107 protein-coding genes and 2 tRNA genes (1 of these 109 running past the window's edge) are annotated in these 115,343 nt (G+C 42.8%); 81 read left to right on the top strand and 28 right to left on the bottom strand.

The window, feature by feature from the left end; all coding sequences use genetic code 11:
- Positions 1-623, top strand: partial view of a polysaccharide deacetylase family protein gene (locus EHO59_RS14900; protein WP_135589256.1) — the 3' portion only. The gene continues 577 nt to the left of window position 1, outside the view; the window shows 623 of its 1,200 coding nt (coding positions 578-1,200); its start codon lies off the left edge, out of view; its stop codon occupies positions 621-623.
- 98 nt (positions 624-721) lie between these two features.
- Here EHO59_RS14900 and EHO59_RS14895 read toward each other — a convergent pair whose 3' ends face one another.
- The 4 genes from EHO59_RS14895 to EHO59_RS14880 form a co-directional block, all read right to left on the bottom strand.
- Positions 722-4,057 (bottom strand): efflux RND transporter permease subunit, encoded by a 3,336-nt coding sequence (locus tag EHO59_RS14895; protein WP_135589255.1) that lies wholly within the window; start codon positions 4,055-4,057, stop codon positions 722-724.
- A 39-nt stretch (positions 4,058-4,096) separates the two neighbouring features.
- Positions 4,097-4,633 carry a peptide deformylase gene (gene def, locus EHO59_RS14890; protein ID WP_135589254.1) on the bottom strand — a complete coding sequence of 179 codons (537 nt, stop codon included), beginning with the start codon at positions 4,631-4,633 and terminating at the stop codon, positions 4,097-4,099.
- 1 nt (position 4,634) lies between these two features.
- On the bottom strand, positions 4,635-5,321 hold the full coding sequence (locus EHO59_RS14885; protein WP_135589253.1) for a hypothetical protein: 687 nt from the start codon (positions 5,319-5,321) through the stop codon (positions 4,635-4,637).
- A 54-nt stretch (positions 5,322-5,375) separates the two neighbouring features.
- A tRNA-Ala gene (locus tag EHO59_RS14880) sits at positions 5,376-5,448 on the bottom strand.
- Positions 5,449-5,509: 61 nt separating this feature from the next.
- Between EHO59_RS14880 and EHO59_RS14875 the strand changes: the two genes are divergently transcribed.
- From EHO59_RS14875 to EHO59_RS14855, 5 genes are all read left to right on the top strand, one after another.
- Positions 5,510-5,815 (top strand): hypothetical protein, encoded by a 306-nt coding sequence (locus EHO59_RS14875; RefSeq protein WP_135589252.1) that lies wholly within the window; start codon positions 5,510-5,512, stop codon positions 5,813-5,815.
- A gap of 10 nt (positions 5,816-5,825) precedes the next feature.
- Complete coding sequence (locus tag EHO59_RS14870) at positions 5,826-8,594, top strand: SpoIIE family protein phosphatase (RefSeq protein ID WP_135589251.1); 2,769 nt, start codon at positions 5,826-5,828, stop codon at positions 8,592-8,594.
- 15 nt (positions 8,595-8,609) lie between these two features.
- The gene (locus tag EHO59_RS14865; RefSeq protein ID WP_135589250.1) at positions 8,610-8,939 is read left to right on the top strand and encodes an STAS domain-containing protein; all 330 of its coding nucleotides are present in this window, start codon (positions 8,610-8,612) and stop codon (positions 8,937-8,939) included.
- Between the two features lie 220 nt (positions 8,940-9,159).
- Positions 9,160-10,812: an acyl-CoA carboxylase subunit beta gene (locus tag EHO59_RS14860; protein ID WP_135589249.1), complete on the top strand. Its 1,653-nt coding sequence runs from the start codon at positions 9,160-9,162 to the stop codon at positions 10,810-10,812.
- A gap of 6 nt (positions 10,813-10,818) precedes the next feature.
- Positions 10,819-13,560 (top strand): ATP-binding protein, encoded by a 2,742-nt coding sequence (locus tag EHO59_RS14855; protein WP_135589248.1) that lies wholly within the window; start codon positions 10,819-10,821, stop codon positions 13,558-13,560.
- A gap of 29 nt (positions 13,561-13,589) precedes the next feature.
- Here the strand turns inward: EHO59_RS14855 and EHO59_RS14850 are convergent, their stop codons facing one another.
- From EHO59_RS14850 to ispH, 10 genes are all read right to left on the bottom strand, one after another.
- Positions 13,590-14,621 (bottom strand): protein-glutamate methylesterase/protein-glutamine glutaminase, encoded by a 1,032-nt coding sequence (locus EHO59_RS14850; protein WP_135589247.1) that lies wholly within the window; start codon positions 14,619-14,621, stop codon positions 13,590-13,592.
- 6 nt (positions 14,622-14,627) lie between these two features.
- On the bottom strand, positions 14,628-15,119 hold the full coding sequence (locus tag EHO59_RS14845; protein ID WP_135589246.1) for a chemotaxis protein CheD: 492 nt from the start codon (positions 15,117-15,119) through the stop codon (positions 14,628-14,630).
- 1 nt (position 15,120) lies between these two features.
- Positions 15,121-15,636, bottom strand: coding sequence for a chemotaxis protein CheW (locus EHO59_RS14840; RefSeq protein WP_135589245.1), 516 nt, complete (start codon positions 15,634-15,636; stop codon positions 15,121-15,123).
- An 8-nt stretch (positions 15,637-15,644) separates the two neighbouring features.
- A complete protein-coding gene (locus EHO59_RS14835) occupies positions 15,645-18,527 on the bottom strand; it encodes a methyl-accepting chemotaxis protein (protein ID WP_135589244.1) in 2,883 nt (960 codons plus the stop codon).
- A 73-nt stretch (positions 18,528-18,600) separates the two neighbouring features.
- Entirely contained in the window at positions 18,601-20,694 is a 2,094-nt protein-coding gene (locus EHO59_RS14830) for a chemotaxis protein CheA (RefSeq protein ID WP_135589243.1), read from the bottom strand.
- Positions 20,695-21,078 (bottom strand): STAS domain-containing protein, encoded by a 384-nt coding sequence (locus EHO59_RS14825; protein WP_135589242.1) that lies wholly within the window; start codon positions 21,076-21,078, stop codon positions 20,695-20,697.
- A gap of 16 nt (positions 21,079-21,094) precedes the next feature.
- Positions 21,095-21,457, bottom strand: coding sequence for a response regulator (locus tag EHO59_RS14820; RefSeq protein WP_135589241.1), 363 nt, complete (start codon positions 21,455-21,457; stop codon positions 21,095-21,097).
- 18 nt (positions 21,458-21,475) lie between these two features.
- Positions 21,476-22,747 (bottom strand): hybrid sensor histidine kinase/response regulator, encoded by a 1,272-nt coding sequence (locus EHO59_RS14815; RefSeq protein WP_135589240.1) that lies wholly within the window; start codon positions 22,745-22,747, stop codon positions 21,476-21,478.
- Positions 22,740-24,815, bottom strand: coding sequence for a PAS domain-containing sensor histidine kinase (locus tag EHO59_RS14810; protein ID WP_135589239.1), 2,076 nt, complete (start codon positions 24,813-24,815; stop codon positions 22,740-22,742). Before EHO59_RS14810 ends, EHO59_RS14815 begins: the two co-directional genes overlap by 8 nt.
- A gap of 204 nt (positions 24,816-25,019) precedes the next feature.
- Positions 25,020-25,958, bottom strand: a complete 939-nt coding sequence (gene ispH, locus EHO59_RS14805; protein WP_135589238.1) for a 4-hydroxy-3-methylbut-2-enyl diphosphate reductase — start codon at positions 25,956-25,958, stop codon at positions 25,020-25,022.
- 396 nt (positions 25,959-26,354) lie between these two features.
- Between ispH and EHO59_RS14800 the strand changes: the two genes are divergently transcribed.
- A complete protein-coding gene (locus EHO59_RS14800) occupies positions 26,355-27,203 on the top strand; it encodes a flagellin N-terminal helical domain-containing protein (protein ID WP_010515586.1) in 849 nt (282 codons plus the stop codon).
- 365 nt (positions 27,204-27,568) lie between these two features.
- Complete coding sequence (locus EHO59_RS14795) at positions 27,569-29,200, top strand: ArnT family glycosyltransferase (protein WP_135589237.1); 1,632 nt, start codon at positions 27,569-27,571, stop codon at positions 29,198-29,200.
- Positions 29,201-29,324: 124 nt separating this feature from the next.
- Here EHO59_RS14795 and EHO59_RS14790 read toward each other — a convergent pair whose 3' ends face one another.
- Entirely contained in the window at positions 29,325-30,356 is a 1,032-nt protein-coding gene (locus EHO59_RS14790; protein ID WP_135589236.1) for a glycosyltransferase family 2 protein, read from the bottom strand.
- 83 nt (positions 30,357-30,439) lie between these two features.
- On the opposite strand from EHO59_RS14790, the gene EHO59_RS14785 reads away from it, so the two are divergent.
- The 8 genes from EHO59_RS14785 to EHO59_RS14750 all read left to right on the top strand — a co-directional run bounded on the left by EHO59_RS14785 (position 30,440) and on the right by EHO59_RS14750 (position 40,014).
- Positions 30,440-31,528: a CehA/McbA family metallohydrolase domain-containing protein gene (locus EHO59_RS14785; protein ID WP_135589235.1), complete on the top strand. Its 1,089-nt coding sequence runs from the start codon at positions 30,440-30,442 to the stop codon at positions 31,526-31,528.
- A gap of 169 nt (positions 31,529-31,697) precedes the next feature.
- The gene (locus EHO59_RS14780; RefSeq protein ID WP_135589234.1) at positions 31,698-32,783 is read left to right on the top strand and encodes a phosphoesterase; all 1,086 of its coding nucleotides are present in this window, start codon (positions 31,698-31,700) and stop codon (positions 32,781-32,783) included.
- Positions 32,784-32,865: 82 nt separating this feature from the next.
- Entirely contained in the window at positions 32,866-33,291 is a 426-nt protein-coding gene (locus EHO59_RS14775) for a hypothetical protein (protein ID WP_135589233.1), read from the top strand.
- Positions 33,292-33,331: 40 nt separating this feature from the next.
- Positions 33,332-34,702 carry a TolC family protein gene (locus tag EHO59_RS14770; protein WP_135589232.1) on the top strand — a complete coding sequence of 457 codons (1,371 nt, stop codon included), beginning with the start codon at positions 33,332-33,334 and terminating at the stop codon, positions 34,700-34,702.
- A 12-nt stretch (positions 34,703-34,714) separates the two neighbouring features.
- The gene (locus EHO59_RS14765; RefSeq protein ID WP_135589231.1) at positions 34,715-35,167 is read left to right on the top strand and encodes an LIC13259/LIC11441 family protein; all 453 of its coding nucleotides are present in this window, start codon (positions 34,715-34,717) and stop codon (positions 35,165-35,167) included.
- Positions 35,154-36,197: a heavy metal-binding domain-containing protein gene (locus tag EHO59_RS14760; protein ID WP_135589230.1), complete on the top strand. Its 1,044-nt coding sequence runs from the start codon at positions 35,154-35,156 to the stop codon at positions 36,195-36,197. The genes EHO59_RS14765 and EHO59_RS14760 overlap by 14 nt, the downstream gene beginning before the upstream one ends.
- A 7-nt stretch (positions 36,198-36,204) precedes the next feature.
- Positions 36,205-39,606: an efflux RND transporter permease subunit gene (locus tag EHO59_RS14755; protein ID WP_135589229.1), complete on the top strand. Its 3,402-nt coding sequence runs from the start codon at positions 36,205-36,207 to the stop codon at positions 39,604-39,606.
- Between the two features lie 99 nt (positions 39,607-39,705).
- Positions 39,706-40,014, top strand: a complete 309-nt coding sequence (locus EHO59_RS14750; RefSeq protein WP_135589228.1) for a hypothetical protein — start codon at positions 39,706-39,708, stop codon at positions 40,012-40,014.
- Positions 40,015-40,092: 78 nt separating this feature from the next.
- Here EHO59_RS14750 and EHO59_RS14745 read toward each other — a convergent pair whose 3' ends face one another.
- On the bottom strand, positions 40,093-40,944 hold the full coding sequence (locus tag EHO59_RS14745; protein ID WP_135589227.1) for a flagellin N-terminal helical domain-containing protein: 852 nt from the start codon (positions 40,942-40,944) through the stop codon (positions 40,093-40,095).
- 308 nt (positions 40,945-41,252) lie between these two features.
- On the opposite strand from EHO59_RS14745, the gene EHO59_RS14740 reads away from it, so the two are divergent.
- The 3 genes from EHO59_RS14740 to EHO59_RS14730 are packed head-to-tail and all read left to right on the top strand — an operon-like array spanning position 41,253 to position 44,325.
- On the top strand, positions 41,253-41,810 hold the full coding sequence (locus EHO59_RS14740; RefSeq protein WP_135589226.1) for a cob(I)yrinic acid a,c-diamide adenosyltransferase: 558 nt from the start codon (positions 41,253-41,255) through the stop codon (positions 41,808-41,810).
- Positions 41,783-43,078, top strand: a complete 1,296-nt coding sequence (locus EHO59_RS14735) for a peptide MFS transporter (protein ID WP_135589225.1) — start codon at positions 41,783-41,785, stop codon at positions 43,076-43,078. The genes EHO59_RS14740 and EHO59_RS14735 overlap by 28 nt, the downstream gene beginning before the upstream one ends.
- A complete protein-coding gene (locus EHO59_RS14730) occupies positions 43,075-44,325 on the top strand; it encodes a C40 family peptidase (RefSeq protein ID WP_135589224.1) in 1,251 nt (416 codons plus the stop codon). Before EHO59_RS14735 ends, EHO59_RS14730 begins: the two co-directional genes overlap by 4 nt.
- Positions 44,326-44,387: 62 nt before the next feature.
- Here the strand turns inward: EHO59_RS14730 and EHO59_RS14725 are convergent, their stop codons facing one another.
- Positions 44,388-45,002: an LON peptidase substrate-binding domain-containing protein gene (locus tag EHO59_RS14725; protein ID WP_135589223.1), complete on the bottom strand. Its 615-nt coding sequence runs from the start codon at positions 45,000-45,002 to the stop codon at positions 44,388-44,390.
- A gap of 62 nt (positions 45,003-45,064) precedes the next feature.
- Here EHO59_RS14725 and rfaE1 point away from each other — a divergent pair, with 62 nt between their 5' ends.
- The 28 genes from rfaE1 to EHO59_RS14585 all read left to right on the top strand — a co-directional run bounded on the left by rfaE1 (position 45,065) and on the right by EHO59_RS14585 (position 69,042).
- On the top strand, positions 45,065-46,078 hold the full coding sequence (gene rfaE1 / locus EHO59_RS14720; protein WP_135589222.1) for a D-glycero-beta-D-manno-heptose-7-phosphate kinase: 1,014 nt from the start codon (positions 45,065-45,067) through the stop codon (positions 46,076-46,078).
- Positions 46,075-46,566: a D-glycero-beta-D-manno-heptose 1-phosphate adenylyltransferase gene (gene rfaE2 / locus EHO59_RS14715; RefSeq protein WP_246052960.1), complete on the top strand. Its 492-nt coding sequence runs from the start codon at positions 46,075-46,077 to the stop codon at positions 46,564-46,566. Before rfaE1 ends, rfaE2 begins: the two co-directional genes overlap by 4 nt.
- Positions 46,567-46,665: 99 nt before the next feature.
- Positions 46,666-48,282, top strand: a complete 1,617-nt coding sequence (locus EHO59_RS14710) for a CTP synthase (RefSeq protein ID WP_135589221.1) — start codon at positions 46,666-46,668, stop codon at positions 48,280-48,282.
- Positions 48,282-49,139 carry a 3-deoxy-8-phosphooctulonate synthase gene (gene kdsA / locus EHO59_RS14705; protein WP_135589220.1) on the top strand — a complete coding sequence of 286 codons (858 nt, stop codon included), beginning with the start codon at positions 48,282-48,284 and terminating at the stop codon, positions 49,137-49,139. Before EHO59_RS14710 ends, kdsA begins: the two co-directional genes overlap by 1 nt.
- Positions 49,140-49,164: 25 nt before the next feature.
- Complete coding sequence (lptC, locus tag EHO59_RS14700) at positions 49,165-49,764, top strand: LPS export ABC transporter periplasmic protein LptC (RefSeq protein WP_425460247.1); 600 nt, start codon at positions 49,165-49,167, stop codon at positions 49,762-49,764.
- Positions 49,765-49,769: 5 nt separating this feature from the next.
- Positions 49,770-51,110 carry an LptA/OstA family protein gene (locus EHO59_RS14695; protein WP_135589218.1) on the top strand — a complete coding sequence of 447 codons (1,341 nt, stop codon included), beginning with the start codon at positions 49,770-49,772 and terminating at the stop codon, positions 51,108-51,110.
- 8 nt (positions 51,111-51,118) lie between these two features.
- A complete protein-coding gene (lptB, locus tag EHO59_RS14690; RefSeq protein ID WP_135589217.1) occupies positions 51,119-51,844 on the top strand; it encodes an LPS export ABC transporter ATP-binding protein in 726 nt (241 codons plus the stop codon).
- Positions 51,841-53,277 carry an RNA polymerase factor sigma-54 gene (rpoN, locus tag EHO59_RS14685; RefSeq protein WP_135589216.1) on the top strand — a complete coding sequence of 479 codons (1,437 nt, stop codon included), beginning with the start codon at positions 51,841-51,843 and terminating at the stop codon, positions 53,275-53,277. Before lptB ends, rpoN begins: the two co-directional genes overlap by 4 nt.
- Before the next feature lie 4 nt (positions 53,278-53,281).
- Positions 53,282-54,244 (top strand): HPr(Ser) kinase/phosphatase, encoded by a 963-nt coding sequence (gene hprK, locus EHO59_RS14680; protein ID WP_135589215.1) that lies wholly within the window; start codon positions 53,282-53,284, stop codon positions 54,242-54,244.
- Positions 54,219-54,485: an HPr family phosphocarrier protein gene (locus tag EHO59_RS14675; RefSeq protein WP_210413087.1), complete on the top strand. Its 267-nt coding sequence runs from the start codon at positions 54,219-54,221 to the stop codon at positions 54,483-54,485. Before hprK ends, EHO59_RS14675 begins: the two co-directional genes overlap by 26 nt.
- Positions 54,482-56,275 (top strand): LIC_11548 family sensor histidine kinase, encoded by a 1,794-nt coding sequence (locus tag EHO59_RS14670; protein WP_135589213.1) that lies wholly within the window; start codon positions 54,482-54,484, stop codon positions 56,273-56,275. The genes EHO59_RS14675 and EHO59_RS14670 overlap by 4 nt, the downstream gene beginning before the upstream one ends.
- Positions 56,275-57,618: a sigma-54-dependent transcriptional regulator gene (locus tag EHO59_RS14665; protein WP_135589212.1), complete on the top strand. Its 1,344-nt coding sequence runs from the start codon at positions 56,275-56,277 to the stop codon at positions 57,616-57,618. The genes EHO59_RS14670 and EHO59_RS14665 overlap by 1 nt, the downstream gene beginning before the upstream one ends.
- Complete coding sequence (locus EHO59_RS14660; RefSeq protein ID WP_135589211.1) at positions 57,611-58,453, top strand: hypothetical protein; 843 nt, start codon at positions 57,611-57,613, stop codon at positions 58,451-58,453. Before EHO59_RS14665 ends, EHO59_RS14660 begins: the two co-directional genes overlap by 8 nt.
- Positions 58,450-60,393 (top strand): replication restart helicase PriA, encoded by a 1,944-nt coding sequence (priA, locus tag EHO59_RS14655; protein WP_135589210.1) that lies wholly within the window; start codon positions 58,450-58,452, stop codon positions 60,391-60,393. The genes EHO59_RS14660 and priA overlap by 4 nt, the downstream gene beginning before the upstream one ends.
- Positions 60,393-61,337 (top strand): methionyl-tRNA formyltransferase, encoded by a 945-nt coding sequence (fmt, locus tag EHO59_RS14650; protein WP_135589209.1) that lies wholly within the window; start codon positions 60,393-60,395, stop codon positions 61,335-61,337. Before priA ends, fmt begins: the two co-directional genes overlap by 1 nt.
- Positions 61,334-62,338, top strand: a complete 1,005-nt coding sequence (locus EHO59_RS14645; RefSeq protein WP_135589208.1) for a PASTA domain-containing protein — start codon at positions 61,334-61,336, stop codon at positions 62,336-62,338. Before fmt ends, EHO59_RS14645 begins: the two co-directional genes overlap by 4 nt.
- Positions 62,335-62,985 carry a ribulose-phosphate 3-epimerase gene (rpe, locus tag EHO59_RS14640; RefSeq protein ID WP_135589207.1) on the top strand — a complete coding sequence of 217 codons (651 nt, stop codon included), beginning with the start codon at positions 62,335-62,337 and terminating at the stop codon, positions 62,983-62,985. The genes EHO59_RS14645 and rpe overlap by 4 nt, the downstream gene beginning before the upstream one ends.
- Positions 62,986-63,111: 126 nt before the next feature.
- Positions 63,112-63,378, top strand: coding sequence for a 30S ribosomal protein S16 (gene rpsP, locus EHO59_RS14635; RefSeq protein ID WP_135589206.1), 267 nt, complete (start codon positions 63,112-63,114; stop codon positions 63,376-63,378).
- Complete coding sequence (locus tag EHO59_RS14630; RefSeq protein WP_135589205.1) at positions 63,378-63,608, top strand: KH domain-containing protein; 231 nt, start codon at positions 63,378-63,380, stop codon at positions 63,606-63,608. The genes rpsP and EHO59_RS14630 overlap by 1 nt, the downstream gene beginning before the upstream one ends.
- The gene (rimM, locus tag EHO59_RS14625) at positions 63,601-64,119 is read left to right on the top strand and encodes a ribosome maturation factor RimM (RefSeq protein WP_135589204.1); all 519 of its coding nucleotides are present in this window, start codon (positions 63,601-63,603) and stop codon (positions 64,117-64,119) included. Before EHO59_RS14630 ends, rimM begins: the two co-directional genes overlap by 8 nt.
- On the top strand, positions 64,109-64,777 hold the full coding sequence (trmD, locus tag EHO59_RS14620) for a tRNA (guanosine(37)-N1)-methyltransferase TrmD (RefSeq protein WP_135589203.1): 669 nt from the start codon (positions 64,109-64,111) through the stop codon (positions 64,775-64,777). The genes rimM and trmD overlap by 11 nt, the downstream gene beginning before the upstream one ends.
- A complete protein-coding gene (gene rplS / locus EHO59_RS14615; RefSeq protein ID WP_135589202.1) occupies positions 64,774-65,202 on the top strand; it encodes a 50S ribosomal protein L19 in 429 nt (142 codons plus the stop codon). The genes trmD and rplS overlap by 4 nt, the downstream gene beginning before the upstream one ends.
- Positions 65,203-65,422: 220 nt before the next feature.
- Positions 65,423-66,106 carry a ribonuclease HII gene (locus EHO59_RS14610; RefSeq protein WP_135589201.1) on the top strand — a complete coding sequence of 228 codons (684 nt, stop codon included), beginning with the start codon at positions 65,423-65,425 and terminating at the stop codon, positions 66,104-66,106.
- Positions 66,084-66,887, top strand: coding sequence for a hypothetical protein (locus EHO59_RS14605; RefSeq protein ID WP_135589200.1), 804 nt, complete (start codon positions 66,084-66,086; stop codon positions 66,885-66,887). Before EHO59_RS14610 ends, EHO59_RS14605 begins: the two co-directional genes overlap by 23 nt.
- On the top strand, positions 66,875-67,138 hold the full coding sequence (locus EHO59_RS14600; protein WP_210413086.1) for an EscU/YscU/HrcU family type III secretion system export apparatus switch protein: 264 nt from the start codon (positions 66,875-66,877) through the stop codon (positions 67,136-67,138). The genes EHO59_RS14605 and EHO59_RS14600 overlap by 13 nt, the downstream gene beginning before the upstream one ends.
- 15 nt (positions 67,139-67,153) lie before the next feature.
- Positions 67,154-68,338 (top strand): HD-GYP domain-containing protein, encoded by a 1,185-nt coding sequence (locus EHO59_RS14595; RefSeq protein ID WP_135589199.1) that lies wholly within the window; start codon positions 67,154-67,156, stop codon positions 68,336-68,338.
- Positions 68,339-68,390: 52 nt separating this feature from the next.
- On the top strand, positions 68,391-68,750 hold the full coding sequence (locus tag EHO59_RS14590) for a YraN family protein (RefSeq protein WP_135589198.1): 360 nt from the start codon (positions 68,391-68,393) through the stop codon (positions 68,748-68,750).
- Positions 68,751-68,844: 94 nt separating this feature from the next.
- Positions 68,845-69,042, top strand: coding sequence for a hypothetical protein (locus tag EHO59_RS14585; RefSeq protein ID WP_135589197.1), 198 nt, complete (start codon positions 68,845-68,847; stop codon positions 69,040-69,042).
- Positions 69,043-69,077: 35 nt separating this feature from the next.
- Here EHO59_RS14585 and EHO59_RS14580 read toward each other — a convergent pair whose 3' ends face one another.
- Positions 69,078-70,613, bottom strand: coding sequence for a YifB family Mg chelatase-like AAA ATPase (locus tag EHO59_RS14580; RefSeq protein WP_135589196.1), 1,536 nt, complete (start codon positions 70,611-70,613; stop codon positions 69,078-69,080).
- A 91-nt stretch (positions 70,614-70,704) separates the two neighbouring features.
- On the opposite strand from EHO59_RS14580, the gene EHO59_RS14575 reads away from it, so the two are divergent.
- The 14 genes from EHO59_RS14575 to gspN all read left to right on the top strand — a co-directional run bounded on the left by EHO59_RS14575 (position 70,705) and on the right by gspN (position 84,274).
- Positions 70,705-71,070: a type II secretion system-associated lipoprotein gene (locus EHO59_RS14575; protein WP_167882124.1), complete on the top strand. Its 366-nt coding sequence runs from the start codon at positions 70,705-70,707 to the stop codon at positions 71,068-71,070.
- Complete coding sequence (locus tag EHO59_RS14570) at positions 71,039-72,055, top strand: M23 family metallopeptidase (RefSeq protein ID WP_210413085.1); 1,017 nt, start codon at positions 71,039-71,041, stop codon at positions 72,053-72,055. Before EHO59_RS14575 ends, EHO59_RS14570 begins: the two co-directional genes overlap by 32 nt.
- A gap of 82 nt (positions 72,056-72,137) precedes the next feature.
- Complete coding sequence (locus EHO59_RS14565) at positions 72,138-73,040, top strand: general secretion pathway protein GspC (RefSeq protein ID WP_135589194.1); 903 nt, start codon at positions 72,138-72,140, stop codon at positions 73,038-73,040.
- A 7-nt stretch (positions 73,041-73,047) separates the two neighbouring features.
- Positions 73,048-74,844: a type II secretion system secretin GspD gene (gene gspD / locus EHO59_RS14560; protein WP_135589193.1), complete on the top strand. Its 1,797-nt coding sequence runs from the start codon at positions 73,048-73,050 to the stop codon at positions 74,842-74,844.
- Between the two features lie 3 nt (positions 74,845-74,847).
- On the top strand, positions 74,848-76,521 hold the full coding sequence (gspE, locus tag EHO59_RS14555; RefSeq protein ID WP_135589192.1) for a type II secretion system ATPase GspE: 1,674 nt from the start codon (positions 74,848-74,850) through the stop codon (positions 76,519-76,521).
- Between the two features lie 5 nt (positions 76,522-76,526).
- Complete coding sequence (locus EHO59_RS14550; RefSeq protein WP_135589191.1) at positions 76,527-77,753, top strand: type II secretion system F family protein; 1,227 nt, start codon at positions 76,527-76,529, stop codon at positions 77,751-77,753.
- Between the two features lie 26 nt (positions 77,754-77,779).
- Positions 77,780-78,247: a type II secretion system major pseudopilin GspG gene (gspG, locus tag EHO59_RS14545; RefSeq protein ID WP_135589190.1), complete on the top strand. Its 468-nt coding sequence runs from the start codon at positions 77,780-77,782 to the stop codon at positions 78,245-78,247.
- Between the two features lie 7 nt (positions 78,248-78,254).
- The gene (locus EHO59_RS14540) at positions 78,255-78,821 is read left to right on the top strand and encodes a type II secretion system protein (protein WP_135589189.1); all 567 of its coding nucleotides are present in this window, start codon (positions 78,255-78,257) and stop codon (positions 78,819-78,821) included.
- Positions 78,793-79,344 carry a type II secretion system protein gene (locus EHO59_RS14535; protein ID WP_135589188.1) on the top strand — a complete coding sequence of 184 codons (552 nt, stop codon included), beginning with the start codon at positions 78,793-78,795 and terminating at the stop codon, positions 79,342-79,344. The genes EHO59_RS14540 and EHO59_RS14535 overlap by 29 nt, the downstream gene beginning before the upstream one ends.
- A complete protein-coding gene (locus EHO59_RS14530; RefSeq protein ID WP_135589187.1) occupies positions 79,344-80,039 on the top strand; it encodes a type II secretion system protein GspJ in 696 nt (231 codons plus the stop codon). The genes EHO59_RS14535 and EHO59_RS14530 overlap by 1 nt, the downstream gene beginning before the upstream one ends.
- Complete coding sequence (locus tag EHO59_RS14525; RefSeq protein ID WP_135589186.1) at positions 80,036-81,172, top strand: type II secretion system minor pseudopilin; 1,137 nt, start codon at positions 80,036-80,038, stop codon at positions 81,170-81,172. The genes EHO59_RS14530 and EHO59_RS14525 overlap by 4 nt, the downstream gene beginning before the upstream one ends.
- Complete coding sequence (pilM, locus tag EHO59_RS14520; RefSeq protein ID WP_135589185.1) at positions 81,172-82,788, top strand: pilus assembly protein PilM; 1,617 nt, start codon at positions 81,172-81,174, stop codon at positions 82,786-82,788. Before EHO59_RS14525 ends, pilM begins: the two co-directional genes overlap by 1 nt.
- Before the next feature lie 14 nt (positions 82,789-82,802).
- Positions 82,803-83,330: a hypothetical protein gene (locus EHO59_RS14515; RefSeq protein WP_135589184.1), complete on the top strand. Its 528-nt coding sequence runs from the start codon at positions 82,803-82,805 to the stop codon at positions 83,328-83,330.
- A 2-nt stretch (positions 83,331-83,332) separates the two neighbouring features.
- A complete protein-coding gene (gspN, locus tag EHO59_RS14510; RefSeq protein ID WP_135589183.1) occupies positions 83,333-84,274 on the top strand; it encodes a type II secretion system protein GspN in 942 nt (313 codons plus the stop codon).
- Between the two features lie 245 nt (positions 84,275-84,519).
- Here gspN and EHO59_RS14505 read toward each other — a convergent pair whose 3' ends face one another.
- A complete protein-coding gene (locus tag EHO59_RS14505; RefSeq protein WP_135589182.1) occupies positions 84,520-88,116 on the bottom strand; it encodes a vitamin B12-dependent ribonucleotide reductase in 3,597 nt (1,198 codons plus the stop codon).
- A 219-nt stretch (positions 88,117-88,335) separates the two neighbouring features.
- Between EHO59_RS14505 and EHO59_RS14500 the strand changes: the two genes are divergently transcribed.
- The 4 genes from EHO59_RS14500 to EHO59_RS14485 all read left to right on the top strand — a co-directional run bounded on the left by EHO59_RS14500 (position 88,336) and on the right by EHO59_RS14485 (position 90,016).
- Positions 88,336-88,411, top strand: a tRNA-Asn gene (locus tag EHO59_RS14500).
- A gap of 199 nt (positions 88,412-88,610) precedes the next feature.
- Positions 88,611-89,102, top strand: a complete 492-nt coding sequence (locus EHO59_RS14495) for a hypothetical protein (RefSeq protein ID WP_135589181.1) — start codon at positions 88,611-88,613, stop codon at positions 89,100-89,102.
- A 100-nt stretch (positions 89,103-89,202) separates the two neighbouring features.
- Positions 89,203-89,571 (top strand): DUF5684 domain-containing protein, encoded by a 369-nt coding sequence (locus EHO59_RS14490; RefSeq protein WP_135589180.1) that lies wholly within the window; start codon positions 89,203-89,205, stop codon positions 89,569-89,571.
- 28 nt (positions 89,572-89,599) lie between these two features.
- Positions 89,600-90,016 (top strand): DUF2752 domain-containing protein, encoded by a 417-nt coding sequence (locus EHO59_RS14485; protein WP_246052957.1) that lies wholly within the window; start codon positions 89,600-89,602, stop codon positions 90,014-90,016.
- A gap of 141 nt (positions 90,017-90,157) precedes the next feature.
- Here the strand turns inward: EHO59_RS14485 and EHO59_RS14480 are convergent, their stop codons facing one another.
- Genes EHO59_RS14480 through EHO59_RS14465 form a run of 4 tightly spaced genes read right to left on the bottom strand, consistent with a single transcriptional unit; the run spans position 90,158 to position 93,362 of the window.
- A complete protein-coding gene (locus tag EHO59_RS14480; protein WP_135589179.1) occupies positions 90,158-90,445 on the bottom strand; it encodes an exodeoxyribonuclease VII small subunit in 288 nt (95 codons plus the stop codon).
- Positions 90,442-91,719, bottom strand: coding sequence for an exodeoxyribonuclease VII large subunit (gene xseA / locus EHO59_RS14475; protein ID WP_135589178.1), 1,278 nt, complete (start codon positions 91,717-91,719; stop codon positions 90,442-90,444). Before xseA ends, EHO59_RS14480 begins: the two co-directional genes overlap by 4 nt.
- Positions 91,720-91,725: 6 nt before the next feature.
- The gene (locus EHO59_RS14470) at positions 91,726-92,841 is read right to left on the bottom strand and encodes an AI-2E family transporter (RefSeq protein ID WP_135589177.1); all 1,116 of its coding nucleotides are present in this window, start codon (positions 92,839-92,841) and stop codon (positions 91,726-91,728) included.
- Positions 92,841-93,362 (bottom strand): hypothetical protein, encoded by a 522-nt coding sequence (locus EHO59_RS14465; protein ID WP_135589176.1) that lies wholly within the window; start codon positions 93,360-93,362, stop codon positions 92,841-92,843. The genes EHO59_RS14470 and EHO59_RS14465 overlap by 1 nt, the downstream gene beginning before the upstream one ends.
- Before the next feature lie 46 nt (positions 93,363-93,408).
- Between EHO59_RS14465 and EHO59_RS14460 the strand changes: the two genes are divergently transcribed.
- Positions 93,409-94,050, top strand: coding sequence for a DedA family protein (locus EHO59_RS14460; protein WP_135589175.1), 642 nt, complete (start codon positions 93,409-93,411; stop codon positions 94,048-94,050).
- Here the strand turns inward: EHO59_RS14460 and EHO59_RS14455 are convergent.
- Entirely contained in the window at positions 94,047-95,588 is a 1,542-nt protein-coding gene (locus tag EHO59_RS14455; RefSeq protein WP_135589174.1) for a phosphatase domain-containing protein, read from the bottom strand. The two genes, EHO59_RS14460 and EHO59_RS14455, sit on opposite strands and share 4 nt — an antisense overlap.
- 120 nt (positions 95,589-95,708) lie before the next feature.
- Between EHO59_RS14455 and EHO59_RS14450 the strand changes: the two genes are divergently transcribed.
- The 6 genes from EHO59_RS14450 to hslU are packed head-to-tail and all read left to right on the top strand — an operon-like array spanning position 95,709 to position 101,097.
- On the top strand, positions 95,709-96,023 hold the full coding sequence (locus EHO59_RS14450) for a Smr/MutS family protein (protein ID WP_135589173.1): 315 nt from the start codon (positions 95,709-95,711) through the stop codon (positions 96,021-96,023).
- Complete coding sequence (gene cimA, locus EHO59_RS14445) at positions 96,020-97,573, top strand: (R)-citramalate synthase CimA (protein WP_135589172.1); 1,554 nt, start codon at positions 96,020-96,022, stop codon at positions 97,571-97,573. The genes EHO59_RS14450 and cimA overlap by 4 nt, the downstream gene beginning before the upstream one ends.
- Positions 97,561-98,130 (top strand): aminoacyl-tRNA hydrolase, encoded by a 570-nt coding sequence (pth, locus tag EHO59_RS14440; protein ID WP_135589171.1) that lies wholly within the window; start codon positions 97,561-97,563, stop codon positions 98,128-98,130. The genes cimA and pth overlap by 13 nt, the downstream gene beginning before the upstream one ends.
- Positions 98,131-98,175: 45 nt before the next feature.
- Positions 98,176-99,123 (top strand): site-specific tyrosine recombinase/integron integrase, encoded by a 948-nt coding sequence (xerA, locus tag EHO59_RS14435; protein WP_135589170.1) that lies wholly within the window; start codon positions 98,176-98,178, stop codon positions 99,121-99,123.
- The gene (gene hslV, locus EHO59_RS14430) at positions 99,098-99,655 is read left to right on the top strand and encodes an ATP-dependent protease subunit HslV (protein ID WP_425460242.1); all 558 of its coding nucleotides are present in this window, start codon (positions 99,098-99,100) and stop codon (positions 99,653-99,655) included. The genes xerA and hslV overlap by 26 nt, the downstream gene beginning before the upstream one ends.
- Positions 99,652-101,097 (top strand): ATP-dependent protease ATPase subunit HslU, encoded by a 1,446-nt coding sequence (gene hslU, locus EHO59_RS14425; protein ID WP_135589169.1) that lies wholly within the window; start codon positions 99,652-99,654, stop codon positions 101,095-101,097. The genes hslV and hslU overlap by 4 nt, the downstream gene beginning before the upstream one ends.
- A 106-nt stretch (positions 101,098-101,203) precedes the next feature.
- Here hslU and EHO59_RS14420 read toward each other — a convergent pair whose 3' ends face one another.
- Entirely contained in the window at positions 101,204-102,037 is an 834-nt protein-coding gene (locus EHO59_RS14420) for a hypothetical protein (protein WP_135589168.1), read from the bottom strand.
- 69 nt (positions 102,038-102,106) lie between these two features.
- Between EHO59_RS14420 and EHO59_RS14415 the strand changes: the two genes are divergently transcribed.
- From EHO59_RS14415 to EHO59_RS14400, 4 genes are read left to right on the top strand one after another with little or no spacing between them, the layout of a single operon-like run.
- The gene (locus EHO59_RS14415; RefSeq protein ID WP_135589167.1) at positions 102,107-102,367 is read left to right on the top strand and encodes a lipoyl domain-containing protein; all 261 of its coding nucleotides are present in this window, start codon (positions 102,107-102,109) and stop codon (positions 102,365-102,367) included.
- Positions 102,364-103,263, top strand: coding sequence for a metallophosphoesterase family protein (locus EHO59_RS14410; RefSeq protein ID WP_135589166.1), 900 nt, complete (start codon positions 102,364-102,366; stop codon positions 103,261-103,263). The genes EHO59_RS14415 and EHO59_RS14410 overlap by 4 nt, the downstream gene beginning before the upstream one ends.
- A complete protein-coding gene (locus EHO59_RS14405) occupies positions 103,253-104,299 on the top strand; it encodes an Mrp/NBP35 family ATP-binding protein (RefSeq protein WP_135589165.1) in 1,047 nt (348 codons plus the stop codon). The genes EHO59_RS14410 and EHO59_RS14405 overlap by 11 nt, the downstream gene beginning before the upstream one ends.
- Positions 104,300-104,339: 40 nt before the next feature.
- Entirely contained in the window at positions 104,340-105,029 is a 690-nt protein-coding gene (locus EHO59_RS14400) for a hypothetical protein (RefSeq protein ID WP_135589164.1), read from the top strand.
- A gap of 111 nt (positions 105,030-105,140) precedes the next feature.
- On the opposite strand, the gene EHO59_RS14395 is transcribed toward EHO59_RS14400, so the two are convergent.
- Entirely contained in the window at positions 105,141-105,752 is a 612-nt protein-coding gene (locus tag EHO59_RS14395; protein WP_167882135.1) for a UbiX family flavin prenyltransferase, read from the bottom strand.
- 17 nt (positions 105,753-105,769) lie between these two features.
- On the bottom strand, positions 105,770-106,684 hold the full coding sequence (locus EHO59_RS14390) for a UbiA-like polyprenyltransferase (protein WP_135589162.1): 915 nt from the start codon (positions 106,682-106,684) through the stop codon (positions 105,770-105,772).
- Positions 106,685-106,787: 103 nt separating this feature from the next.
- On the opposite strand from EHO59_RS14390, the gene EHO59_RS14385 reads away from it, so the two are divergent.
- The 3 genes from EHO59_RS14385 (at position 106,788) to ychF (ending at position 109,844) form a co-directional block, all read left to right on the top strand.
- The gene (locus EHO59_RS14385) at positions 106,788-107,447 is read left to right on the top strand and encodes a hypothetical protein (RefSeq protein WP_135589161.1); all 660 of its coding nucleotides are present in this window, start codon (positions 106,788-106,790) and stop codon (positions 107,445-107,447) included.
- A gap of 12 nt (positions 107,448-107,459) precedes the next feature.
- The gene (locus EHO59_RS14380; RefSeq protein ID WP_135589160.1) at positions 107,460-108,650 is read left to right on the top strand and encodes an LIC11612 family fibronectin-binding protein; all 1,191 of its coding nucleotides are present in this window, start codon (positions 107,460-107,462) and stop codon (positions 108,648-108,650) included.
- Positions 108,651-108,746: 96 nt separating this feature from the next.
- Positions 108,747-109,844, top strand: a complete 1,098-nt coding sequence (ychF, locus tag EHO59_RS14375) for a redox-regulated ATPase YchF (RefSeq protein ID WP_135589159.1) — start codon at positions 108,747-108,749, stop codon at positions 109,842-109,844.
- Between the two features lie 10 nt (positions 109,845-109,854).
- Here the strand turns inward: ychF and EHO59_RS14370 are convergent, their stop codons facing one another.
- The gene (locus EHO59_RS14370; RefSeq protein ID WP_135589158.1) at positions 109,855-111,504 is read right to left on the bottom strand and encodes a helix-turn-helix domain-containing protein; all 1,650 of its coding nucleotides are present in this window, start codon (positions 111,502-111,504) and stop codon (positions 109,855-109,857) included.
- 564 nt (positions 111,505-112,068) lie between these two features.
- Here EHO59_RS14370 and EHO59_RS14365 point away from each other — a divergent pair.
- A complete protein-coding gene (locus EHO59_RS14365) occupies positions 112,069-113,055 on the top strand; it encodes a sodium-dependent bicarbonate transport family permease (protein ID WP_135589157.1) in 987 nt (328 codons plus the stop codon).
- A 180-nt stretch (positions 113,056-113,235) separates the two neighbouring features.
- A complete protein-coding gene (locus EHO59_RS14360; protein ID WP_135589156.1) occupies positions 113,236-115,221 on the top strand; it encodes an alginate export family protein in 1,986 nt (661 codons plus the stop codon).
- Positions 115,222-115,343 lie beyond the last annotated feature (122 nt).

Below are 115,343 nucleotides of genomic sequence, written 5' to 3'. Positions count from 1 at the left end.
ATCTTAAAAAATTAGCTCATCTTCAGGGAAGGGTGGTCTTCGGAAATCATACTTGGAGCCATTTTAACTTACCCCGCAGTTTGAAAGAGCCTTCTCTTAGAAAACGAGCGCTTTTAAGTTATGTTTCCGACGAGATCCCTGATTTCAACGTTCTTATGGAAGAACTTACTTCTGTTGAAGAGAAATACAAGACGATCACCGGAGATACATTAACGAAGTATTATAGACTTCCTTACGGAGCAGTGGACCAGATCATCTTGGATGTGTTTGCAACCCAAGGCTATGAAAATCATATTTTCTGGAGCAATAATACTGTCGGCTCCCTAGATGTTCCCGACTTCGTTTATAAAAAGTACATCACGAAAAGGGATCCGGTTACCGGAAAAACAAAGCTCATTCAAAATCCTCATTATAAAAATAAAGAAGAGATGTTGGACTTTCTATACCGTTGGGAGGCAGCAGACAAGAGCGGGATGAATGGCGCGATTATTCTAATGCACCTTGGCTCTCCCAGACAATCCGAGAAACTTATCTATATCCTTCCGGACTTTATCCAGGCAATGCTGAATAAGGGCTATAAGTTTATGACAGTTCCAGAAGTATTAAATGACAAGCAGGATTGAGAATACAGTCCTGCTCATGCCCAAGTAAACGATCCTTCCATTTCAAATAAGCTGCCTTTGAGAGGAATCTATTCTTCCTTGTAAAGGCAGCTATAAGATTATTTTTTCTTTTTACCTGTAGGACTCGTTGTGTAACTCTGAGGTTCAAAGTAATGAACAGCGGGACTTGCTATCTTTTGTTTTTTGCCGAAGATCTGCTCTATTTTTCCTGAGAACCAGGTTTGGTATCTATATAGATGCAGATAGAAAACTGGGACCATGATCAGAGTGATCAAACTCGCGAAAGCTAATCCCCAACCGAATGCAAGCGCCATCGGAACTAAGAAAGGATCGAATCCACCAATCCCATAAGCAGTCGGTAATAATCCTAATACAGTCGTTACCGTTGTTAGGATTACAGCTCTCAAACGCAAATTTCCAGTTTCTAAAAGAACATCCATGATGTCTTTATTCGGATTTTCTCTTCGCAATGAATTTGCAAAGTCCACAAGAACAATGGAATCGTTCACAACGACTCCTGCGAGTCCTACAATTCCTAGAAATGCGAGGAATCCGAAATATTCTCCATGAGAGACAAATGCCAATATCACTCCAATAAAGGAGAAGGGGATGGCGCTCACAACCACTGCAGGTTGCAATAAGGAGCCGAAAAGCGAGGCCAGAATTATATAGATAATAATAAAGGCGGCTCCAAATGCGATCCCAAGAGAGGCAAAGGATTCGTCCGTGTCTTTATTTTCACCACCGAATCGGACCGTATATCCAGGATATCGATCGAGAATCTTTTTCTCATCTGCAAGTTTCTTTGCTTGTGCATTTGCGAGTTTAGGATTCGTACTCTTTCCGGTTAAGTTAGCCGAAACAGTTACGAGCCTTTTTCCATCCAAGTGATTGATATTGGAAACCCCTGGATTCTTTTGCATGGTAACCAGGCGGGAAACCGGGATCATCTTTCCTGCGATATTTGAAACAAAGACATGGTTCAAACTATCTACGGATTTACGATATGTTTCTGGAAAACGAACCTTTACTTCTACTTCTTCGTCGGTGCGCTTGATCTTGGTCGCTACCGTTCCCTGGAATGCAGTATTAATGGCCTGAGCGACTCGGAACACCGAAACTCCCGCAGTAGAAGCAAGAGATTCGCTGACTCGAATTCGGACTTCGTCCTTTCCTTCGTTAAAATCATCCGCTACATCTGCGACGCCATCGATCTTTGCGAGTATATCCTTATAACTTGCTGCGATCTTCAGAAGAGTATCGTAATCGTCTCCTCGTATTTCTATGGCAACCGGCTTTCCTACAGGTGGACCGCCTGAAACTTTTTCGTATTCCAAAGAGAGAAGTCTTCCTCTTAAGGAAGCAAATTCTTCAGGGATCACAACAGGTTCGTGAGAATCGCAATCGTCTTTCTGTCCCTGTGCTTCTTTTTGGATCTTCTCTTCTTCCTGCTTGCGAGAAGTTTCATTCAATAACCATAGCGTTCTCTTTCTCAATCTCTTGATGATATCGTCCGTCTTATGGCATTTTTTTCTATTCTCTTCGGCAGTAAGGTAGGCCATTACCATTCCGAAATGCTTTCCTCGTTTCGTGAAAGGATCATTTGGATTGGCTTGTATGATTCCTACTCGGGTCGCGTAATTCTCCAAATCTTCTTTCGGGATCGTGGCAATCTCTTGTTCCAATACTTTTAGATAACGATACGTTTCAGGAAGGCTAGATCCTGTTTTTGCAGAGACCTTTACATAGAACTGGTCCACAGAGCCCGGAAAGAGTTTGAACCTAGGATACCCTGCAAGGATCACAAAGCTAGCAATCAATAGTCCAAAGACTCCCCAACTCATGATCCAAGGATGGTTCAAAGCATATTTTAGGACTGGAATGTACTTAGTGTTTCTGAATCTAGCGAACCAACCGGATTCTCCCTTGATCTCTCCCGACTTTACATTCCGTTTATTAATATCATATAAGTGATTCGGAAGAATAAAGAATGCCTCGGAAAGGGAAGCGCAAAGAGCGATGATCACCACGAGAGGAATACTGAATACGAACTTCCCAAAGATGCCCGACATAAAAAGCATAGGAGCAAATGCGGCAATCGTAGTAGTAACCGTAGCAGTCACTGGAGAAACCACTTCTAACGTGCCCTTTAGAGTCGCTTCATAAGGAGGAAGTCCTTCCTCAATATAACGGTACACATTCTCGCAGATAATAATGGCATCATCCACCAAGATACCTACGACCAGAACCAATCCGAACATGGAGATCAGATTTAGGGTAAGACCAAACTGGTTCATCAAAATGAATGTTGCCCCAAAAGAAACCGGAATTCCTAAGGCGGTCATGAGTGCAACTCTCCATCCCAAGAAGAAGAAGAGGGACGCGGTCACTAATATCATTCCGAAGGTTGCGTTCGAAATGAGAACGTTTAATCTTCTTCTAATATACTTGGAGAGATCGTTTACAAATGCATATTCGAATTCAGGATTGCCTTCGCCGAATTTATGGATGGTGTTTTTCACCTCATCCACTACTTTGATTGCATCTGAACTTTGTCGTTTCAAAACGGTAAGAGCGACAGTCTTCTTTCCGTTTACATTTTCTACGTAGTCCGCTTCTCTTAAGCCTTCAGTAACTCTGGCAATGTCTTGGATGCGGATTGCATTTCCGATCTCATTTCCTCTTACATGGACCTTGGAGATCTCATCCGGAGTATCGAATTCTCCGATTGTTCTAAGGATAACTTCTTTTTCCAGGCCGGTAATATTTCCGCCAGGAACGTTTACGTTACGATTTTTTAATGCGTTGATTACATCTTGTCCGGTCAGATAGAGCCCGTTCAGACTTCCAGGTTGAATATCCACCTGCATCTCCGTCTCTCTCCAACCTCTTCGAGCAACTTTTGCTACGCCGGAAATATCCAGCAATGCCTGCTCGACTATCTTTGCCTGCTGGCGTAGCCTCTTCTCCGCCTCAACGGATCCGTCATCTTCTTTCAGAGTAACGGAAACTTCTATAACGGGAGTACGTGCAGTAGTGATCTCCGTAACGATCGGATCTTCGGCTTCTTCCGGTAGATCTTCCACTCGATCGATGGCTGACTTTATATCATCCACGACTTTCTGAGTATTCTTCGTGTCCGGATCCAATGTGATTACGATTCCAGATCTTCCTTCGATAGAAGCGGATCTGTATTCCTTGATCCCGTCCACTTCCTTGATCGCTTTCTCCAGAGGATTCGTGACTAACTTCTCTACCTCTTGGGGAGAAGCTCCCAAATACAGAGTAGAAACGGAAACAATATCAAAGTTGATATTTGGAAATGCCTCTCGATTCATTCGAACTGCGGCAAGTCCACCGAAGAAAATGATCAAAAAGGTGAGAAGGTTAACGAAGATAGTTTTCGATAGGAAGTATTCTAGGATAGTTTTCATATGATTTCTTTTAGCGAACTAGATTAAGAAGAAGGGGCTTTAGTCCAGGATCGGACCGCTGAATTCCATGGAATCATTGAAACCGAACATTTTGGTGCTCTTCAAGCGGTCTACGTATAGTACTCCGTTTAAATGATCACATTCATGTTGATAGACGACTGCTTGATACCCCTCGATGACCTCATCGTGAGCGTCTCCCTTTTCATCCATCCATTTCATTCGGATCTTATTCGGTCTTTCTACGTATCCTCTCATGCCAGGAACGGAAAGACAACCTTCCCAATTCCCATCCACGGATTCAGTGATCGGAGTGATTTCAGGATTGAGAAGTATTCTTTCTGGAACCTTGGAGCTTGCAGGCGCTTCGTCATCCGGTTCGGAGCCCACTACCACGATCTTCTTCAAGATCCCGATCTGAGGAGCCGCCAATCCCACGCCATCCGCATGTCTCATTGTATCAAACATATCACGGATTAGCTTTTTGAACTCTTTGGTGCCCAATTCATCCGGATTTACGAGTTCACTCGTTTTTCTGAGAAGAGGATCGCCGATTTTTAAAATTTTACGCACTGACATTTTAGAACCTAGTCCTAGTGCCATTTTTTGCCGGTTTTTGCACACCAGATTTCAAAAAGGATTCTAACATTTTAGATAATATTTGCGAGCTAGGTTCTGAAAAATTGGACTGTAAGTTCTCCCAACGATAAACAGAAGTAGAGACGGAAAGATTTTGCAAGGCCGACGCCTGGGATTCTAAGGGTCCGACCGTTCTCGGAAGAATGATCCCGCAAGGAACCTGCGCCTTTTCGGAGTACAAATCCTCCTTCTCCAAACCGTTCCAAACTTTTTCCAGGCCGAAAGGATCGAAGAAGAAGCGAGGAATCTGGATAATATTCCTAAGAAACCAATCCGCCTTTTCTAAAAGGGGAAGGCCATACCCGGAAACTGGTAATGGATTTGGGAAAATTAGAAAAACGGAACTCACTTTTTCGGGATTCTCTAATACAAATGGCCAGAGTATCCGAGCGGAAAAGCCTTCCGCAATCAGGATCTGTTTCTTTTTCCGAGAGTTCAGGAATTGGAAGATTTCTTCCGGAGAGAATCCTGAGAATTTTTCGGGAGCTTCCGCAATGGTTAGATAATATTCGGAAGATAGTTCGGGAGAAAAAGATCGGTCGAAAGAACGTAAGGGGTCCCGAAGCCAAAGTACTTCGTCTCGTTTCCGATTACCTCGGCTTGTAAAAGTCCAGCGATTGTCCTGCATAAGTCTTGACAGTGTTCACGAAAAGAAACTATCTATTAGGTTGCGCGGAGCGTATGGAGACGAGGGGAATCGAACCCCCGACCTTTTGAATGCCATTCAAACGCTCTCCCAACTGAGCTACGTCCCCGCGAATTCCAAATTGGTTTTTCAGGGACCACTGTCAATAGATAATTCTTAGGAGCAATCGGATGAGCGATTCCGTCGAGGAACTACAAAAAAAGATAAAAATCCAGAACGACATTATCAAAGGTTATGAGAAAGTTCTGAGATTGAATGAACAAGAATTAGAGAATGCGGATGAGATCATTCGTATGTATGAGACAATCATACAATACTCTGGACAGGAATTAAAAAATGTTAAAGAAGCATTCGATGCTACTTCAATCGTGACTAACTTATCCAGAGATGAATTGATCACCGCAATGACCAAGATCAAAGATCTAGAACTTGCCAATAAAAAATTAAGGGAAGAATCCCTGAAATTCCAATCGTAATTTTCCAGCCTTGACGACCCCCAAAAAAAAGGAGACACTACTTAGAAGTCGACCCGACGGCTCCCTCTTTCTAGAGGAGGGGCTCGGAGTCTCCGCGATCTTCGACAGCTTTCTTAGAGAGTCCATGGCGCTTACAAGAGCGGAAGTCGGAGGAATTTTCGCAAGGACCGAGTCTGGACAGATACGACAGATCTCCGGCAAAAACGAAAAAGATCTGATCGAAGCTGCTCATTGGGCATTTTCAGATGCAGGCAAGGATCTTTTATTAGAAAAAGGTAAAACTTCTCCTTGGGGCAAACAATCCAGTAAGTATCCGATCCTAGTATGTAAACTAAAGGCAGAAGACGTAGACGGTTCTCTGCATAAGAATAAGTCTAGTTATGCGATCCTAGTACTATTCGGAAAGATTACTGCAGACAGATTCGCTAAGACAGATTTCGAACTTCTTCGTACAACCTGTAAGACTGTAGGAAGACTTCTAAAAGAGTCTCATGTTTCTGGTGATGCTTCTCTTGTGACCCTTTCTTTACTTGCTACCACTCAATTAGTGTTGGAGGCAGCGCAAGCAAAGAGACAATCCGAACGTTTTGACTTTTTACTTACGGAAGTCATTCGCGTTTCCGGACTGATCAATTCTTCCTTAGATCTTTCTCAGCTTTTGGAAGCAATCATGCTTTCCTCTAAAACTGTGTTTCGAACGGAAGCATGCAGTGTTCTTCTCTTAGACGAATCAAAGGAAAATCTGTATTTTCATACCGTTTTAGGAGAGAAGAGCGAAGCAGTTTCTAAGATGAAAGTCCCGGTTGGCAAGGGTGTCGCCGGTCTCGTAGTTCGAGAAAGAAAGCCTATCATTATCAATGATGCTCAAAACGATGATCGGGTTTACAAGGAAGTAGACAAAGCATCTCAATTCACTACCAGAAATATTATGGCAGCACCGTTAGTCGCGAACGACGAAGTGATCGGTGTAATCGAGGCGATCAACACGGTAGATAGAGAAGCATTTACTGGAGAAGATCTAGAATTATTTTTAAGCTTTTCCGGAACTTCTGCACTTGCGATCCAAAAGACTGGACTTCTCCAGAACTTGGAAAATGCAAACCGAGATCTCAGAAAGAAAGTCTCCGAGCTGCAGTCCTTATTCGAACTTTCCCAAGCAGTTAGCCAATCTAGCAACAGACTAAGTCTAGTCCGAAGATCTATTCGAATGATCATCCGAGAGCTGGATGCAAGTGTCGCAGGTATTTTTCTCTATAGCCTAAGCAAGGAAGATCATGTAAACTGCGCTTATTTCGATGGGAATAGAGAAAAAATAGATCGGGTATTAGAATCCGAAATGGAAGGAACACAGATCCTTGCTAGCATCAAAGAAGGATTGCCTGTATTAAAGAGAGATATCTTAAATCAGCCTTTTCCAAAAGAACTAGATAGAAGATTCTTAAGAGGTTCCTATATTATCGTTCCTTTATTCTTGTCCAGTGGGGAACCTTATGGAGCCGTAACTGTAGGAGATAGAAAGGATAAACTCTCTTACCAAGACTCCGACTTCCGACTATTGCAAACCATGGCCTCTCAGTTCACCAAGGGATTTGAGGCGTTTCGTCTGAGAAACGAAATGTTGGAGAAGAAAGCAATCCAACAGGAGATGGAGATCACTCGAAAGATCCAACAAAACATTCTTCCTTCCGAGAAATCATTTCATTCTAATTTCGACTTGGGAATCTTATCTGCTCCAGCCAAGGATGTGTCCGGAGACTTTTATGATTATTACCAATACAGCGACGGACAATATTCCTTTTTGATCGCGGATGTATCCGGAAAGAGTTTACCTGCGGCTTTATTTATGGCGATGAGTTCTTCTATCATTCGAACACTTGCCCGAAATCATGATCTAACACCTGAAGAAATATTAAGACAAGGGAATGAGCTTATTTTCGAAGATTCTCATTTCGGAATGTTCGTGACCGCGTTCTTCATTCATTACAACCCATCTCTGTTTACGATAGAATACGCGTCAGCCGGTCACAACGATCAGGTCTGGATTAAAGAAGATGGTTCTTACGAATTATTAAAAGGCCAGGGTCCTCCTCTGGGAGTCATTCCCACCGCAAAATACAAAGGGGGAAATTTCCGAGTAAAACCGGGAGATATCTTCGTTCTTTATACGGATGGAGCGGTAGAAGAAAAGGACTCTCAGGGAAATGAATTCGGTCTAGAAAGAATGATCGAAGAGATTCAATTGAGACGACATCTTCCCGCTAAGAAAATCGTGGAAGAATTGTATCACACGGTTCGGGATTTCTCTGCTGGAAAAGAACCTTTCGACGATTTTACCGTACTTCTTCTGAAGTACAATGACGATTTCCAATTTTTTAGGACCTTTGACGCGAATACGGCTCAAATTCCGATTTTTAGAGAGTTTATTTACGATACGATCAAGGTAAGAAATCTACCGGATTTCCTAAGAGATGATATACTTTTAGCCTGCGATGAGGCGGCGACGAATATCGTAATGCACGGTTACCAGGATACTCTCCTCCGAAATCCGAAATTCGATTGTAAAATTCGGTTCACTGAAGATTCTATCACGATCGTATTGACGGATTCCGGAAGAGGATTCGATCGAAGGACAGTCAAAGATCCTTCCATTGAAGAAAATCTTTCTGGAAAAAGAAAAGGCGGCTTCGGCGTTTATTTAATAGAGACGTTGATGGACGTTGTGGATTATAAAATCGAGGAGGGAAGAAATGTTCTTACTCTCCAAAAATACTTTCGTTAAGCGACTGAGGAAAGGATGGAACTTACAGTAGAAATCAAAGGGAACTCCAGGGTGATTCATCTTATCGGGAACATGGATGTTCATAATACCCATAAGATCGAACAGGCGTTCATGGATCATATCCGGAAGGCAAACGAGCAAAATATCGTATTGGATATGTCCAATGTCGAATTCGTTTCCTCCGCCGGGCTCAGAGTAATTGTAGGATCTTTGCGGGTCTGCAAGGAAAGAGAGATCCAACTTAAACTTGCAGCGCTTCGTCCTGCAGTAAGAAAGGTATTCGAGATCATAGACATGGATTCTCTTTTTAGGATCTATGATACTGTGGATTCTTCCCTGCAATAAATTCCCATATAAAAGTCGCCTCGATTTGTCAGAAGAGAGGCGTTCTTTACTTCTTCCTATCTTTGCTCTTCTTACTTTTGATTTTAAGCTTTCCTCCCTGGCCTTTCTCTAAAAACTGTGTATTGGCGGTCTAGGTCCATTTTAGGGGCAGGCTGAAAAGCAAACCTCTTAAAGATCGATCTAGATTTTTCCCGAATAATCCTCCGCGGACAACACCAACATGTCGGAAAACACGTACTCGTTTGAAAATCCGTTCCAGAGCACTAGTAAATCGGAACCGGAAACAAACCCAGGTATCTATGAAGAAGCAAATACCATGGGCAAAGAACTCTTGGAGAAACCCCTTAAGGGCGGTGGAACGGATAGGATCCTAGTACAACACTCCAAGGGAAGGATGACAGTCTGGGAAAGAATTAAGGTACTTACCAATTCTGAACCTAATATCCTCTACCAAAACTGGGGAAAGAACCTAGACGGTGCTTCCTTAATCACTGGAATTTTAAATATCAACGGAAGGGATGTCGCGATTTACGGACATGACTTCACCCTTAGAGCCGGTTCCATGGACGCAACCAATGGAAACAAACTCGCAAGACTTATCTATATGGCCGGTGAGCACGGAATTCCTCTGATCGGAATGAACGACTCCGCAGGTGCTTACGTTCCTGCAGGAGTAGGCGGACTCGACGGATACTCCGAAGCATTCACTGCTCTTCGTAAGATTAGTGGCGTTGTTCCAAGCCTAATGCTCATGTTCGGATTCAATGCAGGGGGAGGAGCTTACCTTCCAAGGCAAGGTTCCTTCATGATCCAACCGGAGAATACATTCTTCGGATTGACTGGACCGGGCGTAGTTAAATCGGTTTTGGGAGAAGATATCACTGCAGATGATCTGGGAGGACCTAAGGTTCACGGACAAAGCGGGGTAGTGGATCTAGTTACGAATGACGAGTTAGGCGCTCTTAGAACTGCTCTTCGTCTTCTTTCTTATTTGCCGGACAATAATTCGAGTGCTGCTCCTTTCCATCCTACTTCGGATCCAACGGACAGGTTCATCTACGAAGAAGAGATTCTTTTCAAGAAGACTTTCAATTCTCCGACAGGAATGAACACTCCTTTCGATATCACATTATATATTCAGAATATTTGTGATCATGGACAATATTTCGAGATCCAACCTCAAAGATCCAGAAACCTAGTAACCGCTTTCGGTAGATTGGGTGGACATGTGGTAGGTTTCGTTGCGAATAACTCTGCGGTTTCTTCCGGCCAGATCGATATCGGTGCGGCAAGAAAAGGAACCAGATTCATTCGCTTCTGTAACGTATACAATATTCCTTTGATCTTCTTAGAGGATACTACTGGGTTCCTACCTGGAAAAGAACAAGAGCATAACGGTATCGTTTTGGAAGGAAGAAAACTTCTGGATTCCATCATTGATATCAGAACTCCAAGACTTACTCTAATCATCCGAAATGCTTTCGGTGGTGCGTATGCTACCTTCAACTCCTATCATACAGGAGCAGATATGGTATTCGCGCTTCCAACCGCTAGGATTGCGGTAATGGGTCCTGCAGGAAAAGATTACGTCTATAAAGACGAGATCTCCGAGATCCAAAGAGAATATAAGGAAAATCTGAAAAAGGGACTCTCCGACAAGGAAGCTGCTGCAGTTCGAGATAAGAAACTGCAATCCCTTTCCCAAAGATACGAGAAGGAACTGATGAACCCGAAAGAGGCTCTCTCTCTCGGATCCGTTTCCAGGATCGTTCTTCCTGGAACCACCAGAAACATTCTCTTCCAAAACTTAGATTATTTAATCCGACACTACAAACCAGGACCTATGTCCGGACCTCAAAGGGAGTTCGAGTAAACAAAGATGATCGACTACCAAAATCGACGTATTACATTTCGCGAATCAACTTCTCCTTGGATCCATTCCTTCTCCTTAGAAACGATCAAATGTTTGATCGTTTGTCGAGGACCAGTGCGCAAGGAAGCGATGGAGATCTTCGACCAAATCGGGATCAGAGAATATGGGATTCTTCTTTCCGAAAAGGATTCCGTTGTTTATCCGATGGCACTTGGACCAGAACTACGTGGTTTTAGATTTCCTTCTAATATCCACAGGGTTCCGGATTATATGGGTGCAGGCGCAGAAGAAAAAGCAGCGCGTATCAAGCAGATCATTCAAATTGCTAAGGATAATGATTACACTCATATCTTTGCCGGCTACGGATTCATGGCAGAAGATGCAGAGTTCATCGAGGCAATCGAGGCCAGCGGAATTACATTCATGGGACCTTCTTCTCATGTGGCTCACCAAGCTGGTTCTAAAGATGAAGCAAAGAAGCTCGCTCGTAAACTGAATGTTTCCGTAACTCCCGGAGTGGATACTATTTCCGCTACTTGCTTACTGAAGAAAGCGTCTGATGAAAAGGCTCTTACTTCTCTTGCAAAAGAGAAGGGATTAAACTTCAAATATGATTCTTCTTTGTCAGCCGCTGAAAATGCAGAAGCACTTCTTTATGCAGGTTACGAAAAGATTGTAGAGTTAGTCACCATTGCCGAATTGCAAGCACAGGCCGAAATAGAATGTGCTGATATTTGGAAGAAGTATCCGTCCAACAGGATTCGCTTCAAGTATGTGGGCGGTGGTGGAGGTAAGGGACAAAGGGTTGTCTCTAAACCTGACGAAGTAAAAACCGCAGTCCAGGAGATCCTATCCGAGTCCAAGGTAACCGCACCTGGATCCAACAGGAACTTCCTCATCGAATTAAATATCGAGAAGACCCGTCACAATGAGATCCAATTGATCGGTAACGGCGAATGGTGTCTTGCTCTTGGAGGAAGAGACTGTTCCGTTCAGATGCACGAACAGAAACTTCTCGAGATTTCCTTAACCCAAGAATTACTTCAAAACGAGATCGCTGCAGTGGAAAAAGTTTCCGCGAAGAAAGCAGAGATCCTAAAGGCTGACCTCAAAGTTCTTCAAGAAATGGAAGAGCAGTCTGAAAGATTCGGAAAGGCAGTGGCACTCAATAGCGTTTCCACTTTCGAGCTTATTGTAGAAGGCACCAATCACTTCTTCATGGAGATGAACACTCGTATCCAGGTAGAGCACAGAGTGACTGAGATGGTGTATTCACTCAAGTTTACCAATCCGGAAAACAAAGCGGAGTTCTTCATCGTAGACAGCCTTATCGAAGCGATGGCACTTATCGCTCTTCACGGAAAAAGATTACCTAAACCGGAGCGAATTGTCCGCAATATCTCCGGAGCAGAAGTCAGGATCAATGCAACCAATAAGGCAATCCAACCGCACGCGGGAGGAGTGATCTTAAACTGGTCCAAGCCTTTACCGGAAGAGATTCGCGATGACCAAGGGATCTCTGTTCGTAACCCTGATACAGGTTTATTCGTACATTATAAAGTAGCCGGCGCTTACGATTCGAATATTGCTCTCTTGATCACTTATGGAACAAGCAGAGAAGACAATCTTCGTAAGCTCGGAAACATACTTCGCAAGACTGAGTTAAGAGGCCAGGATCTACAAACGAACCTAATCGTCCATTACGGATTGATTAACTGGATCCTCGGAAAGGATCCTCTCTTCAAACCTTCTACAGCATTCATGATCTCGTATCTTGCTGCGGTAGGTGCGTTAGAGAGTTTAGGCAAGGATGTGGATCTGGAAGTCGCTTGGAACAAGGTTGTTGCGGCAGCTCCTGCAGAAGCAAAGAAGACTCTTTCCAGAAAGCTGACTCTGATCACAAGACCAGTGATGGACCTACTGAGCGACGCTCATTTACTTGCAGGCTTTTTAGGATATCATGAGAATATTTCTTGGAAGATCGAGAAAGACCAAGTCATTTGGCTTAGAAATCCGATCCATGTTCTGACTGATCTCTACTATTATCTGCACATGGAGGGAGAATTGCACCAGTCTCCATCCGAACAGATCTGGGATCATGATCAACAAGTACTTCAATCTGCATTAGCTTTCTATAAAGAACTAGAAGTAAGAACCGGCAAAAAAGCGGATTCTACTGATTGGGATTCCTTCTTTGCAGGATCTAAAGCTTCCGGATTCGATAATTCTCTTTGGACAAAAGCAGTTTCCTCTCACAAAGGATTCCAGGTCGGCCTAGAGCTTCTAAAACTGATCCCGAACTTAGGAAATAAATCAGGATTCTATAAGCTGACCATAGACGAGAACTTAGAACCAGTAATTCCTGAAGAATTTAGAAAAACGGATACAAGAGATGCTTTCATCAAGTTCTTGGCTCCTGCTCCTAAGGCAAGCTCCGACGAGATAGTGTCTCCTATGGGTGGTATGTTCTATTCCAAAGAAGCTCCAGATCTTCCTGTTATGGCAAAAGAAGGGGACCATTTCAAAGCCGGTCAGCCTTTATTCATCGTTGAAGTCATGAAGATGTTCAATAAGATCACTGCACCTTTCTCAGGAACGATCAAAGAAGTTCTTTTGAAAGATAGTGATGGAAAGATCATCCAAAAAGGACAATCCATCTTCAAGATCGTTCCGGACGAGGTCCTTAAGATCGAAACTCCTGAAGAGATCCAAGAAAGAAGGAATAAAGTAACTCTTTCCTTACTGTAACTAAAAAAGGATCCTTGCTTGTATTCAATTCAAGCAAGGATCTCTGCCGGTATCTCGTCTAAGGACAAGATCTTTTCGGCGGCTCCTCTCTCGATCGCCTCTTTAGGCATTCCGAACACTACAGAGCTTGCCTCGTCTTGAGCGATCGTTCTCCCTCCAGTTTTTCGGATCTCTAATAGACCTGCCGCTCCGTCCGCTCCCATTCCTGTAAGTAAGAATGCCTTTGCATTTCTTCCTACATTCTTAGCAACAGAATGAAATAGCACATCTACGGAAGGACGATGCCTGTTAACAAGTGGACCCTCCGTAACTCTGACAACGAATTGAGCGCCATTTCCAATGACTTCCATGTGCTTGTTTCCAGGAGCGATTAGAGCGGTGCCTTCTTGTACCCTGTCTCCATCTTTCGCCTCTCTGACTTGGATCTTGCAAATTTTATCCAAACGATTTGCAAATGCTTCGGTGAATCTTTCCGGCATGTGCTGCACTATCACTATTCCAGGACAATCTGCAGGCAAGGAAGTAAGTATCTCTTCTAACGCGATGGTTCCACCGGTAGAAGTTCCGATGGCAATAATCCTATCGGTCGTTTTTATTTTAGAAAAATCTAATGCTTTTGTCTTTAACGGGATACTTCCTACTTTAGAATGAGCTCTCACTTTAGAAACGGATGCGGATCTGACTGCTTCTCCCAAATATACTACTGAATCTTCTAAAAAATCCTTTAGGCCTATTTTAGGTTTCGTTACGATTCCTACCGCTCCTTCTTTCAAAGCGATCCAAGTAGTTTCGGATTCTTTTTCTGCCAGAGAAGAACAGATCAAAACAGGGGTTGGTCTTTCATGCATAATCTTCTTTAAAAAACTAATTCCATCCATCCGCGGCATTTCTATATCCAGCACGAATACGTCAGGCCAGTCTCCCGATTTCTCGAGTTTCTCCAATGCAAATACAGGATCAGGAGAAGATCCTATCACCTTGATATCGTTGTTCTTTTCCAGAACTTGAGTCAACACAGTCCGGACTACGGCGGAATCATCTATTATGAAAACATATATCATATTTTATTAATTCTTTGGATTCTCCATATAGACCTCTCCGTCCCAGAGGGAAAAATAAATCTTTCTATGAGAAGTGCCTCCAGTATGAGAAGCGGCAAGAGTGATATTTGCCTTCTTGATCAGCGTTTGGACTGCTTCCACGTTTTTATCGCCGATCTCTACGATCTTTTTTACTTCCTCCAATTTCTCCTCGTCTGGAGAGAACATGGAGGCTCCTCCGAATATCTTGCATACGAATCTTCCCGGTCTTTCTCCTAACTGAAGGAATTTATGTAAGAATGTCTCTATCGCATCATCCGCATATTTGTTATGTGCATCCGGTATGCTTGCAGGCCTTTTGGGCAACATGATATGTGCCATTCCACCCACTCGGTAATAGGGATGCCAAAGACAAACTGCAACGCAGGAACCAAGTAACGTTCGTATTCTTGTACCATTCTCCCCCCAATACAGGCCTCCTGGCTGTAAGAAGATATCCTTTACTATATCTGGTTCCATCTCAGACAGCATTGGAAGATGTCAGATGAGTTGCCTCGTCTCTTGTTTCTTCCAACGCAGTGAGCTCTTCTACAGTCAGTAGGCGGATAAGATTTAGAAGAAGAATGAAACCGCTAGATTGCCTAGCCATACCGGAGAGAAAGTCTACTCTTATCCTGGATCCAAAGGTTGGGGGAGGCTCTATCTCGGCAGAAGGAATGCTTAAGACCTCATAGACCGACTCTACGATGAGACCTATATCCATCCTTGCTCCGTTAACTGACTCGGGGACCTCCACGATCACGATACAAGTTCTTTTATCCGGAGAATGCTTCTTCTTAAAGAACTTGTCGCTTACATCTAAGACAGGAACGACATTCCCTCGCAGATTGATCACTCCCGGAATGAAAGAAGGCATCATCGGAACCGTAGTCACATGAGTGTATTCTAAGATCTCCTTTACATTCAGCAGTCCGATCCCGAAAGTCTCTTCTCCGATCTTAAAGGTTAGGTATTGATTGTCTTCGAAATTACTCATCTAATCCCTCAATACTTTTCGAACTTGGACTTCTCTTGGACGTTGATGGATCTCAAAGAAGCTTTCCTTGTGCCTGCGCCGTTACTTGTTTCCTTAATTTGAGACTCCTTACTCAAGCGGAAGAACATGACAGACTCACGCAGTGATTCCGCCTGGCTGTTCATTTCTTCTGCGATCGCAGCTAGCTGTTCTGACGCAGAAGCATTCTGTTGTGACACCTGATCCAATTGTCCCATTGCCTTATTGATCTCTACAACTCCAGAGGCTTGCTCCTCACTGGAAGCAGTGATCTCTTGGACCAAATCTGCAGTTTTTCTAATATTCGGAACTATATCTCCGATCAGTTTTCCTGCTTTTTCCGCGATTGCGACAGAGGAAACTGCAAGGCTTGAGATCTCATTCGCAGACTTTTGGCTTCTCTCCGCTAACTTACGCACTTCGGAAGCAACTACTGCAAATCCTCTTCCATGCTCTCCGGCTCTTGCCGCTTCTATTGCGGCATTCAACGCGAGTAAGTTGGTTTGGTAAGCGATATCTTCTATGATAGAGATCTTCTCTGCAATTTGCTTCATTGCACTTACAGTCTCAGTTACAGATTTTCCTCCATCTTCAGCATCTCTAGATGATTGGCTGGCGATCTGTTCCGTTTGCTTGGAGTTACTTGCGTTCTGATCGATGGAAGCAGTCATCTCTTCCAGAGAAGAAGTCGTTTCTTCTACAGAAGCAGCTTGTTGAGAAGCTCCCTGGCTTAATGAATTTGCGGTGGAAGAAACTTCGCCAGCAGACCCGACTAAGCTTCCCGATTTCATGACGATGTCTCCCATGATCTCGTTCAGTTTATCTACGGTGGTATTTCCGAACTCTTTCAATTTGCCGAAAGTACCGAAGTATTCGTTCTCGATCTTAGAGGTAAGGTCTCCGTTAGCGAGTCTTTCCAATGCAGAAAGAACTTCGTTCAATCCCACCTCACTGACTTGTAGTAAGGAATTCAATCCTTCTCCCAATGTTTTAAAGAAACCTTCCTTACCATCTAGATTCAATCTGGTTTTAAAATCTCCCTTGGTCGCAGCGTTTACAATCTCTTCGATCTCTTTCTGTACTGCCAGTTCGCCTGTGATGTCGGACCATTCTACAACTGCACCCAGTCTTTGTCCGTCGGTGCTTAAAATAGGGTTCGCAACTAGATTGAAAGTACGACCTCCTATATTAATTGAAGACTCATAAGTGGAGTTCAGATTTCCGACCAAATTCCTTTGGTGTGCCGGATTCTTATGGAAACTATCTATATTCGTCCCGATCAACTTTTGCAAATTGAAAGCACTTAATTGTTTTCGAATGTCCATCTCGCTTCCTTGGAACATCTTGTAGACTGCTTTATTCATGTACTTGATATTGAAGTCCATGTCGGCAATCATTACGTTTGTACTCGTATTATCCAAGGCTACCTTGATCCTAGTTAATTCCTCATTCTCAAGTTTTCTTGTTTCAGCGACCTTTTTCTGCTCAGTAACATCGGACCATTCCACCACAGCACCAAGGCGATCTCCCGAATCAGTTAAGATTGGATTCGCGATCAGATCAAATGATCTACCTCCAATCTCGATACTTGATTTGAATGTTGTAGTAAAGGAAGCGAGCAATCCTCTTTGGTGAGCAGGATTCTTGTGATACACATCTATATTCGATCCAATAAGCTTGTTTAAGTGGAAATTATTAAGTTGTTTCCGAATATCATTCTCTCCGATCTCGAACATCTTCACGATCGCCTTATTCATGTATTTGATATTCAAATTGTTATCAGCGATCATAATATTGGTACTTGTATTGTCCAATGCCACTTTGATGCGAGTAAGCTCTTCATTTTCGGCTCTACGGACTTCCTGCATTTTTTTCTGCTCAGTCACATCCGCCCATTCCACCACAGTTCCCAATCTCTCTCCTGAATTTGTCAAGATAGGGTTTGCAATTAGATCAAAGGAACGCCCGCCGATCTCAATATTAGAACGGAAGGTCTTAGTCAGATCTTTGAGCAAGTTTCTTTGGTGAGCAGGGTTTTTATGGAACGCATCAATATTCGTTCCCATAAGAGCCTCTAAACGAAATTGAGAAAGTTGCTTCTTGATATCTTCCTCAGCATCTGAGAACATCTGGTGAATCGACTTATTCATATAAGTAACCTTTAGGTTCTGATCCGCCATCATGATATTCGTAGTCACATTATCTAGAGCTGTCTTGATCCGAATGAATTCTTCTGAATCTCCTCTCGACTCCAAAATGGGTCCCCGACTTGAGAAAGGTTTTAGATAGATCGCAAGGGCAGGTAAGAGAAGGGTCCCAAAGACTGCGAATAAGAAATGATAATAGACTGAATTTTTAGAAACTACCTTAGGACTAGTCTCAAAAGAAGTATCCGCCCATTTTTCTCTTAGGCTTTCAAACTTAGGAAGAGTAGATTTAGAAAGATGTTCAATAAAATCAATTTGAGTATTCTTTCCTGCACCGTTCAAGATTGCCTTTCCTGAAAGTAGGGACTCATATACTTCTTCCAGATCTTCTTCTAATGATTTTACTTCCTCCGAAACTGTTCCAGTCTTGGATAGAGCGGAAAGACCTAACTTTAGTTCTTCTTTCCTTTTTTTAATAGAATCAATCTTAACAAGAAGACTCTCTCGATTCTGGTCGGGCAAAAATAAGGAATACAGATCCGTCCCTAAGTGAAAGAAATTCGATCGAATCTCATTCCCGGGAGAAGAGTTTGATTGACTCGTATCCTTTTGGTCCGGTCCAAAATGATCAAAATAATAACTCCATCCGGCGGATCCAAAAGTTAGTAGAATTCCTAAAAGAAAAATCCAGACCAGAACGATTGCCTTGCTCTTACCTTGTGCCATACGTTTTTACCTATTCTCAAAATTAATAACTTATTTCTAATTCGATTATGAATGCATTCAGCAGGATCTATTCCTACTTAGAGCGTATCTTTTCTCTTTCTCTTAAATTCGATCTTTGGATCTTTAATAGGGAATGGAGTCCAGGAACATCCAGGATAAATGCGATTTTTCCTGTTCCTAAAACAGAAGTACCGCTAATACATTGTATTCCTTTAAATATTTCGTTCAATGGTTTGATTACAGATTGTATTTCACCAAGCAGATCATGAACGAGAATGCCGAAGTTCCTACCTTCATATTCTAAAACTAGAATATTCTTTCTTCCTTCGTCCGAACCAGGGAGGCCAAGAAATCTTCCTAAATGAAGAATCGGAAGTACTTCTCCTCTCAGATTGATCGATCCGGAAATCTCTTCCGGAAGAAGTTGCAGCTCTGACTCCATTGTTTCTTTAACCCAATCCATTGGCACAACGAAGTACGAATCACAAGATCTCACTAAGAATCCGTCTATAATAGCAAGAGTAAGTGGGAGTCGAATGGAGAAAACGGAGCCCTTTCCGAACTCAGATTGAACGTTAACCGAACCTCTCAAGGACTCTATATTGCGTAAGACTACATCCATTCCTACGCCTCGACCTGAAAGATTAGTAACCGCCTCCGCAGTGGAAAATCCAGGCTGAAAGATCAGATTGGCGATCTCTTGTTCGGTGAGGCTTTGGTCTGGATCAATGATTCCTTTTTCTACGGCTTTCTTGCGGATCTTATCTTGGTTTAATCCTTTTCCATCATCCGAGATCTCGATAGAAATGCTTCCTGTTGCGTGAGAGGCTTGGATCTTGAGCTTTCCTCTTTGAGATTTTCCTAATGCTTCTCTTTCTCCACTCGGCTCGATGCCATGATCCAAAGCATTTCTTAAGATATGAACAATGGGATCGTTGATCTTCTCGATTACAGATCGATCTAGTTCTGTCTCACCGCCTTGGATCTCAAAATCAACATCCTTTCCGAGTTCAATTGAGATATCTCTAACGGTTCTTCTATACTTTTCGAACAATTCTCCAATAGGCACCATTCGAAGAGCCATTGCTGTTTCTCTAATCTCTCCAACGAGCCTGGATAGAATTTCTGCAGACTCGTTCAGTTCTGAGTCTTCCTTCTCTACAAGTAATCTACCTAAACTTGCTTCGGAGATGATTAATTCTCCCACGAGGTTAACAAGCTGGTCCACTTTTGCTGAATCGATCCGGATCAGCTTGGGAGCAATCGTAGTTGTCGCCTGCGTTTTTTCAATTTCCTGTTTCGGAGCAGGAGAAGTCTTGGATTCATGTGCAACTTGGACTCCATCGATCTGCAATCCGAGCAATGTGAGAGTTTTATAATATTCTTCTTCTCCGCATGGGATCTCTTTTGCGATCTGATGAAAGATTTCTTCCGACGAATTTGGAGGAATGACTCTCAAAAAAGAGCCATCTCTTAAGAATGCAAAGACGGATTCAATTTCTTCCTGTCGAGATGAAGAGCGAAGTTTGATCTCGAATCCCAGATAACATGTTTCTGAATTCCATTCTTCCCATTTAGGCAATTGGCTTTTATATAAATAGAGGTGAAGTATTTCTCCAAAGTTTTTAAGATATTTTAAAAAGGAGTAGGGGTCCATCCCACTTCTAAAAGTATCTTGTCCAGGAAAGAAGCTGATCTGCCATTCTGAGTTTACAGAGCCTTTCTTTGAGCTCTCTTGCGTTTTCTTTTCTTCGTTTATAGGTTTCTTTCTTTCGGTTGCGCCTATGAATCCCTTTGCTTCGGAGATAATTCTTTCTTGTTCTGATCTTGCGTCCGGATCCGTAAGTTCCCCGGGAAAAGGATCGGCGACGATCTTCTTCAAGTGATCTACTGCCCTTAATAGAAAATCGATTTTCTTAGGATCGAGTTCTGTCTTTTCGGATCTGGCCTGATCGAGCAGAGTCTCCAACTCATGAGAGCATTTCTCTATGGACTCGTAACCGAACATACCAGCAGTTCCTTTTACTGTATGAACTGCTCGGAACATAGAGTGAATCGACTCCGCATCGAATTCGCCTCTTTCTAATTGCAATAGAAGAAGCTCCGCCGAAGACAAAAGTTCGGTGGATTCTTGGATAAAGGCTTCTCTGATTTCAGAAAGATCCATTTACGCTCTCTCCACTCCATACGCAAATTTAAAGGAAGAAGAATCTTTCTTAGAAACCCTGATTCTATCCTGAAAATATCCAATCAAACCATATAAATCATAAAATTCTAATACGCAATAAGAGTGATTCAGGATAGAAAGTTCCCAAGCCATTCTTAGGGATTCTCTTTTTAAAAGAAGAAGCGACTGCAGAAAACTGGAGTCCACTTTCTCTAATCCTCCTGTATCTATCTCGAGCCTCAGAGGATTCTTTTGTAAAAGAGAGTTTAACCTTTCTTGCCATTCAGAAATAGAGTAGATACAGGCCTCTCCGAATAGATCTAATCTAAACAAAGGGCGAGAATTTCTCTGACCAAGTTCTGAGATCTTAACTTCAAGTGACATACAATATTACCGAAATCTAAACCAAAAGTATCTGTATCGTTTTTAACAATTCTTCTGGAGAGAATGGCTTGGTAAGCCAAGCTTTTGCACCAGCCTTTAGCCCCTCCGACTTCAACTCTTCTTGGGATTCAGTAGTTAACATCACGATGGGAACGAACTTATGATTTGAATCCTCTTTGATCGCTTTAACAAAACTGAGTCCATCCATGTTCGGCATATTCATGTCGCTTACTACTAGATCTACTTTCCCTTCCTTTAGTCTTTCTAATCCCATTAAACCATCTTCCGCTTCCACTACCGAGAAAGAGGCTTGAGAAAGATGTAGACTCAGGATCTTTCTGAAAACGGCGGAATCATCTACGATCAATATTTTCTTCATTCTTTCCTTCTTGTTTGCCTAGCGGATCGGCAGAAATAACTCGCTCATCACGCAAAGTCGGATCTGATCTCCAGTATGATCCTTTGCATTATGAATAAAAAATAATCCGTTATGCTTTCTCATGATCTGATCCACTGCAGTCAATCCGAGACCTAAGCCGAATTTTTCAAGGTGAGAGACGCTCTCTACCGGAGGATGAAGTCGAAAGAATGGCTGTAGCACCAAACTCTCATATTTTTCATCCACACCTCCATACGGCTTCTCATCTACAATGTTCTTCAAAACGATACAAAAGTATCCTTGGTTGATACTCGTAAACAATTCCAGGCTCGTTTTAGGGGCGCAGTATTTGAACGCATTAAGAACGATTTCATAGACAGCAGAGAAAAAGAGTTCGGGTTCTATCTCCACTTCCACATCTCTTTTTAAAACGGGAAGATTCAACCTCAGGTTCTTTTGCTCTAGGTAAGGCCGAATGAACTCGACTGTTCCTTTCATTTTCTCAATGAGCTCAGAAGCGAGCATCGGCTTCTTGTTTAGATCTGTATTAATGATCTCTAATAATTGAGTGAGCCCAGTCAGAAGATTCTTAGTAATCTCCTGATTCTCCAAGATCAGGTCCATAATAGTAGAATGGATCTGATAATAGTCTCCGTCCTTTTTCAAATCAGCCCGAGCCATATCTAACAGGCTGATGATTGCGCCTATTCCGGAACCTTGGGATAGGGAAGTCTGGAGAGAATGTATGGACGACTTTTCCCAGGATTCATCTGCGGACTTTCTTCTGGTTTCCTTATAGGTAAGCCACTCTAATTGGCTCCTTAGCTTTAAGCTCTCCGCTTCTAGGATCGAATTCTCTCTGTCTTTTAGTGCCTTGTAGTCGACTGCCTTGGACATGGACTTGAGAAATAGGTCCGGCATAATCGGTTTGATAATATAATCGAATACACCTAACTTCATGACCTCGATCACAGTTTCTGTGGAATCGATTGCAGTTTGCACGAGTATGGTGGCCTCAGGTTGAAATTCCTTTAACATACGAATGAAGGAAGGTCCATCCATCACAGGCATGAGAAGATCAACTATATAAATCGAATATTTCTTTGCTTTGGCCATCTCGATGGCCTCTTCTCCGTTCGAAGCAGACTCGTATTGGATCCCGAATTCCTCACAAAGCGCCTCAAGCATAAGAGTATTTTCCAATTTATCTTCTACGATCAGAACTGGATCTCGAACGAGACTTTTTCGTTCTATTCTGGTTTTACCAACAGAGCCGGTGGTATTATTCATGGATCTCATCCGCCAACTGTTCTATGATTACTTTCAATTCGTCTATGGAGATAGGGCTCCCAAGATAGAAATCGAATTCTGTTCCTTCTTCTCTTGTATTTCCTTCGGGGAGAATATAGACAGTTTTCCAGGCTTTCGAAGATCCCGGAAGTCCGGTCGTTGCTCGATTGTCTCTGAATAGGATTAGTTTTTTATTATATTCACCTTTGTTCTCCGAAAAATACAGATCTTGGTCCTGTTTCTTGAAGAAGGAGGTTAGCAACTCTTCATTCTTTCTGTTTGCGCACTCGAATCGAATATAGCAATTCGCCTTTAGTTTTTCTGGATACGCATTTGAATAATTTCGTCGGACCTGGATCTTACGTTCTCCCTTATCTAAAACGGGAAGGCTTATAAAGAAAGAGGTTCCGATTCCTTCTCTACTCTTCAATCGAATGGAACCGTTATGCGCCTCTACTAACTTCTTTACGATCGAAAGGCCAAGCCCAGTTCCTTCCGTATCCTTTGTCCTTGCATTCTTTACCTGATAAAATGCATCGAATACTTTTCTCTGCTCTTCATCTGGAATTCCGATGCCTGTGTCTGTGATCTCTACGAGCCAGAAATCCCTTTCTTTGGAAACGGATACGTAAATAGAACCTTGTTCTTCTGTGAACTTGACCGCATTTCCGAGCAGATTCAAAAAAATCTGCCTGACTCTTTTAGGATCTCCTGTGATCAGAGGATGTTGGATATCTGATTCCTGCCAGACAAGGTGGATATGTTTTCTAAGTATTTCCGCTTCTAACACGGAGACAACTTGCTCTATTTCTTTTTTAAGATCCAACTCATCGAAATTGAAGCTGGATTTTCCTGCATTCAGCTTGGAAAGATCTAAGATATCGTTGATGAGCCCCAACAGATGCAATCCTGAATTATGGATCACGTCCAAGTATCTTTGGTTACTTGGATCCTCTTGGGAAGGTTGGATCATCTTTGAGAGTCCTATGATCGCATTCAAAGGAGTCCTGAGTTCATGACTCATGTTCGCAAGAAATTCACTTTTTGCTGTACTTGCGGCTTCTGCCTTTTCCTTTTGTACGGATAATTCCTTGGTCCGCTTCTCCACGGTCTCTTCCAAGGTTTCTTTATGAGTTTTCAACTCTTCTAATATAGATTTTCTTTCTAAATAAAATCCGATTAGATCCGCAAACGTGCGAAAAGTAAATTGCTCCTCAGGACCTGTCTGGCTCTCGAAAAATTCCATTCCCAAAAATCCGATCCAATCACCTGAGATCTTCAAAGGAAATAGGAAGATAGTATCCGACCTTCGGCCTTGGCAAAAATATCTTTCTAATTCGGGAAGTTGGCTTGTTCTGAATTCTATGATTTCATTCTTATGAAGAAATCCCTTCCACCTGGAGAAGCGAGAAGTCAGAGAAATTTGCGGATGAGTCTCCGCTAAGGTAGAACTAGAGAATGGACTCTTACTTTCCGCCTCTAATAGCAACACTTCTGGATTGCTCGTTCTCTTATAGAAATAGATCCTTTCGGCACCGGTGAGGACTAAGAAATGTTCAATCGCTCTTTCTACCGTAAAGCTTTCGTGCTGGGTGCTCATTAAGATCTGAGAGGCAGCGGTCAAACCCATCTCTGATCTCAATCTTCTCGCAGCAAATTCCTCTCTTAAGATCTTATCAGTGATATCTCTCTGGATAGATAATAGATTCGTAATTTTCCCGGCAGGATCCTTGACGGGAGAAACAGTCCATTCTGCATGATACTTGCTCCCATCCTTTCTATAATTGATTGTAGAAGAAGAGTAGGGAATTCCACGTTGCACGCAATTTTTAAGATTTTGTAATGTCTTTCTGTTTGTATCTTTTCCGAAAAGGATCTTCGCTGATTTTCCTTGTAATTCTTCTATCTTATAACCGGTTAAATTGCAAAATGCAGGATTTGCGAAGACTATAGATGGCCCGTTCTCGTTTAAATTAGAATCAGTTACGAGAATCGCGTCAGAAGTCTGTGAGACTATGAGTTGGAACAGTTCGGTTCCTGAACCGAACCGTAGATCTTCCTTGACCATACAGGGGAAGAAACTTACGCGAAAACAGAGTTAATTCAATCACTTTAATGCAAAAATACACAAAAATGACTCACTTTGGCGCATAACGCCTTTTACGAGGACATTATATAATGATTTTAAGATAAAGATTATTCTAAAGACACAGAACTAACCCTCAAATTCCGAAAGGAAAATGAGATCCCAAAGGATCGGGACATAAAGAAATTAAAGTAACAAGTTAGCTGGTAGTTTGAAACTCATGGAATCTTCCCTTGAACCTGGGAACAAATCCACACTGACCGAAGGATAGAATTCCCTCAATTTGTGAATGATCTCATCTACTAGGATCTGAGGAGTGGAGGCTCCTGCAGTAATTCCGATCGTTCGAATATTCTTTTCCTCCAAGTATTCTTTGCTTAGATCTTCTAAAGAATTTACTTTAAAGGAGAAAGGTTTGGATTTTTGGGCAAGTTGCAATAGGCGAAGAGAATTAGAACTATTGTCTGCTCCGATCACTAACATTGCATCTATCTCTTCCATCATGGAAGAGACTGCTTCTTGTCTTTCCGTAGTCGCGTAACAGATATCATCCTTGGCAGGATGTTCTACACTTGGGAATAATTCTGCGATCTTTTCAACGACCAGCTTAGTATCCGCAACGGAAAGAGTGGTCTGCATTAGATACGTGATCGGCTTGTTTGTATCTATTTTTCCGATTAGCTTTTGGACGTCTTCGGGGGATTCTACTAGAAACATATCGGCTTCGCCCATGGTTCCGATCGCTTCGTCATGACCTTGGTGGCCTATATAGATGATCTGGTGAGAATCCTTATAGCGACGCGCCTTTCTGTGGACCCGAGTTACCAAAGGGCAGGTAGCATCTCCGATCTTCATACTGCGCTTTTTAGCTTCTTCGACGACTTCAGGAGAAACTCCATGTGCGGAGAAGATCACTGTGGCTCCGTCCGGAGCTTCCCCAAGCTCGTTAATGAACTTGATCCCTCTTTTCTTCATGTCTTCTACGACACGACGGTTATGAACGATTTCCTTTCGTACATAGATCTGTTCTTTGGAATGGGACTGGACCTGTTCCACATAAGAGATCGCATATTTTACGCCGGCGCAGAAACCGCGGGGATTCGCTAGATAAATTCTTTCGAGCATCTTTCTTTCAGACTGTTGCCTGTATCTATTCCGGCAAGCACTTTCAGGGGGAATTACGGGTCCAAAACCGCGCCAGAGACGTGGAGGACTTTAGTCCGGACGCGCCTTTGTATGAAATGTCGAAGTTACTACAAATCTTCGGCGCGGACGGATGAGGCGAATGCCGAATCCGCAGCGGCTCGGCTCCGAGCGAAGCGCGGAGGGCGCCCAAAACTATCCCTTCTGAAACGTGACATATCCTAGCTTGGTAGGAAGCATCTTTTATCTTATTATCTGTGAAAAAAGTATCTCTTCCGTTTTGGAAACTGGCCCGATTTTTAAGGGGAAGAGGTCAAGGAAGACCTCTAGGAAGATCAATTCTCCGCTTGCGGAGATTCGGATTCAAGGAGGAACCGAATGATTATTAACCACAACATCAGTGCCATCTTCGCTCACAGAACTTTAAAGTTCAATAGCGAAAGCATGAACAAAGACATCGAGAAGTTGTCTTCTGGTATGCGTATTAACCGTGCAGGTGACGACGCTTCCGGTTTGGCCGTGTCCGAAAAAATGAGGACTCAGGTCGGAGGTTTGCGCAGGGCGGAACAAAACACTGAGGACGGTATGTCCTTGATCCAAACGGCAGAAGGGTATCTGCAAGAAACCCATGAAGTCGTTCAAAGGATCCGCGTGCTTGCAGTGCAAGCTGCGAACGGTATTTATACCGAGGAAGACCGTCAACAAATACAAGTAGAGGTTTCCCAGTTGGTCGACGAGATCGACAGGATTGCTTCTCAGGCCGAGTTCAACAAGATGAAACTCCTTACTGGAGCTTTCGCTCGTTTGAATCCGACCGCAAGTATGTGGTTCCATATGGGTGCTAACATGCACCAAAGAGAGAGAGTTTATATTGAAACGATGAACACCGCGGCTCTGGGACTCAGAAACCCGACTGTTCTAACTTTCATCTCTCTTTCTACGGCGGGAAAAGCGAACTCCGTTATTGGACTCGCTGACGATGCTCTAAGACTGATCTCTAAACAGAGAGCAGACTTAGGAGCTTATTACAACCGTCTGGAACATGCCGCTAAGGGGTTGATGAACGCTTACGAGAACATCCAAGCTGCTGAATCACGGATCCGTGATACTGATATGGCTGAGCAAATGACCAGCTTCACCAGATATCAGATCCTGACCCAGGCTGCTACTGCGATGCTCGCTCAGGCGAACATGAAACCGCAAACCGTGCTCCAGCTATTGAAGTAATTCAATAGCGGCCTGCCGGTTCATCTTTAGTGTGTTCCGGCAGGGGAGCCGCCTAAGTGAATGTTGGTTCTTTCGACGGGACCACGGATTTATATTTTTTATAAATCGCCGTACGACTCTGAAGCCTAACTTCTCGTAACGAAGGTTAGGCTTTTTTTTATTCTAATCTGCTTTCAGAAATTCTTTTCGCATCTCTTATATCTTTTTGAAATTAAAGAGATCTTTCTATTCCATTTCAATTTTATCTGTTTTGTAACGAATCTGGATTGTAAAATTTAGGTTTTGGAATGATGAAGTAGAATGTCTTCGATTTTTGGATTAGGGAAGGCGAGACTTCGCTTCCTTTAAAAGGTTTTTCATTTAGAATGCGAAATTTGTTTTTTCCACTTTTATTCCTTCTGTATCTTTTGTTTCTTCTCTTCGGCTTAGGAAGCTTTCCTCTCATTGATTGGGATGAGAATATTTACGGAGCTGCTTCCAAGGGAATGTGGGAATCCGGTGAATTCTTTCGCATCCAAGTAAACGGGCAGATATTCAGCGAAAAGCCTCCTTTTTATTTTTGGTTAGCAAACGCTTTCTACGGAGTTTTCGGTTTAAACGAATTTTCTACTCGTATGCCTTCCGTTTTGAGCGGATTAATCTCCTTCTTCATTTTAGTTCGCTTAGGAAGTTCTCTTCACTCAAGATTCTTCGGATATGCATGGGCATTTTTGTATTCCGCTTCCTTCTTGCCTCTTCTTCTTTCCAGAACGGCCTACATAGACCATCTATTCAATACTCTCATTTTACTTTCGGTAATCTCGCTCTACTTTTACGAAGAGAACGAGGGGGAAGAATTCAAGATTAGAGTTCGTTGGATCTTCTCTTCCGCATTCTTTGGAGGAATGGCAGTATTAACCAAAGGTCCTCTTGGTCTAGGGATCCCTCTTATTATTTTCGCTGCAAATCGAATCTTAGAAAGAAGATGGAAGTTTAAATTCTTCGATTTTGTTTTATTCGGGTTCGTATCCTTATTGGTTCTTTCTTTTTATTATCTCACGAATTATATTCTGTACGGCGAGGAATTCCTTGTACAATTCTTCGATTTCCAGAAGAAGCTTTTAACCAAATCTTTAGAATCCCATACAGGTCCTTGGTTCTATCATTTTATTGTAATGTTCATTGGATTCTTCCCTTGGACGATCTTACTGTTTGCAGTCGCCAAGAATTGGAAGCTTTTCACTGATCCAAAGATCGCAAGATTCTCTCGCTATTTCCTGATTTGGTTAGGACTTGTGCTCGCAATCTTTTCGGTGGTGCAAACCAAACTTCCTCATTACTCTTCTTCCATTTACTTTGCTCTTTCCTTCTTTGCTTCCTATTTAATCGCAGAAAGGGAAGAAGCCTTAAAGTCAAAATGGATCCCGATCTCTTTCTTAGGATTAGGACTCGTTATAGGGCTTTTATTTGCATTCCTACCGAATATTTTGGAGCAATCTTCTTCTTTCACTGGAGTGGGAAAAGAGGCATTGCCTAAATTCACCGGAATCGATTCTTTACCGGGAATCTTTTTGTGCATCGGAATTCTTTTAGGCAGTTGGGGACTTTGGTCTTCCAGTAGGGGAAGGGGAGAAGGCTGGTATTTCTTTCTTCTCTCCACTTGGACAGGAATGATGTTATTTGTAGGAACTCTTTCCGCCACCTTGGCTCCCAAGATCATTTCCTTTTTACAAGACGGAAACCTTCGTCTCTACGACCAAGCGGAGAAGTCAGGCAATCCGGTCATCTTTTACAAATATCTTTCTTTTTATCCAATGTTCTATAGAGAGCAAAAGATACATATCGTAGGGAGTTACAAGTTCAAGGATGAAGTCGATCTTTTTGAGTCGGACCAAAGCTTAGCGATTATCTGCAATCGAAACAGCATATTGGAATTGATGCTGACCTATCCAAAGCGAGAGTTTAAAGAAGTATCCGCCGAGAATGGACTCGTTCTATTAACTTCTTCTTTAAAATAAGAACAGAATTCAGAGAAGAAGAAGTGATTCGAGAATCGACTTCTTCTTCAGCAAATCTTTCACGGAATTTAGATTCCATTTTTGAAAACACGGATCTGAGTTGTCAGGTCCCCGATTTTGTGATTTAACGGCGAGAGGTTTTGCCCACGGGCCTCTCCCCACCACCCGAACCGGGGGCGGGGGACGCCGAATCCTTCGAGCGGAACGGAGCTTCCGTTCCGAATTTTAATAGAGACAATTCAAAATTTGTTCTTTGGATCTTGGATACTGTATGGAGCACCAGACCGATCGCAATTTGAATCCAGGAAAATAGCATTAGTCCTGTCGCTAAGATCGCCAGCGGCACATGATACACGTATCTATATTTGATATAATCCACGACTGCGGGAAATCCGGCGGCCAAAGAAAGGATCCCAGCAACTAAGGAGAAGAAACCGAAAAAATGCATCGGCTTATAATCCTTAAAGATCCATAGAATATTATTCACCACTCTATATCCATCTCGGATTGTATTTAATTTTGAAAAACTTCCTTCAGGCCGGTCCTTGTATTGGATAGGAACCTCTTTCATTGCAAATCTTTTGTCCAAGGAGTGCAAGGTCATTTCGATCTCTAACTCAAATCCGCTTGCAAGTATCGGGTAATTTTTTACGAATCTACGAGAGAACACTCTATAGCCGCTCATTGCGTCTCTTAATTTTACCCCGAATAAAAAGTTGATCAGATTGATCACCAGATGATTGCCAAAGGAATGAAACGGTCTCTTATTTTCCTTTCCATAGACTCCTTGGCTCAAGCGATCTCCTACGACCAAGTCTAGACCTTCTTCATTTAGAATTGCAGTAAGATTGTGAACTTCTTCCGCAGGATAGGTCATATCCGCGTCTGTAAGAATATAGATATCAGCATCTGCCAGTGTAAAAGCCTTTCGGACAGCATTTGCCTTCCCTTGGCGAGGCTCAAAGAGAACATTCCCTTTCATTTTATTTTTCTTTAATGTATCGACTGCTATCTTTCTAGTTTGGTCGGAAGAATTATTGTCAACGACCCAATATTCCGCTTGTGGAAGTTCTTTGAAAAAAGCAAGAATGGTATCTCGGATCGTCAACTCTTCATTGTAAGCCGGTATTATGATAGCGATTCTTTGGTCCTTCATTTTTTATCCTTTAAGGTCTTCAATTAGTACTGGACAATTTCTTTAAAACGGATTTAGCTCTGAAAAATTTTTATTACACAAAAATGAAAAAGTTCAAAAAGATCGCTCTCTTATTTTCCATCATTCTCATATCCGTTATTGCCTTTAATGTCTGGGCGAGTCTCCGATTCCGAATCATCTCTAAAGGCCAACCACACCAGACAGGAATAAAAAATCCTTACGAAAAAACTACAAAAATTAAATGGGCAAAGACTGCAATTCACCTACATACCAATGAAATCTGGTATACTCCTCTTAGAAATTCACCGGAAGAGATCTTAGAGATTTATGGAAACTTCGGCACCAAGATTCTCTCTTTCACCGATTACGGTACGATTACTAAAGTGGATTCCAAAAATCCAGTCTTGATTCCAGGATATGAATGGGGAAGGAATCTTAAAAAGAGACATCTCACTATCTTAGGCACCGAAAAGGTGGAGCCTGATTATTTCCCTCTCTATTCTTCCCTTGAAAATATTCAATGGGAGATTAATGCCCAAAAGGAGAAAGGAGCTTTCGTTGTTATAAATCATCCCACATTGTACAATGGATTCACTCTTTCCGAATTAGAAAGATTGTCCGGTTACGATGCAATCGAAGTTCTTTCGCCTTATGGAGATATTTCCAAATATTGGGATGAGCTGCTCAGCCAAGGGATCCATTCATTCTGCATGTCCGGAGACGATCTGCATTATCTTCCTAAGGCAGAATACGTAAAGATACAAAGTAAGACTCATGGCCTAAGGGAGACGCTCACTCTTTTGTTCGCAGAGAAGGGCGAGGCTTTGATGAGATATATTCTCTTGAATACGGATTCTTATTCACAAGAAGATATTTTAAAAGCTCTTAAATCCGGGAATTATGCCTGCGTTCGTAAATTGAAACGGAATCTAGACGATCCTAAGCTTAAATCTTTCTCCTTAAAAAACGGGAACGAAGTGAGCTTCGAATTTGAAGAGACTCCCTTCTTCGTCGAATTCATCGGTGTAGACGGCCAAGTCCTTCACAGCATAGTGAACCAAAAGAGCGGTTCTTACAAGGCAAAGCCTAGAGATTTTTACGTTCGGATCCAAGCTTTATTTCCTACAGCCTATGTTTTCAGTAATCCTTTCTACGTAAATTCGAACGAGTAATATACTTTTCAGAAACTATTGATTTCACTTCTATAAAGCAAATCCAAAGAATCTCTATTTTCTCTGTTACATATTGATGAATTCTAGATGTTTTCGTAGATAAGTTGTAACAAAGCATTTTACAAATTCTAGTTTTCTGTTTCGAACCTGCTTTCGAACTTAGGTGAGAATGAAGAAGCGGATTTTTTTCCTTCTCTGCGCTCTGCTCCTAGGAATGGTTCTTTTAGAGAACCTATATACTTGGATCTTCTTGAAAGCGGATCCTACACTTGCTCAAGCTAAAATCGAATGGGCAAGGTTTGAGAATCCATACAAACGCAAAACTTCCTTATCTTGGCAAAAGGCCGCAATTCATCTCCATACGGATCGCATTTGGTTCACACCTGGTCGTAATTCCCCCGAAGAAATCGAAACAGTGTATGCAGCGAATGGCTATAAGATCCTAGGCTTTACCGATTATGAAAGGATCACATTGCCTGAAAAACTTTCCTCGATCAAGGGCTATGAATGGGGAATGAACTTAAAGAAAAGGCATCTCACCGTTTTAGGTACTGAAGAAGTAACGAATGATCTTTTTCCGATCTACGCAAGTGTAGAAAACATGCAATGGATGATCAATAAGATCGGATCTCAAGGCGGATTCATTGTAATCAATCATCCTCTTTTAAATGACAGTTTTCCGCTGAAAATTTTATCAGAATTAAAAAATTATAATGCTTTGGAAGTGTTCAGTCCTTTTGGCGATATTCCAAAACAATGGGATAAACTGCTAAGCAATAAGGTTCCGTCCTTCTGCATGGCATCCGATGATCTGCATTATCTTCCCAGAGAAGAATATATTCGCATCAAGACGTCCGGACTTCCGAATTGGAGAGATCTAAGCTCAGAGATCTACAAACAAGAAGGCGAGTCCCTGATGAGATATGTACTCATCAATACGGATAGTTTAGAAGAATCCGAGGTCCTGAAATCTCTACGGGAAGGGAATTATCTCTGTGTTCGCAAGATGGAAAGGACTCTGCAAGATCCGAAACTAGGTCCAATCGGAATGAAAGGAGAGGAAGAGATCTTTTTTGAATTCCAAGACACTCCGCTCACAGTTGAATTCATAGGTCAAAATTCGGAAGTTCTGTTACATACCGCTTATTCTAAGAGAGGTTCCTACAAGATAAGGCCTAGCGATTCTTACGTGAGGATCCAAGCGATCTTTCCCACAGCAGTTGTCTTGAGTAATCCTTTCTTTCCTAAGAAATAATTTCAGAAGAAGTCGGCTTATTTTACAAAAACCTTTTTTTCTTGACATTTGGGTATTTGCTCCAGTCAGATAGAGGAAGGTCATGGATTCCCGTTCCAAAAAGACAATTGGATTTGTATTAGCTCTCGGCTTTGCTATGCAAGTCGCTTGCAGTTCTATCGCAAGCCTGATCGGATCCTGTCCTGTTTCCATGGGTGCTTCTGTCTCCGTAAAGACAGAAAAACTTCCTCCTTGCCATAAGTCTTCTGAGAAGTCCGAAAGTGAAAACTCTTCGGATCCGCAAAAGAACTGTTGTGGAAAGGATGCCCCTGTTTCCGTTACTGCAAACGATTCTTGGCAATCTGTAGACGGACAAAAGCTAAAGATAGAAAAGATCGTGCTCCACTGGTTCTTTCCCCAATCGAAAGTATATCTTTCGCTTAGAGAGGGTTTTCTACCTTCTTCTCAAAAGATTCGAAATATATCCCGACCTCAAACCTTAAGTCTACTTCAAACATTTTTAATTTAAGAACTTCTCATTCTTCTTTCTATTTTTGATCGGAGGACTCATGAGTCGTACCCTTATTCTATTATCATATTATATATTCTTTTCCGGGATGCTTTTGGCGGAACCAAAGGATCTGGAAAATGTTTTGGAAATCCTGGCCTCAGAGCATCCGGAAGCCAAATCCCTTGCAGGAATCTCCCAGGCCCATAAGGCGCATACGGAAGCCTCCGGGATCTTACCAGATCCGAAGATCGGATTCGCGTATAGAAACTATCCGACACGAAACGGATACTCCTTGGGTGGAAACAGAGCGATGGATACTCCTACGATGACGGGTATGGAGTTTTCTGTTTCGCAAGAGTTTCCTTTTCCAGGAAAGCTGAGCACTGAGAATCGAATCTCTCAAATCATGCAGAACGAGGCAAATTTCGGCTACTTAGCCGGAGTAAATCGTATGCTTGGCGATTTCTTCAGTCTATTGAATCGCTATCAATCAATCGGCAAGAAGAAGATCCTAAATGAAAGGATCCTAGTTCTTTCGAATGCCCAAAAGAATATAAGCGAATCTTCTTACTCATCCGGAGGAAGCAACCTTACCGGTGTATTAAAGGCAAGCGTCGCTAAGACCGAAGCATTAGAAAAGGAAACGGAATATTCTACTTTTATAAAGGATCTTCATTCGCAGTTAGAGTATTTCCAGATCTCTCAGAAATTGCGTTTCTCCGATTTTGAAAGCCTGGATCTGAATTCCTTTTTAGAAAAAAATAATGAAGAGATCCTTACTCTGATCCAAAGCGAGACGAACCTTGTAGAAACGACTCCTGAATACAAAACAGTCGCTTCCGAGGAGAAGAGACTGAAGGAGCAGGCCAAACTAACTAAATACTCTCTTGCTCCTCAAACTGAAGTCTTCTTCTCGTATATGAAAAGAAGACCTCAAAGCTTAGCCTTGGACCAAGGTCCCTTAAACTATGGGCTCATGGATGTGACCGAGTATAGAGGAGATCTATTTAGCTTAGGAGTGAATATGAAGGTTCCCGTCTGGTCTGCCTTGAAATGGAATTCGATTACAGGTGAAACGGAACATCTCGCCGAAGTAGGAAAGGATTCAGTAGAAAAGACAAGGGCCCAAATGATCTCCCAGTTAAATCGCAATTTGGCCACAGCTCAAGGTCTTTCCAATCAAATCCAACTCGTAGAAAAGAGACTGATCCCTGAATTGGAGAAAGCTTCCAGAGCGGGTGTATATCAGTACAGTTCCGGAAAGGGGAATATACAGGAGCCGTTCTTAGCTCAAACAGAAATCTTAAACGCAAGAATCCGATTAGAAGATCTGAAAGAGAGAAGAAACGAAACAATTATCAATAATCTAAAACTATTAAGTTTTATTTATAAAGAAACAAAGATCCCAGCACATCATCACAAACAATAGAGGTACATAAATATGAAATCATTCGCCCTAACATCTATATTCTTTTCTGTCCTAATTTCTTCTTCCGTATTTGCACATGAGGGAAAAGAAAGCTTCGTATTAAAGGAAGTAGCTAGAATACATACTGAGATCTTTGAAGAAAGATCAGGAACAATCGACACTAAGAAATTGGAACAACTGCTTCAAGAAAATGCGGACTCCAAGAAAGCCCAGGAACACTTTAAGAAGGCTTTCGCATTTGTGATCGAACTGGGAAAGGCAAAAGATCTGTCTCAAAAGAGAGATTTATTTTATAAGATCTCGACAGAACTTGAAACGATCTTAGGCCACCATGATAAGTCTGGAGTTTCTTCCTTCTATTGTCCTATGCTCAGGAAGAAGTGGCTCGCATCCGGCAAAACGATCCGAAATCCATACGATTCCGGAATGAAAAACTGCGGAGAGATCTCTCATGCAGCGGACTAAGATCTCCAAAACCTTCTTTTTACTTTCCTGCCTTTTGGTCTTCCTACTGGTATTTGCCTGCGGAAAGGCCAAGGAGGTTTACTATTGTCCGATGCATCCTACATATACTTCGGACAAACCGGGCACTTGTCCTATCTGCAACATGGATCTAGTCAAGAAGGATGAGCATTCCAATCATACAAATCAAGCACCGATAGCGCCTCAATCCGAGTTCACTTCCAAAGAAATGTCTGAATCTAGCGAAGATCTTTCTCTTTCCTACGAGAAGCAACAGTCGATTGGGATCAAAACGGAAACTGTCTCTATCCGAAACTTAACTAAGGAATTCAGAGCCTATTCGAATGTAGCCTATGATCCGGAACTTTATACCGCGCTTACGGAATACAAGGAGTCTGTTCGTTCTTCGGCGGCTCTTGCAGAATTCGGTTCGGGATTGAATATTAGAAATTTGCAATTGAGATTGCAGCAACTTGGACTTTCCCAAGAACAGATCCGAGTCTGGACATCCGGACAAAGAGATCCTTCCGAGCTGATCTTAGGCGGCAAGGGGGGAAGGGCCCATATCTACTCCCAGATCTATGAGTCGGATCTTTCCTTCGCAAAGCCAGGACTATCTATCTCTTTCAAAACGGATGCATTTCCCGACAAAGAATTTAAAGGAAAAGTAAAAAGCATCGATACGATCTTAGATAAAAACACTAGAACTCTTAGATTAAGAAGCGAAGTTTCTGATCCTTCTTATCTTTTAAAGCCTCAAATGTTTGGAGAAATTCTAGTTCAAATGGAAATTCCAAAGGTCTTGAGCATTCCAAGTTCTGCCATCTTAGATACGGGAACAAGAAAGATCGTCTATACTCAAATCGGACCGGATAAATTCAGAGCCGTTGAAGTCAAGGTCGGCAGAGCGATAGGCTCTTGGACTGAGATCAAATCGGGCTTAAAAGAAGAAGAAAGAGTCGTTATAGAATCTACCTTCTTGCTAGATTCGGAAGCTAGGATCAGATTCGGATCCAAAACACATTCACACTGAGACATATATGATACGTTCCATCATTCGATTTTCCGCGGAGAATAAATTTCTAATCCTAGTGCTGGCATTCGCGTTACTTGTAGCCTCATATATCAGCATGAAAAAGATCCCGCTGGACGCTATCCCGGATCTTTCCGATACCCAAGTTATCATCTATTCTAGATGGGATCGAAGCCCCGACATCATAGAAGACCAAGTAACATATCCTATCATCACTTCTCTATTAGGAGCTCCTAAAGTAAAGGTGGTTAGAGGATTTTCAGATTTCGGTTACTCTTATGTGTATGTGATCTTTCAAGATGGCACAGATATATATTGGGCAAGATCCAGAGTATTGGAATATATTTCTAAGATCCAATCCTCTCTGCCTTCTGGAGTTAAATTAGAATTAGGTCCCGATGCAAGCGCAGTAGGATGGGTATATCAATACGCAATACTTGATAAGACGGGAGAAAATTCCTTATCCGATTTACGAACGTACCAGGATTTTCATCTGAAATATCTCTTAAATTCGGTTCCAGGTGTGTCCGAGGTGGCTAGCATCGGCGGATTTAAGAAGCAGTACCAGATCACGATACATCCGAATGCATTGCGTTCTTATAATATAGATTTTGAGACGATCGTGCAAAAGATCAGAGAAAGTAACCAAGAAACTGGGGGAAGGTTACTCGAGATCTCCGGAGCGGAATATATGGTACGAGGAAGAGGCTATCTCAGCTCCCTCACAGATATAGAAAATATTCCTCTGGTCACTGATGCAAATGGAACACCGATCCTTTTGAAAAACATAGCCTCCGTCCAAATTGGTCCTGATATCCGAAGAGGAATCGTGGATTTAGATGGAGAAGGAGATGTGGTCTCCGGCACTATCGTGATGAGACATGGAGAAAACGCTCTTTCTGTTATAGATCGAGTAAAAGAAAAAATACAAGGCCTAAAAAAGAGCCTGCCCCAGGGATCTGAGTTAGTTACCACCTATGATCGCTCCGAACTCATAGAACATGCGATCTCCAATCTAAAATTCAAATTAGTCGAAGAAATGCTCATAGTATCACTCGTGATCCTTCTTTTTCTTTGGCATTTCCCTTCTGCGATCATTCCTATCCTTACTATTCCCATCTCCGTCGTGATCGCATTCATTCCAATGTATTTGGCGGATATCAATGCGAACCTAATGTCTTTGGCGGGGATAGCTATTTCTATCGGGGTTCTTGTCGATGGGGCCATTGTGGAAGTGGAGAATGCGTATAAGAAATTAGAAGAATGGGATTCGGGAGGAAGAGTAGGCGACTATCATAAAATCAGATTGGATGCCTTATTAGAAGTCGGCCCTTCCGTATTCTTCTCCTTGCTTGTAATTGCAGTAGCATTCCTTCCCATATTTACCCTGGTTGATCAAGAGGGAAGGTTATTTCGTCCATTAGCTTTTTCTAAAAATATAGCGATGTTTATCGCGGCCATTCTAGCGGTTACCTTGGATCCGGCACTTAGAATGCTATTCACCAGAATGGAACCATTTCAATGGAAGAATAAGGCTCTATCTAAACTAGCTACGACTCTCTTCGTTGGAAAATATTATCCAGAAGAAAAGCATCCAATCAGTAAGATCCTATTCAAATACTATGAACCTGCTTGTCGCTTAGTCTTGCAGAGACCGAAACAGATCATACTCGGATCTTTCGTTCTAGTGCTTTTGACCATTCCAGTTTATTTTAGTCTTGGCTCCGAGTTCATGCCTCAACTCTACGAAGAATCTTTGCTGTATATGCCGACGACTCTACCAGGTATTTCCGTGGCAGAAGCAGAGAAGCTCATGACTGTTATGGACAAGAGGCTTAAGAGTTTTCCGGAAGTAAAACGTGTCTTTGGCAAAGCAGGACGTTCGGAGACTGCAACAGATTCGGCGCCTCTATCCATGATGGAAACAGTAATCCTTTTAAAACCTCAAAACGAGTGGAGAAAGGCAGATCGATTCTATTCGAACTGGCCAAGGATATTGCAATATCCATTTCTCCCGTTTAGTTCGGAGAGGCTTACAAAAGACGAACTAGTAGAAAAGATGAACTCCCAGATGCAATTTCCAGGAGCAACAAACGCGTGGACCATGCCGATCAAGACTCGGATCGATATGCTAAGCACTGGGATGAGAACTCCGATCGGCATCAAGATCCTGGGCTCTTCTTTGGACGAAATTGAAAAGTTAGGAATCCAAATAGAGGGTCTTCTCAAAATGGATCCAGAAGTACGGAGCGTGTTTGCAGAAAGAACTGCAGGAGGATACTTCTTAGACCTGGAATTGAGGAGAGAAAAATTAGCTCGTTACAATATCTCCGTCGATACTGCCCAAGCAATCATTGTCGCCGCAATCGGAGGAGAACCGATCACCCAAACCATAGAGGGTAGGGAGCGTTTCTCAGTCAATCTACGCTATCCAAGAGAACTCCGCGATTCAGTAGATAAGATCAAAGCAATTCTAGTTCCTACAAAAGAATTCGGTCATATTCCGATCGGAGAAATAGCGAATGTTCAAATGAAGACGGGACCTTCTATGATCCGGGATGAAAACGGCTTTTTGACCGGCTATGTATACGTAGATCCGAACACGGATGATATAGGAGGATTCGTAGACCGAGCTAAGAAATTCGTGGATTCCTCCGTTCAGATGCCTGTTGGATATTCCCTGGTATGGAGCGGACAGTACGAAAATATACTTCGTGTCAGAGAGAGAATGCTTTATGTATTACCGCTCACTCTCTTTCTGATCTTCTTCTTATTGTATTTCAATACGAAATCGTGTGCAAAAACCTTAATTGTACTACTTGCAGTTCCATTTTCTCTGATCGGCGCCGTGAGTTTATTGTACGTTCTGGACTACAATATCTCCATCGCTGTTTGGGTGGGAATGATAGCACTCATGGGTCTAGATGCAGAAACCGGAGTGTTCATGCTTCTCTATCTGGATCTCTCTTATGACAAAGCGTCCCAAAATGGAGAAACGAATACGAGAGAGGGAAGGATAGAAGCAATCATCCATGGCGCTGCACATAGGATCCGACCTAAGATCATGACCGTTCTTGCCGCAATGATGGGGCTTCTTCCTATTATGTGGTCCCAAAGCACAGGATCGGATATTATGAAACGAATCGCGGCTCCCATGGTAGGCGGGCTCTTTACCAGTTTTATCTTAGAATTGCTGGTCTATCCACCCATCTACCTTCTTTGGAAAGAAGGAAATCTTTCTTTCCAATCTCTTCTTCCGGGCAAATTTAAGAAAAACCTGATAGAGAAACCGGCAAATTTTTCCGCGGTGCAAAATTTCAAAGATTTTATAGAAGAGCAAGAAAAGATAAATATCAAGAAGCCGAGCCGAAAGAAAGATAAGAAATCCGTAAAATCCGAACTTTCATAAAAAAGGAGAAGCCAAAAAATTGCTTTATAGTATTTTACGTTTGACTAAAACTTCATTTAACATAGTTGATTAAACGCTATCTTTAATAAGGAGAGAGGTATGAAAAAACTAATTCTATTTCTGTTAATTTCATTCGTGTATGTGGGGAGTCTATCCGCCTTTACCGAACTGGACCAACTGCTGATCGTCGAGGCAACTACTCCGGATCTCAAAAAGATCGCTAAAGAGTATTTCCTGAAAAAAGCCAAGGACAGCAAGGAACTTGCGGACAAATACAAATCCTTAGCGAATACTTCCAGTGGTGCAAAAGCGACTACGGATGCAGCGGATAAGAAAAAATACGAAAAACTCGCAGAACATAGCGAGAGAGAAGCAGCTCAGTACAAAGCTCAAGCAGACAAATACTAAGAGCGATTTCTTCCCTTAAACGAAAAAACCCGTCGTAAGACGGGTTTTTTTATTCCGGATCAAACGCGATTAGATCGTTTATCCGAATCTTTCACTCAAAAGCTTGACCACTTGCTCCGGTCTCATGTTTGCCTGGGCAAGCATTGCAACTCCGCTCTTGGTCAAGATCTGATTCTTAGTAAAGTCCACGATATGTTCCGCCATATCTGCGTCCCTTACACGACTTTCTGCAGAGACCATATTGATATAATTGGCCTGCAATCCTTCCGCAGTGATCTCCAATCGGTTATAATAAGCTCCTAAATCGGATCTTTGTTTATTCACCTTTTGGATCGCGTTATCTAGGATCCCGATCATCGCATTCGAAGAGGCAGGAGTCGAAAGTGTCTGCTTCTTGCCGTTACTCTCCAATTGAAGAGCTCCTGCATTCATAGCATCCACGAAGATTTCCAGCTTCTCGTTTTGATTCGGTCCCACATGCAGTTGGATCGGATTCTTAGAATCCTTGGAGTAGGAGCCGCTCAATGGACGAATCTTATTGAACTCGGCGGTTTTACCCAAACGGTCCACTTCTTCGATGAGCTGGTCTACTTCCAATTGCACTAGTTTGCGATCGTCGTCGGAATAGATTCCGTTGGAAGTTTGGATGGAGAGTTCTCTAAGTCTTTGGAGAATATTATTCACCTGTTCCAGATTTCCTTCGGTCACCTGGATAAAGGACACTCCGTCCATTACGTTTCTTTCAGCTTGGGCAATTCCACGAATTTGGGTACGCATTCTCTCGGAGACTGAGAAACCCAATGCATCGTCACCGGCACGATTGATCCTCATTCCGGTAGAAAGCTTTTCGGTAGTCTTGTCCAGCTCGTGATTGACAGTCTTCAGTACGTTATTCGTACGAAGAGCGCTGATGTTGTGATTGATAATCATCAACAACCTCCCTGTAGCTAGAGCTCGGATCCGTCCGAACCATATTTCGGGGTTTTAGGAGGCTGAGAAACCTCCCGGGCACCCCGGTTTCCACTGCGATTTTCACTCCCTTTTTTTTGTGGGGAGATTTTTTTTACGATTTTTCCTAAAGACTAAAGCCACGAATGGCGATATTCCAAATACAGGAAAAACCGTCTTCATCCTACTATTCGGCTGACCCGTTCGCAACTTTTTTTCTCGTAAATCCTCTTTTCTGAGGGAAATTTCTATCCTTTTTCTGATTCTGTCCCCTAAACAAAGGGCCTTATATGAAAATCTATACTAAAAAAGGGGATTCTGGGACAACATCCCTTGCCTCCGGCTCCAGAGTCTCGAAGTCCGATAAACGGGTAGAGCTCTACGGAACGGCAGACGAATTGAATTCGTCTATCGGTGTGGCGCTTTCTTTTCTGAAAGAGGACTCAGCAATTCGCCCTGGCCTGGAGAATATTCAAAATTTATTATTCGAATTGGGATCGGAATTAGCAGGATACAAAAAGAAGGACGATAGTTCCTGTATTTTAGAAGAAGACATACTTGCTTTAGAGAAAGAGATAGATTCTTGGCAAGAATCCCTGGTCCCCTTAAAGAATTTCATTTTGCCGGGAGGCTCAGAAGGAGCCTCATTCCTACATATATCTAGGACCCTGGCCAGAAGATTAGAAAGAGATTTGGTGCGCTATAAGGAAGAAGGAAATGAGGTCTTCTCGGAAAACCTTCGTTTCTTGAACAGACTTTCCGATTATTTGTTTGTAGCGGCAAGATTTGCCAATTTCGAATCTAAAATTGCGGAGCCTCAATGGAAGTCCAGAGCCAAGGGTCAATAAAACATCCGAAAGGTCTTTTTGTTCTATTCTTCGTAGAGATGTGGGAAAGGTTTTCCTTCTATGGAATGAGAGCCTTGCTCGTCTTATTCCTCACTAAGTCTTGGCTCATGCAGGACCAGGAAGCGAATCGGATCTACGGAGTATATAACGGATTCGTGTATTTAACTCCCATCCTGGGAGGATTTCTTGCAGATCGCTTTCTAGGATACCGCCGTTCTATTTTCATAGGCGCAACGCTCATGATGTTCGGTCATCTCTCCCTGGCATTGGATCAAGTCTCTACTTTCTACTTAGGACTTGGACTTTTAATCTTAGGGAACGGATTCTTTAAGCCATGTATCTCTACAGTCGTCGGAAGGATCTACGAATTAGAAGGAAAGCCGGATCTAAAGGATTCTGGATTTACGATTTTCTATTTCGGGATCAATACCGGAGCAGTGCTCGGGACCTGGGCCTGCGCCAATCTTGCGGAATACAAGGGCTGGCATTACGGATTCGGAGTGGCAGCACTCGGAATGCTCATTGGGCTCATCATCTTTGGGATTTTGGGAAGAAGGGTGGACGCAAACGCTTTCGCTCCGACTGAGATCCGAAAAGAAGACTCAAGCGATTCCCAAGAAGACAAGATCAAGAATAGAGAAAGGATCTATGCAATCCTAGTCTTCTCTGCAGTCACAATTACTTTCTGGGCGTCATTCGAGCAAATGGGATCTTCCCTCAATCTGATCATAGACAGATATGTAGATAGAAACATACTCGGATGGGAAATCCCCGCTGCAAATTACCAATCTCTAAATCCAATTTTCGTAATGAGCTTGGCTTTGATTGTTTCCTGGATGTGGAAGAAATTCGAAGAAGCAGGGCGACATGTTTCCACAATCACTAAATTCTGTTTCGGTCTAACGATCCTAGGCAGCGGATATTTGATCTTGAGTTTTGCCACTTCTCACAATGCGGAGAAGTTTTCTTCTATTTGGATCATTCTTGCGATCCTACTCCATACGATAGGAGAATTATTCGTGTCTCCGGTAGGTCTCTCCTTAGTTACAAAACTCGCTCCGAATAAGATCGCTTCCATGATGATGGGAATCTGGTTCTTGGCCACGTTCTTCGCACATATCCTAGCGGGCGAACTTGCAGGAATGATGGGAGGAAGGGAATCTTTATCTGGATTTTTTCTCATCTTCTTCTTATTGCCATGCGCCGCTTCTTTCGGACTTTTCTTATTTAGAAAAAAACTAGAAAGCTGGATGCACGGGATTAAATGAGGATCCTACTTACCCTTCTTCTTTTCTTAGTGGTTCAGTTCTCTTTGCACGCGGATCCATTCGAGGATCTTCTAAAAAGCGATTGGAACCAGTCCCAAACACTTCTGATCAAGAACTCCGTTTTTCAAAGATTGGGAAGAAGGGCAAACGAAAAGGACGTTCTAAAGATCACTAAGAATGTAATCCCTTGGGCCATCTTAGAAGGAGTCACTCCCGAGAAAACTGCGGATCTGATCGTAAATTTGGATTATGCAGTAAAACAAGGTCTCGTATTCGAAGAGGCAGAAGACGCAATCCCGGTCATGTCCAAGAGAGATCTCACCAAAGAGGATTTCAGTTATATAGGACTCTACTTCAAAGAAACCAAAAAGGCAAATATCAGAGAAGAGGTCAGGAATCGATTTGTAGAAGCTGCTCTCGAAAAAAATTGGGACGGTCTTTCTATTCTTGCCGGAGGAAGAGCACTTATCGCAGGAAAGCTAGTGGATTTTCCACAGAACAGATTGGCTACGAAGATACTTTCTTCTCTTCCTGCTAAAGGAAGGACAGTTGCTTTCGAGAAATTAGAAACTGGTTTTAAGAATTCGTTAGATTCAAAATTAGAAGGAGGATCGTATATCCTTCTTTCTAATTTAAAAAAATTGCATGCAGGAGAAAAGGGAAGCGAGCCCAAAAATCTAGGAAACGCTCGCGCAATCGAATCTTCTCTGGATGAAGTGGGTGGCATCGTTATCGGAGAAAGACCTAAATTCGAGCCTTTACCTGACGCTCCCTTGGTCCCGAACCTTCCCGAAGTAGGAGAGCCTACTGATTACGATACACCTACAAAAGAAGGATGGGAGACTCTTTCTTCTTCAGCTCTTGGAAAGGTAGCAAGAGAATGGGTAGGAACTCCATATAAATGGGCAAATGCCTCTAAGACAGGAACAGACTGTTCCGGATTTACATACAGAGTTCTTACAGACGGAAGAATTGGAGTCCCGGAAAAAATGGTATCCAGAGCCTCAAGTGCCCAAACTAAGATGGGAATCGGTGTGACCCACGCAGAAATGAGAGCAGGAGATCTGATCTTCTTTTCTGCCTCACCGAATCAGTCCAAAGTCACTCACGTTGGAATGGTACTCTCCAAAGAAGAATTTGCTCATGCGTCTTCTTCTCGTGGAGTAGTGATCGATAAGGTCGCAATGAAATGGTGGATCGATCGATTTGTGCTTTCTAGAAGAATGTTTAAGAAGGTAATTGATTGATCATCGTTTGCTGATCTTAGTTTACAAGACTTCGCATTTGCTAAAACGAAAAGAGAATGTTTTCATTCTCCCAGATTCATCTCTTCCACAATATTCGCGAGTAATTGTGCTTTCGCAATTTGATCCGGATGCGCCAGGATCTCCTGCTTCTGTTTAAAATTGAAGTTTAGAATAGAAGAAATAAAATCCACCGGAAACGGATGATTCCATAGATCGTTCATTCGAAGAATCAAATCTTCCTTGGCACCTTCTGAAAGCAGGATTCTCTTTGTGAGATATAGAATTCGATCGAATGTCTCTACGAATAATTTGTCTTCGATATATTTAGAATCTGGCTCCACTTTTTCCACGACCCCAATTCGAAATGGATCCATTGTCTCGTAGGATTCTAGCTTAGCGATCCCTTTGCCTTCTAACAATATATTAGATCTTCCGTCCGGGAGAGGGTCTCTTCGTACAATACTTCCCCAGCCAAAGATGGTTTCTATTTCAGGATGAGGATTCTTAGGATCAAAAAGATCCATTTTGATCGGAGCGATCGCCATCTCTTCTCCCGATTCGGAACAATAATCCAACATCATTCTATAGCGAGGCTCGAATATATGTAGAGGAAGAAAGGTCCCCGGAAATAGTATCACTTCTGGCAGAGGGAAGATAGGAATTGTAGTTCTTGACACCTAGGATTTATCCTAACCTGTTGAAGTGAAAACGCAAATAAAATAGTTCTAGCGGTTCAAAATTGTATTATTTAGATAAAAGCAGATATTTAGACGCCGCCTCCCGATTGGGAAAAACAAAGATCATAGTGATCGGAGATCTGATCCTAGACGAGTATTTGATCGGAGAAGTGAATCGCATCTCTCCCGAAGCTCCAGTTCCTGTGGTCTGGGTCCGAAATGAAAAAACCACTTTGGGCGGTGCTGGCAATGTGGTAAAAAATTTTTCCAGATTGGGAGTGAAATCCTTCGTACTGGGAAGGGCTGGAAACGACCCAACTGCGAATGTGCTCGAAGAACTTCTTCTCGCAGAAAATACTTCTTCGGATAAGAACAAGATACTTCGTTCCGAATTAGTTCCCACCATTTTGAAAACCAGAGTGATCGCAGGACACCAGCAAGTTTGCAGGATCGATAGAGAAGAAACTCATCCTCTCAGCAAAGAAGAAGAAAAGGAACTCATCCGAGTCTTTTCGGAAAGAATTCAAGAAGCGGATGCTGTGGTTCTTTCCGATTACGATAAAGGAACTCTGACTTCTAGCCTAATCCGAGAGATCATAGACCTTGCAGTAAAACATAATAAGATCGTAACAGTAGATCCTCAGGTCTCTCATTTCTTCCAATATGATAAGGCTACAGTCATGACGCCCAACCACCATGAAGCGGGGAAGGCTCTTGGCCAAAAATTAGAGTCCGACCAACAAGTGGAAATCGCAGCCAAAGAGATCGCAGAGAAATTGCATTCTCCTTCTATGATGATCACTCGCGGAGAAAAGGGAATGAGCCTATATCTTTCTTCCGAAGGTAAAACATTCCATATTCCTACGGTCGCAAAGGAAGTATTCGATGTAACCGGTGCGGGAGACACTGTAATCTCCGTATATACCGCCTTTCTTGCAGCGGGTCTGAATGAATTAGAATCTGCGATCGTTTCCAATGCAGCGGCTGGAGTAGTCGTAGGAAAACTAGGAGCCGAAACAGTCTCACCGGAAGAGCTCTTAGAAGCCTTGGAAAAACGAGGAAGTTTCCGCCCGTGAATTCCTTTTCTCTTTGTTTGGAAAAGATCATTCCTTTTTCGGAAGCAAAGCTTGTTTCCGAAAAGATCCGCAAAGAGAAGAAGATCGTATTCACAAACGGTGTCTTTGACCTTGTTCATAAGGGTCATTTGACGTACTTAGCCGAAGCCAGAGATCTAGGCGATTGCCTTTGGGTGGGATTGAATTCCGACAGTTCCGTGAAACGTCTCAAAGGCCCAGAAAGACCCGTAAATTCCGAAGAGGACCGAGCCCTTCTTCTTTCCTGCTTTTCCTTTGTGGATTTTATTACCGTATTTACGGAAGATACTCCTCTTTCTCTTATCTCCCAAGTCTCTCCTCATATTCATAGTAAAGGAGGAGATTATAATATAGAAGCTTTGCCTGAGACTCCATTGGTCCGTAGCCTGGGAGGAGAGGTCAAAATCCTGCCGTTTGTAGAAGGATTTTCGAGTACGGAGCTCATTCGTAGGATCCGAGAAAACAAGTAAATCCCTCCAAATCCTAAAAATTCCCCCGCAACTTGGCGAAATTCCGAGTTGGATTTTCAGAGACTGAAGAAAACTCTGTTCAGCAGGTAGGAGAACGGTTTGTCCAAGACTAAGTTTATTTTCGTGACTGGGGGAGTTTGTTCCTCCTTGGGTAAGGGCGTTTCTGCAGCGGCATTGGGATGTCTTTTGGAAAGCAGGGGATATTCGGTTTCCCTCCAAAAAATGGACCCTTATATCAATATCGATCCGGGAACCATGAGCCCTTACCAGCATGGTGAGGTGTACGTGACCGAGGATGGCGCGGAAACCGACCTGGACTTGGGCTATTATGAGAGATTCACTAAGTCCAAATTCACTAGAAAGAACTCTGTTTCTACAGGACAAATTTATAATACAGTTATCCAGAGAGAAAGAAAGGGTGATTATTTGGGAAGGACCGTGCAAGTGGTTCCCCATATCACCAATGAGATCCGAAATAGGATCTATACTCTTGCCAGAGAGAATGCAACCGACTTCGTGATCGTAGAGATCGGCGGAACCGTTGGTGACATCGAATCCATTCCATTCTTAGAAGCAATCCGTCAGATGAGATATGAGCACGGATCAACTCATGTGTTATTCATCCATGTAACCTTGGTACCTACGATCACAGTTGCAGGAGAAGCAAAGACAAAACCTACCCAGCACTCCGTAAAAGAGCTTCTAGCACTCGGGATCCAACCAGACATTCTGATCTGCAGAGTGAATCAACCGATGCCTAAGGAAATGAAGAGCAAGATCTCTTCCTTCTGTAACGTGAAAGAAGAAAATGTGATCTCCGCCTCCGATATCAGCACTTCTATTTATGAAATTCCTAAGATGTACAAGGAAGAGAAGTTAGACCAAGTAGTTTTAAAGACTCTCGGAATGGAGCTCGGAAAATCCAATTTCTCCGAATGGGAAAAGATCATCAAGAGCTTAGAATCTGCGAAGCAAAATGTTAGGGTTGCTGTAGTAGGAAAATATATTTCTCTGCATGACGCATACCGTTCCGTATATGAAAGCCTTTCTCACGGCGGAATTGCAAACGAAGCAAACGTTGAATTCATCAAAGTCGATCCTGAAAAATTGGATAAAACCAATGTGAAAGATGTACTGAAATCCGCTGACGGGATACTCGTGCCTGGTGGATTCGGAGACAGAGGGATAGAAGGAAAGATCGCTGCCATCCAATATGCGAGAACCAAAGGAATTCCTTTCTTCGGGATCTGTTTGGGAATGCAATGCGCGGTGATCGAATTTGCAAGGAATGTAGTAGGCTTAAAAGAAGCAAACTCCACCGAGTTCCGTCCGGATTCTCCGGATCCTGTGATCTCTCTCATTGAAGAGCAGATGGAGATCGACCAAATGGGAGGAACCATGCGTTTGGGCTCTTATCCTTGTAAGATCAAAAAGAATACTTTGGCATTTACAGAATATAAACAAGAGCTAATCTACGAGAGACATAGGCATAGATTCGAATTTACCAATCGTTATAAGGTTCGATTCGAAGAGAAGGGTTTGGTATTCTCAGGGATCTCTCCTGACGAAAACCTGATTGAAATCGTAGAAATTCCGGAACATCCTTGGTTCGTGGGAGTGCAGTTCCATCCGGAATTCACTGGTAAACCTACAAAACCACATCCTCTATTCGCCGGTTTCATTCGTGCGGCCGTCAAATTTTCAAGGAAGGCATAATGAGCGATAAGACCGCCCAAGAAAGGGACTTTTTAAACGGAACTAAGATCGGAGGAAGCAATCCTTTCTTTTTGATCGCAGGTCCTTGCGTAATGGAAAACAAAGACCTCTTAGAAAGAGTCTGTGCAGAGATGATAGAGATCTGTGCTGAATTAAAGATTCCTTATGTTTTCAAAAGTAGCTTCGATAAAGCGAATCGCTCTTCCGTTCATTCTTATAGAGGTCCCGGATTGGAAGAAGGGGTCAAGAATCTTGAATTCATTAAGAAGAAGTTTAATGTTCCTGTGCTCACAGATATTCATGAGACATCTCATATCGCTCCTTTAAAGGACGTTCTGGATATTTATCAGATTCCTGCATTTCTTTGCAGGCAAACGGATCTGATCGCTGAATCCGCAAAGACTGGAAAATGGGTGAATGTGAAGAAGGGACAATTCCTCGCTCCTCAGGATTGCAGACATATAAAGACCAAGATCCAGGAATCCGGTTCTGAGAAATATATAGTCACCGAAAGAGGAAGTAGTTTCGGATACGGAAACCTAGTATTCGACGGAAGAACTGTCCCTATATTACATGGTTATGATATTCCTGTAGTATTCGACGCGACTCATTCTGCTCAACTTCCGGGAGCCGCTGGAAATATTACCGGCGGTCAAAGAGAATTCATTCCTAGCATGGTGCGTAGTGCCGTTGCCTTAGGAATAGAAGGTATCTTTATGGAAGTGCATCCGGATCCAGCCAAGGCACTTTCTGATGCGACCACTCAATATCCATTGTCTGAAGTGAAATCTCTATTAAAGGAATTGATCGGTTTAGATCGCTACGTGAAACAGGAAATCCTAAACCGCAATAACTAGAGCCTTGTTTTCCCCAAAAAAGTTTATCCAGGAATTGGATCGGGAGACCGTACAAAAATATGGTCCTCCGATCGCTCTAGGACTTGCAGTCCTGATCATACTCATCTATTTTTCCATCGGCGGAAAACCTGACGCTAAATACAGTCGAGTAGAAGGAGAAAGAGAACAAGGTTCTACAGTCTCCTTCAAGAATTTCCAGAAAGACCAGTACGACGAGAATGGAACTCTATTATGGAAATTGAAAGCAGAAGAAGCCTATCTTTACTCGGATAAAAAAATGTACGTACTCTACGGAGTGGACTTCGATCAATATGAGAAGGGTAAATTCAAATCCAAGCTGATCGGGGACAAGGGAGTCATCAATCAGTCCGCAAAATCCATGGAGTTAGAAGGAAACATCTTCCTAAAAACGGAAGAGAACCGAACTCTTAAGGCGAGGTCTCTGCACTACAATGATGAGACCAAGGAACTGACTTCAAACGAAGAAGTGATCATCAATGCAAGCGGCACTCATATCAGAGGAGTCGGCTTGAAGGCGGACAAGGATCTGAACAAATTCACGATCATTCGTCCTACTGCAATTACCCAAGGAGGAGCAAATCCTCTTTCTTCTACAGATAAGTAAAAGAGATGAAAACCAAATTCTTATCCTTCTTTCTATTTGCATTATTCTTTATATTGCATTCTACTTCAGAGCCCCATACTCGTCCGCCCTTGCTATTTTCTTCAGAGGACTTACAACCGAAAACTTTTCAAGGAGTGGGCGAATCGGATCCGAAACGAAATGAAAGCTTTCCCACATATTGGGGAGGAAATGCGCTTACTCAAGAAGATAGAGAAGTGCAAGGTTTAAAGGTTACCATTTTTAGTTTGGAAGGCGGAGCTTGGATCCAACATAAAAAGGTAAAATTGGGAGCGAATCGGATCGAGGTATTCGGCAAGGAAGCATATAAAGCTTTTCTAAAGAATGGAGTCCAGATCGAAGACCATGAAAACGGAACCGTCCTCAAGGCTGGAATAGGGGAATACGACAAGTACGAGGAAATCGTACATATTCGAGAAAGACCAAGACTTTATTTCAGAGATAAGACTGGAAAGAACACAGTTATCTCCGCAACTACGATCGATAGGCAACTCGCAACTAAAACGACTAGGTTGCATGGAGGAGTCATCATATCCCATCCAGAAATAACGATCTTCTGCGCCGAGGCCGTCTTTAGAGAGTCGGAGCAACTCATTACAACGGACCCCAATCCGATCCTTATCTCCAAGAATCGTTACCTTACCGGACAGAAACTTGCATTCTATACAAATGAGAGTAAGATCATTTTAGATGAGAAGACGGTGCTCTTCCAATCTTCCTTAGAAACCAAAAAAGACCAGGAAGGAAAGGAGTCCAAAGAAACTGTGATCACGATCCTAAAAGGGGATAAGATCGTAAGCAGTCCGAATGAGAATAACGAGAGAAGTGTTCTAGTGACCGGAAACGCTACTGTACTGCGCAAAGATCTGAAAATCACTTCTAACACTCTTGAATCCATCGGAAGCGATTCTAGCATCATTAAAGCCAGAAAGAATATTCGAGTGCATGATCGGGAAAATAACCTGGTCCTTACAGGACATACATTTGACTATTTTAGAAAAGAAGAATATATGCATCTTACCGAAGAAGGCAAGATGGAATTCTTAGAAAGAAATTCTGATAAGGTAACAAGCACGGTCACCGCACAAGAGTTCGAGAGATTCTTAGACAAGAAAGAGACAGTAATTCGGGGAGACATTCGGATCAAAGCAAAGTCTACTGATGCGATGGGAGAATACGCTACCTATCACGAGGATGAGGAGTCCATGCTTTTAGAGGGAAATCCTAGGATCGATAGGTCGGGCAAGATCCTCCGCGCCGGAAAAATCGTCTTTTATCCTAGAGAAGGAAGATCAATTCTGACCGAAGGGGTCCATTTAGGAAATTAAAACGCAAGATGGGACAAACGATCCGATGCCAAAATTTAGTAAAAATATATAATAAGCGCAAGGTCGTAGACGGAGTTAGCTTCGATATTAGCAAAGGCGAAGTAGTCGGTCTTCTTGGTCCTAACGGAGCCGGAAAGACAACTTCTTTCTATATGTCGGTTGGATTCGTTCAACCGGATTCAGGACATGTATTTATAGATAACGAAGATGTGACCGAGGCTCCTATGCACACTCGTGCAAAATTGGGAGTAGGTTATTTAGCGCAAGAAGCATCTATTTTTCGTAAACTTACGGTTGCCGAAAACTTAGAAGCGATCTTAGAGACTTTAAAAATTCCCCGCTCCGAGATCATCCGCAGAAGAGACGAACTGCTGTTAGAGCTTCAAATTATGCGAGTCGCAAACCAAAAAGGTTTTACTCTGTCCGGCGGGGAAAGAAGAAGATGCGAAATCGCGAGGGCTCTAGTTACTAAACCGGATTTTATCCTTCTTGACGAGCCTTTTGCAGGGGTTGACCCTATAGCTGTTAAAGACATTCAAACTGTTATAAATAGTTTAAAGAAGAAGGGACTAGGCATTCTAATCACGGACCACAATGTTCGTGAAACCTTGAAAATCACCGACCGCGCATATATCATGCATAGTGGAAGAATCCTAATCGCTGGAACACCGAAGGAACTCGTTAACGATAAGGAAGCCAAACGAATGTATTTGGGAGAGGACTTCAAACTGTGAATCTGAACCATCAGCTTGTACAGAAGCAGACTCAGAAGCTTGTCATGACGCAAGACTTGCGTCAGTCGATAGAGCTTTTGCCTCTGTCTACTCTGGAACTCGCAGATCGGATCAGTGCAGAATTAGTCGAGAACCCAATGCTGGAAGAGGAGATCTCTTCCGAAAGAAGCAAGAGTCCGGAACTCTATTCCGTAGATGACCTGAAACGAAAGGAAAAGAACGACTTCCTCAAGAATTCGGATCCGGGTTGGCAGGAATCCTTTAGCTTAGATAAACCCCAATATAGAAATACGGACGCTTCCGACAGAAATCAGAAATATATAGAATCTTCTCCAAATACTCAGTCTTTGTCGGAGCATTTGCTTTGGCAATTGCGCATCTCTTCCTTAAAAGGAAAAGAAATGGAGATTGCCGAAATACTTATCTCCATGTTGGATGATAGAGGTTTCATTTCACAGACCCAAACTGAACTTGCCGCTGAGATAGGAGTGCCCCAAAAAACGATCCGAAAGGTTCTAGAGCAGATCCATCAATTGGACCCTATAGGGATCGGAGCAGGGAGCATTCAAGAAACATTATATATCCAGGCAAAGATCTTAAAGCCTGAAGACAAGAATTTACACGATCTGATCTCCAATTACTTGAAAGACCTAGAAAAATTGGATTATAAGGGAATCTCCAAGAAAATGGGACTACCGATCGAGGCAATCGAATCCATGGCCGCCGAGATCAAGAAGTTAGAGCCTTTTCCAGCAACATTATATACTCCTCAAAAGCCTGATTATATCGTTCCAGATGTGATCATTCGAGAAATAGAAGGTGAGTTCAGCATTCTTCTAAATGACGAGTGGCTTCCCAAACTCAAGATCAATAAAGAATATAAGGGGATGCTAAAGAAGGGAGGAGGAGCCAAGGATTCTGACAAAGAGTATATCTCCACCAAATTGAATTCAGCAGAATGGCTCATTCGTTCCGTAAATCAGAGAAGGCAAACCTTGTACAGGGTTGTCTCCGCAATCATAGAACTGCAAACCGAATTCTTTAAGAAAGGAGTTCGTTTCTTAAAGCCTCTTACTCTAAAAGACATTGCAGAAAGATTGGATCTTCACGAATCCACCGTTTCCAGGATCACTTCGAACAAGTATGTGCAGACATCCTGGGGAATTCTAGAACTCAAATGGTTCTTCTCCTCCGGATTAAAATCCAAGAGTTCCGAAGGAGGAATGGAATCCTCTAAGACCATTCACGATATTATACGCAATCTAGTAAAAGAAGAAGATCCTGAAAATCCTTTGTCCGACCAAGACATCGTGGAAAAGATAGAGAGTAAAGGGATCGAGATTGCGAGAAGGACTGTAGCCAAGTACAGAAAGATCTTAAAGATCCTTCCTTCTAACCAAAGAAAGAAAGTAAAATCTCTAGAAGCGAGATAATAGAATGTCCGTACCAGGGATCAACGTCTCCAATATTCTAAAAGACCATCCGGAATTAGGACTTCAGCTTATCGCTGGAGAGAATGGTTTACAAAATAGGATCCATAGTTCCGAGATCAACCGTCCTGGACTTTCTCTCACAGGATTCTACGAAAGTTTTGCGCATGATCGGATCCAGATCTTCGGAAAAGGAGAATGGGCCTATATCTCTTCCAAAGAGGGACAGGATCTGGAAAATCTTGCTACTGAATTCTTTCACTTTCATTTGAATTGTATCATATTCACTCATGGAAACACTCCTCCTCCTATCTTCGTGGAGTATTGCAATCGCTTGAATATTCCTCTTTTAGGCTCGGATGTATCCACTCATAAATTCATCACACTCATCTCTCAGATCCTGGATAGAAGTCTCGCTCCTCGCACAATGAGGCACGGAGTACTCATAGAAGTATTCGGTATCGGGATTCTTCTTTCCGGAAAAAGCGGAGTAGGTAAGAGTGAGACTGCCCTCGAGTTGATCGAAAGAGGACATAGATTAGTAGCGGATGATATGGTAGAGATCCGTAGACTTTCGGAGAGTTATCTGATCGGAACCTGCTCGGATCTTCTTCGCCACCACATGGAGATACGTGGATTAGGAATTTTGAATATTAAGGATATCTTCGGAATCGGTTCCGTAAGAGATCACAAACTCATAGAACTTATCATAAATCTGGAAGAATGGACCGAAGAAAAGGAATTCGATCGTACCGGTTTGGAGAATCGAACAGAAGAAGTATTGGGAGTAAATATCCCTCTTATCAAATTACCTGTTCGTCCCGGACGAAATATTCCAATCATCGTTGAGACCGCGGCAATGAACCAAAGATTAAAGAAATTGGGAAAGAACGCAGCCGCTGAATTCAGTCAGAAATTAAATATATATTTGCAGCAAGGGAAAGTTGAAAGAAATCCACCTCAAAATTAACGAAAACAGTTCCGGCATGCATGCCCGCCCAGCATCCGTATTCGTAAACTGCGCGGCAAAATATTCCTGCGAAGTATTAGTCTCCAAGGACGGAGTGGAAGTAAACGGAAAGAGTATTATGGGACTCATGATGTTGGCCTTAGCTCCGGGACAAGAATTCTCAATCAAAACGGATGGAGCCCAAGAAGAAGAGGCCGCCTCTGCGTTAGCAAAATTGGTGGAAGGCGATTTTGCAATATGAGCTGGTTCCCATTCCGGAACGAGGAGAATAGATACTATCTTAGGGATCTATTCATACTCTCCGGAGTAATCACGATTGCGGTCATTCTTGCCGAACTCATCTCATTCAGGAATTCCGAAGGTGTAGCGTTCGTTGATCGTGTGCTTATCTACGTTTATTATACAGTTCCCCTAGTCATTCTATTCTTAGTGCTTTCATATTTCTATAGGAACCGCCGCAATCTGGAGACTGGAAGACTTCGCAGTTCTATTCGCTATAGACTTTCCCTTTCCTTTTTGTTCATCGCAATGCTTCCTTCCTTCCCGGTTCTATTCTTATCTTCTAATGTGATCGGAAAAGTGTTCGAAGGATTTTATGGGCTGGATATAGCACAAGCTTTAGATTCGGGAGATTACTTCATTCAAAAAGAACTGAAAGCCGAAAAGAAAAGCCTATTAGAAAAAGGAAAACTTCTTCGTAATTTGGTCAGAAATGAAAAGCCGAGTACAGGACTATTGACTCATAGAGCAAATGAATTGGATCTAATCTCCAATCCAGTATTCTACGTAGGCTGGTTCGAAAAGAATGTTGCCGTCTTAGAGAATAGGACCTTAAAGCTATCCGTCCCTCAATTCGAATTTTCCTCCTCCGGAGAAGACGGAATATCAGAAAGCTTAGCGGTGCATCCGAATATCGCGTATTATCTTATACGAGTCTCTTCTCAGGATCCTGAAAAATTCCTTTTATTAGGAAAACGTGTTTTTATTGGAGAAGAAGAGAAGGCGTATTCTCTCTTAAATACAAGAAAGAACTATCTCACTAAGGATCTAACGAAAGAAAAGCTTCCGTACGAGATCCGACTTACATTGAGCCTGCTTGTTATCGTAACATTCCTTCTTTCCATTTTCTTTTCTTTATTATTTGCGCGAAAAATCTCAAGACCAATTATAGATCTCGCAAATGCGACCCAAAAAGTCTCTCTAGGAGATACTGATATCAATCTTCCCCTTACCGAAGGAGGAGAGATCGGAGCCCTGGTTGAATCTTTCAATCAAATGGTGAAGGATCTCAAATCTAAGAATGAAGAACTCATGCATACGCAAAGGATTGCTGCTTGGAAAGAAGTAGCGCAAAGAATGGCTCATGAGATCAAAAATCCTCTTACACCAATTCAGTTATCCGCAGAAAGGATTCGCAGAAAATTAAATAACTTAGTTCCCGAAGAGTTCCAAGAGATTGTTACTAAAGGTACGGAAACGATAGTAGGACAAGTAAAGATCTTAGAACATCTAGTGAATGAGTTCTCCGAGTTTGCCAGAATGCCGACCCCGAGGCTTATCAACCAACATCTCGAACCGGTGGTATTGGAAAGCGCAAAATTATTCGAACATACTCCCGGCATTCAAATAGAATTGAACTTCGCAAAGAATCTTCCTGAGATCTTTATTGATAAGAAATTATTCTTGGGAGTCATGAATAATCTTTTTAAGAATGCTGTGGAAGCGATTGAGAAGAAGAAGTCGAAAGGAGAATTGAATTCTTCCCAAGGCAAAGTAAGAATTTCCACAAAATTGGAAAGAAGGATCATGAGACGCTCCGTCGTTTTACTTGTAGAAGACAATGGGATCGGGATTTCTAACGAATACAGATCAAAGGTATTCGAACCTTATTATTCCACGAAAGAAGAGCATACTTCCGGAATAGGGCTCGCGATTGTTCAAAAAACTGTGATTGACCATAATGGTCATATTTCCGTAGATTCTTCTGAACTGGGCGGTTGCAAGTTTAGGATCGAACTTCCGGTGGCGTAATGAGAATCTTCATAGTAGACGACGAACCTGAAATTCGAAAATCCTTAAAGGATATTCTGGAAGATGAGAATTATGAAGCGGAACATTTCTCTTCTGGAAAGAATTTCCTAAAACAACTTAAGATAGAAAGACCTAGCCTAGTTCTTTTGGATGTTTGGCTCGGAAAAGAAGATGGGCTCAGTATTCTAGACGAATGTAAGAAGATCTATCCTACAGTTCCGATTGTAATGATCTCCGGTCACGGAACCATAGAACTTGCTGTTCAGGCCACGAAAAAAGGGGCATTGAATTTCTTAGAAAAACCCCTCTCTATCGCCAAAGTCCTCGAAGCAGTCGAGGAAGCATTAGTATATTCCGAAAAGTCGGATTCACCTGAGATCAAATTAGAATACGATGAGATCTTGGGAAATTCTTCCGCTATCCAAAAAGTAAAATTCTCCATTGCTCAGGCCGCTGCGACCAACGCAAGAGTGTTTATCTACGGAGAAAACGGGACTGGAAAGGAACTAGTCGCAAGGACTATATTCCAAAATTCTAAAAGAAGGGAACAACCCTTTGTAGAAATCAATTGTGCTGCTCTGCCGGAAGAATTGATAGAATCCGAACTTTTCGGATATGTAAAGGGAGCGTTTACAGGAGCGAGCGAGACCAGGATCGGTAAATTCGAAGCGGCAAACGGTGGGACTCTATTCTTAGACGAGATATGTGATATGTCCTTATCAACCCAAGCAAAAGTACTCCGCATCTTGCAAGAACAGAGATTCGAAAAATTGGGGAGTACGGAACAAGTCTCCGTAGATGTGAGAGTGATCGCAGCTACCAATATCCCGGTAGAAGATGCGATCAAAGAAGGAAAGTTCAGAGAGGATCTCTATTACCGTTTGAATGTGATCCCGATTATCATTCCTCCGTTAAGAGATAGAAAACCCGATATTCCTTTATTAGTGGATTATTATGTACGAAATACGATAGAGGAAAATAATCTTCCTACAAAAATCATAGAAAAAGAGGCGCTTTCCATCTTAGAGAATCACTTTTGGCCAGGAAATATACGCGAGTTAAAGAATGTGGTAGAAAGACTCTGTATCATGACTGTAGGAGAGGTTATCCGAGCCCAGGATGTAAAGGATTCCCTCAAAGGATTCGTAAAAGCGAACGATCTGGTCGAAAAGGGAGATTTCAAACGAGCCAAGGAAGAATTCGAAAAACAATATATTCTTAAGACACTGCAGATGAACGAAGGAAATGTTTCTAAGACTTCTAAATCCTTGGGAATAGAAAGATCTCATTTATACAGAAAAATGAAGGCATTGGGCATACAAGCGGAGGATATCCATGAGTAAGCCTGGCATCCTAAGAGAATTGAAAGGAATATTACAAGATCTTAAATTCCTAATTCAGACGGATCAGTTCCCAATTCTAAAAAAACAGGGAGAATTAGATCCGAACGATTTGGATCTAAACTGGAAGGAATCCTGGAATTGGCCTTTGGTATCTTCTTCGAAACCCCAAGCCTCTATGCCGGGAATTCAGGTCAGAACACCTGTAAAGAAGGATGATCGTAATTTCACTTGCAAACTCTGCCCGGATAGACTGAGTGCCGTCCGTCATTTTCTCATTCGAGGAAGAAAGAAAATATTAGTTTTACATTATACAGGAGAGACTTCCCCGGGAAAAGAATCTTACGTAAAAACCTCTCCTTTGAAAGTATTTCGGAGCCCGGAAGCGGAGAATGTATTCGATAGAATGATCCAGAAAGTTTTCGGATTTACGATGAAGGAATTCTATTACCAGGAATTTCCGGGTTGTCTATTCTCCCAAGACAGATCCAACGAATCTGATTGGAAAAGAAGAACAGAAAACTGTAGGATACAAGTAAACGAGACTGTCCAAGAAGAAGGAATCCAGGGAATCATCTTACTCGGAGCGGCAGCTACGCTTCTATTCGGAAAAGAAGAAGCAACTAAACAAATGGGAAAGACCTTAGAATTCCAGCCTGGAGTCCCGATGATCGTTCTTCGTTCACCCGAAGCGATCCTCGCTGCAGAACAAAAAAGAAAATCCTCCAAATCGGAAAGTCCCGAATTCCAAGATGCAAAGAAGAAAGAAATAGAGATCAAGGAAAGCATCCTCTCTCAATTAGGGATCTTTCATACTGAGGTGAAAGAAAGAATTTGATCCAATACGCGGAGGTCGCCTTCGATCTTCCTCTTTTAGAGGACACATTCACGTATGAGGTCCCCTCGGGAACTCCGATCGGAGTTCGGGTAGAAGCAAAACTCAGAGGCAGAAAAGAAGAAGGCATCATTCTTTCTTTGCACCATAACGAGCCAAGCTACCAAGTACTTCCGGTAGATAAGATCGTAGACAAGACACCGATCATCAACCAGGAACAGATCCAACTCGCATATTGGTTAAAAGAGCAGTATTTAGCTTCTCTCGGAGAATGCATCCATAAGATGATCCCAACCGGAAGAAGACATTCCAAAGTAGTATTAAACGAAGAAGTCTCCGAAACAAAACCTTTAAAACTGAACGATGAACAAGAGAATGCATTTCAAAATATAAAGGCGGACTTTGGTAAGGATTCCGTTCATCTTCTATTTGGAATCACGGGAAGCGGAAAGACAGAAGTATACCTGCATCTGATCCAAGAACTTCTCCAGAAAACAGACAAAGGGATCTTACTCTTAGTTCCAGAAATTGGGCTTACCTATCATATCATTCGCAAGTTAGAAGCAGTATTCCCAGGACAAATAGCACTCTTACATTCGGCGCTGAAGGTCTCAGAAAGATTCAAAGCATATACCGATCTTCTTCATGGAAGAAAGAGGATCGCAGTAGGAACAAGATCCGCGGTATTTGCACCGATTCAAAATCTAGGCCTTGTCATTATAGACGAAGAACATGATGGTTCTTTTAAGGAACATTCTACTCCAAGATATCATGCAAGACAGGTCGCCTTACAAAGATGCAGACAAAACAAAGCAGTCTTAGTATTAGGCTCAGCCACTCCTTCTTTAGAAGTCTATCATTTGGCAAAGACAGGAAAGATAGGGCTTCAAGTTTTAAGCAAACGCCCCGGTTCCGCAAAACCTCCCAAGGTTCGCATAGAAGAGAACAAGAAAGATGCAAGACTTATCGGCTCAAAACTTACATTTGCAATCAAGCAACGCTTAGACAGAAGAGAACAGGTAATCCTCCTTTTAAACCGCAGAGGATACAGTCCGCTTCTGTATTCGGAGAACCAAAAAACCTATATTCCTTGTCCGAATTGCACCTCTCATCTTTGCTATCACAAGAAAGGGAGCGTTATCTGTCACCTCTGTGGTTTTACGGATTCTTTGCCTCGGTTAGAAGCAAGGCTTGGAGAAAAACTCGTAATGATGGGAACAGGAACTCAAAAATTGGAAGAGTTCCTACTCGAAAGTTTTCCAGGCGCAAAAGTGGAGAGACTCGATCAGGATTCCATCCAGGACAAAACAGTTCTTACAGATGTGATCGGAAGATTAGTAGGTGGAGAGATAGACATACTCACGGGAACGCAGATGATCTCGAAAGGACTAGATGCAGGAAGAGTAACCTTAGTCGGAGTCCTCAATGCAGGCATCGGATTAGGACTTCCTGATTTCAGAGCGGGGGAAAGAGTATTTTCTCTTCTGACTCAGGTTGCAGGAAGAGCAGGGCGCTCCGATCTAGAAGGAGAAGTGCTGATCGAAACAAATACGACAGATCATCCGATCATCCGAATGGCGCTCGACCAAGACTATATTCAATTTTACGAATCTGAGCTTCCCACTCGAAAAGAACTCTTTTATCCTCCATTCTCTAGGCTAGTTCGAATTCTTTCGCGATCAAAAGACGAAGAAGTCTCTCTTAAGACAATAGAAGAAGTCCATCGAGTCTTAAAGAGGCATTTGCCGGAACCGAATTCTATTCTTCTAGGACCCGCTCCTTGTCCTTTCTATAAAATAGATGCGAACTTCCGAAATCATATATTGATCAAGACAACCGTTCAAAACAAATGGAGAGAGATCTTGAAGAATGAGATCCGTCCTCTCAAGCTCCCAAAAAACGTTTACCTAGAATTGGATTTTGATCCACTGGATCTAGTCTGATGAAAATTGCATTTTTTGGAACACCGGAACCTTCTTCCAAACTTTTGCAGGCCTTGCTAGAAGAGCCTGAAATACAGATCGAATTTGTGGTCACAAACCCGGATCGTCCAAAGGGAAGAAGCAAAACCCCGCAGCCCAGTCCGGTAAAAGAGATCGCTCTTTCGGCAAATCTTCCTGTCTTTCAATATGAATCGATCAAGAAGGAAAAAGAAAAGGCAATGTCCGACTTCTCTTCTTTTTCTCCTGATTTATATGTTGTGTTTGCGTATGGCTCCATCTTACCAAAGGAAATCTTTTCGATTCCTAGATTCGGTTCTATCAATCTTCATGGTTCGATTCTTCCCGATCTGAGAGGAGCTTCTCCAGTGCAGACCGCACTCTGGCAAGGATATACTAAGACCGGAATCAGCATCCAATGCTTGGGAGAAAAAATGGACGAAGGAGATATCATTCAAATCTCCGAAGTTCCTATTTCCTTAGAAGATGATACCGGAACTCTCATGGAGAAGATCACAAACGCCGGAATCACTTCTCTTCTTCCCTTACTCAAGGGAAATAAAAACAAGGCCTTTGACGCAATCCCTCAGGATCATTCCAAGGCAACGTATTGCACTAAGATCCTTGCCGAACAAAGAATTTTGGATCTAAATCTTCCCGCAATGGAACTGCACAATCGGATTCGTGCCCTTAGCCCAGACCTGGGAGGCTTTTGCCAGTTCAGAGGAAAAAGAATCGTACTCTGGAAGACCAAGCCGTCCGACTTTTCGGAAGAAGGTCTGAAGCCAGGCAGATTGAAACGAATGGACAAAAAGGCCCTTCTTTTCCAGTGTGGAGATGGCCGTTTTCTGGAACTCATTTCCGTTCAACCGGAAAATAAAAACAGAATGCCTGTTGGCGATTTCCTAAACGGTTTCCGCATTACGGATGAGGATCGCTTCGAGTGACTAAGGAAGAACTCCGCTCTAAATATCTCCCCGTCGGGGGTTACTTTTTTTTCATCGCATTCGGCTTGGTTGTCTTTTTTATAGCAGCCTTTCTAGTAGTTTTTGTTCGTACTAAGAGCGCGAATATGGTGGTTATGCCAGATGTTGTAGGAAAACCCTATAACGAAGTTCATAACGAACTCATGCGCTTGCAGCTTAAGGTCCGTCTGGAATCCAAAAGATATCCGGATAAAACCGACGGCGTCATTATTTACCAATCCATTCGACCAGGACGAGAGATCGAAGCCGGTTCCAAGGTTTCCTTAACTGTAAACATAGGGCTGGATCGGATCATCATGCCTGATCTGAAAGGCCAAACACTTGCTTCTGCCAAGAATTTTATGGAGAAGGTTCTCTCCGGAGAAAATTACGTTTCTCTAACTCTTGGCGGGATCACGTATGTAGAAGCCAAAGAGGGAGAACTTCCCGACACTATTGTGGATCAAATCCCAGAGGCGGGAAAGAACACCACCTCCGGCGAAAAAGTATTCTTATTAGTAACTAAATCCGCAAGCAAGAAGATCCAAGGAGAAGGTCCACAAGGCTTGGACTTTCGTTCGGGAGATTCATTTGCTTTCGCGCAGAGAGCACTTGCTCGAGCCAAAGTGCCTTTTAAAGCAGAAGTGGTGGCTACAAAATTCCGTCCGGAAAGTGGACGTATCGAATCCGTTCAGAAGATCGGTAACGAATACAAGTTCAAGGTATTTTACTTTGAACCGGAAGAGCATGTAGAGAGCGGATACGAAAGCTTCGAATACAAGATTCCTGAAAATGGAACCTATTCTCTGATCGTAAAAGATCAGAACGACGAAAATAAGAAAATCGAGATCTCTTCTCCGACTTCTTACCAAGAAGGGGAGAAGATCCAAACGGTCTTTTATCGGACCGGAGATGTTACCCTAGTCCTTTTAGATGTGAATGGTTCCAAAGTAAAATCTAAAGATTACGAGAACGAATTTTGAAAATCTCTGCCTCCATTCTGGCCACTCAACTTACAGCACTCGCAAACACAGTCCCTAATTTCAAGAAAGAGGGAATAGACCTGGTCCACATGGACGTGATGGACGGGAACTTCGTTCCTCAGATCAGTTTCGGAGAGGCAATCAATAAGGAGATCAAGGCAATGACCCAGATCCCTTTAGATGTTCACCTCATGGTCGAAAAACCAGAAAACCATGTAGCCAAGTACTATGAACTTTCTCCTTACTGCATAACATTCCATGCAGAAACCACACGCTTTCCGATTCGTCTCGCTCAAGAGATCAAGAAGAACGGGACCAAGGTAGGAGTTTCTCTGAACCCTGGAACTCCTGTTCACGTGTTAGAGACCTTACTTCCTTATATAGATCTGGTGCTTATCATGACTGTAGAACCAGGTTTCTACGGCCAAAAATTCGTGGATGGGGGAATGGACAAGATCCGCAAGGTCAAGTCGCTCATCTCTTCCTATCCGATCGAGTTAGAAGTGGACGGGGGAGTAAACGACACCAATATCCAAGAGCTTTCCAAGGCAGGAGTGGATATTTGCGTGGTCGGAGCAGGGCTCTTCAAGTCTGGAGATCCTACAGAAAATGGAGTTCGGTTGAAAGGCCTGGCTTCGAAAGCCTGATCTGACTCTTCCCTCTATTTTAGCTCTTCGTAATAAATCTTGACATAAGAGCTCTCTGCGAAATTATGGCTTAATGCGCGAGCTATCCCTAGCCCGCACTCGTTATTTAAACGAAGGAATTTTACTTTGGTTAAGATCAGACTACAAAGAACTGGAGCCAAAAATAACCCTCACTACCGGGTTGTGGCTGCTGATAGCCGCTCTCCTAGAGACGGTAAATTTATTGATATTCTTGGCCATTACCATCCGGCTGAGATCAAAGGTCAGACAACTCTTGATAAAGAGAAGATCCTAAACTGGCTGGGTAAAGGCGCTCAACCTACCGGAACCGTTCTGAACCTCATTAAACACGAGGGAATCTGGGCGGAATACAAGCAATCTCTGAAGAAGTAATGGAAGATCTAATCCGTTATATCGTTACTTCTTTAGTAGATCATCCGGAGGAGATTTCCGTAAAGGAAATCGAGGGCGATGAGCAAACCGTCTTAGAACTCCGGGTCTCCCCGAAGGATGTGGGAAAGGTGATCGGTAAGAACGGCCGTATTGCAAAGTCACTCAGAGCAATTCTCACCGCCGCTTCTGTCAAAGCCGGCAAAAATTTCTCACTGGAAATTATTGACTGAAACTCGGATCCTAGCCGGGAAATTGGGAAAGCCCTTCGGACTGAAGGGTTTTCTTAAATTAGTCGCTCAGGAAAGTTCCCTTCCTGATCTTAAATTCCCAATCGACGCTATTCTTGAATTCTCTTCCAGAGAACCTATATCGATCCGTATCTTAAAGGCACAACGCCATTCAGGAAGAGTCATCCTACAGATTGATGGGATTACAAGCCCCGAAGCTGCCTCGGCTCTGATCGGCGGAGATCTCTATATAGAAAGATCCTATTTCCCAAAATCCAAGGGAGAAGAGTATTATCTCTTCGAATTAAAAGGTCTCCAAGCATATTCGGAAGATGGAACCAAATTGGATTGGGAGTTAATCGACCTGATCGAAAACCCAGCTCATGCTATACTCGTATTCCGGACCAAAGACAGTGAAATACTTATCCCTTACGTGAATAAGCACGTTGGAAAAATCCTTTTGGATGAGGGAAAGATACTGATCAAGGATCCGGAGGACTGGAATGAAATTTAACTTCATCACCTTATTTCCTTCTAAGATCGGTTCTTATTTTTCAGAGGGTCTACACGAGAAGGCAATCCGCAACGGAGTCTTCTCCGTAAACATAGTGCAGCTCAGAGACTTCTCCAATAATAAGCATTTAAAAGTGGATGACACTCCGTATGGAGGAGGTCCGGGAATGCTTCTCAAAGTAGAACCGATAGATCTGGCCTTAAAGTCTCTAGGAGAAGAAAAAGGACTCGTGATCCTAATGACTCCTTCTGGAATCCCATTCGATCAAAGCGTAGCGGAGAAGCTTGCAGCTCAGAAGAAGCCTCTCACTTTCATCTCAGGATATTACGAAGGCGTGGATCATCGAGTAACTGAGCATCTTGTTGACATAGAACTGTCCCTTGGAAATTATGTAATTTCAGCCGGAGATTTGGCCAGCCTTTGTGTAACGGATGCTGTGTCCAGGCTTTTGCCCGGCTTTTTAGGCGACCGAGAGAGCCTAGAAGAAGAATCTCATAACGAAAGGGATATATTAGAATATCCCCAATATACGAAACCTTCCGATTACAATGGCTGGAAGGTTCCAGATATACTCTTGGGCGGAAACCACGCGGCGATAGAATCTTGGCGAAACGCCAATCGAAAGAAAGTCGACCCCGATATTACGAGGAATTTATGAAAGAACTTCTGAAAGGCGGATTGCCTACCGAAGCCAATCGTACCCTGAACTTTAATGTCGGGGATACTGTTAAGGTACACTACAAGATCCAAGAATCCGGAAAAGAAAGGGTTCAGGTGTACGAAGGTGTGGTGATTTCCATCTCCAACGGCGGAAACGGAAAATCATTCACCGTGCGCAGGATTTCTTACGATGTAGGCGTTGAGAGAGTGTTCCCATTATATTCTCCTCGTATTGCAAAGATCGAGCTTATCCGTAAAGGTAAGGTTCGTCGTTCTAAACTATTCTTCCTAAGAGAGCGTTCCGGTAAATCTGCTCGTATCCGCGAGTTGAAAGGCGGAAAAACTCTGGTAGCAGAGGATAGAAAACGCCAAAACGCAGAAGAAGCTGCAGCAGCAACGAGCGCAGCAACTCCAGCAGAATAAGACATTTCCTCTTAGATTCCAATAGGGCAGAAGTCCTATTGGAATTTTCCCACCTCATTCTTAACGAATCATTTTCTTTTCCTTAAATTTTGCCTCTATCGATTCGATAGTTCCGCATAACCCTTCCATTTTTCTTCTTCCTATATTCTCTAGATTCAATTTGCAATTGTTCCCTTCTATCTAAAGGAGGAAGCTGACCGAAAGATTTTTGAATAAAACCATGCGTACGAACAATTTCGAACCGGAAGAATTTCGATTCCTGCCAGATTATATACCCTGCGGGATCGATGAGGCAGGAAGAGGTCCTTATGCCGGGCCATTATCCGTAGCTCTAGTTTCTTTTCTTCCGGAAACTTTGGAGAAGATCCACTCAGGTGAGATCTTACAAGGACTGAATGATTCCAAGAAATTGACAGAGTCCAAACGAGAACGTTTATTTACTGAGATCCAAGAGACCGCTTTTACCGTTGCGCATGCATTTCTCTCTCATACCTTTATAGATAAGCATGGGATCAACCGAGCAGTGTTAGAAGGTATTCTCAAATGTTATAGAAAGGGATCTTCTGCACCGATAGAAAATACTAGAAAGAATTTGCTTCTTCTAATCGACGGAAATTATAATTTTTCGAAGTATAAGGAGTCCGAACTTCTAAAGCATAAGTCTCACTATTATACAAAGGGAGATTCTAGGATCGCAAGTATCGCAGCTGCCTCTATCATCGCAAAAGTCAAAAGAGATCGATTCATGAAAACGATAGCATCGAAATTTCCAGGCTATGGATTCGAGTCTCACAAAGGATACGGAAGCGCTGCTCATGAAGATGCAATTCGAAATCTAGGCATGACTAGAATCCATAGAAGATCCTTCACCAAAAAATTCCATGTTTCCAATTCCTCCTCCTAATCCGATTGATAAGAACCAGATACCGATTCCCAAAACCGATCGGGTTTCAGAATCTCACGAGATTTCTCTCGTTCTTAACTCACAAGCCAGATTAAAAAATCCTGAACTATTCGATGGAGAATCCAAGGAAGCTCCCTTCTTTAGGGTTTGGGTCAAGGAAGGCACAAAAGAAGGGAGGGCCAAACTATTTTGGCAGGGAGAAACCATTGAGGCGAATGCAAAAACTACTCTTCTTACTGGGGAAGAATTACTTTTGTCTCGAACTTCTTTGGGAAAGTCCTTTGAATGGCGCATCTTAGAGCGAAAACTTTCCGAAGACACAGGATCTTCTGAAACTCCTTCTCCCCTAGAAAAGGGACTAACCGGCATTTTGGAAAGGATCCTGCATAAGGAAGAAGGACAGATCTCTCAAGAGAATGCCATTTCTTTTCTCAAAAGCTATTTTCCATTTCTGGAATGGAAGGCAGAGACTCCCTATTTTGAGTGGGAATGGGAAGGAGGAAATGCAGAAGGATATCTGGACATGGAAGAGCAGAACAAGATCTTCGTGCTTTTCCTGGAGACCAAAGAAGACGGTCCAAGCTTGTACAGATTCTTCTGGAAGAAGGAAGATGCCTCCGACCTGATCCTGACTGCAGTTTATACTAGTTCTAAAATGTACTTGCATATAGGTCAGAATAGGAAAAAATTTAAGCAGTTCTTAGAGGAATCGGGAGTTAAATTCCAAGAACTCAGGATACAATATAAACCCTCTTTACAGAGGAGGGAATGGACCGCGTGAAATTAGGGATCGCTCTTAAATTTACACCGAAAGAAAATCAAGGTCCTATGGTTTTAGCAAGTGGAGAAGGAACCTTGGCAGAAAAGATCCGCATTCTTGCGACGAAACATGGTATCCCTGTCGTGGAAGATGCTCCTTTGGCCGAAGCGTTGACTCCTATCCCGGTGGGTAAGGAAATTCCTGAGAATTTATATAGGGCAGTAGCGAGTGTTTTCGCATTCGTGCTTACTCAAAAAAGTACAAGCGAATAAGGGAATCCCAGAAAAATGAAAAAACTAAGTGTATCCGAACTGAAACCTGGGATGAGATTTACGAAACCAGTGTATTTGGATAAGGAAAATCTATTTATCACCTCCAATACACCGATCACCGATTCGGATCTAGAGAGATTGAAACGTTTCGGGATCACTGAGGTTTTGACTCACGGAGATATTCTAGTGATAGATGTTCCTCCCGAGCATTTAGAGACCCAGCTAGAAGACTTTATTATCAGCACGATTGTAGATGAGGACCTTCTTCCTTTAAAAGGAATTTATGATAATCTAAATCGTATTAAAGTTCAATTCACGAATTTATACAAGAATACATTCAACCAAGTCCAGGATGTTTATAGAAAGGCTGCCGAGGACAAAACATTTGATTTCGGGCCAGTCAGAGAACAAGGAGAGGCTCTCGCAGATTTCGTCCGGGCTCATAATAATCTTTCTTATCTTATTCTGGGAATGAATAATCCCGGATATTATTTGTATAACCAGATCACGAACTCTACCTTATACGCTCTGATTATAGGAAAACTTTTGGATTTCTCTCGGCCCAAGATGGTAGATCTTGCAATCTCTTGCCTTGTTGCAGACGTGGGGATGACAAAAGTTCCTGCTACGATCTCCGAAAAATCCGATCAGCTTACGGATGAGGAATACAAATCGATCCTGAAGCATACAATTATTGGTTATCAGATCCTGACCCAAAGAATCAAGGTAAAGAACAGTCTCGCTGTGGTAGCATTGCAGCACCATGAAAGATTCGATGGAAAAGGCTATCCTCAAAAGTTAACTGGCATTGCGATCGAAGAAAATGCTAGGATTTATGCGATTGCCGATAATTTCTCTGCCTTAATTACGAATCGTCCTCATAGACAAAGGATTCTTCCTCACGAAGCGATCAAATCCATGATCAGTATGGATGTAGGCAAATTCGATCTCAAGATCGTTAGAACATTCTTAAATCAGGTTTCTCTCTATCCGGTTGGATCCTGTGTTGAACTTTCCGACAAAAGAGTAGGGATCGTTCTTGCAGCGAATTCAGACAAACCGCTTAGACCTTCTATTCGTATTATCAAAGATGAATACGGTACTTTTGTACGAAATTTGGTCTTGGTAGATCTTGTAAAAGAGAACCATTTGTTTATCGTAAAGGCTCTCGATCTGATCGATGCTACTACAAACCATTAAGTTTCCTTAAAAATTTTCGAGCACTCTCTCGTCTTCTCAACCGGTTTAGGATATGAAAGTATCTCAAAACCATAATCGAGAAAAAGGAAACTTAGGCGAAGAACTCGCAAAAGACTATCTGACCAAAAACGGTCACCAAATATTGGCGAGAAATTTCCGAACCCGAACAGCGGAGATCGACATAATCACTCTTCGCGAAAACGTCCTACATTTTATTGAAGTGAAGCATTGGACACAAAGAGAGGAGTTTGATCCTCTCGAAATCTTCACTCCACAAAAGATCCGTAAGATGAGGACCGCAGCTAAGCATTATTTGGAGAAGGACGTTTCTTTTAGAAACTATTTTGTCTCCTTCTGCCTGGCATTTATTAACGAAAAAAGGGAACTAACTTTTTATCTAAATCTATTCTAAAACCTTCGTTAAGCGAATCGAAAAAGGAGTCGATTTTCGAATTGTCTGCGGGTTCTCAAGGATGAGGACCTTAAATCGTTACAAGGAAGTAACTATGAAAAGCATCCAAATTCTCGGCAACTTGGCCGGGACCGATCCATTCGGTCCGGACCCAGTGATTCTGAGAAAACGAGGAGTTCCGATCAAAAAACGGAAGTTCGAGGACTACAAGAGAAAGATCGAGGACGAAAACTATATTGATTTCGCCATCGATAAGATCGCTATGGAGCTCTCCCACTTCTTGGCTAAGTAACCTACCACAAAAATAAACCGTCGAAAGAACGAAGCCTAGGAAACGGCCCTGTTTTCCGGAGACCATCCGGAATTCAGGAAAACAAGGGCCTCCTCCAAATGCTTCAGTTCAATCCCTTCAGAACCTTCCAGATCAGCAATCGTTCTCGCTACCTTCCTCGCATGAGAAAGTTTACGAATACTAAACTTCTCCTTAACGGAAATCTCCATTAAGAAATCATTACATGTTTCGTTCAATGGAATGAATGCTTCTACTTCTTCTCCTCGGATCCTTCCATTATACAGTTTTCCGGTTTGTTTGAATAATCTTTGTCTTTGCAAAAATGCAGCGATCCCGATCGACTCCCTGATTTTCTTCAGATTTACGGAGATCATTTTCTCTCCTCGATTTCCGGGCAGACTTAGATGATAAAAAATTTCGATCCGATCTAAAAAGGGTCCGCTAAAAGTAGCTTGGTAGTTTCTGATGGAAGTAAATGAGCATGTGCAGATCCGAACAGACGATCCATAATATCCGCAAGGACATAGATTCGTTGCTCCTAAGAATAAGAAAGAAGCGGGGTAGGTAACTGAACCCGAAATCCTAGCAATGGTTATTTTTCCTTCTTCCATCGGTTCTCTTAAAGCTTGTAAATTTCGTGAGGAGAATTCGGAGAGCTCGTCTAAGAAAAGAATCCCATGACTTGCAAGGGAAACTTCTCCCATTCTCAAATGAATGGAACCTCCTACGAGAGAGATGTCCGTAGCGGTATGATGTGGATTCCGAAATGGCCTTCTTACACTTCTATCTTGATTTCTTTCTTCAAAAGACCGCAGAGCCAATAGCTGGATTGCTTCGCTTTCGTCAGGATTTGGGAGGAGGGAATAGGCGAGCTTGGAAAGCATAGTCTTTCCAGTGCCGGGAGAACCGGAAAGTAAACAATGATGAAATCCGGCACTTGCTATCTGCAATGCTCTCAAAGCAGGCAGTTGACTCTTGTATAGATCGATCCGTTCCGGATAATTTTCAGTGCTCGTCTTCACGTTCCTTTTTGGTTCTTTTGAAATTCCTCCCTTCAACAAAACCTGCAAATCTTTCAGATGAGAGATCGCATACACCGGAATCTTGTCCTGAACGGATGCTTCTTCTTTGTTTCCCCAAGGAACGATTGCGCCTGCAAAATGAGAGCGAGAGGAGGCGAGTAAGATAGGCAAGATCCCTTTCAAAGGAAGGATGGAGCCGTCCAAGCCTAACTCTCCGAGTATTAGAAAGGTTTCTAATATTTCAGGCTCCGGCAATTGTCCGGTCAGGGCTAAGATCCCGGTCGCAATCGGAAGATCTAGATAAGTTCCTTCCTTTCTTCTGCCAGCAGGTGCGAGATGAACAAGTATATTACAAAGAGAATAATCGAATCCACTGTTCTCGATCGCGATCCGGATTCTGTCTCCCGATTCCTTGATGGCTGCAGTTGCGAGTCCAGTGATTGTGAACCTGGGAATTCCTCTTTTGATATTGATTTCTACTGAAACAGGAAAGGGATCTATCCCATCCAAGGATGCTCCAAACAATTTAGTTAGTCTTAGAGATTTCATACTAAGACCGGGTCCGAAAAAACCGGCCTAGTGCGCTTTTTTTCTAAAAACTAGTTTATCCCTTCCGGTCACTGAATATCTTTTGCATGAAATGGTGCGAATCCTAGCTCTTCTCCTGGCGCTTCTGACCCTTCAATGCAGTGCCCGGTTGATCAAGCAGGATAGATTGTTCGAGATCAATAACCACTACCAGGATAAGGTATACTCTCTCAAAAAAGACACAAAAGTATCCGCCAATGAGACATTCAAAAAGGGAATGCTAGTCCGAATCTATGTAGAATCGACTCCTTCCTTAATTAAAATCAAATGTTTCCCAGCTGACCAAAAAAGGGAACATGCGATCGGCAGGCTGCTTGCGTATCAGGTAAACGAGGATTTCGAGAAAAAGGCCATCAATATAGAGGATTTGGATAAGATCGTAGCAAATGAGCTCACGGAATACAAAAAGAAAAAATAAACGACCCATATTCCCTGGTTCAAGAAGGCAACCGGACGCGACCGATATTAAATATGTGAAACGGACGATTCTTTGCCTTCCCATTATATCCGCCATGGTGGCTTCGGCTTTATCGGCCGAGCCTTTAAAAAACTACGACACCGCGATCAGCGACTATGCGAATCGTGATTCTTCCTTCTTTACTGATAAGGAAGAGCGTAAGATCAAACAGCTATTCTCCCAATCTCCCGAAGAATGGGAGAATACGGACAAGTATTCTTCTCTCAGCTATAACAAGGATAAATCCAATCTGGAACTTCCTTCCTTTATTAGCATCAATCCAATTATATCTTCTAAGATCATCAACCAGAGTGGGATTATCTTCAAATCCTATGTGGTAAAACCGAAAGACACTCTATTCAGGATTGCTAAAGCTCTCAGGACCACGGCTGCCAAGATTACGGAAGCAAACGGTCTGAAGAAAGGTTCTGTCCTCAAAGTAGGGCAAAACCTGAGCATTCCAGTAAAGGTGGGTAACGCGTCCCGCCAGAAAGTAGAGTATAGAAGGGTGTTTCTTACCCCAGTCCTAAATTCCAGGATCACCTCTAGATTCGGAAAAAGAAAAGACCCATTCCATACCGGAGGCGGTGGCTATCATACAGGGATAGACCTCGCAGGCCCCCAAGGAGCTCCTATCTTAGCTTCCGCAGAAGGAACAGTAAGTTTTGCTGGAGTGAACGGCGGATACGGAAATTCTGTCATTATTGACCACGGAAACGGCTATAGAACCATGTATGCGCATTGCGCTAAAATTACCGTCGAAGAGGGAACGAAAGTTAAACCGGGAACGGTCATAGGTGCCGTAGGTCGTACAGGTTCGGCAACCGGTTCCCACCTTCATTTCGAGGTGTTCTATAACGGAAAGAGGATCAATCCTGAGGCAGCGCTCAGAAAGACCTTAAAAATTGTCACCAACCTAGATACTGGTAAGGTAGCAAAAATCTAGAGGTTCCCGAAAAAGAGCCGTCTCGAATGCAATTCGATCGGCTTTTTTTAACGTGATTCCTTAGGCAAATCCATAGGCGACGATGAACGCAATTTTCATAGAATTAAGAAAGCATACCTTTTATGCTCTGATCCCTATAGTCGTATTCTTTTCATTCTCTCTAGCCTATCTTTGCCGTGGTATTTTATTATTATTCCTGACCCCAGATGTGCAGACCGGTTCCGCTTCTGTAGCGGCAAGAAGACCAGTGAGTGCTCCGATTATTTCCATGGATTCTTATAAGGAAATGGTTACCGGAAACTTGTTCCGAGGAAGTCTTGCTCCTCTACCGGGAGAAGTTGCTGCAGGTGCAGCAGGCCCGGGAGCTCCCGGAGCTCCGCCTGATACTGGCGAAGGCGAGGACATGAGGGTCACAGGAACCCTAAGCGGACATTGGAGTTTTGCTCGGGTGACTATTTTAGAAAAAGGGAAACAATACGCAGAAGAATTCGCTACAGGCGAGACGATTGCAGGCTACAAAGTGAAATCCATTCTTCTCAATCATGTGGTTCTAGAAAAAGGCGGTTCTCCCTTGAAAGTGGAGATAGGCCAGACTCCTGGCGAAGCAAGAGCCAAATTAGGAGCGGTCGCACCAGGTGCAGGAGTTCCTTCTTCTCCTGATTCCGTTAAGAAGATACTATCTCGCCAAGATGTGAATAGAAAACTGGCAGATCCGACTGCAATTTATAAAAACGCTAGATTCGGTCCCTTCCTCGAGAATAACGTGATCGGTGGTTATAAAATTTATAGCATATCGAACGACCATATTTTTTATTCCCTAGGAGCAAGAAATGGGGACGTGATCCGCCGAGTGAATGGAATGCCTCTGAACGATACGGTTAAAATGATGGAGATATGGAATTCTCTCAAAACAACCGATAAGGTATCCGTAGATGTGGAGCGCGGGGGAAAGGTTTTGTCTTATGAATTTATTATCCGGAATTAAAGACTAGATGCGCCAAAAAGAATTAGGATCCAGATACTTTAGAAACGCGACTTTTATCGTCTTACTGTTATTTACCATGCAGGAAGATCTTTTTTCGCAATCTGCAAAAAAGAACAAGCGTGGCACTACAAGTGCAAGCACCTCTACGGAAGACAGTAAGGAGAGAACCTTCTTCGCGAACTGGAGAGATACAGAATTAAACGATTTTCTAAAGGGAATGAGCGCCATCCTGAAGAAGAATATTCTTTTGGATGAAAGTCTGAAAGGGAAGAAGATCACAATCATCTCCCAAAAGGAAATCCCAATAAAGAACGCATTTCCTTTCATGAAAGCAGTGTTGGAATCCATGGGATTCGCTGTGGTCGAAGAGACAGATCTGATCACTATCGTAAAACTCAAAGATGCTCTTGCCAGATCTCCTTATGTTCGAGTGGGCAAGGAGCCAATCCCTGAGGGAGAAGCTTCTGACAACCGGATCATCACCCAGATCATTCCTGTCGAGAATGTAAAGCCTGAGGAATTGGAGCCAATCCTAAAGCGTCTAACGTCTCCGAATACGGATATTATCGTTTATAGAAATACGAATACGATCGTTCTCTCCGGGTCCACTGCAGATATCAATAAGCTTCTGACTTTAGTAAATGAATTGGATGTAAGACCGGAAGAATCCGCACCAGGTGCAGTAGCATCTGCTGGAGACGTTCACATCTACACTTTGGAATATAGCGAATCCGAAAAAATCGCGGCCACTCTGATTAAATTGGACTCTCCGAATGTGGGTGATTCTCCAACGCCGGTAGGCGCTCCTGGAGCTCCGGCTCCTCCAGCACCTAAGGTGGAGAAGATAAAAGCCGTAGGTCATAAAGAATCCAACTCAGTCATCGTAACAGCAACGGAAGCAGAATGGAATGAGATCAGAAAGATCATCAGGATCCTAGACTCTGCAAGAAAGCAAGTGCTCTTAGAAGTTCTGATCGTGGAACTTTCTTCTACCGATACAAATGACTTCGGTATCGATTGGAGATTCCAAGGACAAGGTCCTTATAGCCAGTTCAACTCAGGACTCGCAAAAGAAGGAAATATTATTAACTCAAGTGGTAGGATCAATCCAAACCTAAACACATTGTCCGGTTTCTCCTTAGGATTTGTGCAAGCTGGTGCCCAGCAGATCTTGGGGATCTTAAGTGCGAACCAAGGAAATGAAAACTTTAACGTATTATCCGCACCTCAGGTACTTACCCTGGATAACCAAGAAGCGGAGATCAACGTAGGTCAGGACGTTCCGGTAAGGACCCAAAGTAGGAACGCAGGTTTGGGTGGTGCAAACGCAGTGACTGTGGACAACTACGAGTATCGTCCGACGGGTATCAAACTCAAGTTCACTCCTCACGTGAATAAGAATAACAAGATTACTTTGGATCTATTACAAGAGATCAAGAATATCGCCTCCATCGCTCTTGCAGGAGGAAACCCTACTTTCAACAGAAGGGAAGTAAAGACCACCATTACTATCGATAACAGACAAACGATTGTGATCGGGGGTTTGATCTCTAGCGATAAACAGAAGCGTCTCATCAAGATCCCTTTGCTCGGAGATATTCCTTATTTGGGATGGATCTTCCGCAGAACCACGGAACAATTAAAAAAGACCAATTTAATGGTTTTTATTACCCCGCATATCTTGGATAATCGAGAGCATGCTGATAAAATGACTGTTAAGAAGAAACTCCAGCAAGAAAGATACGAGCTCGAGAGAGAAAGAGTTTTAAATAAGGAATCAACCATTAAGGAACGCGGAGAGTAAATAGTGAAAACGCTAGGGGACATTCTCGTCGAGGACGGAGTCATTTCTGCAAAGGATCTGGAAGATTCCCTCAAACTGCAGAAGAAGAACCATCTACCCCTAGGTCATATTCTCCAGAAAAAAGGAATAGCCGGAGAGATAGATGTTCTTAAGGCTATGGCCCGACTCTACAGAATGGAGTTCCGCGAAAAACTGGAGTTCAAGGGAATGGAAGAGGTATACGATCGTATTCCTCTTAAGCTCATCCAAAAAAGTAGATTAGTCCCTTTCGAACTGAATAAGAAAACGATCAAGGTAGCAGTTTCCGATCCCACCGATCTGCATCCGATGGATGATGTTCGTTCTAATTTAAGAGAATTTAAAGTAGATTTCATCCTCGCTCCTGAACCGGAGATCATGAGGATTATCCATTCCCAATTCGATACTACTTCCGCAGCTGCGAAAGATCTATTGAATGAGATGGAGGGAAGTTTCTCCGAGCTTGCAGAAGGTTTCGACAACGAGACAATCGATCTTTCGGATGATGCGCCCATCATCAAGATGGTGAACGTGATCCTTTCTCAAGCAGTAAACGAAAGGGCATCGGATATTCACGTTGAGCCTTACGAGAAAAGCCTGGTGGTCCGTTACCGTATAGATGGTATCTTGCATAATGTTCTAACTCCTCCCAAATCGTATCATGCAGGGATCACTTCTCGTATCAAGATCATGTCCAACCTGAACATTGCGGAAAACAGGCTTCCTCAGGATGGTAGGATCAAACTGAGATTGGCCGGAAAGGATGTGGACATTCGGGTCTCCACCATTCCTTGTCAATTCGGAGAACGTATCGTTATGCGTCTCTTAAATAAGACGGACCAAAAATATTCCCTATCTACCATGGGATTCTATCCGGAACTCGTTAAGACATTACAGACTCTGATCTACGAACCGCATGGGATTATTCTTGTTACTGGACCAACAGGATCCGGAAAATCTACCACTCTGTATTCTGCACTTACCGAGCTGAATACGGAAGAAAGAAATATTATCACATGCGAAGACCCAGTGGAATACCAGATCGAAGGCGTTTCCCAAATGCAAATGCAGGAAAAGATCGGACTGACTTTCGCTACAGGTCTTCGAGCCATTCTTCGTCAAGACCCGGATGTCATCATGGTAGGGGAGATTCGGGACGAAGAGACCGCAAGGATCGCGATCCAAGCTTCTCTTACTGGTCACTTGGTTTTCTCCACGCTTCACACGAACGATGCGGCTTCCGCAGCAACCCGTTTGATCGATATGGGGATTGAGCCTTACTTGATCACTTCTACAGTGCTTGGGTTTATGGCGCAACGTCTTGTAAGGACTATCTGTCCTCAATGCAAGACTTCCTACAAACCGACTCCCGCAGAATTAGAATCCATCGGTATCGCCAAGAAGGAATTGAAAAACGGAGTTCTCTACAAGGGAACGGGCTGCTCTCATTGTATGGGCACAGGCTTTAAGGGAAGAACCGGAGTTTACGAATTCCTGATCATAGATACGCCAATCAAGAACGCAATCCTCGCCGGATCAGACACGAATAAGATCAACGAAGTGGCCTTAGAGAACGGGTTCACTACTATGAGAGAATATGGTATCCGTAAGGTAATCGATGGAGTAACTACTCCGGATGAAGTGTTAAGGGTCACTTAAACCCAATGGCTCTTTTTACTTATACAGCCTTTAATAAAAAAGGAAAAGAAGAGAAAGGGATTATAGACGCCCCGAATCTGCAATCTGCTCGGACAAAGCTGAAGGGCAAGGGCCTGTATGTAAGACAGATCTCTGAAGATGCAGAAAGAAAGGACAGGGAACTATTTCCGTTCTTAGCTAAATTTCTCTATCGAGTTCCTAAAAAGATCATAGGACTCTTTTCGAGACAATTAGGGACTCTTTTAGGAGCAGGGATCCCCTTAGACAAATCCCTCTCTAATATCATCGAACAGACGGACCACGAAGTGTTCCGCAAAGTGGTAGTCGCTATGCAAGCGGATATTACCGAAGGTAGCTCTCTGTCCGATGCAATGAGAAAACACCCAGATGTTTTTCCAAGCCAGTATCCTTCTTTAGTTTCTGTGGGAGAAAGAACAGGGGATTACGAGACCGCTCTAATCCGACTTGCAGAAATGGAAGAAAAGAACCTTGAATTAAAAGGAAAGGTTACGACTGCATTGGTCTATCCTGCGATCATCTTTATTTTATTGCAGATCGTGATTATATTTCTTCTAACTACTGTTGTACCTCAGATAGAACATCTATTCGTAGAATTCAATGCTACCTTGCCGATGATCACTCGGATCGTGCTTGGGACTTCTCAGCTCATTACCGGTTGGTGGTTCATTCTATTTCCTGCAATTGGCGCAGGAATAATAGGTTTCTTTTTTTATAAGAGTACTCCCGAAGGAAAAGAAAAATGGGAAAAATTCGTATTAAAGATCCCTATTATACGAACTCTGAATAAGAAAGTTTTGATCTCGAATTTCGCGAGAAACCTAGGGATCCTTCTTACGAACCGAGTTCCTCTTATTATTTCATTACAGATCGTGGAACAGATCGTAAACCATTCAGTCTTCGGAGAGGAAATACGTAACGCAATCGTCCGAATCAGAGAAGGAGAGAAGCTTTCTTCTTCCTTCGCAAATTCAGAGATCCTTCCTCAATTAGTATTGGGGATGATGTCTGCGGGAGAGGTATCTGATAGGGTCCCCGAAATGTTGAATAAACTCGCAGAGATCTACGATACGGAAGTAGATACTTCCCTCAAAAATGCGACCCAAGCGATAGAACCGTTTATGCTGGTTTTTATGGGATTCGCGATCGGAATTATTATGGCTGCAATCATCGTCCCGATGTTCAGCTTGACCCAGAACTTACAAGGGATTTAAAATTAGAATCAGTAGGAGAACCGACTTTGAAAACGGGAAATAAAAGAAGAAAAGGATTCACTCTTATCGAGTTAGCCATTGTGGTCGCTATTTTGGGAGCCTTGATGGCAATCATCATCGTAAACATCGACATCACCGGCGTGAATAACGATACAGCAGCTCTGAAACTCCGCAAGGACAAGCAAGAGCTTAGAATGCATTTGGAAAGATACGCGCAGAAATTCGGGAACTATCCTAGCGAAGACCAAGGGTTAGACGCTCTTGCAGAGAAGCCTACTACAGGAGATGTTCCTGAAGACTGGAGACCTATGGTCAATAGCAAAGACGTATTGAAGGACCCTTGGAAAAATCCTTATAAACTTAGGTTCGATAATTCAGGAGATATCCAGATCCTCACTTACGGAAGAGATAAGGTAGAAGGTGGAGAAGGAGATAATGCCGACTTCGACATTATGAAAGAAGAGGAATATCCACCTCAGTTCTCCAAAAAATAATCCGACTATGCGCACGGGGACCAACAGGAGACGTTCCGGTTTCACTCTAATCGAGCTTGCAATCGTAGTATCCTTGATCGGAGTCATGTTCGCCCTCGTGCTTCCTTCCTTAACAAGCCTATTCACTCCGGGAGCCCAAGAAGAAGCCATGGTGCTTCATGATGTGGTTACCTTCTGTTTTCGTAGAGCTAAGCTATACCAAAGAACAGTCTATCTTCAATTGAACATAGATACGGAAACCTACTCGGTCATAGATATGGACAGGGATGATACCGGTTTGAAAGAGCTACCCGTCTTTAAGGATAGGGAATTACCTAGCTCCTCTTCTATCGTAGATGTTATGGATGGAAGGGGATATAGATACGTGAACGGAAAAGTCCGTATTCCTTTTTCTCCTCTTGCAGTGTCCGAAGATTTTTATATCCATTTGGGTCCCGATCCAGAAATCAAGAGAACCTTGATCGTACGAAGATACGGTGGAAAGTCGGAAGTAAAAGATGGTGAAGTTCTGATCCCGAAAGAGAATCTAGAATGGTACAAACAAAATGAAACGTACGGCTCGAGCCAACTCTAAGAAGAAGTTTTTTCGAAGAAGACGATCCGGTTTTACCATTTTGGAAATGGTACTAGCGATCGGAATCGCTTCCGCTTGGCTTGCCTACGTGCTCATGACTGTTGCCGAAGGTGTGAGACTCAAGAAATTCGCAGCATTGCAAATGGAAGCAACTCACCTAGCGAAAATAAAAATGGCTCAGATCGATTCGGCAACCATTTTACAAGAAGATACTACTTCCGGAGAGATCCCAGGTTATAAGGACTGGAAATTCACAACAATTATCAAAGATGAAAATCTAGATCTTCTCAAGCTTTCTGGAAAAGGCGGAAAAAAACCGGAGGATCTTTTAGGTGGGAACTCCGCTCAGAACGACCTGATTGCAAAGAGAACTGGAAATAATCAAGGCTCCGCAACAGGAGGTTTGATTAACGTATTCCATATCTATGTGACGATTGAATATCCTACCGGAGGAAGAGACCAGCAAGGAAATCTGGTCAAGGAACAATATACCGTCGAAACATTTAAGGCGAGGATGAATTGATGTTTTCTTCTTCTCGCATTAGAATTCGCGTTATACGAAATCGATACAGATCCGGGTTTACTCTGATCGAACTCGTGATTGTCGCAGCACTACTCGGATCTCTACTCGTGATGGTATTCGGGACCTACACTTCTATTTTAAAGATCACAAGAGATAATTCCAGTAACGAAGGTGTAGAAAGAGAAAAGGCGATCTCTGCAATTGAGAATGTCCGAAGCACATTGTCCATGGCATTCTATTTTCAATCGGAGAAGAGACTGGTATTCGTGAGCAGAAAGGACCGCAAATCCGAAGATGGTAAAAAACATCCGGGAGAAAGTTCTAACGATCAATTCATAGTGTTTGCCGCTGTGCATCCCAACTCAGAAGAAACCGCATTGCCCGAAGTAAGAGAAGTGGAGTATTTCCTAAGAAAAAAAGAAGGCTCCGAGTCTGATTTCTATACTCTTGTAAGAAGAGAAGATGCAATCGTAGATAAATATCCGTTTGCTGGCGGATTAGAATACGAACTACTCGACAATGTAAAAAGCATGTCCTTCAAATTCTCCCGCACAGGGACCAAATGGGAAGATGAATGGGACTCCAGAGAAAGTAAGAACATTCCTCGCTTGATCAGAATAGAACTCATCGCAAATTTAGGATCCAAGGAAAGAAGATTCGAGACCTTGGCGTTTCCGGGGATGCTTATCAAATGAATTCATCCAAGGGCTTAGGAATGAGAGGCACAAGACTTTCCAGAAGAAGGGGAGCAGTGGTCATGCTTCTTGTATTCGGTGTGGGAGTAGCTGCGATCACTACCACCTTGGACTTCGCAGACAGATCCGTTTCCGAATACAAAATTTCTCAAGGAGAAATGTCCGGATTTCGAGCTCTTCTTCTTGCTAAAGCGGGATTCCAAGGAGGGCTTGGAGCTCTACGAAAAATTCCGGAAGAACAGCTCTACCAATCTGGGATCGGTTTAAATCCTCCACCAGTTCCTTTAGGCGGAGGGTTTATCTATTATAAGCTCCAAGGCGAGGACGGAAAAATAAATCTGAACTCAGTCTACAATACCGATACCAAAGATATCAATTTGAGAAACCAGGAAATGGCTCAAAGGCTTTTGGAAAGATTGGGATTGAAAAGAGATATCTTGAACCCACTCATCGATTGGCTGGATGATGACAGCCAGGGAAATTCAGAATCACCGTATTACGAAAAATTGATCCCTCCTCGTAAGATCAAGAACGGATATTTGTATTCTCTTTCCGAACTGACTTCTGTAAAAGGATTCGATCCTAAGATCGTCTACGGTTCTCAAAAACCGCCCGACTATGATGAGAAAAATTCCAAAGATTTCATGACGGATGAGGAGAAGAGTCTGGTCACAGACGCCGATTTCGTGGTAGCCAATAATTTTACCGCCTTCGTCCCATTCCAGAGGAACTACGACGATAGAATCAACTTGAACGCCGCGCCTTACTTCGTTTTAATGTCTCTATCCGATTTTATGACCAGACAGGCGGCCCTGCAGATCATGAAATTGAAGATCAAGAAGGGTGGCTATCTGAAGGAAACCAAGGACCTTGAGACAGTACCTGAGTTCCAGGTGCCTTCTGTGGGAGGCCTTTCCCTGTATAAAGAACTTGCGGGAGAGGGAACCGATGTCTCGGGAGGAAGGATCAAATCCAAAGGGGAAATATACAGAATCACAGCCGTCGGAGAAGTGGGACTTAACTCAAATCAAAATAAGAACGCGGACGTTCTTGCCGGAAAGAAAGTCGTAAGACGGATCACCGGGATTTTTGATTTAACAAATAACATCATGCTATATTATAGAGAAGATTAATGTTCTTATATGAAAAATTCCTAGCGGTGGATTATGGAACTACCTCGGTTAAAGGGGCCTTATTCCAGAGAGTCGCAGGCAATCTTACACTACTGAGATCCGAAAGTATGCCGATCTCTCGGATGGAAGAAAGGGAGTATGAAACCAATATACTCCGATTCTTGAATACCTATTTTCCGGGAGAGAATGCACTCGTTCTTTCTCTTTCCTTAGATAAACTCTTTGTAAGAGAGATTTCTATTCCCTTAACTACCGAAAAGGCAGTAAAAGAAGTCATTCCATTTGAAGTAGAAAGTAGGGTTCCTTTTCCAATGGAAACCGTAGAGGTATTGGGTTCCGTATGGAGAATCGACCAGGATAAATCGGATGTGATTACGTATACTGCTCATCATTCCGAGTTCGATACATTGGCTTCTCCTTTTTTGGAATCTACAATGGTATTTCGTGGGATCTTCGTAGACTCCGTTTGCCTCGGATCTCTTATCCCGAAACATTTAGGAAAAGAGATCCCTTTTTCTAATGTGGCTCAATTGGATATTGGGGGAAGAAGAACCATTCTGAACGTAAGTAAGGATGGTAAGATAGCCCATACGCGTTTTCTTTCTCTTGGAGGAGAAGCACTTACGGAAGAAATTTCTAAGGCGTTAAAGATTTCCAAAGATAAGGCAGAAGCTCTTAAGACCAGTATACAATTCGAACCATTTCATTCCCCAGAAGACGGTCTCAACTTATTCGCGAAAGAATATAAACTGAAAGTAGCGGATATCAAAAAAGCATTTGGCATAGCCCAAGAATTCTTCTTAGCTTTAAGCGAAGAAATCAGAAGAAGCTTTCTATCTCTCGAAGAAACAGAAAGACCTGAAGTTATCTATCTTTCCGGTGAAGGAAGTAAGATACGAGATCTAGAATCTTTCTTAGGAGAAGATCTTGGAGTCCAGGCAAGAAGATACGATTTCTTATCTCCGGATCCGGATCGATTTGCCACCGCCTTTGGAATGGCTCACCAGCTTGTTCTATCAAAAAAAGCTAAAATAGATTTCTTAGAAACTCCTTATGTAAAGAAGCTAAACAAGAATTTATTCGATCTTTCCGCGTTTAAACCGCACATGATCCTTTCCGGAGTCTCCATATTTCTTCTGATTGGAGTGTTCTTCCTAGGGATTTTTTCAGACCGAAAAAAACTCACGGCTGCAAACAAGGTCTTAGCGGATAAGGTTCGCTCCGGCACAGGCTCAAGTGTTCCAATGGATACTGATCCTTTGGATTACGCGAAAGGTTTAAGGGACGGTGCAAAGCGTAAGACAGAACTCTATCGTAAGTATCTTTCCAAGCCTACGGTATTGGACGTGCTTCATGAGATTTCCTTAAACTTTCCAGATCCGGGAATGCAAGCATTCCTATTCCAAAATATCACTTATGATAACGGAACGGTTTCCATCCAAGGTTCTGTGAACGAGATCTCCGAAATAGGAGTGATCCAAAGATCCTTGGAAAAATCCCAGATGTTCAAAAAGATCAGCTTGGAAAATAACAGATCGAATTACGGCTTAAAAACGTACAAGGTATCTTTCACCATTAAGATGGAGGTGGCGTCCAAAACCGGGGAATCCGAATAAGGGACGAACTCTTTATGTGGCAGAAACTAGAACCTAGAGAACGTTTACTCATACTGGTCGCAGCAGGAGTACTCTCGTTTGCGCTAATCTTCTTAGCCATTCGAAAAGTTTATAAGATGCGATCCGAGCTGGGAGAAAGGGTCAATGATACTCCCGGAATGATCGTGAAGCTGGATAAGATTATATCCGAGTATCTGTATTTCCATTCCTTGGAGAATGTGAACAGCGGAGAAAGAGACCAAAGTGAATTTTCCGCCAAGTTGGAAAGGATCTTTATGGAGCATGGTATAAAGGACAGGATCTCGACCATGCGACCCGTGCCGGCAAAACAGATCGACAAGGGAAAATACCAGGTCATCGTATTCGATGTAAACTTCAGAGGCGTTCCATTAGAGACCATGCTTGCAGTTGTATATGATATAGATAAGGGCAACAAGGTGAACGCAAGAGTAGAATATTTTCAGACGAACAAACCTTACCAAGATAGAAATACATACGATATAAGCATGAAAATAGCAGCCTATAGTGTGGTTGGAAAATAAATATGCCTCGCGAAAAAAATATAGAAGAGGAAGAAATCATCTCTAACGAGGAAGAAGAATTCCTAACCATGGAATTAGAAGATCTCCCTCCTGAAGATGCAGAAGAGGACGCTCCTAGATTTTCCCTAAAACAAAAACTGATTCTGATAGGATCGGGCATCTTCTCCTTTCTGTTATTTCTGATCTTATTATTTCCGTATGAGAATATAGTTCGTCAGGTACTGAATTCTTCCTCCAACCAACCAAGCATGGTCTTCTTCAGGGAATTGTCGGTCTCCGTTTTACTGGGAGAAGTTTCCGTTAAATCTCTGGAGATCATGGGCCAAAGTTTTAAAATGAGAGCGAATAAGGCCGAGATCCAAGCAGGTTTGATTTCCTTGATGCGCAAGAAGATCAATGGAGATTTTGATATCAGCGGAATCAAAGTGGAATATGACGGAGACCAAGTCGGTACAATCGACGCATTAGAAGGACATCTAAAATTAGATTCACTTATAGTTCCTGCGAGTAGATACAGCGGCTCCTTTTCCTTAAAAATGCCGGATGGAAGCAGAGGATTTCTACCTGGAATGCCGGAACTTCCGGTCTTGGGAAAGGTGGAAAATTTCAGGATCAATAAGATAATGATCAATTCCAAATTGGACCAAGGAAATCTGGATTTTGAAGAATTTCTAATAGATACTTCGATAGGACGATTGGATCTGCACGGAAATCTAAGGCTCGCAGACAATTTTGCAAACTCTCAATTGAATCTTCGCATTTGTTTCGAATTAGAAAGAGACTTTGCTTCAGAAAGAGAGGATATCGCAGGAATGCTTGCTCTCTTAGAAAAGAGTGGGGGAGGGAAATGTCTTCCTATTACCGGTCTCGTCCAAAGACCTGAAGTCAAGATCCCAGGCCTGAACGGTCCACCTTCTCTTCCGAATGGCGGCCTAGTCCCTTAATCGATAATCGATTTAGCTTTTGAATTTTTCAGGGAATATATTTTAAGAACAAATTCATTCAGAAAGATTCAGCTCTTCCTAAAAGTTCCGTACAAATAAAAAAGCCCAGGTTTAAATCACCCGGGCTTTTTCATATAAACGAAGTTTTTAAAGTTTGGAAGAAAAGAGAATCCAAGAATCCTAATGCGTTTTTCTCAGAGTCTTATCCTCTCTATCCAACGTTCAAATCATCAAGCTTACTCTCATCAGGAGCAACCAGTGGTCGCTCCGCAGGACATACATTTCAAGCAAGAACCGTTTCTTACCATTTCGAAAGACCCGCACTCAGTGCAGGAATCTCCAGTATAACCCTTGATCCTTGCAAGCTTGATCTCTTCCATCAAAGCGATTCCTGAACTCGGTTTTTCCGTCCTCATCATCTGAGAATAGGAAATCGTTTCCGGTTCGGATTGAGGAATAGTTTCCGCAGGGGAAGCTACCTCCTGAACAGAAGAAGCAGGTTTCGGTTGGATAGATTCAGAAGATTTTCTAGAGCCGATCTCGTCCCCTCTCAAATCTTCAGGAGCTACCTGACCCAAATCGTATCTTCCAAGATAGGTGATTGCCAGTTCTCGGAAAATGAAATCGATCACGGAAGTACTCATTTTGATATGTTTGTTTCCGGTCACGATACCATTTGGCTCAAACTTGAAGAAAGTGAATGCGTCCACGAACTCTTCTAAAGGAACTCCGTGTTGCAATCCGAGAGATACGGAGATCGCAAATGCGTTCATCAAACTTCTAAACGCTGCTCCTTCCTTATGCATATCCACAAAGATCTCTCCGAGCTGTCCGTCTTCGTATTCTCCGGTTCTCAAGTAAACTTTGTGTCCACCTACAACCGCTTTCTGAGTATAACCTGCGCGTCGGTTCGGGAGCTTGCGTCTATGAGAGATGTATTTGTATACAATCTTCTCCGCAAATTGAGAAGGATCTTTAGAAACCGCAGCTTCTGCAATCTCCTCTTGCTCTTCCAATTCGATCCCGTTTAGAAGCTCCATTACAGAGTTCAAAGGTTGAGAAAGTTTGGATCCGTCACGATAAAGAGCATTCGCTTTCACCATCATCTTCCAAGAGATATAGTAAGCGTTTTTGATATCTTCGATGGTTGCATCTTCCGGAAGGTTGATCGTCTTAGAGATCGCACCACTGATGAAAGGTTGAGCCGCAGCCATAGTACGGATATGAGACTCGTAGGAAAGATAACGTTTTCCGTATTTTCCGCACTTGTTCGCGCAATCGAATACCGGATAATCTTTCTCTTTCAAATAAGGAGCGTTCTCGATAGTCATCGTTCCGCAAACATAATCATTCGCCTTATTGATCTCGTCTTTGGAGAAGCCCAAATGCTCGAGTAAATTGAAAGCGAAGGTATCATAAGTCTCTTTCGCGATTCCCAAATTCTTTTGGAGGAAGTCTTCTCCCAAATTGAATTTGTTGAATGCGAAATTGATATCGAATGCGTATGGAAGGGAAGATTCTACCTTTTCGAGGATCTCGTTTGTGAATCCTTTCTCTTTGAGGCTTTGGGTATTGACAACCGGAGCCCCGTTCAGAGTGGCATGTCCCTTACAATAGTTCACAATAGACTCGATTTCAGAAGAAGAATATCCTAATTTACGAAGAGCTAATGGAACGGATTGGTTGATGATCTTGAAGTATCCACCACCAGCAAGTTTCTTGAATTTCACAAGAGCGAAGTCAGGCTCGATCCCTGTAGTATCACAGTCCATAACCAGACCTATGGTTCCAGTAGGAGCGATCACAGTTACTTGAGCGTTTCTGTATCCGAATTCTTCTCCCAGACTTAGAGCCTTGTCTGAATCCTCTTGAGCCGCTTTCAAAAGATAAGAAGGGCAGAATGCAGGATCGATTCCAACAGGCTTAATAGTCAGTCCTTCGTAATCCTCAGAAGGAACATTATAAGAAGCTCTTTTATGGTTACGGATCACTTGAAGCATGTGCTTCTTATTCTTTTCGTAACCAGAGAAAGGTCCGAGTTCCTTAGCCATTTCCGCAGAAGTAGCATACGCGGTCATGTGCATGATAGCGGTGATAGCACCGGTAATGGACATTGCTTCCTTAGAATCATAAGGAATTCCCATAATCATGAGAGCAGAACCAAGGTTTGCATATCCTAATCCAAGAGTACGGAATTTATAAGAAAGCTCCGCAATTTCTCTGGAAGGGAATTGAGCCATGGTCACAGAGATCTCAAGGATCACAGTCCAAAGTCTGCAAAGATAACGGAAACCTTCTACGTCGAAAACAAGTGTTTCCGGATCGATGAATTTCTGTAGATTCGCAGAGGCAAGATTACATGCAGTATTGTCCAAGAACATGTATTCTGAACAAGGATTGGACGCGTTGATCGCTCCATCTTCAGGGCATGTATGCCATTCGTTGATAGTAGTATGATACTGAGTTCCTGGATCTGCAGAAGCCCAAGCAGCAAATGAAATCCTGTCCCAAAGTTCTCTAGCGCGGATCGTTTTAGAAGGCTTAGGAGATCTTTTCTCTTTATGAGCCTTTTCTTTTTCCGTTCTATTGAATAAATGCCAAGGTAAGTCTTGTTCTACAGCATTCATAAACTCATTCGGAAGACGAACTGAGTTATTGCTGTTCTGACCGGAAACGGTATTATATGCCTCGGATTGCCAGTCGGTGGTTAACTCTTCGAATAGGATCTCTTTGTATCCTTGTTTCGCAAGATCGATCACTCTCTTGATATAATTATCAGGAATGAGTACCTTCTTAGCTTCTTGGATCTGTTTTTTCAGAGCAGAGTTTTTAGTAGGCTCGAAGCGATCAGGACCTTCCATCTCATAGCAAGCCTTCATGATCGCATTCAGATGGCGATTGTTCAGAATGGAACCGGTCACGAGAGAAGCTACCTTCTTCTCTTCTTCTACCTTCCAATCTACGAAACGATCGATATCCGGGTGATCCACATCCAAACAAACCATCTTGGCCGCACGGCGAGTGGTTCCTCCGGATTTGATCGCGCCAGCAGCACGGTCACCGATCTTTAAGAAACTCATGAGACCGGAGCTTTTTCCGCCGCCAGAAAGAGATTCGTTTTCTGCTCTTAGATTAGAGAAGTTCGTTCCAGTTCCGGAACCATATTTAAAGAGACGAGCCTCACGAACCCAAAGGTCCATGATACCGCCTTCGTTCACTAGATCGTCGTCCACACTTTGGATAAAACAAGCATGAGGTTGTGGATGTTCGTATGCAGAAGCGGACTTCACTAGTTTGCCACTAGTAGGATCTACATAGAAATGGCCTTGGGATTTGCCGTCGATCCCGTACGCCCAATGCAATCCTGTATTGAACCATTGCGGGGAATTAGGAGCAGCCATTTGAGAAGCGAGCATGTGTACGACTTCGTCGTAGAAGATCTTAGCGCTTTCCTCATCGGAGAAGTAGCCGTATTTGTATCCCCAGTACGTCCAGCATCCCGCTAAACGATGGAACACTTCTAGAGCAGAAGTCTCTCCGCCAAAGCGATCCTCTTGTTTCAAAGAGGTGAGTTTCTCTTGGTCGGGCTCGGAACGTTGTAACCATTCCGGAATGCCTTTTTCATCTACTTTTTTTAAGTATTTTGGCACTCCTTTGCGTCGGAAGTATTTCTGAGCGAGAATATCGACAGCAACTTGGGACCACTGATCGGGAACAAGTATATCCTTAGCTTCGAAAACGACAGAACCATCGGGGTTCGAAATCTTAGAATTCCGTTTTACCCAATTCAATTCCTTAAAAAATCCCGTATTGGGTGAAGTGAAATGTTTATTTAGCTTCATAGCATGCTCCTCAATGAAACTCCGGCAAAATATAGTGCGTTTTTTGGATTATGTCACGCTACTATAGCTTTCAAATTTTCCCATAGCACTTTTTCCAAAGCAGTTCTGTTTTCAGGGAAATTTCTTAGAGCAGGGCAGTTAGAAAAATACCTATGTCTCGAAGATTTTTCATTGCCAGCTCGCCTCATTTCTAAAAACTGGATTCTGCTACCGTGAAACTCCCCTTTAGCTCAGTCGGTAGAGCAAGTGACTGTTAATCACTGGGTCGCAGGTTCGAGCCCTGCAGGGGGAGCCAATTTCCTTCGCTTTTTCCAGCCTTATAAATAGAGATCCGCTCGGGTTTTTCTATTAGACCCTTATTACCCACATTTGTTTAGTTCTTTTGGATAAAATTTTTGATTTTGTCATCTAATGATAATTCGGAGATAGAAAGTATTTTAGGAACGAAACCCTGGTGACCGGGTTTCTTATAGAGAACGCTGAGCCATATCTGAATGAAATATTTATTAGAAACTAAGACCGTATTTCCCCTAATCGCACTCTTTCTCTCCATGGCATGCCATACTACAGGAGATTCGAGTAGCACGAGCGACAGTTCTGCCGCTTCTTTATTGTATTCCGCCTACGGGTCCACATTTACTCCTGTTCCCTCAGGAGGATGTTCTGATTCTACCATCAGTTCCTACACGATCAGTGTGGGAGGAACTACGACATTTTCCGGCCTAAGCTATTACTATTACTTCTTCCTTTTTACCGGGAATGGATCCAGCAATACCTTCAATGTCAACTTTACGACAGGAGAAGCGGATCTTTGGATCGGTTCCGAAAATGTGTCCCTTACCCCTACGAATTTCAGCGGAGTAGAGTTTACGAGCGAGAATGTGGGAACGGAATCCTACTCTGGAGTGAGCACAACTAGCGGAGATACCCGTTGTTTGGTCGTTCCGGTCACGGATGCGGGGTCCTTTACTTTAAGCGTGAACTAGCTTAGTTCGGATCGGAAATTAAAAATTTACCAGATTTTCTTCTTGCTTTCCGGAAAATAAAAATATACTTTCCGAGATTCTCATTTTTGGAGCATAAAAGATGGAAGAAAGTTCAGGTTCAGGGATTGGCGGTATTATAGTCCTGATCGTTTATCTAGCGATCGCAGTACTATTTATTTATTCCTTTTGGAAGATTTTCGAAAAAGCGGGCAAACCGGGTTGGGCAGCGATTATTCCCTTCTATAACCTATATGTTCTGTTAGAAGTCGTAGGAAGACCAGGCTGGTGGCTTCTTCTTTACTTCATTCCTTGCGTTAACTTGGTCGTCGCGATCCTAGTCGCAATCGATCTGGCGAAATCCTTCGGCAAGACTGCAGGTTATGCGATCCTGTTTATCTTTGCGGTAGGGTATCCTATTCTTGCATTCTCGGATGCGAAATATGCAGGACCGGCAGCTAAGTCTGCTTAATCTTTTCTCTCAGAAAGAGACCGGGTCTATGCCAGACTCGGTCTTTTCTCGCAGCATTCTTTTCATTCTAACTAAGAATGCCATTTTCCTCACCTTTCTCCTTGTTACTTGTGTATTGATCGCAAAGAATTTTCCTTTAGATACCGAATCCGAGTATTGGTTTACGGTCTGCTGGTGGAAACATCTCACCGGCTGGGATTGTCCTGGTTGCGGATTGAGTAGGGCAGTGATCTGCTTTTTTAGAGGAGATCTTTCTCGTTCTTGGGAATATCATCCGTATGGTATCCCGGTTTCTTTTTTAGGGATCTTTCTTTTCGGATTAAGATGGAATATTAGTAAAAGTGAATGGAAGAAATTCCTAAACGGAAAAAATTTCGGGATCTTTTCCTGGGTGTTTCTGTTAGGATTATTTGTTTGGTATTTTCAAAAACAATTTTTGAATTAAGAGGATCTTAGAGAAAGGATCCGATCTGTTATACTTTAAAGCGCAGAAAAACCGGTTCTTCTAAATTATAAATTTGTAAAGGTCAGTGCCCCAAAGTCGGCATGATCTTTCTAACGGGAACGGGGCCAGTCCCAACTTTCTTCAGAATAATTCTTCGTCAGTTGATGGAGGAGTAGCTGCTCTGGAAGAGGTTTCCGATTTAGGACTTGCGGTTTTCTTTTGGGTCTCTCCAGCGCCGGATTTAGACAGATATTCTATCTTTCCTTCGGCTTCGGCCAAGATGGATTGGCAGATTGTTTTTAATTCCATTCCTCTTTCGTAGGATTTAATACTTTCTTCTAGGGTCAATTGTCCTCTTTCCAAATTCTCAGCGATCTGCTCCAATTCGGTTAAGGCCTGTTCGAAACTAATTTCCGTCTTCTTTGTCATTTGATTTCACCCTGGTATGAGACTCGGATCCTTCCTTCCGCCAAAATGACCTCGAGTTCTTCCTCTTTCTCCAATTGGCTCGGAGAAGTAACGACTTTTTTTCCCTTCTTTCTAACTACGGAATATCCTCTCTTTAAGGTCCCTAAAGGAGAGAACCCATCCACCTTTCCTGAGAGAAGTTGGAATTCCTTTCTCTTTCTTTCCAATTGAGTCTTAAAGGAAGTCGATAGAGCATTTGCGATCGGCGTAAATCGGTTCTGCGAGGTCATGATATAATTTTTTCCCAGAAGATGGATGCGGGAGCTGATCTCATCCAACTGTAGGATCCTATCGTTTAGCATGGATCTAGGTTCTATGAATGCTTTCTTATTCGTAAGAATTCGTAGCTTTTCCTTTAAATTCACCGCTTGGTTCTTCAGAGCCGTCTTTAAACGGATTTCTATTTCGGAAAGTTCCGCTTCGACCGCTTCCATTTCGGGTACTGCCATTTCAGCCGCTGCAGTAGGTGTAGGAGCAAAATGATCGGCTGCCAGATCGGAGAGCACTGAATCAATCTGGTGGCCCACAGCAGAAATGATAGGCACTCTGGACTCGGCAAATGCAAGTACAACCTTCTCCTCATTGAATGCCATGAGATCCTCGTAGCTACCTCCGCCTCGGCCTGCAATGATGAGATCCACATCCCAACGAGCATCGTTCAATTCTCGGATCGCGCTCACGATAGAGTCAGGAGCTCCATCTCCCTGGACTAAGCAAGGAGAGATCAAAATATCTATCTTAGGAAACCTTTGTTTTGCGATCCGGATAATATCCTCGATCGCCGCTCCTGTGGGAGAAGTGGCAACACCTATCCTCCAAGGAAAAGCAGGGAGACTACGCTTTCTATCAGGGTCGAATACTCCCTGAGCCGCGAGCTTTTGCTTGAGAGCTTCTACTTGTAGCAGTAGATCTCCCTGGCCCAGCTCTTCTACTTTAGAAATATTTAAATTGTATTGTCCCCTAGGCTCGTAAACGGAAACAGTTCCGTACGCCTTAATCTCCATTCCGTTTTCAAGAGACTTTCCTTTATATCTTCCATTGCTATAAGAGAAGAAGGTACAGGCAATTAAGGATTTAGGATCCTTTAGATTGAAGTAAATATGACCTTGGTGAGATTTCGAATAATTCGAGATCTCGCCCTGCACGCAGATATTCCTGAGAATCTCCGGCCCGGTCAGTAACTGCTTGATGATGGAATTGACTTCCGAAACGGAAAGAGGTTTGCTTTCTTCCATCAGATCTTAGCTGGCAAAAAAATCTTTTCTGTACAATTTCCAGAAATCCCAAAGGATCACTACCATGGTAACCGCTACCGGCCCAAGCACCAGTCCCATGATCCCGAATTCTTGGATCCCTCCGATAAGAGAGAGAAAGATCAAAAGAGGATGGATCCTCAATTTCTTATCCAACATCTTCGGTTTGACTACGTTTTCTAAAACGATATAGAGAGTCAGGCCCATGATCATGAAGAAGCTTGCGCCTATGATATTATTCTCTATGAACATCAAATACAGTCCGATCGGAAGCCAAACTACCGAAGTTCCAATCACAGGAATAAGAGAGAAGAAGGCAGCAAGACTCGCGTATAAAAACGGGTTAGAGATCTTAGCAAAGAGTAAAAGGATATAAATTCCCGCTCCTTGCATGATGGAAACGATTAGATTTCCTTTAAATACTGTCTGCACGGCGGCAGCAATCTTTCTTCCAACCTGTTCCTCTACTTCTGCGGAGAAGGGAAGGTTGTCCAAGATAAACCTTTCTATCTTTCTTCCGTCTTGATAGAAGAAGAACAAGAGTAGAACGGAAAAGAATAGATTCATGATAATCCCGGCAGGAAGATCGATGGAACCCAGAATAAAGGAAGATGCATTGCTCAATACCGCGTACAAGCTGTCTAGGTTCAGAATATCTATATAATTTCTCGCAAACTCTCCATAGATTTCGGGGAGTTTCACCCAAAAGAAAGGATTGTCCGTAACAAGATCCGTAAGGATATTCAGATTCATCATCGTATCTATGATCTTATCTTCCGAAAGAGAGATACGAATCTTGAATAGGATAGAAAGAGATTCTTCTATCAAAGTTCGGATCATAAAATAAGAAGGAAGAAGCACGATCATACAGACAGAACCGATCATGATCCAAGGAGCGAAAGACTCGAAACGAGGACCTACAAGTCTTCTGAGTTGCTTGTACTGCTTTCGGGTTGCGAGATAAAGGATCAAGGCAACCAATGCGGAATAGAAATAAGGCCTTAATACCACGAAGAGCAGTGTCGCCGCTCCCAGGCAAAAAATCCCCAGAACGATATTGAATATCTTTCTGTTTGTTGCGTCCATTCCGTCCTTATCGGGCATCAGAATCCTCCCGAGGTTCTATGAAATAATTTCACTAATGAACCTTTCTCGCTCGGAACGATGGAGATCGCGACAGTCTTTCGTCCGAATACTTCGACCAAATACAAACTCTTTGCATCCGTTTTTTGGTTTTGTAACATCTTATGATTCAAATTGAAGATCAGGATCTCATAATAGGTTTCCAGCACCTGTTTGGAGAAGCTGCTCTTAAAAACAACGATGGATTCCTTATTTTCCAGTAAGCGATCCGATTTCAGTTCAGTAGAAAACAATAAAGTACTGTTTTGAGGAGGAACAAAATCCCTGGGAATGGAAGAAGGAGCCTTGTACGGATCCTCTTGGATAGTGAGTCGATTGTAACGAAAAATTCTTGGTTTTGGTCTATCTTGTTTTTGCGGTTTTACAGGATCTAACGCGGGCATTTCCGGAAGAACCTGCTCCTGAGAAAAAAGAGAAACATTTACGATGAGTATGAGAAGAAGAGTAAGAATTCGCTTAGGCGAGAAACTGGAGGATTCCACGAAATTTAGTTGAATCCAATGCTCCCACCTTGACAATCCTTTTTAGATGCAATTTACCGGATTCGATTCATACATCCAGATCCTTTTGGATTGGGTCGCCGGTCTGCCCAGCGCTCTCGTTTGGTTCTTCTTTGCCTTTTCCAATTTAACCGAAAACGTTTTTCCTCCTTGGCCGGGAGATACTGTCACCGCATTCGGAGGATTCTTACTTGCAAGAGGAGGGATCGGTTTCTGGGAATTGGCCACGAGCACTCTATTCGGAAATCTTGCAGGCGCTTGGATCATGTATTCCTTCGGCCACAAACTCTTGGATTGGCTGAAGACAAAAGAATTTCCTTTTAAATCGGAATTATACAACGAGGATTCTATCCAAAAGACATTGGATTGGTTTTCCAGAAACAGTACTCTCGTAGTGATCTTTTCCCGTTTTTCAGCGGGAATACGATTCTTTGTTTCGATTGTGGCGGGAATGACGGACATGAGCCCCGCAGTCTTCTTCTCTTATTTTTCCTTAGCAGTATTCTTATGGTGCGGAATACTGATCTACGGAGGTTTCTATTTGGGAAGCCATTGGGAGAAGGTATTGGAATTTCTTTCTCTCTACAATAGGATAGCGACTGCGACTCTTATACTCGCCGTCCTTGGATTTATACTTTATAAAAAGGTAATAGAAAAGAAAAAAGCCTAAACTTCGAGCACTTCTTTCAATGTCTTTACGAATTTCTTATGAATAGGCCGAACGTCTTGCGGAAGTTCCAGCTTTTTTGCAAGTTCCAATAAGAAACTCGAGTCGATTACCTTTCCTTCAAACCATTGGCCAGCCATTTCGCCTGCAATTTTCAAAACGGAAGAAAGGTCCAAGATCTCCTTTTCGACTAGAATCAGAGCGAATCCTAAAGCACCGTCGGTTGGAAGGTATGCTTTTATATCCGGATTTTTCCAAGGATCTATTCCGGTAGGAAGAGCTCCTCTTACATTCCATTGCATTTCCTCGGAAGGAGGCCCAAGTTCAGTCTTATTCACGAGTACTAATTCGACCGGATTGATATCTCCGTGAATTCTTCTGTTTTCTTCGGCAAGTTCTCGGATGAGTTTTGCATTGTCCCGAGTGATTGCATCCCTTCCTAGAAAATTCAATTTATAGAGATAATCTTCTAGCTCCTTTCCCTGGAGAGCTCCTGTTAGAATGACTTGGTATAATATGAAGATCAGATAATCGCTTTCGGTATTATCTCCCATTAAAATCTCTTTCGAATTCGTAGGAAGATAGATCCTATCTCTTAAGAGAATGGTAAGCTTATAAGCCAATTGATCGAATAAGCTCTGAAAAGAAGATCCCGCAAACTTACGCACTCTTTCGAGCGCTCCCCAAAGTCCTTCCGTCAAAAATCGAGTAGGATGAGATAAGGTATCCCAAAACTTATCCACCATTCCTTTGATGGTACCTTCTAAATATTTTAAGTGAAGGGATTCTGTTCGTACTTGCTGCACGCGAAATGTGGAGAGAAGGGTTCTTCTGAAAAAATGAGGGCTCGCCGAAATGAAGCAAAGAGGAGAATCACTCGTATTCTCTCTCAGTTCTCTGAATAGAGTCGGCATCCCAGGCAAGGGAAGTTTCTGTTCTGAAGTCTCGAATAGAGTGGAAATCTTTCCTTTATTCGAATGGATATCCGTTGCAAGATAGGTTTGGTCTATATCCGAAGTGGTGACTAACCCAGAGTAATCTTCGGACAGAATACGTAATGCTCCCTTTCCGATCAAACTTTGAGAAACTAACTCGTGTTTTCCGGGAGTGTTTAAGTAAGCTAGGTCCTTTCCGAACTGTCTGTAAGAATCCGGCTTTAAGAAATGGATATAGAACTGATAATTTCCAGGCTTGAGCGGGAAAGTAAACTCATGAAAGAAGAAGCCGCTTTCGTCTCCTCTGATCTCCGGAGATCTATGCAAAACATTTCCGGATCCGTCCACAATTTCTGCGAGAAGGATTGGTTTACGCACGGACTCGAGACCATAGTCCAGAAAAGGAGTGATCTCTTTTTCCTGCCCCTTGAATAAGCCGGTAAACAGATCCCAATCCTTCGGGTCTGTCATATCTTCGGTGATACCTATATCCACGACTTGTCCGCGGATATAGTAACGATTTTCTCTACCTAGAGTACCTCCGCAGATTGCGGCTCTTCTCTTTTCCGTATTCCGGGAAATTTTGCGATCTTGTTCTTCTGCCAACCTTCCGGACCTTTTTCCAGATTTTAAGAAAGGAAACTCTATCATGGGGTCCGTAAAGGGAAAGCAAAAATCCAATTTCTTTGTTTTCGCGGAGAATGGCCCGACTAGGATGGTCTTAGGATGCCGAGAGATAAAGGTTCCGGAAGAAACCAGAAAGGTCCGAGAACAATTTATATCCGCAAGATGAGATTCGAAGAAGCGTATCGGATCCTGGACAAAGAGATTCAAGAAGCTTTCTTGAAAGGGGAAACCCTAGTCGAGGTGATCCACGGGATTGGAGAAGGAGTCTTGCGTAAAATGACCGAGGATTATATCCGAAATCATTCTTACCTAAAAGTCCTCGAAGACGCAGGGTTAAATATAGGAAATCCGGGATCTACTCTGATCGAGATCATGGGCCCTTCGGCGGAAGATTTAAAGAAGTACTTAAAATGAAGGAACAAAGATCCAAGGTGCAAATTCTGGATGTGACTCTTCGAGATGGAGAGCAGACTAGAGGCGTAAGCTTCTCCGCATCCGAAAAATTGAATATTGCAAAATTCCTTCTGCAAAACCTGAAAGTGGATCGTGTAGAGATCGCTTCCGCAAGAGTTTCTCAGGGAGAACTAGAAAGCGTTCGCCGCATCATGGAATGGGCCAATTCGGAATCCGTAGGAGATCGGATCGAGATCCTAGGCTTTGTGGACTCTCATAAAAGTGTGGATTGGATTTTAGCTTCCGGTGCAAAGACCCTCAACTTACTCACAAAAGGATCTCTCAAACATTTAGAAGGACAACTCAAGAAAAGTCCCAGGGAGCATTTCGAAGAAGTTTCCGAAACCATTTCTTATGCTAAGAAGAATGGCCTCGAAGTTAATATATATTTAGAAGATTGGTCCAACGGATATTTAAATAGCAAAGAATACGTTTTGGACTTCGTTTCTCATCTTTCCAATGAACCTTTAGGAAAAATCTTTCTTCCGGATACATTAGGAGTTTTGGCTCCAGAAGAAACGTATGCAGGGATCTCACTTCTTACCCAGAAATATCCAGAGCTTCATTTCGAATTCCATGGGCATAATGATTACGATCTTTCCGTAGCAAATTGTTTGTTTGCTGTAAAAGCGGGAGCTAAAGGTTTACACGTTAGCGTAAATGGCCTTGGCGAAAGAGCGGGAAATTCTCCTTTGGAAGCAGTGATCACTGCATTGCATGATAAGGCCGGAATTCACACCGGAGTGGACGAAAAAGCGATCACGGAAGCAAGCAGACTCGTGGAAGTGTTTAGCGGAAAAAGGATCTCAGCAAATCGTCCTGTCGTAGGAGAAGACGTATTCACTCAAACTGCAGGAGTGCACGCGGACGGAGATAAAAAAGGAAATCTATACGCAAACCCGATCCTTCCGGAAAGATTCGGAAGAAAGAGAAGCTACGCTCTAGGCAAACTAGCAGGAAAGGCAAGCATCTCAGAAAACCTAAAACAATTGGGGCTCGTGCTTTCTCCGGAGGTCGAAAAGAAAGTCTTAGAAAAAGTGATCGAACTTGGAGACAAGAACAAGACGATTACTCCAGAAGATCTTCCGTTTATCATTGCAGACGTATCTGGTTCTTCTGGCTCCCAATCTGCATTAAAGATTATAGACTGCAAGATCAACTCCGGGTTAGGCATTCGTCCCAAAGCATTCGTTGCCCTGGAATTAAATGGCAAGCAATACTCAGAAGAAGGAGAAGGGGATGGAGGCTATGATGCATTCATGTCCGCTCTCGCAAATATAGCTACTAAAGCAGGCATCTCCATTCCAAGACTCGTGGACTATGAAGTTCGTATTCCTCCTGGAGGAAAAACGGACGCGTTAGTCGAAACCATGATCACCTGGAACAAAGCTGTAGAGAACCACGAAGAAGAGAATTTTAAGACCATAGGCGTTCATAGCGACCAAACCATCGCTGCAGTACTCGCCACCGAGAAAATGTTGAACCTGATCCTCCAAGCATGGCAAACCTAAAAATTTTATTAGTAGGTCTCGGAAATCCCGGACCAAAATACGAAAAGAACCGTCACAATATCGGATTTCTTGTGTTAGACGATCTAGCCAAGGATTGGGGAGTATCTCTGTCCTCTTCTTCCAAAGAGGAGAAAGGAAAAATAGATAAGGACGGTATCTCCTTTCATCTATTAAAGCCTTTGGAGTTTATGAATCTCTCCGGAAGAGCGATCGCAGAACTTTCTAGAAAGAACGGGATCCAACCTGAGAATATTCTAGTCATTCACGACGAAGTGGACTTTCCTTTTGCCAAACTGAAATTCAAACTGAACGGAGGACACGGGGGCCACAACGGCTTGAGAGATATTATCGAGAAATTAGGCTCTCCCAATTTCCACCGTCTTCGGTTCGGGGTAGGAAAACCGGGAGACAGTTCTCTTACTTCAGGACATGTTCTAGCGAATTTTAATAAGGAAGAAATCTCTCAGTTCCCTGAATTATTCACTCAGGCAAAACAAAAAATCTCGGATTGGGTCCGGGAAAGACAGATCCTTTTTTCAAAAGCCTCCGATAGATAAACTAACCCCGACGCATTTCTCGGGGATTTATCTCCGGAGAAATACGTGAGCGAATACGCAGTCAAAATCCCAGAATTTACCTCGGAGACATTAAACTCTGCCGCCCGGAGATTTCACGAATACTTGAGAGTTGAAAAAAACTATTCTCAGAATACTTTGAATGCGTATCTCTTGGATTTAAAATCCTTCTTCGAATTCTGCCAACAAGAACAACTCGAGATCTACGAATTAGAATCGGTTGATGTTCGCTCTTATTTTGCATATCTCTCCAAAAACCAAGGACTGGACAGAAGGACCCAAAGTAGAAAACTTTCCAGCCTTAGAACTTTCTATAAGGTTTTATTAAAAGATAATCTAATACCCAATAATCCTATTCTTTCGGTAAGCTTCCCAAAAACCAGAAAGCAAGTGCCAAGAAATTTTAAGATAGAAGAGACAGAAAGTATTCTTGAATACGAAAACGAGAACGCCTCCGAGATCTTAAATCTAAGAGACAAGGCAATCATTGAAGTATTGTATTCTACCGGGCTTAGGGTATTCGAGCTGGTAGATGCTACGTTAACGCAATTATCTGCGGATCATTCCATTCTGAAAGTCATGGGAAAGAGAAGAAAGGAAAGATTCGTTTATTTAGGAAAAGAAGCGATCGCAAGCTTGAAAGAATATCTAGACGTTCGTTCTAGGTTCCGTCCCAGATGTGATGAAATTTTTCTGAACCAAAAGGGAAATAAACTGACGACGAGAGGGGTTCGTTATATTTTGAACGAGAGAAGGAAACGAATGGGATGGGACAAACCCATTACTCCCCATAAATTCCGTCACACGTTCGCAACGGACTTACTCGATGCGGGAGCGGATATTCGCGCCGTTCAGGAGCTCTTGGGGCATTCCTCTCTATCCACCACACAGGTTTATCTAAGTGTGAGTAAGGAAAAGATTAAAGAGGTCTACCGAAAGGCTCATCCCCATGCAAGACTCGATTCATCCAAGTAAAATACACGCCACCACAATCCTATGTGTTCGTAAGAACGGAAAAGTAGCCATAGCGGGAGACGGACAGGTTTCTTTCGGAAACACTGTCATGAAAAACACTGCCCGCAAGGTTCGTAAGCTATATTCAGACAAGATCGTATCGGGCTTTGCTGGCTCCGCTGCCGACGCATTCACCTTATTCGAGTTATTCGAAAAGAAAGTGCAGGAATATGGAGGAAGTCTCTCCAGAAGTGCAGTAGAACTCGCGAGAGAATGGAGATCCGACAGAGCGCTTCGTAGATTAGAGGCAATGCTTATCGTTGCCGACAAGGACGAGTCTTTTTTAGTTTCAGGAACGGGAGATGTAATCTCTCCTGACGATGGAATACTCGCCATTGGATCCGGAGGGAATTATGCACTCTCTGCAGCAAGAGCACTTTATAACCATACGAACTTAGATCCGGTCCAGATCGTAAAAGAAGCCATGAATATCGCGGCAGACATTTGCATTTATACAAATCATAATATTATCGTGGAGGAAATCGGGCAATGAGCGACTCCATATCACAAGTAAATCTAAAAGAAGAAACAAAGTTTCAAGACGATGAACTGACTCCTAGAGAGATCGTCGCCAAGTTAGACGAACATATTATCGGACAGAAAAATGCAAAGAAGGCTGTTGCGATCGCTCTTCGCAATCGAACTAGAAGAAGAAAACTAGATCCGGAACTTAGAGAAGAAATTTATCCAAAGAACATCATCATGATCGGACCCACTGGAGTGGGCAAGACAGAGATCGCGCGTAGACTTTCCAAACTCTGCGGAGCACCTTTTCTAAAGGTAGAAAGTACTAAGTTTACAGAGGTAGGATATGTTGGCCGAGATGTGGAAAGCATCATCCGAGATCTGGCAATGGTTTCCTTGAACTTAGTCAAACAAGAGTTCAGAAAAGAAGTAGAAGCCAAGGCAAAGGAAAGAGCCGAAGACGCTTTATTAGATATTCTTTTACCATTTCCACAAAAGACTTCTATTGCGGATCCTCATCCTCCTTCTATTGGTTTCAGCGTAAACCAAGACGACGATGAAAGAGAGAAACGCTTCCTCGAAACCAGAGAGACAATGCGTAAGAAGCTGAAGTCCGGTAAATTGGATGAACAAATCGTAGAGATAGATATCCAACAGGCTGGACCGCAGGGACTTCCTATGCTCCAGGTCTTTGGCGCTGGAAATATGGAAGAATTGGACAATCATATCCAGAACGTCCTAGGCGATCTCATGCCTAAAAAGCAAAAGAAGAGAAAACTCCCGATCCCAGAAGCAATGAAGATCTTAGAAGAAGCCGAAGCGGAGAAACTCTTAGATCCTGATAAACTCCAGAGAGAAGCTCAGAAAAGAGTAGAGGAGATGGGAATCGTATTCTTAGACGAGATAGACAAGATCGCAAGCAGAGAAGGAAGAGCAGGTGCAGACGTCTCCAGAGAAGGAGTGCAAAGAGACCTTCTACCAATCGTAGAAGGAGCGACTGTAACCACTAAGATCGGCCCGATCGTAACGGATCATATTCTATTCATCGCAGCCGGTGCATTCCACATGTCCAAACCTTCGGATCTAATCCCGGAACTGCAAGGGCGCTTTCCAATCCGAGTGGAATTGGAAAAACTATCTATGGACGATTTCGAAAAAATCTTAACAGCGCCTAGATCTTCTCTTGTAAAACAATACCAAGCGCTTCTTTCCACAGATGGGATCAAGATAGAGTTTGCTCCCGATGGAATTCGAGAAATTGCAAAGATTGCTTATGATATGAACGAAAAGCATGAAAACATTGGCGCAAGAAGATTGAACACGATTATGGAAAGACTCTTGGAAGACCTAAGCTTTGAAGGGCCTGATCTTCCTGAAAATCAAAGATCTCTAACGATAGATAAGGCAGCGGTTGAATCCAAGTTGAAAGGGATCGTAGAAGACAAAGATTTAAGTCGTTACATTCTCTAAAACAGAATTCTTCAGACCATGGTTCTCTGTCTAAATACAAAAAAGGCGACTATTACAGTCGCCTTTTTAACTTTCTCTTTATTTGCGTGAGTTCTTGGCTTAAAAACTAAAATGCCATTTCTCGAAGCGCAGATAAAGGATATCTCATATAAACGGTAGTAGTTCTGCTACCGGAAGTGATGGTGAGAAGATCTAAAGGATTCAATCCCATCGTATAATATCCTTCGTCGATCATTGCGATCCCAAAGCCTGCGCTTTCTTTCTCGTCCAAGAATTCAGGTCTAAAGAAGTCGGCAGAATTTCCCGCGTCAAATAATTGCTTATGACGAACCCTGGATTCTTCGATCCTTCCAAAATCCATATTATGAATTGGTGAATCATTCCTGATCCTGAAGTTCAGCTCGTCCTTAGTGATTCGGATCTTTACGGAGATGCGCATTCTATTCTTCTTCAGTTTAGAACGAACATCCACTAAGAATTCCTTCTCTTCGGATTTTAGGATCTGCTTTTTAGCACGGATCCTATCTTCGAGTTGAAGAATATTCTGCACCTGTCTCTTGATCTTTTCAGGAACAACATATCTCTGCATCGCATCTCTAAGAGGAGAGGTGTCCATGATGATCTCAAGAAGTTCTTCGGCTTCTTCTTCCGTATCGCCAAGTCTAGCAATCTTCTTCAAGAGTTCGTCTCGAAAGATAATATGACGTATATTTCCTTTGATTGCGTTGAGAAGAGCTTCCATGAGCCCGCTAAATAGATGAAAGGCAGCTAAAGGATTCGCTCCAATCTCTTCTAAGAGTCCGTTCACTAATTCGGAAAGAATATCCCGAGTAGGTTTAGTAAGACCTTTCAACTCAAGATGAAAGAATCTTCTCTTTTTAAGATCTTCGATATTTTGGAGGATTTCAGCCCCTTTGAGGACAGATTTCTGGTTTGCCATAGGAGGGAACTTAGAAAATTTAGTACACGTTGGCTTGCGCACACTATACGGCAAGCTGGTTTTAGGAAGATGGCACCAAAAACCGAAGATTTCGAACTGATCGCTCCCGACCTGGGAGACACCGATAAAATCGAATTAGTCCGCTGGAATTTTCGATTGGGACAACAAATTAAAATCGGAGAAGAAGTCTGTGAACTCGTAACAGACAAGGCTTCCTTTCCGATGGAATCTCCTATCAATGGAGTTCTTTCCAGAATAGACAGAGAGAAGGGTTCTATTATCAAAAAGGGTGAGGTATTAGGAATGATCCGGAGGGAAGTTTCCGAGTGAAATTGGTCCACCTGTCGGACCTGCATTTTCCCGTACCACTTCCTTTCTCTAGTTTGAAGGGAAAGATGATCCCGGGTTATTTAAACTATACCTTTCGGCGTAGAAAAAAATATCCGATCTCTCTTTGGAATGCAATCGTACGAAAAATAGAAACTACCAATCCGGATGCGATCGTCATTTCCGGAGACATCACAAATGTTTCTCATTTAAGAGAATACAATCGCTCTTTAGAAATTCTCAAACCGGTTTTGAGTGATAAGACTTTTATGATCCCGGGAAATCATGATCGCTACACAAAACAATCTTCCTATGGAAAGGAAATGCCATACTACGAAAGATTCTTCTCGACTTGGATGGGAGAAGAAGTCCCGGATCAGAAAGGATATCTAAGAGTCAAAAAAATAGGTAATCTAGCTCTCGTTGGCTGGGACTCTAATATGCCACTTTCCGTTCTGAATGCGTACGGTTTTATTGAGGAAGAGTTGGTGCATTCCACGCTGGAATATTTAAAGAGAGAGAAGATCGAGAATTATTTTCTGATCTGCCATCATCCCATCTGGAATCCTCCCGAAAGACAGGAGAGTCCTGGACATAGGATGAGAAATCGCGAAAAGATCGCGAGTCTACTAAAAGAGAAGCCTCCCATCGCTTATTTGCATGGGCATGTTCATACGAACTGGGTAAAGGCTCCTGGACCAGAGAAACCGTTTTATGTAATCAACTCTGCTTCTAGCACAAGGATTGCAGATCCAAGACACCAAAGTGGTTTTCATATACTGGACTGGAACGGAAGAAAACTAGATATACAAAGATTTTCCTTCTCCTTGGAAAAAGGGGAATTTATCCAAACAGAAACGATCTTATACGAAGAAGAAAAGGAAACAAATGGCCGGTAAAATCCAACCCATAGACATTCAAAGAGAATTAACCAAGATCAAACATCCTGAACTGAAAAAGGACATCGTGTCCCTAGGCATGATCGGATCCTTGGAGATCGGCGAAGAAGAAACGAATATCCTAGTCAAGACCCCAAGTCAGGATAGAAGGGTCCAAATCGGCTTAGAGGCCCAAATCCGCCAGACTCTTTCCAAAAAGGAAGGAGTAGGTAAGATCAAGATCAAATTCGAAGTAGATCCTAAGATGACTCTGGACGATTCGAATAAGATCCTGGGAGTAAAGAAAGTAATCGCAATCGGCTCCGGAAAAGGTGGGGTCGGAAAATCCACAGTTACCGTGAACCTTGCTGCAGCTGCAGCCTCTCTCGGCTATAAAGTGGGAGTATTAGATGCGGATATCTACGGACCTTCCATCGGAAAAATGTTCGGTGTTAACGGCAAGGTAGCTCTCAAAGCAGAAGAAGATAAGATCTATCCTTTAGAAAAAGACGGACTCAAAATCATTTCCTTTTCCTTCTTAATAGAAGAGAAGCAACCAGTGGTTTGGAGAGGACCTATGCTTGGTAAAGCAGTGGAGCAGTTCTTGTATGATATCGTCTGGGGAGAATTAGATTTTCTTTTTATAGATCTCCCGCCTGGAACGGGTGACGTGCAACTCTCCCTAGCACAGCTCATAGATTTAGACGGCGCAGTTTTAGTAACGACTCCACAATCTGTTGCACTTTTAGATGCAAACCGTGCAGCTTCCATGTTCCAACAGGTTAAAGTACCTATCCTAGGTGTTGTAGAGAACATGAGTGAATTTGTGTGTCCAAATTGTGGCCATGCTTCCGCAATTTTTTCTAAGGGCGGAGGTCAAAAATTAGCGGATTCTTCCGATACAAGATTTCTGGGAGGAGTCCCACTTACGATGGATGTGATGAGCGCCGGCGAATCTGGAAAACCTTTGGTTTTCCAAGCACCTGACGGAATTATCGCAAAATCTTATAAAAACATACTCCAAAATCTGGCTGAAGAGATAAAAAAGTGGGAATAATTTACCGGGCACAGTCAGTTAGTACAGAGGGAGGAAGACCGTGAAGTTCGAGAAAGGCACAGAAAAGAATCCATCCGGAAACCTCATAGTATATTGCAATGTCGTTGGTGAGAACCCGCTTTTTCCGGGCGGAAAGATCATCGCATCCAACGTCGTGGTAAGTTTTCTCAGAATCGGAGAGAACTTTCCTGTAGTAACTTTTCCTCCTGTATCATTGGATAGCTACGAAGACCTGAAAAGGATCATCACTGACCATTACGATAAGTATGATGTTGTCAAGATCAAGGACTTCGAAATGCCTCCAGGCCAAGAAGATTCCAACTCTTATATCAAAGAGAGAATGGATCATTTCGAGAATGTAGTAATTCGTTATGTAGAACTCTGCAAGAATCGAGAAGGAAACAACTACTCCGCTCCTGAAAAAGAACCGGAAGGAGTTAGGGACTATCTAGATGCACTTGCAAATCTTTCCTTGAAAGTAAGACGCTCGAGTGGAATTGCAAGAGAAGCTTCTTTACTCCATATGGAGAGATTGGTGGAAACTTTCTCAGGAAAGCACCCTGAATTTGATCTTCACAATTTCAGAAAAGCTCTAGAAGTTCCAGGCCAAACCGGAGAAGATCTGGTTGGACTCTACCTTCAAAAATTCAATGCAATCTCTTACGAGAGATATGAAGATGCTTCCGATCTGAATAAAAAGATCCAAGCAATCGAATCGGTTAGCCCTTAATCATTCGAAGGCTTGAGAGCCTAAAACAAACAGAAAAGGCGAGTGCATAGCAGCTCGCCTTTTTTATTCTATCGCCGAATTAGAAATTTCGACACGAGTAAAATCGAGCAGTCAGTCCGACTCTTTGTCCGAAAGCCAGCGAGGGTAGAGATCTATTTCTCTTCCGAGCAAACGAAAGATGCGTGTCGCCATAAAATCACCCAAGTCCTCTAGGCTATTCGGCATTTGATAAAAACCGGGAGAGGCAGGAGCAATGACCGCACCGGCGTCATGAAGTGAAAGCATATTTTCCAAATGGATCCGATTGTAAGGAGTCTCTCTTGGCACAAGAATCAATCTCCTTCTTTCCTTGAGAGTCACGTCAGCCGCTCTTTCAATCAGATTCTCAGTAATTCCGGTTCGAATTGCTGCGATCGTTTTCATAGAGCAGGGGACAACCACCATACCATCCCAAATATTCGATCCGGAAGCGATATCGCATCCTATATCTTCAAATTTTCTAAAATGGAATGTATGTATTTTCTTTGGCTTCCATTTCTCCTGGATGAAATCCAAGATTTGAGCCGCAGTTTCCACGTTAGTCGAAAACTCTTCCTTAAAGACGCGAATAGAAGCAGGGCTAGCGACAAACCAAGTCTCTCCTGGAATTTCCATGAGTGCTTTTAAAAAGCGAGCCGCATATATGGAACCGCTCGCACCGGCCATGGCAAGCACCAGTCGAATGCGATCCGCAGAACTCATTAGATAGAACCTTGTTTGAACAATTGGATCAGATCCGGTCCCTTCTCTGCGAGAATTCCCAAGAAGATCACGATAGAAATCCAAGAATGGATCTGATAGAATAAAGGAGGAAAATTTCCATCCTTACTCTTGTATGCGATGGATTGCTCCCAAACAAGAAAGGCAACCACTAAGATCCAGAATAGCCAAAAGAAACCGTGGAGTCCGGCATTCCACGCAGCAAATCCGAGTAAAATAGCAGAGAGTATATGAGAAATTCTTGATATGATAATGGACTTTCTTTCACCGAAACGAGCAGGAACGGAATGCAAGCCTTCCTTCTTATCAAATTCTCTGTCTTGCAAAGCGTATAAAATATCAAATCCAGCCAAATTAAACGCGAGCCCGAGGGTCCAAAGTCCGGGCATCCAGGAAAATTCCTCACGAATTGCGATCCAAGTCGCTAAAGGAGCGAGTCCGATCGTAATTCCCAAGTAAAAATGACAGAGAAAAGTAAAACGCTTTGTATAAGAATAAGTGAATAAAAGAAAAAGAGTAGGGAAAGAAAGATAGAAAGAAAGATCGTTTAAGAACCAACTCCCTAGAAAGAATAGAAGGGATGAACCGATAATAAAACCCACTGCCATAAAATCGGAGATCTGACCACTCGGGATCTCTCGATTCGCAGTCCTAGGATTCTTAGCATCGATGCGTTTGTCCGCCCAGCGATTAAATCCCATGGCGGCACTTCTTGCTCCCACCATGCAAACCAGGATCCAAAAAAGCTTTTGGCCGAGTATTGCAAGAGACAGATTCGGTCCTTGCAATACAGCCAATACGAATGCAATTCCTGCAAAGGGAAGAGCGAACAGTGTATGTGAAAATTTAATAAAACGACCGTATTTAGCGAACGCGGCCAAAGTAGAAGAAGCCATCTCCAGAAAGCTTGGAAGAAAGGGCGAAAGTCAGAAAGCAGATTTTTCCGAACCAAAACGAAAATGGATGATTTTTTCCCTCCGGAGTAAATCCTCGTTTCAAATGGTTCCTACAACGGATTTAAAACCGAATCGAAACATAACAAGCGAAGAGATCGATTCCTTACTCGTATCCATAGTCAAATCCAAAGACTTGCATTTCAAATGGCTGAACACTCTCTCTCTGATGGAGCATATAGGAGCGAGAAAGATCCATACGACCCAGACCGGCCTTCAGGTTTCCGAAATGGTCCTAAGACATGCAGCCGAAGAAGCGAGACATGCTTCCTTCTTTAAAAGACTGGCTCTCAAAGTGGATCCGGAAGGAACTCAAGATTTTCAAAAAGAATCCTTATTAGCAGGATACTCGGCAGTTTCTTATTTTCATAAACTGGATTCTTGCGTAGAACGTTCCCTTTCGAATGAGGTTCTACCCAGACAAACTCATTCCTTTCTTTGCTATTTGTATGTAACCAAGATGATCGAAGAAAGAGCCGGACTCGTCTATGAGATCTATGATCAAATCTTAGATAACAATAAAGCTGGAATCTCTATCAAAGGAATCATCAAGGAAGAAGAGACCCATCTGACTGAAATGGATGCAACTCTCTCAGATCTAGATCCGAATTTTGAAGTTCGATCCGCAGAATTCAGAGAGAAGGAAGCCGAATTCTTTCATAAATACTTTCGCAACTTGCAGAAAGAGATTCTAAAAGCAGTATAGTATAATATTCGAATGTTAGAAATCAGAAATTCTTCCAAAGCCAAATTACTATTTCTGACATTCCTGTTATTCTTGCTTGGGGGAAGCTTCGCTCTTTCTTCTCAGACCTCTGCGAATAGAAAGGATTCTCCGATCGGGATTATCGCATACTGTCCCGCACAATCCGTAAAAGAAAAACCATTCGATTTTGAGAGGACTCTTGCTCTTTGGTACAAGAGATTCAAGGCAGAAAGGATCCAAGAAGGAGGAGGGGCGATTCTTTTGGTCTCTGCTCCGTACTTACCTAAAAATTCTGTCGAAATAGAAAGGATCAAGACTGCCTTAGGAGCAGAAATCGTATTTGCTGGATTTCATCCGGAACAAGCTAAGGCTGAAAAAAAACAGACGAATCCATCGAATTCTAAGAAAGTAAAATCTTCTAAAAAGCAAACCAAGAAGAGTAAATCTAAAAAATCCAAGACAAAGACTGCTCCTAAAACGGATCAGAAAGAAAGTCTTAGTTCTGTAGTTTTATCTTCTGAGATCCCGAATTCTAAAGGCCAAGCCCAAGAATCTCAGAAAACGGATTCGTCTACTTCCGAAAAGGCGCCTACTAATACTTCTACACAAGCTCCTTCTAAAGTATCTAATCCGAAGAAGGCAGATAAAGAAAAATCAACTTCTTCTAAATCTTCTCAGAAAAACAAGAAGAAAGGTTCGAAGAGAAAGGCTTCTCCACTTTCTAAAAAAGCCTCACCGATCATTCCTTCTGGACATATCGTAACTAAGGAAGAAGCAGGATTGAATTTTCTATTCTATTCTCCTGCGCTAGAGTCACTTCAATCGAAAGAGAAAACAGAAGCGCCTTGGATCGCCGATTTTAAGGCGCAATTTAAGAATGCCTCCGAATTTCATACTCTACATTTCCTATTAGCGCAAGACCCGACTCCGAACCTGAAAGAAAGAGAAGGAATACTCTCGGCACAGATAAGCGAATGGAAGAAAGATCTTTTAGAAGGAATTCCCTCTGTAGTATTACTATCTTCTCCGCAGTCCTTGCGTTTCTTCAATGGAGAGTATAGTTTCGGATGTGGAGCCACTGCCGATTCCTTAAAGATCAATATATTGCAATTATTCTTTCGAAACGGAAGACTGATCCGTATCAGCGAAGAAGTCCAAGATCTGAATTCTAAGGAATCGAATAAGTCCTGGATCCTGGAATAACGGATTTTGTAGGAGCTCCTACAAACTGACTCTCTAGTTAGAATTTATCGATTCGAAACGAATTTACAGATTCCAAACTTCTCAAAAATTGACTTTATGAGCTTGAATTGCGGAATCGTAGGTCTACCCAACGTGGGAAAATCCACCATATTTAATGCGTTAACCAAGGCCGGTGCCGAAATGCAGAACTATCCGTTCTGCACAATAGAACCGAACAAGGGAATCGTTGAAGTTCCGGACACAAGACTCGAAAGACTTACTGAGCTCTATCAACCTCAGAAAACTGTTCCTGCAATTATGGAATTCGTGGATATTGCAGGCCTTGTAAAAGGTGCCAGCCAGGGAGAAGGTTTAGGAAATAAATTCTTATCTCATATCCGAGAAGTGGATGCGATCTGCCATGTGGTCCGAGCATTCGAAGACGATAATATCACTCACGTCCACGGTAAGATCAATCCGGTCGACGATGCACAAGTAGTTACGATGGAATTGGTCCTCGCAGACCTGGATTCTGCAGAGAAGCAATACCAAAAGATCGCAAGAAATGCCAAAGGCGGAAACAAAGAAGCGCAAGAGGCATACAATCTATTAGAAAAGATCATAGCAGTCTTAAAAGAAGGAAAACCTGCGAGACTCGCAGAGATCAAACCAGAAGAACAAAAACTGGTAAAGACCTTCAACCTGATCACGGCGAAACCGGTTCTATATGTTGCAAACATCACTGACAAGGCTGCAATCGCAAAAGAAAATCCTTTGGTAGATGCTATTCGCAAAATGGCAAAAGAAGAAGGAGCCGAAGTCGTCACTCTCTGCGGAAAATTCGAAGAAGAGATCTCAGGATTAAGTAGAGAAGAGCAAACCGAATTCTTAGCGGAAATCGGAGAGACAAGAAGTGGGTTGGATAGAATGATCCAGGCCGCTTACAAACTACTTGGACTCGTTACATTTTTCACTGCGGGAGAACAAGAAGCAAGAGCTTGGACCACAGGAGTGGGAAGCACAGGCCCAGTCGCCGCTTCGGTAATCCATTCCGATTTCGAGAAGGCATTTATTCGCGCAGAGGTAATGAAATTCGAAGACTTGGATCGAACAGGCAATCCAACCAAGGTAAAAGAAGAAGGAAAGCTTCGGATCGAAGGTAAGGAATATATCGTCCAAGATGGAGATGTGATCTACTTCAGGATCAACGCCTGATCAGCAGATCTTAGTTCGCGGTTCTTTCTTTTAAATTTTCTTTTCGGTACGAATTCGGATTCGTACCAGTGATCTTTTTGAATTCCAGATAGAATGCAGATCTGGAACTAAAACCAGCTTTCGCTCCAATCTCGGTAGTATTCTCATTCGGAAATTGTTTCAGAAGACCTTTTGCTTCTTCCACTCTATATTGATTAATGAGAGAAGGAAAATTCGTCTTGAATTCAGTATTGATCAATTCGGAAAGCTGATGAATGGTAATCCCAAGTTCCTTGGCCATATTCTCTTCTTTCAAAGACTTGGTCAGATAGATCTTATCTTTCTCTAAAAGAGCGCCTATCTTTTTCACAAAGTCATTCACATCCAAAGAAGAAAGATGAGTCTTTTTGGACGAAACTTCTTCTTCTCTTCTTCTTAAGATCTCTCTAGACAATAAGGATACGAAGACAGTAAGAGCGGGCAAATAATAAAGAACTCCATAGACTGCGATCCGATTGTACGGATAGAAATCGAAATGGAAAATAGTCTTGTACAGATCCAGAAGAAGGAAGATTCCCCAGACGGAAATAAAGAACATCTCATAGAGAGTATTATGCCTAAGAGAAGAAACATGAGTCTTCCCGAAGTAGAATAACATAAAACCGTAATTTAGTACGAGAACCAAAATCCGATGATCATACCAGAATTGGTAAAGAGGGATCAACGGATAAAGAACTCCGGTAAAGCAGACTAACCAAAATAGAGGAGATCTATAGATGACTCCAGTTCCTTCCTTACTCCAAGAAGCCATATACAAGAAGAAAGCAAAGTGAGTAATCCCCAAGAAAAGGAAGTAATTGTGGCGGAATAAATTGTTCGCATTCCCCGCGATAGAAGCGAACTCTTTTCCATGCAGAAAATATAAAGTAGCTGCAACCGAAGTCAAATGTAGTAAAAGACTTAAGAATAAAAGTTTTTTGGATCTAATGTAAAAGAAAACGTTAAATCCGATCGCCAAAGTCAAAACGAATCCTACCGCCAGAAAAAGCACGGAACGCAATCGAACGATAACCATATAATCATCTTCCGACAAAAGCCGGACCGGATAATTGATATCCTCGTTTGATAACACATATAGATAAAAGGTTCGTTCTTCCTTTGGTTCCAACCGGATATTAAAATGAGGAAGAGGAGAAATAAAATCATCCCAAACAGGATCAGAGTCGTAACCAGCAAACCCTGCCTCGTATTTTCCTTTCGAATCAACAGAGCAGAGTTCCGCGTCCGGAACATTTAGCCAAAGAAGGGCGAGAGTTCGACTGAGAGGATCATTTCCTTCATTCGCGAGCTTAAAACGAAGCCAGTTTCCGGAGGAGTTCCTACGGACTCTGAGCACATTTCCGGAATTATGATGCCATTCCAATTGGTGAAGAAGCGCAATCGTCTCAGGCTTGCAATGCTGGTATTGGTATCCTCGATACCTATATTCCATTTTAGAGCTGATATTCTCTACAGGAGAAGAAGAGGAGAGACGGATTACATCCGGTCCCGGCAAACTAGGAGAAGCAAAGATTCCTTCCCCAAAGAACAACGAGACCAGCAAAATGAGGTAGGGCCCAGGGACTGCTATTCTGGAGAAGGGAGAGAATAACCTACGAATTTTGTCGTGAAAATGCCCCATTTATTCTAATATTCCAGAAAAATCGTCCGCAAAGAGGATACCAGCTTTTTTGTTTGAGTCATCTTCTTTTTTAACGATTCGGAATGTGAAAACGAGAAGCGTTCAAAGTTCTAAGTCGAAATCCTAATTTATGTTTTCGAATCTAAACTTATAATCTTGGAACTGAAACAGATTCTAATTATCTCCGTTATTCCAAAATTTAAAACTTTGATTTAAGTTTAGATATATATCAATTCGTTATTTACAAATTTTTCTTGTGAATCACCATTCAGAACACCAGATTTGCGAGTTTTTCGTGATTTAATGCATGGGAATAATGACATGCTGGCATAGCCAACCCAAAGTCGAAGGTTTGGTGCTGAAAATTTGGGCCGTCTCCTAAAATGCGTTTAGTTTCTATAATTTTTTACAATCTGTCGTATTTTTTGGTGTCCAATTTTATAAGTTTGGAAGGTCTTGTATTATAATATTCCTTCTCGAATAAAAAGAATCGGCCTCGATCGGACTCCAAGTAGAGAAAGACGAGCTTGAGAATCGGTATTCGAGAATCTTAAAGGAGATTGTATGGATATTCATGCCGTTGTGGAGAACGTCCTAAACCCCCCGGTTTTGTTTTTCTTCCTGGGGATGGGAGTAGTTCTTTTTAAATCGGATCTGGTTGTTCCAGATCAAATTGGAAAGTTCTTCTCTATGTTTCTTTTGTTCTCCATCGGGTTCAAGGGTGGACACGAGCTTTTCAAAACTCCATTCAGCGAAGAACACCTCTATGTTCTCTTAGGCTGTATGTTTATGGCGATGCTGGTTCCGGTTTACGCGTATTTTATACTCAAAATCAAACTAGATCGTCCGAATGCCGCCGCACTTGCTGGTTCCTTTGGATCCATTAGTGCAGTTACCTTCGTTACTGCAGGAGCTTTCCTTCATAACGTTGGACAAGAATTTGGCGGATTCATCGTTGCCGGTATGGCTCTAATGGAATCGCCTGCTATTGTAGTAGCGGTTATTCTAGACAGAATCGGTCGCACTAAAGCGGAAGGTACTGGCAGTGGCAAGGGCTTCTCTTGGAAGCACTTACTTCACGAAGCATTCTTCGGATATTCCATCTACTTACTATTAGGTTCCCTAATCGTTGGTTACTTTACTGGTGAATCCGGATGGAAAAAAGAATCTCCTTTCTCTGAGAACCTTTTCCAAGGGATCTTAACTCTGTTCCTTTTGGACATGGGTATTTCCGCTGCGAAACGCTTCAAAGAATTGAAGAGTGTAGGTTCTTTCTTGATCGTTGCCGCTCTTTTCCTCATGGCGCTTAACGCAACCTTAGGATTAGTTTTGGTTAAGATTATCGGAATGCCTTTAGGCGACGCATTTATGTTCGTGGTCCTTTGCGCTTCCGCTTCTTACATCGCAGTTCCTGCTGCAATGAAAGGATCCATCCCTGAAGCAAATCCAAGTATCTATCTCACTGTAGCTCTATCGATCGTATTCCCGATCAACATCATTGCGGGAATCCCTCTATACTACTACTTAGTGAAGACAGTTCTCGGAGTGTAATCCACTCGTTTCAAAGTTAACTTAATCATCTTTGAAAGAATGGCAAGGTCCGTCCGGCTTCTATCGAAGTCGGATGGATTTGTTGTTAAGTGAAAAAGCAATAAGAGCTATCGCCTAATTGCGGCGATCAACATACAAAACCGGACAAACACCCGGTTTAAATGAAACTGGAGGAAGAATATGAAAGTTCTCGACTTGTTAAAGAATAGAACGATCGAGCCGACGAGATCTTCTCTTAAGTGGATTTCCTTTTTCGGTATGATTTATCTCATTCCCTCAATAGGAGTTTTCGGACAAGACAAACCGGCTGCGCCGGCTCCTGCTCCGACTGCAGGGACAACTGTTGCAGCGCCTGCTGCTGCTACACCAGCTCCCGCTGCCACTCCAACACCTGAAGAGGAAGAGGAGAACAAATATGTTTCTCCTATGAGGGCAGGTGGCCTTACCCCTGACTATAACAGATCCATGCTACTTGAACCGGAGTTATCTAGAAAGGTAGCTACTCGTAAGAAAGCATGGCTGAACGATTGGGTCCGTGTGGGCGCATACATCCGTCCTCGCTTCGAAGACAGAGAAAATCTCGCCTTCGACAAAGCGAACAAGGGTGATATCTCTCGGATCATGCAAACTTCTCAATTGTTCTTCATTATAGATCCAAGTCCTTATTTCTCTATGAAAGTCAATATCCAAGACGCAAGAGTGTGGGGTGGTGAAACTCCTGCTTCTCCTGGAGACGTTCGCGCAAACACTTTCGCTGGCACTGCGACTACTGTCACTGCCGGTCAAAGTTCCATCAACCCTGCCGGCTTGACTACTCTTCGTGAAGCATGGTTCATGTTGAAGAAACTTCCTCTGGATGCTAAATTGCAAATTGGTCGTCAGATCATTTCTTATGGGGACCAAAGGATGATCGGTGGAGCGAACTGGACGGTCAACGGTCTTTCCTATGACGGAGCTCGTTTGATGTTCGACCATGATACTTTCAATATCCATCTTCTAGGTTATAAACTAGTAGGTAGCCAAAGTGGTCCGAACGGAGTTCTTTCTGCCAATGCGCCTGTTGGAACGAATCTGGGACAACCGGATAAGTATTTGGTGGGAACTTATAACACGATCAAACCTGCTAAGGATTGGTTTTTGATCGATGTGTATTCCTTAGGTATACTGACTCATAAGACCCCTATTTCCAATACTCCTCCAAGTCCAACCTCCGCGGCATTCGCAAACGGGTCTGACAATACTCCGAACGCTTGGAATAAGCAGCAGGATAATTTGATCACTACAGGTTTCCGTATCACAAACCGTACTGATCGAAATAACCTTCCTAAAGACGGACCTTGGGGCGGATTCGATTGGACTTTGGAAGCAGCTTTCCAATCCGGTTCTACGGGAACCAGAGTGGATAACCTAGTCGGTGGACAGGATATCACTACCACTGCTACCATTGACGGTACAACTTATACTCAAAGTCTTGGCGGAACCAAGAACCAAAAGTATACAGGTCAGTTTTATGTTTTCCAAACTGGTTATACATTCGCGCAAAAACTTCGTCTGGGTCTTCAGTGGACGTATGCTTCCGGTGATGGAAATCGCCAAGATGGAAGCAATGGTACTTTCCAAACTCTCACAAACCCTCGATTCGGAGTAATTCCTTACTTCAACAACGTCGCAGGTCTTTCCGAGAATATCGATACCAAGAACTTGAGAAGTTTTACCGTTAACGCTTCCTATAAAACGGATTCTTTCGGAACCTTCTACTTCTCCTACTTTATCAACAATAAGGCGATGGTACAAGACTCCTGGTACGCGATCAACGGAACAAGCAGCGCGACTGGTAACGTGAGTACTGAGGCGAATAACGGTTCTACCACCCATTATCTAGCTAAGTTGGGAAGAAATATCTACAACGAGTTTGATATAGGTTGGAACTACACGTTAAACGACTATTGCTCTCTGTGGCTCGGAGCGGGATTCCTGACTGCGGGAGACGCGGTTAAGAATGCGCGAAATGCGCTTTATACTTATTCGGTTAACAATACTACTGGAGCGGTTACTTTGACTCCTACTGCAGTATTGAATAATATAAGTACACCATCCGTCTACGGTCCTGCAGGAGCAGCATCTCAGGCCAGAATGTTCTATCTGCAAGTTAACGCCGTATTCTAAAAGTATTCGAGGAGATATATGACGATACTCGCTCACCTCGCAGTCGCAGCCTCTCTCATTTTACCCTTCCTGATCGGAAGGGTATTGGGATTGGATTTCATGGGAAGCGATAGTCCTCTTCT

The sequence above is a fragment of the Leptospira semungkisensis genome (genome assembly GCF_004770055.1).
In the GTDB taxonomy this organism is placed as follows: domain Bacteria; phylum Spirochaetota; class Leptospiria; order Leptospirales; family Leptospiraceae; genus Leptospira_B; species Leptospira_B semungkisensis.
The sequence above is the reverse complement of the archived record's forward strand: the minus strand, read 5'-3'. Positions and strand labels throughout refer to the sequence as shown.

Excerpts from the sequence above, each read along its gene's own strand:
- EHO59_RS14895 (WP_135589255.1), bottom strand. The coding sequence starts at position 4,057 with ATGAAAACTATCCTAGAATACTTCCTATCGAAAACTATCTTCGTTAAC.
- def (WP_135589254.1), bottom strand. The coding sequence starts at position 4,633 with ATGTCAGTGCGTAAAATTTTAAAAATCGGCGATCCTCTTCTCAGAAAA.
- EHO59_RS14885 (WP_135589253.1), bottom strand. The coding sequence starts at position 5,321 with ATGCAGGACAATCGCTGGACTTTTACAAGCCGAGGTAATCGGAAACGA.
- EHO59_RS14875 (WP_135589252.1), top strand. The coding sequence starts at position 5,510 with ATGAGCGATTCCGTCGAGGAACTACAAAAAAAGATAAAAATCCAGAAC.
- EHO59_RS14865 (WP_135589250.1), top strand. The coding sequence starts at position 8,610 with ATGGAACTTACAGTAGAAATCAAAGGGAACTCCAGGGTGATTCATCTT.
- EHO59_RS14860 (WP_135589249.1), top strand. The coding sequence starts at position 9,160 with ATGTCGGAAAACACGTACTCGTTTGAAAATCCGTTCCAGAGCACTAGT.
- EHO59_RS14855 (WP_135589248.1), top strand. The coding sequence starts at position 10,819 with ATGATCGACTACCAAAATCGACGTATTACATTTCGCGAATCAACTTCT.
- EHO59_RS14850 (WP_135589247.1), bottom strand. The coding sequence starts at position 14,621 with ATGATATATGTTTTCATAATAGATGATTCCGCCGTAGTCCGGACTGTG.
- EHO59_RS14845 (WP_135589246.1), bottom strand. The coding sequence starts at position 15,119 with ATGGAACCAGATATAGTAAAGGATATCTTCTTACAGCCAGGAGGCCTG.
- EHO59_RS14840 (WP_135589245.1), bottom strand. The coding sequence starts at position 15,636 with ATGAGTAATTTCGAAGACAATCAATACCTAACCTTTAAGATCGGAGAA.
- EHO59_RS14835 (WP_135589244.1), bottom strand. The coding sequence starts at position 18,527 with ATGGCACAAGGTAAGAGCAAGGCAATCGTTCTGGTCTGGATTTTTCTT.
- EHO59_RS14830 (WP_135589243.1), bottom strand. The coding sequence starts at position 20,694 with ATGGATCTTTCTGAAATCAGAGAAGCCTTTATCCAAGAATCCACCGAA.
- EHO59_RS14825 (WP_135589242.1), bottom strand. The coding sequence starts at position 21,078 with ATGTCACTTGAAGTTAAGATCTCAGAACTTGGTCAGAGAAATTCTCGC.
- EHO59_RS14820 (WP_135589241.1), bottom strand. The coding sequence starts at position 21,457 with ATGAAGAAAATATTGATCGTAGATGATTCCGCCGTTTTCAGAAAGATC.
- EHO59_RS14815 (WP_135589240.1), bottom strand. The coding sequence starts at position 22,747 with ATGAATAATACCACCGGCTCTGTTGGTAAAACCAGAATAGAACGAAAA.
- EHO59_RS14810 (WP_135589239.1), bottom strand. The coding sequence starts at position 24,815 with ATGGTCAAGGAAGATCTACGGTTCGGTTCAGGAACCGAACTGTTCCAA.
- ispH (WP_135589238.1), bottom strand. The coding sequence starts at position 25,958 with ATGCTCGAAAGAATTTATCTAGCGAATCCCCGCGGTTTCTGCGCCGGC.
- EHO59_RS14800 (WP_010515586.1), top strand. The coding sequence starts at position 26,355 with ATGATTATTAACCACAACATCAGTGCCATCTTCGCTCACAGAACTTTA.
- EHO59_RS14795 (WP_135589237.1), top strand. The coding sequence starts at position 27,569 with ATGCGAAATTTGTTTTTTCCACTTTTATTCCTTCTGTATCTTTTGTTT.
- EHO59_RS14790 (WP_135589236.1), bottom strand. The coding sequence starts at position 30,356 with ATGAAGGACCAAAGAATCGCTATCATAATACCGGCTTACAATGAAGAG.
- EHO59_RS14785 (WP_135589235.1), top strand. The coding sequence starts at position 30,440 with ATGAAAAAGTTCAAAAAGATCGCTCTCTTATTTTCCATCATTCTCATA.
- EHO59_RS14780 (WP_135589234.1), top strand. The coding sequence starts at position 31,698 with ATGAAGAAGCGGATTTTTTTCCTTCTCTGCGCTCTGCTCCTAGGAATG.
- EHO59_RS14775 (WP_135589233.1), top strand. The coding sequence starts at position 32,866 with ATGGATTCCCGTTCCAAAAAGACAATTGGATTTGTATTAGCTCTCGGC.
- EHO59_RS14770 (WP_135589232.1), top strand. The coding sequence starts at position 33,332 with ATGAGTCGTACCCTTATTCTATTATCATATTATATATTCTTTTCCGGG.
- EHO59_RS14765 (WP_135589231.1), top strand. The coding sequence starts at position 34,715 with ATGAAATCATTCGCCCTAACATCTATATTCTTTTCTGTCCTAATTTCT.
- EHO59_RS14760 (WP_135589230.1), top strand. The coding sequence starts at position 35,154 with ATGCAGCGGACTAAGATCTCCAAAACCTTCTTTTTACTTTCCTGCCTT.
- EHO59_RS14755 (WP_135589229.1), top strand. The coding sequence starts at position 36,205 with ATGATACGTTCCATCATTCGATTTTCCGCGGAGAATAAATTTCTAATC.
- EHO59_RS14750 (WP_135589228.1), top strand. The coding sequence starts at position 39,706 with ATGAAAAAACTAATTCTATTTCTGTTAATTTCATTCGTGTATGTGGGG.
- EHO59_RS14745 (WP_135589227.1), bottom strand. The coding sequence starts at position 40,944 with ATGATTATCAATCACAACATCAGCGCTCTTCGTACGAATAACGTACTG.
- EHO59_RS14740 (WP_135589226.1), top strand. The coding sequence starts at position 41,253 with ATGAAAATCTATACTAAAAAAGGGGATTCTGGGACAACATCCCTTGCC.
- EHO59_RS14735 (WP_135589225.1), top strand. The coding sequence starts at position 41,783 with ATGGAAGTCCAGAGCCAAGGGTCAATAAAACATCCGAAAGGTCTTTTT.
- EHO59_RS14730 (WP_135589224.1), top strand. The coding sequence starts at position 43,075 with ATGAGGATCCTACTTACCCTTCTTCTTTTCTTAGTGGTTCAGTTCTCT.
- kdsA (WP_135589220.1), top strand. The coding sequence starts at position 48,282 with ATGAGCGATAAGACCGCCCAAGAAAGGGACTTTTTAAACGGAACTAAG.
- EHO59_RS14695 (WP_135589218.1), top strand. The coding sequence starts at position 49,770 with ATGAAAACCAAATTCTTATCCTTCTTTCTATTTGCATTATTCTTTATA.
- lptB (WP_135589217.1), top strand. The coding sequence starts at position 51,119 with ATGGGACAAACGATCCGATGCCAAAATTTAGTAAAAATATATAATAAG.
- hprK (WP_135589215.1), top strand. The coding sequence starts at position 53,282 with ATGTCCGTACCAGGGATCAACGTCTCCAATATTCTAAAAGACCATCCG.
- EHO59_RS14670 (WP_135589213.1), top strand. The coding sequence starts at position 54,482 with ATGAGCTGGTTCCCATTCCGGAACGAGGAGAATAGATACTATCTTAGG.
- EHO59_RS14665 (WP_135589212.1), top strand. The coding sequence starts at position 56,275 with ATGAGAATCTTCATAGTAGACGACGAACCTGAAATTCGAAAATCCTTA.
- EHO59_RS14660 (WP_135589211.1), top strand. The coding sequence starts at position 57,611 with ATGAGTAAGCCTGGCATCCTAAGAGAATTGAAAGGAATATTACAAGAT.
- fmt (WP_135589209.1), top strand. The coding sequence starts at position 60,393 with ATGAAAATTGCATTTTTTGGAACACCGGAACCTTCTTCCAAACTTTTG.
- EHO59_RS14630 (WP_135589205.1), top strand. The coding sequence starts at position 63,378 with ATGGAAGATCTAATCCGTTATATCGTTACTTCTTTAGTAGATCATCCG.
- trmD (WP_135589203.1), top strand. The coding sequence starts at position 64,109 with ATGAAATTTAACTTCATCACCTTATTTCCTTCTAAGATCGGTTCTTAT.
- rplS (WP_135589202.1), top strand. The coding sequence starts at position 64,774 with ATGAAAGAACTTCTGAAAGGCGGATTGCCTACCGAAGCCAATCGTACC.
- EHO59_RS14610 (WP_135589201.1), top strand. The coding sequence starts at position 65,423 with ATGCGTACGAACAATTTCGAACCGGAAGAATTTCGATTCCTGCCAGAT.
- EHO59_RS14605 (WP_135589200.1), top strand. The coding sequence starts at position 66,084 with ATGTTTCCAATTCCTCCTCCTAATCCGATTGATAAGAACCAGATACCG.
- EHO59_RS14600 (WP_210413086.1), top strand. The coding sequence starts at position 66,875 with ATGGACCGCGTGAAATTAGGGATCGCTCTTAAATTTACACCGAAAGAA.
- EHO59_RS14595 (WP_135589199.1), top strand. The coding sequence starts at position 67,154 with ATGAAAAAACTAAGTGTATCCGAACTGAAACCTGGGATGAGATTTACG.
- EHO59_RS14590 (WP_135589198.1), top strand. The coding sequence starts at position 68,391 with ATGAAAGTATCTCAAAACCATAATCGAGAAAAAGGAAACTTAGGCGAA.
- EHO59_RS14585 (WP_135589197.1), top strand. The coding sequence starts at position 68,845 with ATGAAAAGCATCCAAATTCTCGGCAACTTGGCCGGGACCGATCCATTC.
- EHO59_RS14580 (WP_135589196.1), bottom strand. The coding sequence starts at position 70,613 with ATGAAATCTCTAAGACTAACTAAATTGTTTGGAGCATCCTTGGATGGG.
- EHO59_RS14575 (WP_167882124.1), top strand. The coding sequence starts at position 70,705 with ATGGTGCGAATCCTAGCTCTTCTCCTGGCGCTTCTGACCCTTCAATGC.
- EHO59_RS14570 (WP_210413085.1), top strand. The coding sequence starts at position 71,039 with ATGAGCTCACGGAATACAAAAAGAAAAAATAAACGACCCATATTCCCT.
- EHO59_RS14565 (WP_135589194.1), top strand. The coding sequence starts at position 72,138 with ATGAACGCAATTTTCATAGAATTAAGAAAGCATACCTTTTATGCTCTG.
- gspD (WP_135589193.1), top strand. The coding sequence starts at position 73,048 with ATGCGCCAAAAAGAATTAGGATCCAGATACTTTAGAAACGCGACTTTT.
- EHO59_RS14550 (WP_135589191.1), top strand. The coding sequence starts at position 76,527 with ATGGCTCTTTTTACTTATACAGCCTTTAATAAAAAAGGAAAAGAAGAG.
- EHO59_RS14540 (WP_135589189.1), top strand. The coding sequence starts at position 78,255 with ATGCGCACGGGGACCAACAGGAGACGTTCCGGTTTCACTCTAATCGAG.
- EHO59_RS14535 (WP_135589188.1), top strand. The coding sequence starts at position 78,793 with ATGAAACGTACGGCTCGAGCCAACTCTAAGAAGAAGTTTTTTCGAAGA.
- EHO59_RS14530 (WP_135589187.1), top strand. The coding sequence starts at position 79,344 with ATGTTTTCTTCTTCTCGCATTAGAATTCGCGTTATACGAAATCGATAC.
- EHO59_RS14525 (WP_135589186.1), top strand. The coding sequence starts at position 80,036 with ATGAATTCATCCAAGGGCTTAGGAATGAGAGGCACAAGACTTTCCAGA.
- pilM (WP_135589185.1), top strand. The coding sequence starts at position 81,172 with ATGTTCTTATATGAAAAATTCCTAGCGGTGGATTATGGAACTACCTCG.
- EHO59_RS14515 (WP_135589184.1), top strand. The coding sequence starts at position 82,803 with ATGTGGCAGAAACTAGAACCTAGAGAACGTTTACTCATACTGGTCGCA.
- gspN (WP_135589183.1), top strand. The coding sequence starts at position 83,333 with ATGCCTCGCGAAAAAAATATAGAAGAGGAAGAAATCATCTCTAACGAG.
- EHO59_RS14505 (WP_135589182.1), bottom strand. The coding sequence starts at position 88,116 with ATGAAGCTAAATAAACATTTCACTTCACCCAATACGGGATTTTTTAAG.
- EHO59_RS14495 (WP_135589181.1), top strand. The coding sequence starts at position 88,611 with ATGAAATATTTATTAGAAACTAAGACCGTATTTCCCCTAATCGCACTC.
- EHO59_RS14490 (WP_135589180.1), top strand. The coding sequence starts at position 89,203 with ATGGAAGAAAGTTCAGGTTCAGGGATTGGCGGTATTATAGTCCTGATC.
- EHO59_RS14485 (WP_246052957.1), top strand. The coding sequence starts at position 89,600 with ATGCCAGACTCGGTCTTTTCTCGCAGCATTCTTTTCATTCTAACTAAG.
- EHO59_RS14480 (WP_135589179.1), bottom strand. The coding sequence starts at position 90,445 with ATGACAAAGAAGACGGAAATTAGTTTCGAACAGGCCTTAACCGAATTG.
- xseA (WP_135589178.1), bottom strand. The coding sequence starts at position 91,719 with ATGGAAGAAAGCAAACCTCTTTCCGTTTCGGAAGTCAATTCCATCATC.
- EHO59_RS14470 (WP_135589177.1), bottom strand. The coding sequence starts at position 92,841 with ATGCCCGATAAGGACGGAATGGACGCAACAAACAGAAAGATATTCAAT.
- EHO59_RS14460 (WP_135589175.1), top strand. The coding sequence starts at position 93,409 with ATGCAATTTACCGGATTCGATTCATACATCCAGATCCTTTTGGATTGG.
- EHO59_RS14450 (WP_135589173.1), top strand. The coding sequence starts at position 95,709 with ATGCCGAGAGATAAAGGTTCCGGAAGAAACCAGAAAGGTCCGAGAACA.
- cimA (WP_135589172.1), top strand. The coding sequence starts at position 96,020 with ATGAAGGAACAAAGATCCAAGGTGCAAATTCTGGATGTGACTCTTCGA.
- pth (WP_135589171.1), top strand. The coding sequence starts at position 97,561 with ATGGCAAACCTAAAAATTTTATTAGTAGGTCTCGGAAATCCCGGACCA.
- hslV (WP_425460242.1), top strand. The coding sequence starts at position 99,098 with ATGCAAGACTCGATTCATCCAAGTAAAATACACGCCACCACAATCCTA.
- hslU (WP_135589169.1), top strand. The coding sequence starts at position 99,652 with ATGAGCGACTCCATATCACAAGTAAATCTAAAAGAAGAAACAAAGTTT.
- EHO59_RS14420 (WP_135589168.1), bottom strand. The coding sequence starts at position 102,037 with ATGGCAAACCAGAAATCTGTCCTCAAAGGGGCTGAAATCCTCCAAAAT.
- EHO59_RS14415 (WP_135589167.1), top strand. The coding sequence starts at position 102,107 with ATGGCACCAAAAACCGAAGATTTCGAACTGATCGCTCCCGACCTGGGA.
- EHO59_RS14405 (WP_135589165.1), top strand. The coding sequence starts at position 103,253 with ATGGCCGGTAAAATCCAACCCATAGACATTCAAAGAGAATTAACCAAG.
- EHO59_RS14390 (WP_135589162.1), bottom strand. The coding sequence starts at position 106,684 with ATGGCTTCTTCTACTTTGGCCGCGTTCGCTAAATACGGTCGTTTTATT.
- EHO59_RS14385 (WP_135589161.1), top strand. The coding sequence starts at position 106,788 with ATGGTTCCTACAACGGATTTAAAACCGAATCGAAACATAACAAGCGAA.
- EHO59_RS14380 (WP_135589160.1), top strand. The coding sequence starts at position 107,460 with ATGTTAGAAATCAGAAATTCTTCCAAAGCCAAATTACTATTTCTGACA.
- ychF (WP_135589159.1), top strand. The coding sequence starts at position 108,747 with ATGAGCTTGAATTGCGGAATCGTAGGTCTACCCAACGTGGGAAAATCC.
- EHO59_RS14370 (WP_135589158.1), bottom strand. The coding sequence starts at position 111,504 with ATGGGGCATTTTCACGACAAAATTCGTAGGTTATTCTCTCCCTTCTCC.
- EHO59_RS14365 (WP_135589157.1), top strand. The coding sequence starts at position 112,069 with ATGGATATTCATGCCGTTGTGGAGAACGTCCTAAACCCCCCGGTTTTG.
- EHO59_RS14360 (WP_135589156.1), top strand. The coding sequence starts at position 113,236 with ATGAAAGTTCTCGACTTGTTAAAGAATAGAACGATCGAGCCGACGAGA.